Annotated in this window: 103 protein-coding genes and 1 pseudogene (2 of these 104 cut by a window edge); 60 read left to right on the forward strand and 44 right to left on the reverse strand. The window is 67.5% G+C overall.

Features of this window, described 5'->3' with window-relative positions; translation table 11 throughout:
- The 6 genes and pseudogenes from IPK85_11025 to IPK85_11050 all read left to right on the forward strand — a co-directional run.
- Window positions 1-1,016, forward strand: the 3' portion of a protein-coding gene (locus tag IPK85_11025; protein ID MBK8247915.1) for an efflux RND transporter periplasmic adaptor subunit. It extends 136 nt beyond the left edge of the window; 1,016 of the gene's 1,152 nt are visible here — the last part of the coding sequence; its start codon lies off the left edge, out of view; the stop codon is at window positions 1,014-1,016.
- Between the two features lie 15 nt (window positions 1,017-1,031).
- Window positions 1,032-2,717 (forward strand): annotated as a pseudogene (locus IPK85_11030) (efflux RND transporter permease subunit).
- Window positions 2,718-4,378: 1,661 nt separating this feature from the next.
- The gene (locus tag IPK85_11035) at window positions 4,379-4,864 is read left to right on the forward strand and encodes a DUF3299 domain-containing protein (GenBank protein ID MBK8247916.1); all 486 of its coding nucleotides are present in this window, start codon (window positions 4,379-4,381) and stop codon (window positions 4,862-4,864) included.
- Between the two features lie 127 nt (window positions 4,865-4,991).
- The gene (locus IPK85_11040; GenBank protein ID MBK8247917.1) at window positions 4,992-6,017 is read left to right on the forward strand and encodes a putative zinc-binding metallopeptidase; all 1,026 of its coding nucleotides are present in this window, start codon (window positions 4,992-4,994) and stop codon (window positions 6,015-6,017) included.
- A gap of 1 nt (window position 6,018) precedes the next feature.
- Complete coding sequence (locus IPK85_11045) at window positions 6,019-7,047, forward strand: D-alanine--D-alanine ligase (GenBank protein ID MBK8247918.1); 1,029 nt, start codon at window positions 6,019-6,021, stop codon at window positions 7,045-7,047.
- Between the two features lie 5 nt (window positions 7,048-7,052).
- Window positions 7,053-7,631 (forward strand): VTT domain-containing protein, encoded by a 579-nt coding sequence (locus IPK85_11050; GenBank protein ID MBK8247919.1) that lies wholly within the window; start codon window positions 7,053-7,055, stop codon window positions 7,629-7,631.
- Here the strand turns inward: IPK85_11050 and IPK85_11055 are convergent.
- Both IPK85_11055 and IPK85_11060 read right to left on the reverse strand, forming a co-directional pair.
- Complete coding sequence (locus IPK85_11055; protein ID MBK8247920.1) at window positions 7,601-8,536, reverse strand: EamA family transporter; 936 nt, start codon at window positions 8,534-8,536, stop codon at window positions 7,601-7,603. The two genes, IPK85_11050 and IPK85_11055, sit on opposite strands and share 31 nt — an antisense overlap.
- Entirely contained in the window at window positions 8,527-9,576 is a 1,050-nt protein-coding gene (locus IPK85_11060; protein ID MBK8247921.1) for an ABC transporter permease, read from the reverse strand. The genes IPK85_11055 and IPK85_11060 overlap by 10 nt, the downstream gene beginning before the upstream one ends.
- A 236-nt stretch (window positions 9,577-9,812) precedes the next feature.
- Here IPK85_11060 and IPK85_11065 point away from each other — a divergent pair, with 236 nt between their 5' ends.
- The 5 genes from IPK85_11065 to IPK85_11085 all read left to right on the forward strand — a co-directional run bounded on the left by IPK85_11065 (window position 9,813) and on the right by IPK85_11085 (window position 15,109).
- Complete coding sequence (locus IPK85_11065; GenBank protein ID MBK8247922.1) at window positions 9,813-11,411, forward strand: DUF1800 domain-containing protein; 1,599 nt, start codon at window positions 9,813-9,815, stop codon at window positions 11,409-11,411.
- A gap of 15 nt (window positions 11,412-11,426) precedes the next feature.
- A complete protein-coding gene (locus IPK85_11070; protein ID MBK8247923.1) occupies window positions 11,427-12,704 on the forward strand; it encodes a DUF1501 domain-containing protein in 1,278 nt (425 codons plus the stop codon).
- Complete coding sequence (locus IPK85_11075) at window positions 12,701-13,219, forward strand: hypothetical protein (protein MBK8247924.1); 519 nt, start codon at window positions 12,701-12,703, stop codon at window positions 13,217-13,219. Before IPK85_11070 ends, IPK85_11075 begins: the two co-directional genes overlap by 4 nt.
- A gap of 134 nt (window positions 13,220-13,353) precedes the next feature.
- Window positions 13,354-14,445, forward strand: coding sequence for a putative Ig domain-containing protein (locus IPK85_11080; GenBank protein MBK8247925.1), 1,092 nt, complete (start codon window positions 13,354-13,356; stop codon window positions 14,443-14,445).
- A gap of 106 nt (window positions 14,446-14,551) precedes the next feature.
- Window positions 14,552-15,109, forward strand: a complete 558-nt coding sequence (locus IPK85_11085; GenBank protein ID MBK8247926.1) for a DUF4287 domain-containing protein — start codon at window positions 14,552-14,554, stop codon at window positions 15,107-15,109.
- 104 nt (window positions 15,110-15,213) lie between these two features.
- Here IPK85_11085 and IPK85_11090 read toward each other — a convergent pair whose 3' ends face one another.
- Window positions 15,214-16,161: an ABC transporter ATP-binding protein gene (locus tag IPK85_11090; GenBank protein ID MBK8247927.1), complete on the reverse strand. Its 948-nt coding sequence runs from the start codon at window positions 16,159-16,161 to the stop codon at window positions 15,214-15,216.
- Window positions 16,162-16,230: 69 nt separating this feature from the next.
- Here IPK85_11090 and IPK85_11095 point away from each other — a divergent pair, with 69 nt between their 5' ends.
- Window positions 16,231-16,443: a hypothetical protein gene (locus IPK85_11095; GenBank protein ID MBK8247928.1), complete on the forward strand. Its 213-nt coding sequence runs from the start codon at window positions 16,231-16,233 to the stop codon at window positions 16,441-16,443.
- Window positions 16,444-16,522: 79 nt separating this feature from the next.
- On the opposite strand, the gene IPK85_11100 is transcribed toward IPK85_11095, so the two are convergent.
- Entirely contained in the window at window positions 16,523-17,884 is a 1,362-nt protein-coding gene (locus tag IPK85_11100) for an ABC transporter (GenBank protein ID MBK8247929.1), read from the reverse strand.
- Between the two features lie 602 nt (window positions 17,885-18,486).
- On the opposite strand from IPK85_11100, the gene IPK85_11105 reads away from it, so the two are divergent.
- From IPK85_11105 to IPK85_11125, 5 genes are all read left to right on the forward strand, one after another.
- Window positions 18,487-19,374 carry an ABC transporter ATP-binding protein gene (locus tag IPK85_11105; protein ID MBK8247930.1) on the forward strand — a complete coding sequence of 296 codons (888 nt, stop codon included), beginning with the start codon at window positions 18,487-18,489 and terminating at the stop codon, window positions 19,372-19,374.
- Entirely contained in the window at window positions 19,371-22,964 is a 3,594-nt protein-coding gene (locus tag IPK85_11110) for an ABC transporter permease (protein ID MBK8247931.1), read from the forward strand. The genes IPK85_11105 and IPK85_11110 overlap by 4 nt, the downstream gene beginning before the upstream one ends.
- Before the next feature lie 8 nt (window positions 22,965-22,972).
- Window positions 22,973-24,064 (forward strand): hypothetical protein, encoded by a 1,092-nt coding sequence (locus IPK85_11115; GenBank protein MBK8247932.1) that lies wholly within the window; start codon window positions 22,973-22,975, stop codon window positions 24,062-24,064.
- Between the two features lie 146 nt (window positions 24,065-24,210).
- On the forward strand, window positions 24,211-26,667 hold the full coding sequence (locus IPK85_11120; GenBank protein ID MBK8247933.1) for a hypothetical protein: 2,457 nt from the start codon (window positions 24,211-24,213) through the stop codon (window positions 26,665-26,667).
- A gap of 163 nt (window positions 26,668-26,830) precedes the next feature.
- On the forward strand, window positions 26,831-27,214 hold the full coding sequence (locus tag IPK85_11125) for an MscL family protein (protein MBK8247934.1): 384 nt from the start codon (window positions 26,831-26,833) through the stop codon (window positions 27,212-27,214).
- Window positions 27,215-27,337: 123 nt separating this feature from the next.
- On the opposite strand, the gene IPK85_11130 is transcribed toward IPK85_11125, so the two are convergent.
- A complete protein-coding gene (locus IPK85_11130) occupies window positions 27,338-28,252 on the reverse strand; it encodes a PhzF family phenazine biosynthesis protein (GenBank protein ID MBK8247935.1) in 915 nt (304 codons plus the stop codon).
- Window positions 28,253-28,399: 147 nt separating this feature from the next.
- Window positions 28,400-30,070 (reverse strand): L-glutamate gamma-semialdehyde dehydrogenase, encoded by a 1,671-nt coding sequence (gene pruA, locus IPK85_11135; protein ID MBK8247936.1) that lies wholly within the window; start codon window positions 30,068-30,070, stop codon window positions 28,400-28,402.
- A 197-nt stretch (window positions 30,071-30,267) separates the two neighbouring features.
- On the opposite strand from pruA, the gene IPK85_11140 reads away from it, so the two are divergent.
- The 12 genes from IPK85_11140 (at window position 30,268) to IPK85_11195 (ending at window position 43,170) form a co-directional block, all read left to right on the forward strand.
- Window positions 30,268-32,892: an Ig-like domain-containing protein gene (locus IPK85_11140; protein MBK8247937.1), complete on the forward strand. Its 2,625-nt coding sequence runs from the start codon at window positions 30,268-30,270 to the stop codon at window positions 32,890-32,892.
- Between the two features lie 133 nt (window positions 32,893-33,025).
- Window positions 33,026-33,691, forward strand: coding sequence for a TIM barrel protein (locus IPK85_11145; protein ID MBK8247938.1), 666 nt, complete (start codon window positions 33,026-33,028; stop codon window positions 33,689-33,691).
- Window positions 33,692-34,144: 453 nt separating this feature from the next.
- A complete protein-coding gene (locus IPK85_11150) occupies window positions 34,145-34,504 on the forward strand; it encodes an SWIB/MDM2 domain-containing protein (GenBank protein ID MBK8247939.1) in 360 nt (119 codons plus the stop codon).
- A gap of 134 nt (window positions 34,505-34,638) precedes the next feature.
- Window positions 34,639-35,502: a signal peptidase I gene (gene lepB / locus IPK85_11155; protein ID MBK8247940.1), complete on the forward strand. Its 864-nt coding sequence runs from the start codon at window positions 34,639-34,641 to the stop codon at window positions 35,500-35,502.
- Between the two features lie 225 nt (window positions 35,503-35,727).
- On the forward strand, window positions 35,728-38,073 hold the full coding sequence (locus IPK85_11160; GenBank protein ID MBK8247941.1) for a penicillin acylase family protein: 2,346 nt from the start codon (window positions 35,728-35,730) through the stop codon (window positions 38,071-38,073).
- Between the two features lie 44 nt (window positions 38,074-38,117).
- Complete coding sequence (locus IPK85_11165; GenBank protein ID MBK8247942.1) at window positions 38,118-38,603, forward strand: RidA family protein; 486 nt, start codon at window positions 38,118-38,120, stop codon at window positions 38,601-38,603.
- Window positions 38,600-39,664, forward strand: coding sequence for an alpha/beta hydrolase (locus tag IPK85_11170; GenBank protein ID MBK8247943.1), 1,065 nt, complete (start codon window positions 38,600-38,602; stop codon window positions 39,662-39,664). Before IPK85_11165 ends, IPK85_11170 begins: the two co-directional genes overlap by 4 nt.
- Window positions 39,665-39,759: 95 nt before the next feature.
- On the forward strand, window positions 39,760-40,281 hold the full coding sequence (locus tag IPK85_11175) for a hypothetical protein (GenBank protein ID MBK8247944.1): 522 nt from the start codon (window positions 39,760-39,762) through the stop codon (window positions 40,279-40,281).
- Window positions 40,282-40,303: 22 nt separating this feature from the next.
- On the forward strand, window positions 40,304-41,698 hold the full coding sequence (locus tag IPK85_11180) for an aminopeptidase P family protein (GenBank protein ID MBK8247945.1): 1,395 nt from the start codon (window positions 40,304-40,306) through the stop codon (window positions 41,696-41,698).
- 56 nt (window positions 41,699-41,754) lie between these two features.
- Window positions 41,755-42,132 (forward strand): co-chaperone GroES, encoded by a 378-nt coding sequence (locus tag IPK85_11185; GenBank protein ID MBK8247946.1) that lies wholly within the window; start codon window positions 41,755-41,757, stop codon window positions 42,130-42,132.
- A 35-nt stretch (window positions 42,133-42,167) separates the two neighbouring features.
- Complete coding sequence (locus IPK85_11190) at window positions 42,168-42,602, forward strand: BrxA/BrxB family bacilliredoxin (GenBank protein ID MBK8247947.1); 435 nt, start codon at window positions 42,168-42,170, stop codon at window positions 42,600-42,602.
- A gap of 10 nt (window positions 42,603-42,612) precedes the next feature.
- Window positions 42,613-43,170: a hypothetical protein gene (locus IPK85_11195; GenBank protein MBK8247948.1), complete on the forward strand. Its 558-nt coding sequence runs from the start codon at window positions 42,613-42,615 to the stop codon at window positions 43,168-43,170.
- On the opposite strand, the gene IPK85_11200 is transcribed toward IPK85_11195, so the two are convergent.
- Both IPK85_11200 and IPK85_11205 read right to left on the reverse strand, forming a co-directional pair.
- A complete protein-coding gene (locus IPK85_11200; GenBank protein MBK8247949.1) occupies window positions 43,167-44,447 on the reverse strand; it encodes an ABC transporter permease in 1,281 nt (426 codons plus the stop codon). The genes IPK85_11195 and IPK85_11200 overlap by 4 nt on opposite strands.
- Entirely contained in the window at window positions 44,440-45,405 is a 966-nt protein-coding gene (locus IPK85_11205) for an ATP-binding cassette domain-containing protein (protein ID MBK8247950.1), read from the reverse strand. The genes IPK85_11200 and IPK85_11205 overlap by 8 nt, the downstream gene beginning before the upstream one ends.
- Window positions 45,406-45,441: 36 nt before the next feature.
- On the opposite strand from IPK85_11205, the gene IPK85_11210 reads away from it, so the two are divergent.
- From IPK85_11210 to IPK85_11250, 9 genes are all read left to right on the forward strand, one after another.
- Window positions 45,442-46,272: an ABC transporter permease gene (locus tag IPK85_11210; GenBank protein MBK8247951.1), complete on the forward strand. Its 831-nt coding sequence runs from the start codon at window positions 45,442-45,444 to the stop codon at window positions 46,270-46,272.
- Window positions 46,269-47,312, forward strand: a complete 1,044-nt coding sequence (locus IPK85_11215) for an ABC transporter ATP-binding protein (GenBank protein ID MBK8247952.1) — start codon at window positions 46,269-46,271, stop codon at window positions 47,310-47,312. The genes IPK85_11210 and IPK85_11215 overlap by 4 nt, the downstream gene beginning before the upstream one ends.
- Window positions 47,313-47,327: 15 nt before the next feature.
- Entirely contained in the window at window positions 47,328-49,805 is a 2,478-nt protein-coding gene (locus IPK85_11220) for a response regulator (GenBank protein ID MBK8247953.1), read from the forward strand.
- Window positions 49,806-49,952: 147 nt separating this feature from the next.
- A complete protein-coding gene (locus IPK85_11225) occupies window positions 49,953-50,291 on the forward strand; it encodes a hypothetical protein (protein ID MBK8247954.1) in 339 nt (112 codons plus the stop codon).
- A gap of 27 nt (window positions 50,292-50,318) precedes the next feature.
- On the forward strand, window positions 50,319-50,726 hold the full coding sequence (locus IPK85_11230) for a hypothetical protein (protein MBK8247955.1): 408 nt from the start codon (window positions 50,319-50,321) through the stop codon (window positions 50,724-50,726).
- A 16-nt stretch (window positions 50,727-50,742) separates the two neighbouring features.
- Window positions 50,743-51,504, forward strand: coding sequence for a hypothetical protein (locus IPK85_11235; GenBank protein ID MBK8247956.1), 762 nt, complete (start codon window positions 50,743-50,745; stop codon window positions 51,502-51,504).
- Window positions 51,447-52,244: a hypothetical protein gene (locus tag IPK85_11240; GenBank protein ID MBK8247957.1), complete on the forward strand. Its 798-nt coding sequence runs from the start codon at window positions 51,447-51,449 to the stop codon at window positions 52,242-52,244. The genes IPK85_11235 and IPK85_11240 overlap by 58 nt, the downstream gene beginning before the upstream one ends.
- The gene (locus IPK85_11245) at window positions 52,213-52,902 is read left to right on the forward strand and encodes a response regulator transcription factor (GenBank protein MBK8247958.1); all 690 of its coding nucleotides are present in this window, start codon (window positions 52,213-52,215) and stop codon (window positions 52,900-52,902) included. The genes IPK85_11240 and IPK85_11245 overlap by 32 nt, the downstream gene beginning before the upstream one ends.
- A 154-nt stretch (window positions 52,903-53,056) precedes the next feature.
- The gene (locus IPK85_11250; GenBank protein MBK8247959.1) at window positions 53,057-53,803 is read left to right on the forward strand and encodes a hypothetical protein; all 747 of its coding nucleotides are present in this window, start codon (window positions 53,057-53,059) and stop codon (window positions 53,801-53,803) included.
- Window positions 53,804-54,148: 345 nt separating this feature from the next.
- Here IPK85_11250 and IPK85_11255 read toward each other — a convergent pair whose 3' ends face one another.
- The 10 genes from IPK85_11255 to IPK85_11300 all read right to left on the reverse strand — a co-directional run bounded on the left by IPK85_11255 (window position 54,149) and on the right by IPK85_11300 (window position 63,316).
- The gene (locus IPK85_11255; GenBank protein ID MBK8247960.1) at window positions 54,149-54,463 is read right to left on the reverse strand and encodes a Rieske (2Fe-2S) protein; all 315 of its coding nucleotides are present in this window, start codon (window positions 54,461-54,463) and stop codon (window positions 54,149-54,151) included.
- A complete protein-coding gene (locus IPK85_11260) occupies window positions 54,444-54,890 on the reverse strand; it encodes an SUF system NifU family Fe-S cluster assembly protein (protein MBK8247961.1) in 447 nt (148 codons plus the stop codon). Before IPK85_11260 ends, IPK85_11255 begins: the two co-directional genes overlap by 20 nt.
- 2 nt (window positions 54,891-54,892) lie before the next feature.
- Window positions 54,893-56,101, reverse strand: coding sequence for a cysteine desulfurase (locus tag IPK85_11265; GenBank protein ID MBK8247962.1), 1,209 nt, complete (start codon window positions 56,099-56,101; stop codon window positions 54,893-54,895).
- Between the two features lie 174 nt (window positions 56,102-56,275).
- Complete coding sequence (sufD, locus tag IPK85_11270) at window positions 56,276-57,586, reverse strand: Fe-S cluster assembly protein SufD (GenBank protein MBK8247963.1); 1,311 nt, start codon at window positions 57,584-57,586, stop codon at window positions 56,276-56,278.
- A complete protein-coding gene (gene sufC, locus IPK85_11275) occupies window positions 57,583-58,350 on the reverse strand; it encodes a Fe-S cluster assembly ATPase SufC (GenBank protein ID MBK8247964.1) in 768 nt (255 codons plus the stop codon). The genes sufD and sufC overlap by 4 nt, the downstream gene beginning before the upstream one ends.
- A 143-nt stretch (window positions 58,351-58,493) precedes the next feature.
- Complete coding sequence (gene sufB / locus IPK85_11280; protein ID MBK8247965.1) at window positions 58,494-59,927, reverse strand: Fe-S cluster assembly protein SufB; 1,434 nt, start codon at window positions 59,925-59,927, stop codon at window positions 58,494-58,496.
- Window positions 59,924-60,619 carry a winged helix-turn-helix transcriptional regulator gene (locus tag IPK85_11285; GenBank protein MBK8247966.1) on the reverse strand — a complete coding sequence of 232 codons (696 nt, stop codon included), beginning with the start codon at window positions 60,617-60,619 and terminating at the stop codon, window positions 59,924-59,926. Before IPK85_11285 ends, sufB begins: the two co-directional genes overlap by 4 nt.
- Window positions 60,620-60,735: 116 nt before the next feature.
- The gene (locus IPK85_11290) at window positions 60,736-61,830 is read right to left on the reverse strand and encodes a zinc-binding dehydrogenase (protein ID MBK8247967.1); all 1,095 of its coding nucleotides are present in this window, start codon (window positions 61,828-61,830) and stop codon (window positions 60,736-60,738) included.
- A 26-nt stretch (window positions 61,831-61,856) separates the two neighbouring features.
- Window positions 61,857-62,822, reverse strand: coding sequence for a xanthine dehydrogenase family protein subunit M (locus IPK85_11295; protein MBK8247968.1), 966 nt, complete (start codon window positions 62,820-62,822; stop codon window positions 61,857-61,859).
- A 41-nt stretch (window positions 62,823-62,863) separates the two neighbouring features.
- Window positions 62,864-63,316, reverse strand: a complete 453-nt coding sequence (locus IPK85_11300; protein ID MBK8247969.1) for a hypothetical protein — start codon at window positions 63,314-63,316, stop codon at window positions 62,864-62,866.
- Window positions 63,317-63,397: 81 nt separating this feature from the next.
- On the opposite strand from IPK85_11300, the gene IPK85_11305 reads away from it, so the two are divergent.
- The 5 genes from IPK85_11305 (at window position 63,398) to IPK85_11325 (ending at window position 68,988) form a co-directional block, all read left to right on the forward strand.
- The gene (locus tag IPK85_11305) at window positions 63,398-64,018 is read left to right on the forward strand and encodes a M23 family metallopeptidase (GenBank protein MBK8247970.1); all 621 of its coding nucleotides are present in this window, start codon (window positions 63,398-63,400) and stop codon (window positions 64,016-64,018) included.
- Window positions 64,015-64,323 (forward strand): YhbY family RNA-binding protein, encoded by a 309-nt coding sequence (locus IPK85_11310; GenBank protein MBK8247971.1) that lies wholly within the window; start codon window positions 64,015-64,017, stop codon window positions 64,321-64,323. The genes IPK85_11305 and IPK85_11310 overlap by 4 nt, the downstream gene beginning before the upstream one ends.
- A 114-nt stretch (window positions 64,324-64,437) precedes the next feature.
- Entirely contained in the window at window positions 64,438-66,636 is a 2,199-nt protein-coding gene (locus IPK85_11315) for an Ig-like domain-containing protein (protein MBK8247972.1), read from the forward strand.
- 9 nt (window positions 66,637-66,645) lie between these two features.
- Window positions 66,646-67,314 (forward strand): hypothetical protein, encoded by a 669-nt coding sequence (locus IPK85_11320; GenBank protein ID MBK8247973.1) that lies wholly within the window; start codon window positions 66,646-66,648, stop codon window positions 67,312-67,314.
- Window positions 67,315-67,368: 54 nt separating this feature from the next.
- Window positions 67,369-68,988: a peptide chain release factor 3 gene (locus IPK85_11325; protein MBK8247974.1), complete on the forward strand. Its 1,620-nt coding sequence runs from the start codon at window positions 67,369-67,371 to the stop codon at window positions 68,986-68,988.
- A 6-nt stretch (window positions 68,989-68,994) separates the two neighbouring features.
- On the opposite strand, the gene IPK85_11330 is transcribed toward IPK85_11325, so the two are convergent.
- The 3 genes from IPK85_11330 to IPK85_11340 are packed head-to-tail and all read right to left on the reverse strand — an operon-like array spanning window position 68,995 to window position 74,027.
- The gene (locus IPK85_11330) at window positions 68,995-71,145 is read right to left on the reverse strand and encodes a PQQ-dependent dehydrogenase, methanol/ethanol family (protein MBK8247975.1); all 2,151 of its coding nucleotides are present in this window, start codon (window positions 71,143-71,145) and stop codon (window positions 68,995-68,997) included.
- A 57-nt stretch (window positions 71,146-71,202) separates the two neighbouring features.
- The gene (locus IPK85_11335) at window positions 71,203-73,560 is read right to left on the reverse strand and encodes a xanthine dehydrogenase family protein molybdopterin-binding subunit (GenBank protein MBK8247976.1); all 2,358 of its coding nucleotides are present in this window, start codon (window positions 73,558-73,560) and stop codon (window positions 71,203-71,205) included.
- Window positions 73,557-74,027 (reverse strand): (2Fe-2S)-binding protein, encoded by a 471-nt coding sequence (locus IPK85_11340; GenBank protein MBK8247977.1) that lies wholly within the window; start codon window positions 74,025-74,027, stop codon window positions 73,557-73,559. The genes IPK85_11335 and IPK85_11340 overlap by 4 nt, the downstream gene beginning before the upstream one ends.
- A gap of 164 nt (window positions 74,028-74,191) precedes the next feature.
- Here IPK85_11340 and IPK85_11345 point away from each other — a divergent pair, with 164 nt between their 5' ends.
- Both IPK85_11345 and IPK85_11350 read left to right on the forward strand, forming a co-directional pair.
- The gene (locus IPK85_11345) at window positions 74,192-74,455 is read left to right on the forward strand and encodes a ferredoxin family protein (protein MBK8247978.1); all 264 of its coding nucleotides are present in this window, start codon (window positions 74,192-74,194) and stop codon (window positions 74,453-74,455) included.
- Between the two features lie 5 nt (window positions 74,456-74,460).
- Window positions 74,461-75,183, forward strand: a complete 723-nt coding sequence (locus IPK85_11350; protein ID MBK8247979.1) for an HAD family hydrolase — start codon at window positions 74,461-74,463, stop codon at window positions 75,181-75,183.
- A 1-nt stretch (window position 75,184) separates the two neighbouring features.
- Here the strand turns inward: IPK85_11350 and IPK85_11355 are convergent, their stop codons facing one another.
- Together IPK85_11355 and IPK85_11360 are read right to left on the reverse strand one after the other, a co-directional pair.
- Window positions 75,185-75,979 carry an alpha/beta fold hydrolase gene (locus tag IPK85_11355; GenBank protein ID MBK8247980.1) on the reverse strand — a complete coding sequence of 265 codons (795 nt, stop codon included), beginning with the start codon at window positions 75,977-75,979 and terminating at the stop codon, window positions 75,185-75,187.
- A complete protein-coding gene (locus tag IPK85_11360) occupies window positions 75,976-76,923 on the reverse strand; it encodes a pyridoxal-phosphate dependent enzyme (protein MBK8247981.1) in 948 nt (315 codons plus the stop codon). The genes IPK85_11355 and IPK85_11360 overlap by 4 nt, the downstream gene beginning before the upstream one ends.
- A 64-nt stretch (window positions 76,924-76,987) precedes the next feature.
- Here IPK85_11360 and IPK85_11365 point away from each other — a divergent pair, with 64 nt between their 5' ends.
- Both IPK85_11365 and IPK85_11370 read left to right on the forward strand, forming a co-directional pair.
- The gene (locus IPK85_11365; GenBank protein MBK8247982.1) at window positions 76,988-78,163 is read left to right on the forward strand and encodes a ribonuclease D; all 1,176 of its coding nucleotides are present in this window, start codon (window positions 76,988-76,990) and stop codon (window positions 78,161-78,163) included.
- The gene (locus IPK85_11370) at window positions 78,156-79,769 is read left to right on the forward strand and encodes a family 10 glycosylhydrolase (GenBank protein ID MBK8247983.1); all 1,614 of its coding nucleotides are present in this window, start codon (window positions 78,156-78,158) and stop codon (window positions 79,767-79,769) included. Before IPK85_11365 ends, IPK85_11370 begins: the two co-directional genes overlap by 8 nt.
- A 1-nt stretch (window position 79,770) precedes the next feature.
- Here IPK85_11370 and IPK85_11375 read toward each other — a convergent pair whose 3' ends face one another.
- Both IPK85_11375 and IPK85_11380 read right to left on the reverse strand, forming a co-directional pair.
- On the reverse strand, window positions 79,771-80,115 hold the full coding sequence (locus tag IPK85_11375; GenBank protein ID MBK8247984.1) for a DUF59 domain-containing protein: 345 nt from the start codon (window positions 80,113-80,115) through the stop codon (window positions 79,771-79,773).
- A gap of 86 nt (window positions 80,116-80,201) precedes the next feature.
- Window positions 80,202-81,704 (reverse strand): serine hydrolase, encoded by a 1,503-nt coding sequence (locus IPK85_11380; GenBank protein ID MBK8247985.1) that lies wholly within the window; start codon window positions 81,702-81,704, stop codon window positions 80,202-80,204.
- A gap of 295 nt (window positions 81,705-81,999) precedes the next feature.
- Between IPK85_11380 and IPK85_11385 the strand changes: the two genes are divergently transcribed.
- The 3 genes from IPK85_11385 to IPK85_11395 are packed head-to-tail and all read left to right on the forward strand — an operon-like array spanning window position 82,000 to window position 84,438.
- Entirely contained in the window at window positions 82,000-82,572 is a 573-nt protein-coding gene (locus IPK85_11385; protein MBK8247986.1) for a sigma-70 family RNA polymerase sigma factor, read from the forward strand.
- The gene (locus IPK85_11390; GenBank protein MBK8247987.1) at window positions 82,547-83,269 is read left to right on the forward strand and encodes a hypothetical protein; all 723 of its coding nucleotides are present in this window, start codon (window positions 82,547-82,549) and stop codon (window positions 83,267-83,269) included. The genes IPK85_11385 and IPK85_11390 overlap by 26 nt, the downstream gene beginning before the upstream one ends.
- 11 nt (window positions 83,270-83,280) lie before the next feature.
- A complete protein-coding gene (locus IPK85_11395; GenBank protein ID MBK8247988.1) occupies window positions 83,281-84,438 on the forward strand; it encodes a PDZ domain-containing protein in 1,158 nt (385 codons plus the stop codon).
- Window positions 84,439-84,463: 25 nt separating this feature from the next.
- Here IPK85_11395 and IPK85_11400 read toward each other — a convergent pair whose 3' ends face one another.
- Genes IPK85_11400 through IPK85_11410 form a run of 3 tightly spaced genes read right to left on the reverse strand, consistent with a single transcriptional unit; the run spans window position 84,464 to window position 86,638 of the window.
- Entirely contained in the window at window positions 84,464-85,234 is a 771-nt protein-coding gene (locus IPK85_11400) for a matrixin family metalloprotease (GenBank protein MBK8247989.1), read from the reverse strand.
- A 16-nt stretch (window positions 85,235-85,250) separates the two neighbouring features.
- Window positions 85,251-86,159, reverse strand: coding sequence for an alpha/beta fold hydrolase (locus IPK85_11405; protein ID MBK8247990.1), 909 nt, complete (start codon window positions 86,157-86,159; stop codon window positions 85,251-85,253).
- A complete protein-coding gene (locus IPK85_11410; GenBank protein MBK8247991.1) occupies window positions 86,156-86,638 on the reverse strand; it encodes a DUF4188 domain-containing protein in 483 nt (160 codons plus the stop codon). The genes IPK85_11405 and IPK85_11410 overlap by 4 nt, the downstream gene beginning before the upstream one ends.
- A gap of 151 nt (window positions 86,639-86,789) precedes the next feature.
- Here IPK85_11410 and IPK85_11415 point away from each other — a divergent pair, with 151 nt between their 5' ends.
- Entirely contained in the window at window positions 86,790-87,830 is a 1,041-nt protein-coding gene (locus IPK85_11415; protein MBK8247992.1) for an LLM class flavin-dependent oxidoreductase, read from the forward strand.
- Here IPK85_11415 and IPK85_11420 read toward each other — a convergent pair.
- Together IPK85_11420 and IPK85_11425 are read right to left on the reverse strand one after the other, a co-directional pair.
- Window positions 87,827-89,602 carry an acyl-CoA dehydrogenase family protein gene (locus tag IPK85_11420; GenBank protein MBK8247993.1) on the reverse strand — a complete coding sequence of 592 codons (1,776 nt, stop codon included), beginning with the start codon at window positions 89,600-89,602 and terminating at the stop codon, window positions 87,827-87,829. The two genes, IPK85_11415 and IPK85_11420, sit on opposite strands and share 4 nt — an antisense overlap.
- A gap of 52 nt (window positions 89,603-89,654) precedes the next feature.
- The gene (locus IPK85_11425; GenBank protein ID MBK8247994.1) at window positions 89,655-90,254 is read right to left on the reverse strand and encodes a hypothetical protein; all 600 of its coding nucleotides are present in this window, start codon (window positions 90,252-90,254) and stop codon (window positions 89,655-89,657) included.
- Between the two features lie 145 nt (window positions 90,255-90,399).
- Here IPK85_11425 and IPK85_11430 point away from each other — a divergent pair, with 145 nt between their 5' ends.
- Window positions 90,400-91,446 (forward strand): N(4)-(beta-N-acetylglucosaminyl)-L-asparaginase, encoded by a 1,047-nt coding sequence (locus IPK85_11430; protein MBK8247995.1) that lies wholly within the window; start codon window positions 90,400-90,402, stop codon window positions 91,444-91,446.
- Here the strand turns inward: IPK85_11430 and IPK85_11435 are convergent.
- Window positions 91,443-92,702, reverse strand: coding sequence for a methyl-accepting chemotaxis protein (locus IPK85_11435; GenBank protein MBK8247996.1), 1,260 nt, complete (start codon window positions 92,700-92,702; stop codon window positions 91,443-91,445). The two genes, IPK85_11430 and IPK85_11435, sit on opposite strands and share 4 nt — an antisense overlap.
- A 171-nt stretch (window positions 92,703-92,873) precedes the next feature.
- Between IPK85_11435 and IPK85_11440 the strand changes: the two genes are divergently transcribed.
- Entirely contained in the window at window positions 92,874-95,318 is a 2,445-nt protein-coding gene (locus tag IPK85_11440) for a leucine--tRNA ligase (GenBank protein MBK8247997.1), read from the forward strand.
- Window positions 95,319-95,355: 37 nt separating this feature from the next.
- On the opposite strand, the gene IPK85_11445 is transcribed toward IPK85_11440, so the two are convergent.
- The gene (locus IPK85_11445; GenBank protein ID MBK8247998.1) at window positions 95,356-96,198 is read right to left on the reverse strand and encodes a hypothetical protein; all 843 of its coding nucleotides are present in this window, start codon (window positions 96,196-96,198) and stop codon (window positions 95,356-95,358) included.
- 175 nt (window positions 96,199-96,373) lie between these two features.
- On the opposite strand from IPK85_11445, the gene IPK85_11450 reads away from it, so the two are divergent.
- Genes IPK85_11450 through IPK85_11465 form a run of 4 tightly spaced genes read left to right on the forward strand, consistent with a single transcriptional unit; the run spans window position 96,374 to window position 100,306 of the window.
- Window positions 96,374-97,372 carry an ornithine cyclodeaminase family protein gene (locus IPK85_11450; protein ID MBK8247999.1) on the forward strand — a complete coding sequence of 333 codons (999 nt, stop codon included), beginning with the start codon at window positions 96,374-96,376 and terminating at the stop codon, window positions 97,370-97,372.
- Complete coding sequence (locus tag IPK85_11455; GenBank protein ID MBK8248000.1) at window positions 97,369-98,346, forward strand: pyridoxal-phosphate dependent enzyme; 978 nt, start codon at window positions 97,369-97,371, stop codon at window positions 98,344-98,346. Before IPK85_11450 ends, IPK85_11455 begins: the two co-directional genes overlap by 4 nt.
- Before the next feature lie 17 nt (window positions 98,347-98,363).
- A complete protein-coding gene (locus IPK85_11460) occupies window positions 98,364-99,878 on the forward strand; it encodes a beta-lactamase family protein (protein MBK8248001.1) in 1,515 nt (504 codons plus the stop codon).
- A complete protein-coding gene (locus IPK85_11465) occupies window positions 99,875-100,306 on the forward strand; it encodes a hypothetical protein (GenBank protein MBK8248002.1) in 432 nt (143 codons plus the stop codon). Before IPK85_11460 ends, IPK85_11465 begins: the two co-directional genes overlap by 4 nt.
- An 11-nt stretch (window positions 100,307-100,317) precedes the next feature.
- Here the strand turns inward: IPK85_11465 and IPK85_11470 are convergent, their stop codons facing one another.
- Entirely contained in the window at window positions 100,318-101,442 is a 1,125-nt protein-coding gene (locus tag IPK85_11470; GenBank protein ID MBK8248003.1) for a VIT1/CCC1 transporter family protein, read from the reverse strand.
- Between the two features lie 91 nt (window positions 101,443-101,533).
- Here IPK85_11470 and IPK85_11475 point away from each other — a divergent pair, with 91 nt between their 5' ends.
- The 3 genes from IPK85_11475 (at window position 101,534) to IPK85_11485 (ending at window position 105,310) form a co-directional block, all read left to right on the forward strand.
- On the forward strand, window positions 101,534-102,667 hold the full coding sequence (locus tag IPK85_11475; protein MBK8248004.1) for a PDZ domain-containing protein: 1,134 nt from the start codon (window positions 101,534-101,536) through the stop codon (window positions 102,665-102,667).
- Between the two features lie 136 nt (window positions 102,668-102,803).
- Window positions 102,804-105,011 (forward strand): TonB-dependent receptor, encoded by a 2,208-nt coding sequence (locus IPK85_11480; protein ID MBK8248005.1) that lies wholly within the window; start codon window positions 102,804-102,806, stop codon window positions 105,009-105,011.
- Window positions 105,008-105,310, forward strand: coding sequence for a hypothetical protein (locus IPK85_11485; protein MBK8248006.1), 303 nt, complete (start codon window positions 105,008-105,010; stop codon window positions 105,308-105,310). The genes IPK85_11480 and IPK85_11485 overlap by 4 nt, the downstream gene beginning before the upstream one ends.
- Before the next feature lie 11 nt (window positions 105,311-105,321).
- On the opposite strand, the gene IPK85_11490 is transcribed toward IPK85_11485, so the two are convergent.
- The 11 genes from IPK85_11490 to IPK85_11540 form a co-directional block, all read right to left on the reverse strand.
- Window positions 105,322-107,316 carry a potassium transporter Kup gene (locus IPK85_11490; GenBank protein ID MBK8248007.1) on the reverse strand — a complete coding sequence of 665 codons (1,995 nt, stop codon included), beginning with the start codon at window positions 107,314-107,316 and terminating at the stop codon, window positions 105,322-105,324.
- Window positions 107,317-107,468: 152 nt separating this feature from the next.
- A complete protein-coding gene (locus IPK85_11495; GenBank protein ID MBK8248008.1) occupies window positions 107,469-108,083 on the reverse strand; it encodes a PadR family transcriptional regulator in 615 nt (204 codons plus the stop codon).
- Between the two features lie 127 nt (window positions 108,084-108,210).
- Complete coding sequence (locus IPK85_11500; GenBank protein MBK8248009.1) at window positions 108,211-109,434, reverse strand: ABC transporter permease; 1,224 nt, start codon at window positions 109,432-109,434, stop codon at window positions 108,211-108,213.
- Between the two features lie 9 nt (window positions 109,435-109,443).
- The gene (locus tag IPK85_11505) at window positions 109,444-111,237 is read right to left on the reverse strand and encodes an efflux RND transporter periplasmic adaptor subunit (GenBank protein MBK8248010.1); all 1,794 of its coding nucleotides are present in this window, start codon (window positions 111,235-111,237) and stop codon (window positions 109,444-109,446) included.
- A gap of 13 nt (window positions 111,238-111,250) precedes the next feature.
- Complete coding sequence (locus IPK85_11510) at window positions 111,251-112,540, reverse strand: TolC family protein (protein ID MBK8248011.1); 1,290 nt, start codon at window positions 112,538-112,540, stop codon at window positions 111,251-111,253.
- Complete coding sequence (locus IPK85_11515; protein MBK8248012.1) at window positions 112,537-112,914, reverse strand: hypothetical protein; 378 nt, start codon at window positions 112,912-112,914, stop codon at window positions 112,537-112,539. Before IPK85_11515 ends, IPK85_11510 begins: the two co-directional genes overlap by 4 nt.
- A gap of 9 nt (window positions 112,915-112,923) precedes the next feature.
- Window positions 112,924-113,301, reverse strand: a complete 378-nt coding sequence (locus IPK85_11520; GenBank protein ID MBK8248013.1) for a hypothetical protein — start codon at window positions 113,299-113,301, stop codon at window positions 112,924-112,926.
- Window positions 113,298-113,882, reverse strand: a complete 585-nt coding sequence (locus IPK85_11525; GenBank protein ID MBK8248014.1) for a sigma-70 family RNA polymerase sigma factor — start codon at window positions 113,880-113,882, stop codon at window positions 113,298-113,300. The genes IPK85_11520 and IPK85_11525 overlap by 4 nt, the downstream gene beginning before the upstream one ends.
- A gap of 89 nt (window positions 113,883-113,971) precedes the next feature.
- Entirely contained in the window at window positions 113,972-114,565 is a 594-nt protein-coding gene (locus tag IPK85_11530) for an HDIG domain-containing protein (GenBank protein MBK8248015.1), read from the reverse strand.
- A 326-nt stretch (window positions 114,566-114,891) separates the two neighbouring features.
- Window positions 114,892-115,035, reverse strand: coding sequence for a hypothetical protein (locus IPK85_11535; protein MBK8248016.1), 144 nt, complete (start codon window positions 115,033-115,035; stop codon window positions 114,892-114,894).
- Between the two features lie 29 nt (window positions 115,036-115,064).
- A protein-coding gene (locus IPK85_11540) for a peptidylprolyl isomerase (GenBank protein MBK8248017.1) crosses the window boundary here: on the reverse strand, window positions 115,065-115,343 show its 3' portion. The gene runs 180 nt beyond the window's last position; only the last 279 of its 459 coding nucleotides appear in the window; the start codon falls outside the window, past its right edge — the gene reads right to left on this strand; its stop codon occupies window positions 115,065-115,067.

Consider the following 115,343-nt stretch of genomic DNA (forward strand, 5'->3'; position numbering starts at 1 on the left):
CCGTGGTGAGCCGTGAGATGGTCTCGAGTGGGCCGTCCATCAGCGGGTCACTGGCGGCCGAGCGAGAGGCCACCGTGCGCGCCGAGGTCCCGGGTCCCGTGGTGCAGACGATGGCGGACCAGGGGAGTCGGGTGGCGCGTGGCGCCCTCCTGGCTCGGATCGATGACCGCACGATGCGCGATGCGTTTCTCTCGGCGCGTGGCGGGGTGAATACGGCGCAGAGCAGCCTCAACATGGCGCAGCGGGAGCTGGACCGCTTCACCAAGCTGAAGGATGCAGGTGCGATCAGTGACCGGGAGTTCGAGAGCGTGCGCTGGAACCATGAGGCGGCGCAGTCGCAGCTGGCGGATGCGCAGGCCCGCCTGACGCTGGCGCAGAAGCAGCTCGACGACGCCCAGGTGCGGGCCCCGTTTGGTGGCATCGTGAGTGCGCGCACGGCCAATGCCGGCGACGTCGTGTCGCCAGGGACGGCGATGTTCACGATCATCGATCCGTCCAGCATGCGGCTCGAAGGGTCGGTGGCCGCCTCCCAGCTGGCGTCGGTGCGCGTGGGCGTCCCGGTTCGCTTTCACATCAGCGGCTACCCCGACCGGAGCTTTGAGGGGCGGGTGACCCGGATCAACCCGGAGGCCGACGCCACCACCGGCCAGGTCAAGGTCATGGTCTCGATCCCGAACGCACGTGGTGGTTTGGTTGGTGGCTTGTTTGCCGAGGGGCGCCTGGCCACGGACAAGCGCGAGGGGCTTACCGCGCCAGCCACGGCGGTGGACATGCGCGGGCTCCGGCCGGCGGTCATGCGCCTCAAGGGCGGGCGCGTCGAGCGGGTGGAGGTGAAGGTGGGACTCAAGGACGAGGACAGCGAACGTGTCGAGATCGTCGAGGGCATCGCCCTTGGCGATACGCTGCTGGTGGGTGCGGCGCAGGGGATCTCTGCCGGGACCCCTTTAAAGGTGTCTGCCCCTTCTGATGCGAAGGCCACCCCCGAGGCGCCCGCCGCGGCCGCCCCGAAGAACTGACCAGGACACCTCCTCATGTTCATTTCCGATTTTGCCATCAAGCGCCCGGTCATCACCATCGTCGCGATGCTGGCCCTCGTCGTCGGGGGCATCTTTGCCCTGTTCAAGCTGCAGACCGACGAGTTCCCCGACGTGCAGCCTCCGTTTGTCACGGTGGGTCTGATTTATCCGGGCGCCTCGCCGGACGGCGTGGAACGCGAGGTGCTCGATCCCGTCGAGGAGGCCTTGTCCTCCATCACGGGGGTCAAGCGTGTGAACGGGTCGGCGCAAGACGGCTTTGGCCAGGTCTTCGTCGAGTTCCAGTTCGAGAAGCCGCTGCAAGAGGCGACGCAAGACATTCGCGATGCGATCTCGAGCATTCGGCAGGACCTGCCGCCAGAACTCGAGGAGCCGATCATCCGCAAGGTCAGCGACACCGATCGTCCGATCGTGTCCCTCGCGGTCTCATCCGTGAACCTGTCGTCCGCCGAGCTGACCCGGCTCGTGGATCCGGGGATCACGCGCGAGTTGCGCTCGATCCCGGGGGTTGCCGAGGTCACGGTGCCCGGCAAGGTCGAGCGCGAGCTGACCGTACAGATCCGTCCCGACGCAATGCAGGCTGCCGGTGTGGGGGTCTCACAGATCGTGCAAGCGCTACAGCTGCAGAACCTCGCCGCCCCGGTCGGACGCGTGAATGGTGCGCAGGACGAGCGGTCCATTCGCTTGAAGGGGCGACTGGAGCGTCCCGAGGAGTTCGCGAACATTGTGGTGGCTGAGCGCAATGGACAGTTGATCCGCCTGGGACAAGTGGCGGACATCGTGGATGCCACCGAGGAACCGCGCACGATGGCGCTGTTCCAGTCGCGCGACACGCAGGGCGCACGCGAAGCCGTGGGCGTCGACATCAAGAAGGCCAAGGGGTACAGCACCACCGAGGTGGCCGATCAGATCCTGGAACGGGTGCAGAAGATCACCGTGCCGGCCGGGACCAAGATCGACGTGGTAAAGAACAGCGGCGTGAACGTGACGGCCGCGGTGCGCAATGTGGAGGAGTCGCTGATCGAGGGCGCGCTGCTCACGGTGCTCGTGGTCTTCCTCTTTCTGAATAGCTGGCGCTCGACGGTCATCACCGGGCTGGCCCTGCCGGTGTCTGTGCTCGCCGGGTTTATCGCGGTCTACGCCCTCGGCTACAACCTGGAGACGATGTCCCTGCTCGGGTTGTCGCTCGCGATCGGTATCCTGATTGACGACGCCATCGTGGTGCGCGAAAACATCGTGCGACACGTGGAGATGGGGAAAGACCACTTTACGGCGGCGCGCGAGGGGACCGCGGAGATCGGGCTTGCGGTCGCGGCGACCACCTTCTCGATCCTCGCCGTCTTCATCCCGATTGGCATGGTCTACGGGGTGACCCGGCAGTGGATGGGTCCGTTCGCCCTGACGATGGCTTGTTCGGTCGCGGTCTCCCTGTTCGTGTCCTTCTCGCTGGACCCGATGCTGTCCGCCTACTGGCCGGACCCGCATCGCGAAGAGCACGAGAAGGCCTGGATCACGAAGAAGCTGGATACGTTCAATGCCTGGTTCAACCGGATGGCGCTCCGGTACAAGGGCGTGATCGCCTGGGCGCTGGATCACCGGGCGGCGGTGGTGGTGATCGCGATGGGGACTTTCTTTGGATCGTTTGTCCTCCTGCCGACCGGGCTGGCCGGATTCCTGGCCGTGATGGCGGGGATTCTCGTGGCCGTGATCGGGCTCACCGTGGTCAAGCAGCGATTCCTTCGCCTGCTGGCCGTCCCGCTGGGGCTGGTCGTCGCGCTTGGCCTGTCACGCGTGGCTCCGCAGTTCATGAATGTCGGGTTCGGCTTTTTCCCGACAGATGACAACGGCGAAGTGAACATCAACGTCGAGACGCCGCCCGGCTCAAACCTTGACTACACGCGCCTCAAGACGGAGGAGGTGGGGCGGATCCTGATGACCCATCCCGAGGTGCGCTACATCTATTCGACCTTGGGTGGTGGGGATGCCGGAGCGGTGGATATAGCCAAGCTGTACGTGAAGATGACGAGCAAGGACGAACGCGACATGGACATCGAGGAGTTCGCGGCGGTCCTGCGGGGCGAGCTGGCCGCCGTCGGGGGAGCCACCGTGGCCGTGTTCACGACGGACTTCGGTGGGGGGCGCAAGCAGGTCCTGATCGAGGTGCGGGGCAATGAGACCGAGGCCCTGAACGCCTTCGCACAGCGCGCACTCGCGGCCGTGCGCGCCGTCCCTGGGGCGGTGGACGTGGCGCTCTCCTCCAAGGGGCAGCGACCGGAGCTGAACGTTGAGATGAACCGGGGCCTCGCCGGGTCGTTAGGGCTCACCGTGGGCCAGGTGGCACAATCGCTGCGGCCTGCCTTTGCCGGCATCGACGCCGGCGACTGGCAGGATCCCAGTGGGGAGATGCGCGACGTGGTGGTTCGCCTCTCGCCGGAGGCCCGTCGTCGTGTCGCGGACCTGCGGCAGTTGCCGCTGGTGGTGCAGGGACCGAATGGGGTTCCCGCCACCCTGCCACTCAGCCAGGTGGCCACGATTACCGAGGGGATGGGACCCGCGGTCATCAATCACTTGAATCGGGACCGGGTCGTGAACGTGGAGTTCAATACCTCGGGGCGGTCGATGGGTGAGGTGACCAATGACGCCATGGCTGCGCTCACTGCACTGAATGCCGGTGAGGGCATTCGCGTCTCGACTGGCGGCGAGGCCGAGCAGCAGGCCGAGGTGTTCAACCAGATCTTCATCGCCCTCGGGATCGCCGTGGGCCTGATGTACATGATCCTCGTCATCCAGTTCGGGTCCTTCCTGGATCCACTGGCCATCATGTTGTCGCTGCCGCTGTCGCTGGTGGGCGTCTTCCTGAGCCTCTCGCTGACCGGCAACACCGTCAACATCATGAGCCTCATCGGCGTGATCCTGCTCATGGGGATCGTCGCCAAGAATGCCATCCTGCTCATCGATTTCGCCAAGTGGGCGCGCGAGAAGGATGGGATGCCCCTTCGGGAGGCGCTGATCGAGGCGGGGGCCATCCGGCTGCGTCCGATCCTGATGACGACCTTTGCCCTCATCGCGGGGATGATTCCCACGGCGATGGGGAGCGGGGAAGGGTCGGCCTTCCGTGCACCGCTGGGGATTGCCGTGATCGGTGGCGTTCTGACCTCGACCTTGCTCACCCTGATCGCAATCCCGACATTTTACGAGATTCTGGACGAGATGCGGTCCTGGTTCGCGAACAAGTTCGGGGTGAAGGTGTCCCAGAAGACCGGGGAACATCGAGCCATCGGGCTGGCGCCGGGGGACTGAACCTTGCTGTCCCGGGCCCACAAGACGACTCCTGCTCACGACCTATGAGACACACAGCGCTGTTCGCGGCATTGACCCTCACGTTGGCCCAGGCTGCCCGCGCCCAGGACGACGTGCCACGGGGCTTTCAATTCGTCGGGTTCAACATCCTCAGTGGATATGACTGGGAGATGCCGGACCCGCTGGACCCGACGGCCAAGCCTCCGAAGAACGAGATCCCCGCGACGGTGAAGGCCCTCGATGGGAAGATGGTCTACCTCAAGGGGTTTATGCTGCCGCTGGACCTGGACGCCCAGGGGGTCACGAAGTTCATGCTGAACGCGAGCATCGACATGTGCTACTTCGGGGCACCGGTCCGGCTCAATGATTGGATCATGATCTCGATGAAGCCGGGGAAGAAGGCGAAGTTCACACACCTGCCGACTGGTGTCTGGGGGCGACTGGAGGTTGGGGAAGAGGTGCGGAATGGCCGCATCGTGTCGATCTACCGGCTGACGGCCGAGGACGCGAAGACCGAAGGCGGGGCGTGACCGTCCGGACGTAAGTGGTGCCGAGGGGCGGGACGCGAAGGCGTTCCGCCCCTTCGTCGGTGGCCCACTGGCAATCCGCTGTTCACCCCGCAGCTTTCACCGACTCTCCTGCCGCCGTCCGAGACGCATGCCCCTTCGCTATCCGTGGTCGCGCTACTCCGACGAGAAGCTCATGCGGATGCGTCTCAAGGACCTGGGGCTTACGATCGAGGGGACGCACCTGCAGCCGCTGATCGACAAGCTCCACGAGGAGCTGGTGGCCCGAAACATCCAGCTTCGCCCGCACATCTGGCTGTCCTCCGAGTGGTTTTCGCCGGCTGGTGTCCCGGGGTTTGCCCTCCCGTTCTACCTCGCCCACAAGCGGTTGCGACGCCTGGAGCGCAGCCAGTTCCTGGACGTGGAAGGCGCGTCAAACGCCGACTGCCTGCGCATCATGCGCCACGAGACCGGACATGCCCTCCAGCACGCGTACCAGCTGCATCGGCGCCGGAGGTGGCAGGAGGTCTTTGGGAAGTCCTCCAAGAAGTACCCGGAGTACTACCGGCCGAACCCGGCCTCCAAGCGGTACGTGCAGCACCTCCGGCTCTGGTACGCGCAGAGTCATCCGGACGAGGATTTTGCCGAGACGTTTGCGGAGTGGCTGCGGCCGCGGTCTGATTGGCGCAAGCGATACGCCGGCTGGCCCGCGCTCAAGAAGCTGGAGTACGTGGATGCCCTGATGTCGGAACTGGCGGACCAGAAACCGGCGGTCACCGCTCGGCGGGTGGTCGAGCCGTTGCATCGGTTGCCGCAGACGCTGGGCGATCACTATCGCGAGCGTCGTCGCAAGTACACCGTGATCTACCCCAACATCTACGATGCGGACCTGCGGCGCCTGTTTTCGGACCAGCCGCACCATCGGCGGCGCGAAGCGGCGTCCTCCTTCCTCCGACGGCATCGGGGGGAAGTGCGCCGACTGGTGGCCCGATGGACGGGTGAGTACCAGTACACGCTGGACACCGTGCTGGGGAACATCATCGGGCGCTTGAGTCACCTGCAACTGCGCGTGGTCGGCAGTGAGCGCCAGGTCGTCACCGATTTTGCCGTGCTGCTTACCGTAAAGACCATGCACTTCCTGTACGAGCAGGGACGACGCGACTGGATCGCGCTCTGAGATGGCCCCGCGACGCCTGAAGGTCCTGCTGCTCACTGACCCGCGGAACCTCCCGCCGGACGACATCGCCACGCTGCCGCCCGACGAGGCCGCACGCTATCGCACGGAGTGGGACGTGATCCGCACGCTGCGAACGATCGGTCACGACGTGCGCCCGCTCGGCGTGTACGACGAACTGCGGCCGATCCGGCAGGCGATTGACGACTTCGCGCCAGACATTGTCTTCAACCTCCTGGAAGACTTCGCGTCCAACACACTCCACGGATACAACGTCGCCGCATTCCTCGAGTTGCTCCGCGTGCCGTACACGGGGTGCAATCCCCGCGGCCTGTTTGTCTCCGGGGAGAAGTCGCTGGCCAAGAAGGTGCTGATCTACCATCGCATTCGCGTACCGGCGTTCCATGTCTTTCCGGTGGGGCGCAAGGTGCGCCGGCCGCGGGCATTGGCATTTCCCCTCATCGTGAAGAGCCTCACGGAGCATTCGTCGCTCGGGATCTCCCAGGCGTCGCTCGTCCACACGGATGAGGATCTCGCCGAGCGGGTCGCCTTTGTGCATCGCCGGATTGGCACCGATGCCCTCGTGGAGCAATTCATCACCGGACGCGAGCTGTACGTCGGCGTGCTGGGGAACGATCGGCTGATCGCCTTTCCCCCGCGCGAGCTGGTCTTCGAGAAGGCGTCACCGGACATGCCGGTGATCGCGACCGCCCGTGCGAAGCACAACCTGGAATACCAGCAGCGCTATGGGATCGAGCAGCGAGGCGCCGATGCCCTCCCCGCCGAGGTGGCCGCGACGATCGGGCACTTGAGCAAGCGCATCTACCGGACGCTTGGGCTGACCGGCTACGCGCGGTTGGACTACCGGCTGAGCCCGGAGGGACACCTCTGGTTCCTGGAGGCCAACCCGAACCCGGACCTCACGGAAGGGGAGGAGTATGCGTCGGCGGCGCGCGCCTGGGGGCTCGAGTACCCCGAGTTGCTGGGCCGCATCCTCGGGCTGGGCCTGCGCGCGACCGACGGGGGCGATTGAGCTGGATGCTTGAGGCACTGTGGGCCTATGTCACCCTGGGCGTGTCCGTTGCCGTGACGCAGGAGCTGGGGGCGTTGGTCGGCGGGTTTGCCGCCGAGCAGGGACACCTGCGGCTGGTGCCAGTGGTGCTGGTGAGCGCGGTCTCCGTTTTTGTAGAGTCGCTTCTGCTGTACGGCGTTGGCCGATGGCGGGCCGCCTGGGTCCGGTTACGGCTCCGGCGATCGCCACCGGTCGTGCGCAAGCTCCTCACGGCGATGCGCTGGAACCCGTGGCGGAGCACCGTCATTTCACGTTTTGCCTTTGGCGCCCGCATTGCGCTACCTATGGCCTGCGGTGCCGCGCGCGTCCCGCCGTGGATCTTCGCCACCGGGATGGCGGTCGCGTCGTTCGCGTGGGCGGTGGTGTTTGTCGGGCTGGGCTGGGTCTTCGGGCAGGGGGCGGTGTTGGTGGTGGGTGAGGTCCGCCGGTTTGAGGGGCCGATCGCGGCGGTCCTGGTCGCGGCGGTTGTGATTGCCTTTGTTGTGCTCAAACGCCGGCAGCGCCGGGCCATTGCTCAGGACGCCGGCTCGGGACCACCGCCCTGAACGGAAGAGGTCGAGGCCGGCCCCAGCACGATGAGCGCCACGCCGGCGACGATGACGGCGGCCGCAGCCATGATGCGAGCGGTCAGCGGTTCCCCGCCCACCGCAGCACCAATCGCCACCGCGACCACCGGGTTCACAAAGGCGTACGTCGACGCGCGGGCGGGCGTCGCATGGTGCAACAGGTAGACGTACGCGGTGAATCCGCCTAACGAGGCGAACACGACCAGGAACCAGAAGCCGAGCCAGGACCGCATCGTGAAGGCGGCGACGTCGACGGCGGCGAATCCGCCCAGGAGGCCAGTCAGGACCAACAGCGACGTACCACCACCGACCATCTGCATCCCGCTGACCAGCTGCGAGGACGTGGGCCGCGGACCGCGTCGGCCGCGGAGGGAACCCCACGCCCAGAGAAACGTCCCGAATACCACCGCGCCCGCGGCCACCGGGTCGATGGCATCACTCCCCAGCAGTTGTCGCGGCCCCACGAGGAGCGCGATGCCGAACAGGCCGAGGGCGATCCCCGGGATCACTCCCCGCGCTGGTCGGTGGGATCGGTCGTGCCACCATTCCATGAGCAGCATCCACGCTGGAGTCGTTGCGACGAGCAAGGCGGCGACCCCGGAGGGGATTCGCTTGATCGCAAACGCGACGGCGGCATTCGATCCCATCAGCGCCATGCCGACCACCGTCGCTGCTTGCCACTCGGCGCGCGTGGGGCGCGCGGGCGTTCGCGCGAAGGTGTACGCCACCAGGACGAGCCCCGCCAGGAGGTAGCGCCCGCCCGCCATGGGAAGGGGAGGCATGGTCTCGACCGCAACCTTCATCCCCATGTACGACGAACCCCAGACGAAGTACACCGTGGCGTAGGCCAGGAGGAGTCGTCCCCGCGGCTCCGCTACTGCCATCGAAAGAGCCGGAGCGCGAGGCCAAAGCTCACCACCAGCCAGGCACCGAGGATCGCGAGTTCACCGCTGACTCCCGCGAGCCCGGCACCCTGCAACATGTTGAGGCGGAGCGCATCGACCACCGCGGTCAGGGGGAGCGCCTGCACCACGGGCTGGACAAGGTCAGGGAATCGCGTCGCCGCGAAGAACACGCCGGAGCCCACCCACATGGGCACCATGACCAGGTTCATCAACCCACTGGCCCCCTCCACGGTCCGCGCCCGCGCGGCAATGAGCAGCCCCAGTCCTCCAAACGACAGTGTGCCCGTCAGCACCACCAGGGCAAACGCCGTGAGCGGCCCACGCAGGGGAACCCCAAAGGCGAAGTGCCCAAACGCAACGATCGCCACCACCTCGATGATCATGAGGCCCAGGCGCATCAGGAGGAACGAGGCCAGAAAGTGCGTGCGCCGCATGGGGGTCGCCACGAACCGCTTGAGCAGCTTCTTGCGCCGCGCATCGACGATGGCGAACCCGATTCCCCAGATGCCGCTCCCCATGAGGTTCATCGCCAGCAGGCCGGGGAGGACGAAGTCGACATACCGCGAGCCGGGTTCGGCGACGTTGACGTCCTGCGTGGCCACCGGTCGCGACGCCCCCCGCGCGCGTTGGATGGCCCGGTCTGCCAGGAACTGCGCTTGACGTGACTCGGGCCGTGCCTGGTCATAGCGATACTCGACGCTCGTTGGCCCGGTGGGCACGATGACTAGTGCCGCCGTGCCAAGCTGCAAGGCTCGGTCGGCTTCCGCCGCGGGAAGCACGGTGCTTGCCAACAGGGACTCGGCGGATACGGCGCGCTGCACCTCCGCTGATCCGGGCGCTCCATCGACCACGGCAACGCGGGTGACTTCAGGGGGACGGCTGCGGAAGGCGATTCCCAGCCCGGCCGTGAGCAGGATCGGGAAGAGAAACGACCAGAAGACGGCTTCCGGTTCCCGGAGGAACTCCAGGAACCGCACGCGCGTCAGCTCGAGGAGGGGGGAGGGGGGCCGTTCTGACATAAGGTCGGGTAGGTCCTATGGCGCCGGGGCCCGCGTCACTCCTGCAAGGGTGAGCTGCGCCACGGCACCTGAGGGAGAAAAGGTACATGGTTGCGCGGGACGCGCCGACGCGTGTTGAGGGCGTGAGGGGGGACGAGGCCGACACCGGTAGGGGCCGTGGCGCGTGCGCCGTGTCGGGGGGGAGGCCGGTGGAGGCGCCACGGCTGAAGGTCAGGATCGGACCACGATCGGGCGGCATGCAATCGGTGAAGGACCACGGACGGAGCCACCTGAAGATGACGGAAGACGACCACGAATCCTCCGAGGGCCCTGACGCTCGTGCGAGTCGTCGCGCGTTCCTTGGCATGGGCGCGGCGGCCATCGCCACGACGGCTGCGGCCACCCGTGACCTGGAGGCCCAGCAGCCCCCGCGCCGTCGCGCCGACATCGGGAGTCTCACGGATCGGCTCGGCCAGCAGGCCCACTGGCGATCGACCGAGCTGCGGCTCCTGCGGCGGATCACGATGGGGATCACCCCAGCCGAGGTCGCGCGCATCGGCCAGCTGGGGTTCACGAACTTCCTCGAGGAGCAGCTCAACGCGGGGGCGATTGACGACACGGCGACCGAGGCCGTCCTCCAGGCGCGCTACCCGGCGTTCTACTACACGCAGGCCCAGCTCCTCGCACGGGACTCCGTCTTCTGGGACCAGTGTTCGCGTCCGATCATGCGCGCGGTGATCGAGCGTGCCGTGACCTCACCGCGGCAGCTGGAGCAGCGCATGGTCGAGTTCTGGGCGGACCACTTCAATATCCCACTCTCGACCCCGCGCGTCGTGGACTATCGCGACGTGCTCCAGCGGTATGCCCTGTCCACCTTCGGTGAGCTGGTCCGGGCGAGCATGCGAAGCACGGCGATGCTCATCTACCTCGACCAGGTGTGGAACACGAAATACGGGATCAACGAGAACTATGCCCGGGAGTTGATGGAGCTGCACACGGTCGGTTGGGACGGCGGTTACACGCAGGCAGACGTGAATGCGCTCGCTCGCGTGCTGACCGGGTGGACGATGGACAGCAACCGCAACTTCCAGTACCGGGCGGACTACCATGACTTTGGCGCAAAGGTGGTCATGGGGCAGAATTTCCCGGCGCGGCCGCCGGCGGTGGGTACGGCCGGGATGGACGAGGCCATGAACTTCGCCGAGTACCTGATCCGGCACCCGGCGACAGCGCGCTTCGTGTCCACCAAGCTGTTGAAGTGGTTCATCCGTCCCGACCCGACCCCGGCGCAAGTGACCGCCGCCACGCAGGCGTTCACGGCGTCGAACGGCGATATCAAGACGGTGCTGCGCGCGATCCTGACCCCGGCGAACATCGCGACCGCTCCGGCGAAGTTGAAGCGTCCCTTTCACTACTATGTCTCCGTGGTGCGCGGGACTGGGGCGGTGCTCGACGCCTGGCCGGATCCCACCCAGTGGGACGGCGTGACCGGGCACCTGTGGGACAATGCCCATGCGCCGTTCAGCTGGCAGACCCCGGATGGATTTCCGGACAAGGCGGACTACTGGGCCGGCCTGATGGTGAATCGCTGGAACGCGGTGTCATCGGTCCTTGGCAACTGGTCGGGAAACACGCCGGGGCGTTATCCCCGGTTTGTCTCATCTCTCTACCTCGGCACCCCAACCCCCGCGGGGGTGGTTGCCGAGATCGACCGCCGGATGTTCGCCGGCGAGATGTCGCCAGCGCTGCGGAGTGAGCTGCTGGCCTCGTTTGGGGCGTCCACGACGGCGAATGCCACGCAGGCCACGCTGGCGGTCCACCTGGCCGCCTGCTCCCCCGAAGCGCAGTACTACTGACCCCGACGAGGTTCCATGACCGATTCCCATGACACCTGCGGGTGTGGCGAGTATCGAGCGCTGTCGCGGCGTGGCTTCATGGCGACCGCGGGGGCGAACCTGGCGGCGTTGTCGCTGCCGGCCTGGCTGCCCGATGTCGCCTATCGCGAGTCCGAGGACACCACGCGCGACGTGATCGTCTCGATCTTCATGCGGGGCGGCGCCGATGGATTGACCCTCGTCGCCCCGTTTGGCGACCCGCTCTACTACACCGGACGCCCCACGATCGCCGTGCCGCGCCCGGACTCGTCGTCCCCGGTTCGTGGGGTCGCGCTGGACAACTTCTTCATGTTCCCCCAGGGGATGCTCGGGATGTACCCGGCGTACCAGGCGGGTGACCTGGCCGTGATCCATGCCACGGGACAGCGCTTCACGACGTCACGCTCGCACTTCGAAGCCGAGCGATACATGGAGGCGGGCAAGCCCAACGACTACAGCCTGGTGACCGGCTGGCTGGCGCGGCACCTCGCGACCTCAACACCGGCGCGCGCGAACGCCCCCTTGCGGGCGCTGGCGTTAGGCTGGGGTGGTACGCGCCTCACCCTCACGGGGGCGCCGAAAACCCTGCCGATCCCGGTGCCGGGGAGCTACAACCTGGTCACCCCGGTGGGCGCGCAGTTGGACCGACTCTACGCCGGGGCGTGGGCCCCGGCCCGGAGCGCGGCGCGCGACGGGATCGCCACCGTGAACCTGCTCAAGTCCATCGACTTCCGCGGGTATCGTCCGGCCAACGGCGCCACCTACTCCAACACCGATTTCAACCAGGGGCTCCGCTCGCTGGCCGCGTTGATCAAGGCCGACGTCGGCGTGGAGGCGGCGCACCTGGACATTGGCGGCTGGGACACCCATGCGAACCAGGGGCCGACGTCCGGCCAGATGCACCAGCTGATGACCGACTTCGCCAACGGGGTCGGGGCCTTCTGGGCCGACGTCGCGAAGGCACCGACCAACTATCGCGTGACCCTGGTTGCGATCTCGGAGTTCGGGCGCAACGCGCGGGAGAACGGGTCGATGGGCACGGATCACGGGCGCGGCAGCGTGGCGTTTGTCCTGGGTACGGCCATCGCCGGCGGGCGCGTCCTCGCGCAGTGGCCCGGGTTGAGCCAGGACGTGCTCGAGGATGGCCAGGACCTCAAGGTCACCATGGACTACCGCGACATCCTCGCCGAGGTGGTGACGCAGCGGCTGGGGAATCCCAACCTCTCCTACATCTTCCCCGGGTATACCCCGGTGATTCGAGGGATCACCAAATGAACGGTTCTGCCCCACGCGCCCTTTCGTTGGCGTGTGCCGCCCTGTTGGTCACCGCCTGCGAGGGGCCGATGGGTCCCGCCGGACCGGCGGGCCCCGCCGGGCCCACCGGTGCGCAGGGTCCCACCGGAGCCACCGGGACGACCGGCGCCACCGGGCCTACGGGACCGCAGGGTCCATCGGGGCCTCAGGGACCGACAGGCCCGACCGGACCCCAGGGACCCGCAGGGATCCCCGGGCCTGTGGGGACGATCGCACGCATTGACCTGACTGGGACTTTCGATGCGACCGGCACAGTTAATCTGCCGCTGCCGGTGAGTGCTGTGGCGAACAACAAGTTGCCGTTCATTGCGTGTTACGTGAGCGTGGATCGCCAGACCTGGATCTCGGTCTCCCAAGTGCCCCTGGGTCCGGATGATACCTACTGCGGAATTACCGGTGCGCAAACCACCACACCGGCGATCACGCTCATCAACGGCGTGCCGGGCCAGTTCTATTACATCGTGGCGATGTGGTGATGTGGGTGCGTGCCCGTGCGGACGATGACGCGCCCCGCGTGAGACGGAACGCCCGGCGAGGGACGCCGTCCGCTCGGCGCGGGGGAAACGTCGGGCGAGCGGGATACCCACGGGGACTCGGAGCCCTCCTCGGTGTGCTGCTCGCCGCGTGTGGTGGCGACAAGGCCCCGGGACCGCTCCCGCCCCCGCTCGCGATTGACACGACCACGGCGATCCCCGCCGTAGTGGGGGAGGCCTTTGCGCATACGTTCACCGCCACTGGTGGCAACGGCACCTATGTCTGGTCGATCGGTGACGGGGCACTGCCACAGGGCGTCGGCCTGTCGCCCGCCGGTGTACTCTCCGGGACACCAAACGCGGTGGAGCAGCGGGCCCTTACGGTGCGTGTGACAAGCGGTGCGACCAGTGCCACACGCGGGGTCACGTTGGCCGTGGACTATCCGCCCGTGGTGTTCACGACGGCCACGCTGCCGGTGGCGACGTGGGGCCGGGCGTACTTCGCCTTGTTGCAGGCCTCGGGAGGCACGCCCGGGAGTGTGACCTCGTGGTCGCTGGGGGGCGGCACACTTCCCACCGGGGTGACCCTTGCCTCGAGCGGGAGCCTCGGCGGGATCCCGACCACGCTCGGCCCACACCCTGTCCGGCTCCGGGCCACCCGCGGCACACGCAGCGCGGAGTTGGACCTGCAGGTCCGCGTGGACGCGCCGCCCCTGGTCATGGAAACCACGACGTTGCCGGATGCGCGCGCCGGGTACCTGTACCTCGTGAACCTGCAGGCCACCGGCGGCGTGGGCGCGTACGCCTGGCGCCTGACGGGTGGGCGCCTGCCCACCGGGCTGACCTTCGCCGCGGACGGGACGATCAGCGGGACCCCGGTGGGCGAGGACTCCGTGGGAGTGTCGGTCGAGGTGACAAGCGGTACGCAGCTGCTCACGCGGGCCCTGGGGCTGTTGGTCGAGCCGGAGACCTACCCGGCCACGGCGCTCGTTACGATGCCGGGTGACGTCTTCTCGCCGTTCCTCATCCGGGTGCGACCCGGCGGCACGGTGACCTGGCGCTTCGGTGCCGCGCAGCACAACGTGATTTTCGCGCCAGCACCCGGTGCACCGGCGAACATCGACATTGTGTCGAGCGTCGACGTCAGTCGCACCTTCCCGCGGCCCGGGGAATACCGCTACGACTGCACGATCCACCCGGGGATGGCGGGACGGGTCGAGGTGCGATAGCCGGCGAAAGGCGGCCTCGTGGTGGCGGCTGGGGTTCCGCGTGCAAAGGATTGGGGGCACTCTGTTGTATGAGGATCGTTGACCCCTCTCTCACCGTTCCCACACCATGCCTGACGCCGAAAGCCCCTATGCAACGCAACTCGCCAACATCGAGGTGCGTACGGGAAAGACCCTTGCCGAACTCGCACAGATCGTCGCGGCGAGCGGGTTGGAGAAACACGGCGAGATCCGTGACATGCTCAAGTCCACCCTCGGGATGGGCCATGGCGACGCCAACACCCTGGTCCACCACCTCAAGCAGTCAGCGGCTCCGCCGCCGTCATCCGCGGACCCGGCCGACGAGATCTACGCCGGTCCAAAGGCGGACCTCCGGCCGATCCACGACGCCCTGATGCGGGCCATCCGCGCGTTCGGTGACTTTGAGGTCGCGCCCAAGAAGGGCTACGTCAGCCTCAGGCGCAAGAAGCAGTTTGCCATGTTCGGCCCCACCACGAAAACGCGCGTGGACCTGGGGATCAACGCCAAGGGGCTCGTCGGCGATGATCGGTTGCTCGTCATGCCGCCAGGTGGCATGTGTCAGTACCAGGTGCGCCTCACCACGGCCGACGACGTGACCTCCGACGTGATCGCCTGGGTACGGCAGGCGTACGAGGCGGCCGGCTGATCGCATGCGTTCGCTCGCGTGAGGGGCGCTGTGCCGTGGGCCGCCAGTCCCCGACCACGCCCCGTGCCTCATCGCGCGACGCACGGGGCGCCGCGCGGCATGATTCAGCCCGAGTTGCCCTCGCGCAGCGCGCGCCCGGTCAGCGAGACGAAGACGTCTTCCAGGGTGGGCGAGTGGGTCCGGAGCTCCACGATGCGCACCCCCTGCTGGCTGGCCAGCTGCAACAGCGCCGGCAGCGTGTCGTGCGCCGCGGTGACCTGCAGCGTCCAGGTCGCGGCATCACGTCGCGCGCAAAGGACCCCGGGGAGGTGCGCGAGCGCGTCTGGGGGAAGTGTCGCGCCATCCCCGACCGTCACCTCCACAACTTGCTCCGCGCCTAACGAGCGAATCAGGTCCCGCGGAGTGCCGAGCGCGATCACCCGGCCTCGGTCGACGATCGCCATGCGGTCACACAACCGCTCTGCTTCGTCCATGTAGTGCGTGGTAAGCATGATCGTGCGTCCCATCTGGCGCAAGCGATCGACGAGGGTCCACAACTGCCGCCGCGCCTGTGGATCCAACCCGGTGGTGGGTTCGTCCAGGAACAACAAGTCGGGGTTGCCGACCAGGGCACAGGCAATCGACAGGCGTTGCCGTTGGCCGCCCGACAATCCGCCAACCCGCGCATTCCGCTTCTCCTCCAGCTGGACGAGTCCGATGACCTCGTCGGCGCTCCACCCCGCGGAGAAGAACGACCGGAAGAGCCGGACGACTTCCCGGACGGTGAGCTTGTCCGAATACTGGGTCTCCTGCAGCTGCACGCCGAGCCGTTGGCGCAGGACCATTTCATCCGTGGCCCAGGAAAGCCCCAACACGCGAACGTCGCCCTCGTCCGGCCGCTGGAGCCCTTCACAGATCTCGAGCGTCGTGGTTTTCCCTGCCCCGTTCGGTCCGAGGAGTCCGAAACACTCACCGGCCGCCACTTCGAGGTCGAGGCCGTCGACGGCCGTGACCTCGCCGAAGCGCTTGCGAAGGCCGAGCACCTGCAGGGCAAGGGTGGGAGACGGGTGCACGACCGAATTCTAAGGGGTGTGCGCGGCTCCTCGCTGCCGCCTCGCCCGGGTGGCAGCTACATTCGGAGCATGCAACGGAAGAAGGCGTTGGAGCTCAGGGAACAGTGGGGCGCGAAGCCATGCGACCACCCGGACTTCGCGCGCGAGTACGACCACGGCGAGCGCACGGGCAACTATTGCTGCACGCAGTGCGGGGCATCGATCTCGTTTCGCGAGCGTGGTGAGATTCTCGCCGCTCGGGCCACGGGCGCACCGTCCCGCTCCGGCCCCACTGGGGCGTAGCGCCGCAGCCTGGTGAACGTGCGTGGGGCGGGCACACCCGTGTCCCGGTGTACCCGCCCCGCGGCCCAGCCAGTGCGACCTACTTTCCGCTCGCCTTGGAGACGTTGAGCCCCAACGCGGTCCACGGGGTGAGTGGCGCCGCCATCCGCCGCCCGGTCGTCGAGATCGGCGTGATGTCAATTGTGGCGACCGCCGACAAGACCTTGGTGTTGGTCAGGTCGAGGTAGAGCGGGAAGTCATTCGGGCCCGGGATCAGGACGGATGAACAGGCCATGGTGAGGTCCGTCAGTCCGCTCGTGATCTGGTGTGCACGAAGTGAGGTGGGGGCCACGGTGTTGTAGCCACAGTCGACCGCACCGCCGGTGTTGGTCATGACCGCCCCCATGTCGAGCAGGAACTGGTTCTCCAGGGCGATCCCCGATGGCGGATAGTATCCCTGCCACTCGCCGATGAAGACCACGCGGCCACCCTCGTCGGCGAACTGCTTGAGGGCATTCACCTCGTCGACGGTGAAGGCGACGTTCGGCGTCCAGAGCCAGATCTCCTTCCAATTGGCACCGCTGGCGGCGATCAGGTCATCAAGGTCGTCGCCATTGCTGGCGATGTCGACCATGGTAAACCCAGCGCCGCTGATGGTGCTGCGCGTGGTGCCCATGTTGGAGTCGTTGCATTCGTCATTGCCGAGGGGGCCGCACGTTGCGACGCGCCCCCGATCCCACACGATCTGCGTGTTGGCGCCGCGCGGTCCGCTCGTGGTGAAGTTCACCAGGTTCTGCACGAGCTTGACGTTGTTGGGGTTCGACATGGCATTGGCATCAAAGACATTGATGTCGTTGAAGACGACGATGTCTTTGCCTGGCGGCGGGGGCGGCGGGGAGCCGCAGCGCTGCACCTGATGCTCGAAGTACTCGTGTGGAGCCGGCGGGTTGATGTCGGCACCGTCGCCCCAGGCGACGCCACGATGGGTCCCGCGCGCCAACAAGGCAATCGCGGCGATCGCCAGGTCCTGTCCCGGCACACCGCCGACCGCGGCCAGCGGAATGGTGTACTGGTACGTCACGACCGTGGGGTTGTGCGCGGTCTTGTACGGGAAGCCGACGACGCGGGGCGTACCACCCGGGGTGAGCGGGATGCCGGACGCGTCGGCGCCGGCCCAGACAAACGACTCGCGCAATCGCCACTCGCTGGCGAGGTCCGCGCTGAACGCCACCACGAGATCGGTCGCGTCGTTCCAGGCGGACACGGTCCCAATCGTGGACGACGGGTTCATCAACTCGAACTCCACGGTGGTGACCGTCCCGCACACCTGCGCGGTGGAGAGGTCAAACGCCCCGCGCCGCAACTCGGGCGTGTCGGGGGAAGTGATCGGCGTGTCGCTGCATGCGGCCAGCCAGACGGCGCCGAGCACCGCGGCGCTACGGGACATCCAGGATCGAGCCATACGTACATCCTCCAATAAGGTGAGTGATGCGCGGCGCGGTCAGCGAAGCTGCTGACGGAGGCTCGGTGCGATGACGACGCGATCCAGCCACTGCTTCGTCACGCACGAGCGCGTCCACCCGACGTACCCATCCACCACCCTCGCGCCCGCCACGCAGTGATCACGCATGGGCAAGGTCCATACCAAAGGCGTTGTGCAGGAGGGGACTGTGGGATCCCACAGGGTCCTGCAGGGGAACCGCGGACCAGCACGTTAGAATTAGGCACGTTATGGCGAGTGGCAGGAACCGCGTGAGAAAAAGCACCCGCACGGCGCGTTGCTGCTTGGCAGAACATCGTCGAGCCCCCCCCCCGGCCTTCGCCCGTGTTGCCTGGTGCGCGGACGCAGCAGTTGCGCCACGGCGAGCCGGGACGCCGGCGCCCAGGTCGCGAGGTCCTCGGGGAGCGGTTGATCCCTGACGGCACGGGCCGCACGTTACCCCCACCTTCCCGGCCGCTGCCCGGGCCACAGCGTGCCCGGCACCCGCTCCGCGGCCGCGCCGTACGCGCTGGGGAGGCGATCGCGCGCTCTGCCAACCCGCTCCCTCCCTTCCGCTCCCCCCCATGCTCTCCATCCGCAACCTGGTGAAGGTGTATCCCGGCCCCGTCGCTGCCCTGCAAGGGGTGTCGCTCGAGATCCCACGTGGGATGTTCGGCCTCCTCGGCCCTAACGGTGCCGGCAAGACGACCTTCATGCGGATTCTCGCTGGCGTGCTCGAGCCCACATCGGGCGCCGTCTCACTCGACGGCGCCGATGTCCTCGCCGATCCGGACGCGCTGCGAGCCACCCTGGGGTACCTCCCGCAGGACTTCGGCTTCTTCCCGCACCTCAGTGGCCAGCGGATGCTCGAGTACCTGCTGCGCCTCAAGGGACTCGAGGCGCCCGGCGGAATCGCCAAACTCGCAGCCGAGCTGCTCGATCGGGTCAACCTCGCCCATGCCGCCCAGCGGAAGGTGAAGGACTACTCCGGCGGCATGCGCCAGCGACTTGGTATCGCCCAGGCCATCGCCGGCAATCCACAACTCATCATCGTCGATGAACCGACGGCGGGTCTCGACCCTGAGGAGCGTTTGCGATTCTACCGGATCCTGTCGGAGTTGGCGCAAGACCGTACCGTGCTCCTGTCCACCCATATCGTGGAGGATGTGGCGGTGCTCTGCCCCAGGTTCGCGGTGATTCGCCAGGGCAAGGTGGTCGCGCTGACCACGCCGCGTGAGGCGCGGGCGTCGCTGGTGGGCACGGTCCATGAGGGCGACGTGGAGGGCCACGCGCTTGATGAACTTCGTCGCACGCACCGTGTCACGCAGGCGGTCCTCGTTGAGGGCCGGAACCGGGTGCGCGTCCATGCACCGGACGGACGGGTCCCGCCCGGATTCGAGCCGGTCACCGGGACACTGGAGGACGCGTATCTCCTCCTCATGCAGGGCGACGCCGTTGGAGCCGCCGCATGAGTGCGTCTCGCGTGTGGGTCGTCGCGGTGGACGAGCTCCGCTTGACGCTGCGTCGTCCGCTGACCTGGGTCCTGATTGCGCTCTTGCTGTTTCTCTCGTACGGCCTGTCCGCGGGCTGGGTCCAGATTGCGATCTCCTCGGGGGACGCGTCGGTCGGCGGGACGCGGGCCCACCTCACGTCAGAATTCGCCCTCACCCAGATCTTCGCCGCCTTCTCCTGGTCGGCGTACATCTTCTTTGCTGCGGCGGGCGCAGGGCTTGGCGTCATTCGCGATGGCGAGTCGCGCGTCTTGGAGATCTTGCAGTCCACGCCGCTTCGCCCGGCGGAATACGCCTGGGGAAAGTACCTCGGCGTCCTGGCGGCCTTTGTGGTGGTGCTGATCGGGAACACGCTGGTCCTGATGGTCTGCCTCGCGGTGTTGCCCAACGCGGAAATGCTGGATGCACGCGGGCCGTTCGTGGCGACAAATTACCTGAAGCCACTGCTGGTCTTTGGCCTCCCGAACGTCATCTTCATGACCGGGATGGCGTTTGCGGTGGGGACCGCGACACGGCGCGCGGTCCTCGTGTTTGCCTTTCCCGTCGCCCTGCTGCTGCTGTGCCTCTTCTTTCTGTGGGACTGGTCGCCGTCCTGGTTGAGTGAGGGGGCGAACCGGGCGCTGATGTTCATCGATCCGTCCGGGCTGCGTTGGTTGCGTGAGACCTGGCTGGAAGTGGATCGTGGGGCGGCCTTCTACAACACCCAGGCCGTCACGCTCGATGGCTTCATCCTCGGCCAGCGGGCGACCTGGGTGATCCTCGCGCTCCTCAGCGTCGCCGGAGCCGTGCATCGCTTCGCGCGCACGATGCGCGCGTCCCATCGGGTGACGAGCGCCGACGTCGCGACGGCCATGCAACCTCAGCTGGCCACCGCGCCCGTCGCCGTGCCGTCGTCACGGCCGCTGCCGGTGGCGACCGGGGCGCCACCCACGTGGTGGACCACCCTGCGAATGGTGGCGGCCGCCGAGGCGCGCGAGCTGGCGGCCCAGCCGGGACTCTACCTCTTTGTGCCGTTGGTGGTCCTGCAGGTGATCTCGAACGCGCTGCTCGCACTCGGGGCGTTTGATACGCCACTGCTCCGCACCCCCGGACAGCTCGCCGCGACGCAAATGGGGTTGCTCACCGCATATGTAACGCTGCTGCTGGTCTTCTATGCCGTCGAGAGCCTGGAACGGGAACGGTCCACACGGCTGAGCGCGATCCACGACAGCCTGCCGATTCCGACCAGCGCCCTGCTCGCTGGCAAGGCAGTGGCGCTGGGGGTCGTGGTCGGGGTGATCGTGCTTGCCTGCCTGCTCGCCTCGATGATCCTCGTGATGGCGCAGGGGAACGTGGGATTCTCCCTCACCCCGTTTGTTCTCATGTGGGTCGTGCTCCTCATCCCGACCTTCTTTGTGGTGATCGCGTTCATCTTTGCCGCGTACGGGATCGCGAAGGGACGGTATGGGGCGTATGCCATTTCCTTCGGCGCGATCGGGCTCGCGATGTGGGCCGCTCTTACCGATCGCGAAAACTGGGTAAGCGACTGGTCACTGACGTCGGCGATCCAGTGGTCGGACATGTCGATCCTGGAGTTCGATCGCGAAGCCCTGATCTGGAACCGTCTCTTCTGGCTGGCCGTCGGGGTGTTCCTCTGGCGCGTGGCGACGCGACTCTATCCGCGAGTGGAGCGCGACCCGGTGCGGTGGCTCCAGGCGAGAACGTGGCCCCAATGGTGGCGCAGTCTTCGTCCTTCGGTGCCGTTCGTCCTCGCCCCGGTGATCCTCGGCGCCATGGCCTGGCGCCAGGTAAACACTGGGCCGGATGGCGCACGCGCGGAGAAGTTGGGGAAAGACTACTGGAAGAAGAACCTCGCCACCTGGTGGAATGCGCCCGTGCCCTGGGTGAAGGACGTGGACCTGGATGTGCGGCTCGATCCGGCGGAGCGGGCCTGGCGTGTGCAGGGGTCCTACCTCGTGGTGAACCACCGAGACACCGTGTTGCAGCGTATCCCGCTGACGGTCGGGCGGTGGCGCAACATGCAGTTCACCGCGGACGGGGACTCAATCCGGCCGGACACGGCATCGCACCTGTACGTCTTCACGCTGCCGACGCCGCTGGGACCGGGCGACTCGGTGCGCCTCGGCTTTTCATATGAGGGTCGGCACGAGGGTGCCACGCGCGCCGGCGGTGGCGCGGGGGAGTTCATCGTGCCCTCGGGTGTGGTCATGCAGGGATGGTCACCGCAGTATTTCCCCGTCGTGGGATTCGTGGAAGGGATCGGGTCGGACGAGGACAACACGTTCGAACCGCGCGACTATCCGGAGGATCACTGGCAGGCGACCACGCCGGCGCTGTTCGGCTCCGAACGGCCGATGACGGTGCGCACGCGGATCGATGTACCGGCGGCCTTCCACGCAAACGGCGTGGGCGAGCAGCTCCGCGACGAGGTGAAGGACGGGCGTCGACTCGTCGAGTTTCGGACGGACGAGCCTGTCATGGCCTACAATATTGTTGCCGGCAAGTGGTTGGTGCGGCGTGGCGCGGGGACCGCCCTGTTCCATCACCCGACGCATACCTACAATGTGGACGAGATGGGGAATGCCATGGACCAGGCGCGACGCTGGTACGGCACCTGGTTCGGCGCGTATCCGTGGAAGGAGCTGAAGGTCTCGGAGTTCCCGAGCCTGGCGACCTATGCGCAGGGGTTCCCGACGAACATCACCTTCTCCGAGGGGATCGGGTTTCTCACGAAGAGCGAGCCAAAGACCAACCTGGCCTTCCTGGTGACGGCGCATGAGATCGCGCACCAGTGGTGGGGGAACATGCTGCAACCAGGCCGCGGGCCCGGCGCCAACATCCTGAGCGAGGGGATGTCGCACTTTGCGACGGCCCTGCTGATCGAGCAGGTCAAGGGATTTCGCAACGGGCTGGAGTTCCGCACGCGGATCGAGTCGCGGTACGGCGACAACCGGTTCGCTGACGCCGAGCGAAAGTTGTATCGCATCGACGGCAGCAAGCAGGGCGACAACACCGTGACATACGACAAGGGAGGGTGGGTCTTCTGGATGCTCGCCGACCTGGTGGGCCGTGAACCCACCCTGCGGGGGATGCAGGACTTCATCGCGAAGTATCGAGGGAGCGATGACCACGCGATGCTCCAGGATTTCACGGCACACATGCGACGCTATGCGGCGGACACGGCGTCGTACGACGACTTCGTTCGCCAATGGTTCGACTCGGTGGTCGTTGGTGAATACCGGGTTGATATGGCGACCACGAGCAAGCGGCCCGATGGGACGTGGGAGACGCGGGCGGTGGTCCGCAATGTGGGTCGCGCGTCGATGATGGTGGATGTGGCGGCCGTACGCGGTGAGCGATTCCCCGATGACACGAGCGCGCAGGACCGAGTACCGTACGTGCAGCAGGTGACCCGGGTCATGCTGCCAGCCGAGCTGGCCGTGCCGGTCACGATGATTTCGACATTCGAGCCGCAGCGGGTGGTTGTGGACCCTGATGTGCGGGTGCTGCAGCTGAGACGACGGTCGGCGGAGAAGACGATCGAGAGGTGAGCGGGCCCGTGACAACCCAAGACACGGACATCCTGGACCGGGGCGTCGCGCGCGGCGTCATCACCGCGGCGCAACGCGACGCCCTGCGCGAGCTGGGATCGGGTTCTCACGCGCCTGCCGAGGTCACCGTGGCGTTTTCCGGCGTGACGGTAGCCTATGGGCTTGGCGCCCTCCTGGTCCTGTTTGCCGCCGGCTGGTTTCTCGTGAGCCGATGGGCCTCGTTAGGTCACTGGGGGGTACTCGCGGCCGTCACCGCGTACGGGGTGATGCTGTGGGGCGGGGGGCACGTGCTGGAGCGCCGGGGATTCCCGCGGGCGGGGCAACTCGCCGTGGCGCTCGCGATTGGCCTCGTGCCGGTGGCCACCTGGGCGATACTGCACCTCGCCGGGGAATGGCCGGAGCGCGGCGATCCACTGGCGCTGTACCTCCCCTATGCGGCGAGCCGGGGACTCATCCTCGACCTCACAACCCTCCTCGTCGCCCTGCTCGCCTGGCGATCGCGCGCGTTCCCCTTGCTGATGGTCCCCATCGCCGTCGCCCTGTGGTGGACCTGGTTCCATCTCGGGCAGCTCGTGGCATTTGACCGTGAGCGAGCGTGGTTCGACCAATGGCTGATGCTCGCGGCCGGACTCGCCCTCCTCGCGGGCGCTGATGCCATGGATCGCTGGCAGCGGCGACGCGCCCCGGGCGACGACTACGCGGCACCGCTCTGGATCACGGCCGTCTTCGCGTTCTCGTTTGCCTTCCTTGTCATCTGGATGGACTCGCGGGCCGCCAAACACACCATGGCACCGGTCGCCCTCGGGCTGATCGCCCTCGCGCTCAGGACGCGCCGCAGGGCCGCACTCGTCGTCGGGATTGCTGGGGTCTTCGGCTACCTCGCCTGGCTCGCGAGTGACGTGTTCGAGGACACGGCGCTGTTCCCGGTGGCCCTCGCCGGCCTGGGTATCGGCCTCATCTTCACAACCGTCTGGCTGCAGCGTCGTTTTCCTGCCCTGGCAACCAGGGTTGGGGGGCTGGAGGGCCGTGACCTCCCTGGCCACAGTGGCTATCCTGGGCACCCGCCCTCGTCGCGGCGGGCCTGGCATGGTCGACGGTAGGGGCGCCGGGAAGCCTGTCGCGCGCGCGCCAGGCCCAGCCTCCGGTCCTTCGGCCGGACACCCTGCGGCCCGACCGCGACGGATCGGTGAGGAAACCCTGATCCGGGGGCTGTCGTACAAAGGGGCAGACCCCGGCCCCGGACCCGATGTTCGCCGCTGCGACGCTCCTCTTCTTGCAGTCCGTTTCCGTCACCGTAGGCCAGGACAAGGCGGCGCGCGACAGCCTGCGCCGCGAGGCACTCCGCGATTCCATCCGGCGCCAAGTCGTCCTGGAATCCGACCAGCCCAGGCGTCCGGTTCGCCGCGTCCCCGTCACCCCCGAACATCTCAGGACCGCCTTTCGCGACTCCGCCGCCCGGCAACTCCTGGTGCGCGCACGTGAGGCGCGCCTGACGACGGACAGCACCCTGCTCGCGTACGACGCCACCGCGTACCAACGGCTGTCGACGGGGCTTGGCTTCCGCGCCACTGGAAGGGACCGCCTGCTCTTTCGGACGGAGAATGCCTCGCGCGTGCGCTGGTCGCGCTCGAATGGCCTGCATGTGGACGTGAAGGGGCGCCGCACCGTCTTTCCCATGGCCGAGGAGGAGGCGGGAGAGGTCAATCTCGAGGAGATGGGGCCGATCCCGTATTACCCCGGACGCGAAGCCCTCTGGGTCGGTTCGGGGATCGCGCGGGCCGAGGTCGACGAGAGTGAGATGGTCCACCCGATCGCGACCGGCTCCGAAGCGTACTACATCTACTCTGCCGGGGACTCCCTGACGATCACCTTGTCGGACGGCAAGGCCATTCGCCTGCGCGAGCTGCGTATCGAACCCCGGCGCCCGGAGTGGAAGTTCTCCGTGGGCTCGTTCTGGTTCGACCAGGATGGGGGGCAGCTGGTGCGGGCGGTCTACCGGTTTGCCACGGCCATGAACATCTGGGCGGTCGCCGACGCGGAGATCGAACGCGAGAAGCAGGAGAGGCTCGCCCGCGGCGAGAAGTGGGACCCGGATGAGGAGGTACCCGGCTGGGTCAAGGGATTCATGTCACCCATGGAGGCGAACCTCGAGGCCGTGACCGTGGAATACGGCTTGTATGGCGGGCGCTATTGGCTGCCGCGCACGCAGTACGCCGAGGGGCATGCGAAGGCATCGTTCATGCGCATTCCCTTTAAGCTGGAGGAGAGCTTCAAGTACGCCAGCGTGAACGGGACGGATTCGCTGCCGCCGCAGGCCCGGCGCCTCTCGCTGAGTGAGCTGAGGGATTCCCTGTTTGGGGACACGACCCGGTTCCGCGACCTCCCGGACAGTCTGCGCAAGGAGCGCAGTCGCATCTTCGCGCAGGTGGACTCCACTCGCCGCGCCGAGCGCATCGCCCTGCGCAAGCAGGAGTGTGCGACGTCGGGGATGTTCACCAGGACCGAGTCGCGATTCAACGGACAACTGCGCGCGACCGTGCGCGTCCCCTGTTCGGACTCCGCGCTGGCCAACGCGCCCGAGCTTGCGCACTCGATCTACGAACCCGGGGAGGAGCTGTTCGGTTTGAGTGAACGCAATGAGTTGCTGAAGGCGCTCGACTTCTCGCTACAGCCAGTGTGGGCACCGATGCCGATCCGGACGGAGTGGGGGATGAACCTGATGCGATACAATCGCGTCGAGGGATTCTCCGCCGCGGCGAAGGCGTCGCAGAACCTCGGCAAGGGGATCTCCTGGGATGCGACAGGGCGCCTGGGGACGGCGGACCACAGTGTGTACGGCGAGCTCGGCGTTGCCCGGTCCAACGGACGCCATACCTATCGCGCCGGCGCCTACCGTCGACTCGTGGCCTCCAACGGTGACTGGGGCAGCCCACTCTCGTTCGGCGCCGCCTTCGGCGCTTTGGCGTATGGCCGCGACGAAGGGTACTACCATCGCGCGAGCGGCGTGGAAGTTGAGCGGTCCCTCGTTCGGGGCGGCGGACTCCAGGTGCGAGGATTCCTGGAGCGACAGCACAACGCTTCCTGGAACACCCGATTCAACCTGTCGCGGGCCATGGGGTCGAGCGCGGAGTTCCAGCCGAACATCACCGCAGAACGGACGACGATTGCCGGGATCTCGCTGCGCCAGCAGCTGAATCATGGCCTCGATCCGGCACACGTGCGACTGTTTGGTGATGTGCGGGCCGAGGGCGGGGCGGTCCTCGATCGCGCGCGCGGGGACAGTGCGCCTGGTGCCTACTTGCGTGTTGCCGGTGACCTCACCATGTCGCGGCAGCTCGTCGGGAAGCTGGCCGGTGCGTTGACGCTCGGTGCGGGCTATAGCGATGGGGCACCCCTCCAGCGGCAGTTCTTCCTTGGCGGGGCGCAGACCGTGCGTGGGCAGTTGCTGGGCTCGGCCGCCGGGGAAGCCTATTGGCTCGGTCGTGCGGAACTGGGGCGCGACGTAAAGGCCATTCGCCAGGTCGTATTCGGCGACGTGGGTTGGGCCGGGCCCTGGTCGACGCGGAGCACCCCGGGCCGACCGCTCAGTGGTGTCGGCGTCGGGACATCGTTCCTTGATGGCTTGATCCGCTTTGACCTCTCACGCGGTCTCTACCCCCGCAAGAAGATGCGGTTTGATATGTACGTCGAGGCCAGGTTCTAGCCGTTCCCACGCGAGAGACAACAGCCTCAGTGACGATCGCGGGCGCGCCAAGGCGCAGCCCAATCGACGTGGCAGCATTCGTGGCTCGAAGCACGGCATGGGGCTTCCGAAAGGCCGAGGTGTTGGTACATTAGCCGTCCCCAACACTCCCTCGGAGACCCCCATGCTTTCGGATTTCAAAGCCTTCTTGCTGAAGGCCAACGTTGTCGGCCTGTCGTTGGCCGTCATCGTCGGTGGCGCCGCCGGTTCGCTCGTAACGGCGATGACCAATGACTTCATCATGCCGGTTGTCGGCGCGGTGACACCGGACGGCGACTGGCGCAAATGGACCCTCGATGTCGGCTCGATGAAGTTCGGCATTGGTGACTTTGCCGGCGTGTTCCTGAACTTCGCGATCGTCTCCTTTGTGGCCTGGCAGATCGGCAAGATCTTCATCAAGCCGGAGCCGCCCGCACCGCCCGCGCCGCCGTCGAAATCGTGCGGCTTCTGCCTGAACAGCATCCCCGCAGCCGCGACGCGTTGCGGCTTCTGCACGAGCCAGCTGTAGGCGACAACGGGCCACGGTGGTGGGGTGAGGGCGAACGGTGGGGAGCGCGCACAGCGGCTCCCCACTTTGCTTTCTCCCCCGTGTAAATCACACGCGAGGCGCGTCTGCCGCTTGCCGGCCGGACTACGGCACTCGAATCGCCCCCTCGCAGACCAGCACGCTGGGACCGCCGACGCGCACGGCCGTGATGGAGCCGCCCGCCTTGTCGGTCTCGACATCAATCACCGACGGTCGGCCGAGTTCGTACCCCTGTTCCACGACCCATCGCAGGGTCCCGTCTCGCCGGGCGTCCCGGGCGCCAAGGTAGCCGCCTAACGCCGCGCAGGCCGATCCCGTCGCCGGGTCCTCGAGGACGGCGACGCCTGGGCCAAACATGCGGGCCCTCACGTCATGGTCGGCTTCCTCCGCATCCATGGCAAACACCATCACCATGTGGTTCGGCAGGTGGGCCAACGTGCGCTCCCACAGGTCGGTGCGGAACTTCACGCGGCTTACGGCCGCGCGGTCGCGCAACGGGATGAACGAGAAGGGGAGTCCACACGAGACGGCCTGCGGATGAAAGACCCCATCGCGCAGGTCGTCGACGTCCAGCGAGAGCATCGGCGCCAGCACCTCGCGCGCCGGCAAGGGAGGGAACACCTCGGGGAGCTTGGCCACCGAGAGCTGGCAAAAGGTGGGGACGCCGCCCGTGCTCCGGATCAGCACCGGCACTGGCCCGACCCCCTCCTCGAAGATGATCCGGGTTTCGTCGCCAGTGAGCGGGATCTCGCCGATGGCCGCCAGGACGTGGGCCGTGCCGACCGTCGGATGCCCAGCGAAAGGCATCTCCTCCCCCGGGGTGAAGATGCGCACGCGCCGCGTGTGCGCGGGGTTGTCCGGGGGCAGGACAAAGGTCGATTCCGCGTAGTTGAATTCGCGCGTGATCGCCTGCATTTGCTCGGTGGTCAACCCGCGCGCATCCGGGAGGACCGCAAGCTGGTTGCCGCCGAAGGTGCGTGCGGTGAAGACGTCGGCGGTCAGGTAACGGAAGGATGGCATGGGTCAGTGGTCACTGGTTGCCAGAGAATGCACAGCACGGGCAGCACGAGACAAGAGAAGCACGAGAGCCGCAGCCCCCGTGCCCCCCGTGCCCCTCGTGCTGCCCGGACTGCTCGTGCCGCTCGCGCTTCACGCTGTTGCGGCTTCCTACTCTGCTCCCATGAACGGATACCGATAGTCCACCGGTGGCACGAATGTCTCCTTGATCGTCCGCGGGGAGAGCCAGCGCAGCAGGTTCAGCCGCGAGCCCGCCTTGTCGTTCGTCCCGGACGCGCGCGCACCTCCAAACGGCTGCTGCCCCACCACCGCACCCGTCGGTTTGTCATTGATGTAGAAGTTGCCCGCCGCGTTCCGCAAGCCGACCAGGGCCTCGCGCACCGCACTCCGGTCGTTGGAGAACACCGCGCCCGTCAGGGCATACGGCGACGTGGAATCCACCACGCCCAGCATCTCGTGCCACTTCGCGTCGTCGTACGGATGCACCGTGAGCACCGGGCCAAAGATCTCCTCGCACATCAGGCGGTAGCCCGGGTTCGACGTCTCCACGAGCGTCGGCTCGATGAAGTACCCCTTCTCGCCGCGCGCACCACCACCGGCCAGGATCGTCGCGTTCTGCTTGGCGTCGGTCAGGTACTCCGAGATCTTGTCGAACGCCTTCTTGTCGATCACGGCGCTCATGAAGTTCCGGAAGTCGCGCACATCGCCCTGCTTGATGTCGGCGATCATTCCCAGCGTGGCCTCGCGTACCTGGTTCCAGATCGAGCGCGGAACGTAGGCTCGGCTCGCGGCGGAGCACTTCTGCCCCTGGTACTCAAAGCCGCCGCGGGCAATCGCCACCGCGACCGCCATCGGGTCAGCCGACGGGTGCGCCAGGATAAAATCCTTGCCGCCCGTCTCCCCAACGATCCGCGGATACCCACGGTAGCTGGACATGTTGCTCCCGATGGTCTTCCACATCGAGTTGAACACCCCGGTGCTGCCGGTGAAGTGTACCCCGGCGAGGTCCCGGTGGGTCAGCACGTAATCGCTGATCATCACCGCGTCGCCCGGGACGAAGTTGATGACCCCTGGCGGAAGTCCGGCTTCCTCGAGGATCTTCATGATGTAGTACCCGGCCAACACGGCCGTGCCGGCCGGCTTCCAGACGATCCCACAACCCATCATCGCCGGCGAACCCGCGAGGTTGCCGCCGATCGCCGTGAAGTTGAACGGTGAGATGGCGTAGACGAATCCCTCGAGGCCGCGATAGTCGAGCATGTTCCAGACCCCGGGGCCCGAGACCGGCTGGTCCGAGTAGATCTCTTGCGCATACCCGGCGTTGAAGCGCCAGAAGTCGATCAGCTCGCACGCCGCGTCGATCTCGGCCTGAAAGACCGTCTTGGACTGCCCCAGCATCGTCGCGGCGTTCAGCGTGTCGCGGTGCTTGGTGGCCAGGAGCTCGGCGGCCTTGAGGAACACGGCCACCCGGTCCTCCCATGGCCACTGGGACCACTCCCGCTGGGCGGCGACCGCCGTGTCGACCGCGAGCCGAACCTGCTCGGGGGTGGCCATGTGGTAATCCGCGAGGACATGCCCGTGGTCATGTGGCATGACCGCCGTTCCCCGCTGCGTGCCCTTGAACTCTTTGCCCCCGATGATGACCGGGATCTCGATACGTTCCTTCGCCATTGAGTCGAGGCGTGCCTTGAGGAACGCGCGTTCCGGTGAACCGGGAGCATAGGACCGGATCGGCTCGTTCACCGGAGCGGGAACGCGGCGCACGCCGTTGAAGCCGGAGGCACCTGGACGAGGGGACGGGGTAGCGGAGGGGCTGCTCATGGAGCGTCGGGGACGAGGGTCACGGACGAGTGGGGCGCGGAGGGTGCACCGTTGCGTCGCAGACCGAAGATAGTCCCGGGGCTCGGGGGCGCGGAACGGTTGGGCAACGGGTAGTGCGTAGGTGTTTCCGGGGGAGAGGTGTCAGGTAACTTGGAGCGGGCGCGAAAGTCGGCACCACCAACCAGCGAGGCGGCAAGATGCGATTGAACGGTCAGAGGGGAGTGTGGGCTTTGGTGCTCGCGGTGGTGGGATGTGGCGGAGGCGACTCGCCGCCCGCGCCGCCCAAGGTGGGGACGGTCACCGTGACCGCTGCCGCGGCTCAGGTCGAAGTGGGGGCCACCGTGCAGTTCACTGCGGCCGCCAGGGACACCAAGGGTGCGGCGATGGGCGCGTCCTTCACCTGGAACTCGGCCACACCGACCGTTGCCTCGGTCGACGGGGCTGGAGTCGTGACCGGGGTCGCCCCGGGCACGGCCACGATCACCGCAACGGCGGACGGCGTGTCGGGGACCGCGAGCATCAGCGTGATCCCGGTTCCGGTCGTTGCAGTGCTGATCGCCCAGCGCACCCCCTCTGTACGCCAGGGCGAGACCGTCCAGCTGAGCGCGATCGCTCAGGACGGGGTTGGCCGACCGCTCGCCGGGCGCACCATCACCTGGTCCTCGCTGAATCCTGAGGTAGCGACCGTTTCGGCGGCGGGTGGCCTCGTGAGTGCGGTGGCCTCCGGCAGCGCCTTCATTCGCGCCACGTCAGAGGGAAAGAGTGATTCGGTATCGCTGCGCGTGAAGAGCCTCAACGCGCCGACCATTTCCACGACGACCCCATCCCAATGGGTCCCGGGGACGGCCGCGACCATTACCGGCACGAACTTCTCGACGAATGCTTCGGAGAACGAAGTGCTGGTGAATGGCATTCCCGTGGCGATTACGGCGAGCACGACCACGACGGTGAGTTTCACCGTTCCAGAGGCGACGGCACTACCGTGCAGTCCGAGCGGAGCGGTTCCGGTTGGGGTGGTGGTGAACGGTGACACCGCGCTGGGTACGGCCAACCTTCGCGTTGCCACCCAGCGCTCGTTGGCCCTGGGGCAACACCTGCTGCTCACCTCCGCGGCGGATGTGATGTGCAACGAGTTCGCGGCGACCGGCGGCAAGTATCTCGTCACGGCCTTCAGCACAGCGACCTCCTCGGCCGCCCGCACGTCGTTCCAGTTGCTGGGCGCCTCAACGAGCGGCAGCGCCATCGAGGCCTCGATGCCCTCCTTGACCACCGCGCAAGCAGGCCCGACGCGTGCCGCCCTCCAGGCCCTGGACGGCGAGCGCTTTGCGCGCGGCCACCTGGCCGTACTGCAGGACCACGAGCGCTTCAGTGCGCGGCAGGGACGGGTCCGGGAGGTGTTGCAGGCGCGCCAGGCCCGGGCGCGCGCCGCGGGTGAGCTGAGCACGTTGGCGCGTCCCTCGCTCGCTCCGAATGGGGCGACGATGCGCACCCCGCCGGTGGCACCGCCGACGGTTGGCGACAAGCAGTGGATTCGGATGCGCCGGGATTTCGCGAACGCCAGCACCTTCGACAGTGTCCGCGTGCGGGTGGTGTACGTCGGACCCAAGTTGATCATCGTCGAGGACACGACGAATGAGCTGGCCGGCACGATGGACAATGACTTCCAGTCGGTGGGCACCGAGTTCGACCGCGACATGTGGGGATTCCTCGCCAGCTTCGGGGACCCGCTCGCCGTGGATTCGCTCACGGACAACAATGAGCGCGTGGTGGCCGTCTTCTCCAAGCGCGTCAACGAGTACACGCTCACCAATGGCGGGTCGTTGCTGGGGTTCGTGACCCTGTGTGATTTCTTCCCGCGCACGGATCCGGATCCCCAGAACGCGTGTCCGACGAGCAATGTCGGGGAGTATTTCTACGCCATCGTGCCCAATCCCAATGGGGTGCGCGGGAAACACAGCCTCGACCTGTGGAAGCGATACGCGCGCGGGACGATGATGCACGAGCTGAAGCACGTCGTGATGTTCGCGCAGCGCATCTTCCTCGATGCGAACTTTACCGAAGAGACGTGGCTGGAAGAGGCCACGGCGCAGATGGCGACGGAGCTGTGGGCCCGGAAGATCTACGGGAACTTCACGCCGCGGTCGGACATCGGGTGGTCCCAGGGCCCGCGGTGCGACTACGCGACAGCATCCCCGAGTTGTGGGGATCCGGTGGAGGCCATCCTGCATCCCTTCCAGTTCCTGTACACGCACTACAACGCGAATGAGTCCAAGACCTTCCTGAACAGCTCGGACCTGGTGATCTACGGCAGCTCCTGGTCGTTTGCCCGCTGGGTCACCGACCAGTTTGACGGGGGGAACGAGGGCAACTTCCTGCGGTCGCTCGTCCAGCAGCAGAATGATCGTGGCGTGACGAACATCCTCAACCGCACGGGGCGGCCATGGGCCGAGCTGATCGGCCAGTTCTCCATGGCGTCGACGGCGGACAACTACCCCGGGGGCACGATCACCGACCCCAAGCTCCGACTTCCTTCGTGGAACACGCGGGACGTCTTCGCCGGGATGAATGCCAACCTGATCTTCCGGAATGCGGACGGGTCGACCACGCCCGCTTTCCCGCGGGCCTGGCCCCTCAACGTGCGGGCCGCGTCGTTCGGGACCTTCAGTGATGTCCTGCGGACGGTGACGAACCTCCCCGGCAGTGGGTGGGTCGCCTGGGAGCTGAGCGGCACGCAGACGGCGCCGCAGGTCCTCGCGTTGCGATCGCTCAACGGCGGTCTCGCCCCCACCGGGGTGGGGATGGTGGTGCTGCGGGTGCAGTAGGCCGGCGATCGCGAGGGGCTGCGACCGGGAGGGACAGGCGTCACGTCGGACAGAGGGAACGGAAAAGCGTATCCTTCCGCCGTGAGCCTTTCCCTCCCGTGGTCTTTCCTCTGCCCCTACCTGGACATCATCCGTGCTGATCGGCGTTCACCCTAACGATTCAGGCGGCATCGACATGGCGGTGCGTCGCGCCGCCGCCGCCGGCGCAAACGCGCTGCAGATATTTAGTGCCAAGCCCCAGTTCTACAACGAGAAGATCTCCGTTCGGCCGGAACGTGTCCTTCGGTTTCGCCAGGCCATGGCCGAATGTGGCCTCGATCTCGCCGGCTGCCTCGTGCATGCGGCGTACGTCCTGAATACCGCGTCTCCGGAACCGGACAAGGCGGAACGCGCGGCGCTGGGGCTGGCGAAGGAGCTCGAGCGTACCGAGGCATTGGGCGCGTTTGGCTGCTGCTTTCACCCCGGCTCGGCCGGGGATGGGGATCCGGCGGCGGCAATCGATCGCGTGGGCGACGCCGTGGCTCGCGCGGTTGCCGCGGTGCCGGGGCAGGCGCGCGTCTTGATCGAGAACACGGCGGGCGCGGGTCGCACCATGGGGCGTACCCCGGAGGAAATCGCCGGGATGCTGCGGCGCGTGCCGGCAGCGCTACGCCCCAGAGCCGGATACGGGCTCGACACGTGTCACCTCTTCGCCAGTGGGTTGGACTTCACGTCGTCGCCTGCAGCCGCGCGTGCGCTGATCGACCGTTTTTGTGACGTGATTGGCGAAGCGCCCGCGTTCCTGCACTGCAACGACTAGGAAGGCGCCTTCGGGAGCAACCGTGATCGCCACGCGCTGGTTGGCGCCGGGAAGGTGGGGGTAGAGCCGTTCCGGTGGCTGCTCGCCGATGAAAGACTGCGCAGCATCCCCTGCATCCTGGAGACGCCACATGCGCGAGAGACAGTGGCGGATGACGACGCAACGGCCGACCCGAACGACACCGCGATGGTCGAGCGACTGCGCGAACTCGCGGGCTGAGACGGGAAACCCGCACTGGTTTGCACACACGTCGGGGTGAGCGATCGTGGTCGCGGGCAGCGATCTCGTGGCGCTCCCGAGGCGCGGAGAGGTGTTTTTGCTGGGGAAAATGGCGTTTTCCCTAGGGAAACGGCGGATTTCCTATTGCGCGCAAGAGGGTCCCTTATAGCTTTGCCTCGTTGCACGAGCTGTTTTTTCCGGGGAAACACGCCTCTATCAACTCAGGAGTAGACCATGGCAGCAAAGAAGAAGACCGCGAAGAAGGCCACCAAGAAGGCCGCGCCGAAGAAGGCCGCGCCGAAGAAGGCCGCACCGAAGAAGGCCGCGCCGAAGAAGGCGAAGCGCAAGCCGAATCCGGCATTCATGAAGCCGATGACCCCGAGCGCTGCGCTCGCCGCCGTCATCGGACCGAAGCCGCAGCCGCGCTCGGCCGTCGCCAAGGGGCTGTGGGATTACATCAAGAAGCACAAGCTCCAGGACCAGAAGAACCGCCGCAACATCAACGCCGATGCGGCGCTCCAGGCGGTCTTCGGTGGCAAGAAGACGGTCTCGATGTTCGAGATGACCAAGCTCGTCAGCAAGCACCTGTCCTGAGTCGTTCAGGACGACGTTGGTCGAGGCGCGCCCCACCGGGCGCGCCTCGCTGCGTTTCGCAACCCGGCAACGCGCGGCCCCGTACTTAGATTCACCCGCGCCAACCGCTCCCTCACCTTCGTTCCCTTCGACGCGTGGCCAAGAAGCCAGCTGCTCGCAAAGCCAACGTCGTCGCGGCCGCTCGCGGCGGCGCGACGCGCAAGCCAACCCTCGCCGAGAACATCAAGGGGATCGCCGGCACGGTCGCGATCTTCCTGTTCCTCCGCATCTTTCTCGTCGAGGCGTACCGCATCCCCTCGGGCAGCATGATCCCCTCCATGCTCATCGGGGACTGGCTCTTCGTGAACAAGCTCGCGTACGGACCGCACATTCCGTTTACGTCGGTCAACCTGCCGGGGTACGCGGAGCCCAAGCGCTACGACATCTCCGTGTTTGTTTCGCCGCCCCAGGTGGACCAGCCGTGGGACCCCACACCGACCCTGGTGAAGCGGGTGGTGGGGCTTCCCGGGGACACCTTGCAGATGCGCCGCGCGAAGCTGTTCGTGAACGGGATCGAGCAGCGGCAAGGCTACGGCGATGAGTCGGTCCCCGTCGGCGACCCCAATGCGGCAGAGAGTTGCCCTTCGTTCCGGCTCGTGGGCGCGAAGCCCTCCGATGCGCAAAATTACGAGATGACGGGGAGTTTTCCGTGCTTTGGCTGGCAGCTCGAGCACGCCCCGCAGGGGTCGCGGTTCGGCGCGGTGAGCCCCACGCCCACGCATGACAATTGGGGGCCGCTCGTCGTGCCGGCGGGCCACTACTTCATGATGGGCGACAACCGCTACAACTCGAAGGACTCGCGGTACTGGGGCCTCGTGCCGCGGGAGAACTTCCGCGGACGGCCGCTCTTCGTGTACTACTCGTGGGACGCGGAATGCGGCGATCGCGGCGATTGCCTGAGCCCACTCCCGGCCATCACTGACATCCGGTGGGGCCGCATCGGCCACTGGCTGAAGTAGGGACGGCGGACGGCAGACGGCAGAGGGCAGACGGTCGACAGCAGACGGCAGACGGCAAGAGGGTCTCCGCTCAGGGAAGAGCCTCCTCATTCGCGTGCCGAGCGGCTGACGAGAGGGCCCGGGGGAGCGCGGGCATGGCGCGACTCGTGACAGCGGGTGCGCGGTGAGGCAGAATAGGTCCGGCGCCGCCGTGTGGCTGCGCACCTGTCTCCTGCCAGAATTCCCGTGACGCCGGCATTCCTCCGCACCATGGCCGCAGCATCGACCGTTGTGGCCGCCGCGTTTCTCCTGCCACAGCCCGACGTCTCCACCCCGGCTCCAGCGCCAGCGCAGGTGATGCGCGCGCCGGCGGAGACGACGCACGTGCTTCGCGGCCTGCAAGCGCCAGTGGAGGTGCGGCGTGATCGCTGGGGCGTCCCGCATATCTACGCGAAGAACCAGCACGACCTCTTCTTTGCCCAGGGATATGTCGCCGCGCAGGATCGGCTGTTCCAGATGGAGATGTGGCGGCGGCAGGGGGAGGGGAGACTGGCTGAGGTGCTCGGCCCCTCGGCCGTGGATCGGGATCGCGCCGCGCGCCTGTTCACGTATCGCGGCGATATGGCGCGGGAGTGGGCCGCGTATGCCCCGGATACTCGGGCCATCGTGCGCGCGTTTGTCGCGGGGGTCAACGCACGGATTGCCGCCGTTGGGGATGACCTGCCGCCGGAGTTCGGCCTCCTGGGCTTCCGCCCGGAGCCGTGGACCGAGACCGTGCCCCTGTCCCGGGCCACGGGGCTCTCGGGAACGGGCAACGGGAACAGCGAGGTGCTGCGGGCGCAACTGGTGACCCTGCTGGGCGTGGAGCGCACGCAGGCCATTCTCCCGGCCGATCCGGTCCGTGCGCTCGACCCCGCCCCCGGGCTCGACCTCGCCGGGCTCACGACTGCCTCGTTAGGCGGATTCGGCTCGACCTTCGCGGATGTCGCGTACCAGCGCCTGGAGGGCTCGAACAACTGGGTGGTGGCGGGGCGCCGTACGACGACCGGAAAGCCGATCCTTGCGAACGACCCGCATCGGGTGATTACGAACCCCGCCGTGCGCTACCTGGCGCACCTCGTCGCCCCGGGCTGGAACGTCATCGGCGCGGGCGAGCCGGCCGCGCCGGGCGTCGCGATTGGACACAACGATCGCATTGCCTTCGGGCTCACGGTCGTCGGCATGGACCAGCAGGACGTGTACGTGGAGTCGTTAGGCGCCTGCCCGGCGGCCCCCGCGGGGAGCCTCGGGTGTTATCGGCATCGTGGCGCCTGGCGCCCGCTCCTGACGCGACGGGACACGATCCGCGTCAAGGGCGAAGCCCCGCGGGTTCTCACCCTCCAGTTCACGGTGCATGGGCCCGTGGTCTCCGTGGACAGCGCGCGAAAACGCGCGATCACCATCCGGTCGGTGCACAGCGAACCGGGCACGGCCTCGTACCTGGCCTCGCTGTCGCTGGACCGCGCCCGCAACTGGCCGCAGTTCCAGGCGGCCATGGCGCGCTGGTTGATGCCGAGCGAGAACATGATCTACGCCGACGTGGATGGGAACATCGGATGGGTCGCGGGCGGGTTGATGCCCCGCCGGCACTGGTCGGGAATGCTCCCGGTGCCTGGCGACGGGTCGCATGAATGGTCCGGCTTCGTCCCGGGCATGCAGCTCCCGCGGGCCTACAATCCGTCTGCCGGCTACATCGCGACGGCCAACCACAACATTCTCCCCTCCGGGTATCGCACCCCCATCAGCTACGAGTGGGCGACGCGCTATCGGATCGACCGCGTCCGGGAGCTGCTGGATGCGCCGCGCACCTTCAGCGTCGGCGACTTCGAGCAGTTCCAGCACGACGATCGCTCCAAGCTCGCCGAGGCGCTGGTCCCACAGGTCGTCAGTGCCGCGGGGCGGACGGGGCGCGGTGCGCATGAGGAGGTGACGCGCCTGGGTGGATGGGACCTGCGCATGTCGCGCGATCAGGCGGCGCCGACTGTCTTTGCCGCCTGGGCACCGGCGGTCTACCGACGGGCGATCACGTCCGAACTCGCCGGCGCGCCGGAGGCCGCCCGGCTGGTCGCCGGTCGGCCGGCGTACGAATGGCTCGAACGCTGGCTGGCCGACGACCGGGTGGCGCGCCCGGTGCGCGACTCGGCGCTCGTGGGAGCGCTGGACGATGCGGTGGCCGAGCTGACACGTCGATTCGGTTCGGATCGGGCGAAGTGGCGATGGGGGGAGATCCACGTTGCGGCGTTCACCCATCCGCTCAGTGCGCGGTATGACCTGCCCGCGGTCTCCCGTGGGGGTGACGCCAACACGGTCTATGCGACGGGCGGCGCGAACTTCCGGCAGGGCTCGGGCGCCTCGTTCCGCGAGATCATCGACCTGGCGGACTGGGACCGGTCCGTGGTGACCAACGTGCCGGGGCAGTCTGCCGACCCGCGGAGCCCCCACTACAAGGACCTGCTCGAACTCTGGGGCAACGATCGGTACTTTCCCCTCGTATACTCCCGAACGGCCGTCGAGCGGGAGACCGAGCAGGTGTTGTGGCTCCGGCCTCGTTAGGCCGCGTGGCGTCCCGTCCCGCGGTGTCCTCCACTCTTCGTGTCATGCGCGTCCTGTTCCTGAGCATCCTCCTGGCGTCCTGCGCCCGATCGGCCTCGTCCACGTCGGCCGCGGGAGCCCCGGCGCCGGCCGAGACGCGGACCACCGAGAACGGGATCACCTGGCACACCCCGTACGGGAAGCCAACCCGCCCGTTCAGCCCGGCGGTGCAGGTGGGGAACCTGCTCTTCCTCGCTGGGCAGATCGGGACGTCGGCGAATGCGCAGGGTGGGGTGGTGCCGGGCGGGATCAAGGCGGAGACGAAGCAAACCATGGAAAACATCAAGGAGGTCCTCGCCAAGTCGGGGTCCTCCCTGGACCGGGTGGTGAAGTGCACGGTGATGATGGCCGACATGCGGGAGTGGGATGCGATGAACGAGGTGTACACGACCTACTTCCCGCGGAACAAGCCGGCGCGTTCGGCGCTCGGCGCGAATGGGCTCGCTCTCTCGGCGCGGGTGGAGATCGAATGCATCGCGGCGGTCCCATGAGGCGATGGTCGCTGGGTGCCTGGATCGGGCTGACGGCGCTCGGCGACACGGGGGGCCCCCCCGAACTGAATATTCGCAGCGCCCGTCAGCTCGCCATCACGGCGCCTGTCCGGGGACACCCCGCCTCGTCACGCCGCGCCGCCGGACGCGTCGTCACCACCGAGTTCTGGTCCCAGTCGTTAGGCGCACGCAAGCGCCTCGTCGCTTGGCTCCCCCCGTCGTACGACCAGGCCCCCGGCCGCCGGTACCCCGTGGCCATCTACCTCCATGGCCTCTGGGGCGAAGAAACCGACTGGACCCGGCGCGCCAACATTGCCCACACCCTCGACTCCCTCACCGCCGCAGGCGGCAAGGAGCTGATCGTCGTCATGCCCGACGGCGACGACTCCTGGTACACCACCTGGAACTGGCTCGGCGACTACGGAGCCTGTCGGCGCGACTTCAAGCCACGCGACGGCCGCGGGGACACGGCAGACACCTACTGCGTCCCCTGGCCACACTACGACGACTACATCGCCCGCGACCTCGTCGCGTTCGTCGATCGCACCTGGCGCACCGATGCACGCCGTGAACGACGCGCCATCGCGGGGCTCTCCATGGGCGGCTACGGCGCCGTGACCATCGGGATGGCCTACCCCGAGGTCTTCGGCGCCATCGCCAGCCACTCCGGTGTGCTCTCACCCCTCTACGGCGGGTCGGCGCAGGTCAGCACGCCGCCGCGATACGCCACCTCCGTCGCAGAGCTCAAGGCGGGGTGGGGTGACCGCTTCTGGCCGCTCCTCGCGCCAGCCTTCGGTCAGGACACCACCGCCTGGTGGTCGCGCGATCCCGCGCGGCGTGTGCGCGCGACCTGGGGGCGCCGAAAGGCACTCACTCCGGCGCTTTATCTCGACATCGGCACCGACGACGGACTGCTGGGGCAGAATCGCGCCTTCCGACACGAACTCCAGACGCTGGGTGTCCCTCACACCTATCGTGAATGGCCCGGCGCTCACGACTGGCCGTACTGGACCATCCACGTCGTGGAGAGCCTCGCATGGATCGCCGACCGGACGGGGTAGCGCGCCCGATCTCTCGGAAGGTCGCAGCGGGCCGGGATCAGATTTTGTGACCGGCCGCGCTTCTGGCTCGACGACCTGACCCCTAACTTCTCGGCATGGCCGCGCTTTTCCCACAGGTCACCGGTGCCTTCCCCCTGGGAGAGCGCCCCGCCCATCGGTTCTGGCTGTCGCCCCTTCTCGTTGGGGCGACCACGGGCGTGATGGTGCGACTCTACCGCGCCTTGACCCTCACGGTGGGCCCAAACGAAAGCCTGCTCTATGTCGGCACGGCCTTCGTCGTCGGGCAGCTGCTCGTCCTCGGAATGGCGACCCTGCATCTCGGGAACGTCACCGTGCGCCGTTGGGTGTGGCTCGCTCCGGCTTTTGCCTTTTGCGAAGCGATCGCCGAGGCCCTCACCTCCCTGGCCCTGATCGCCGGGGGGTGGGAACGCGTCGGGTCGATGCCGGCCCGCTGGTCCGATTGGTCCGAGCTTGCCCTGAACACTCTTGTGTGGCGCGTGGCGGTCATCCTCGTGTTCGCCCTGCTCCTCGCTGGCGTCGTGCAGCTCGTGCGGCGCCTGAACGTCAAGCGCCTCGATCGCGAACACACGCTCGACGCCGTTGACGGAAAACCCTAGCGCAGCACTGCTCCTGCATCCCATGAACCGACTCGTCGTTGTAGCGGCCCTCGCGGCCGCGTCCTCGCTCACCGCCCAGGATCCCCGGCGCCCGTTCGGCACCCAGCGCGAACAGGCCGAAATGCAACAGCGCTGGCTCAAGCGCCGCATGGAGACGATCCTCCCTGGCCTCATGCGCAAGCATGGCGTGGATATGTGGGTGATTCCCACGCGGGAGTACAACGAGGACCCGACCTTCAGCTCGCTCGTGTCGCCGACGACGTTCTATGCGCGCCGCCGCACGATTTACGTCTTTTTCGACAAGTGCGCGAAAGCGGCCACGGTCGATCCGGGCGATGGCTCGTGCATCGAGCGTCTCGCCCTTGGCGGTACCTCGCAGGGCAACGTGTACAAGGAGTACCGGGCCAAGCAGGTGGTCGCGAACCCGGTCAACACGCGGCAGGCCGAATTGTGGGGCGATGCCCAGTGGCAGGTCCTCAAGGAGGTCGTTGAGGAGCGCAACCCGCGTGTGCTCGGCATCAACGTGTCGCGCACGCATGCCTTCTCCGATGGCCTCACCGCCGGTGAGATGGAAGGCATGTCCACCGCACTCGGCAAACGCTGGACCGATCGCTACAAGCGCACCGAATTGCTCCCGCTGGAATTCATCGCTGCCCGGCTTCCGGAAGAGGAGCAGTTCTACGAGAAGCTCACGCAGTTCGTGCACACGCAGGTCGGGAAGATGTTCTCGAACGAGGTGATCACCCCGGGGGTGACCCGCACTCAGGACCTCGTGTGGTGGTGGCGACAAATGGTCGCCGACCACGGACTCACCACCTGGTTCCAACCGTCCATCGCCATTCAGCGCAAGGGATCACTCCCCGAATTGCTGGGTGACAACGCGATCATCGAACCTGGCGACGTACTCTGGTGTGACGTGGGCGTCACGGCGCTCCGCCTCAACACCGACACCCAACACAGCGGGTATGTCCTCGCGGCCGGCGAGACCGAGGTGCCCGCAGGGATCCGCAAGGCGCTGGCGAACTCCAACCGGCTTCAGGATATCCTGTTCGAGGAGACCCGCCCGGCCCGCTCCGGCAATGAGATCCTGCGTGGCTCCCTCGCAAAGCTGAAGGCCGAGGGGGTCATGGGGACGATGTACTCGCACCCCATCGGGATGCACGGCCATGGAGCCGGGCCGGTCATCGGACTGTGGGACTACCAGGACGGGGTCCCGGGTCGCGGTGACGCCCCCGTGATCCCCGGCATGTGGTTCTCGTCGGAGTTGCAGACGACGAGTCCAGTCCCCGAGTGGGGCGGCCAGCCGCTCCGCGTCGCACAAGAAGAGGACTTCATTGTCGGACAGGACGGCAAGCCACGTTGGGCCTTCAAGCGTCAGTCGGAGTTCCACCTCGTGCGCCCGAAGCCTGCGAGCTGAGCCTTATATTCCTCTCGACGCGCCGCCGCCGGCGGCGCCACACCGGGACGCATTCTGTGCAGCGCGGAAACAAGAAATTGATCGTCGTGGGTGATCGCGTCCTCATTCGGGTCGAGGAAGGGGAAGAGCGCACCAACGTTGGCCTGTACCTTCCCCCGACCGCCATTGATTCCCAGGCGGTCCAGGGTGGCACCATCGTCGCGACCGGACCTGGTAGCCCCATGCCGGACTTCAACGAGCACTCCGATGAGCCGTGGCGGGTGGGACATCGAGAGCCGTCGCCACGCTTTGTGAAGATGCAGGCAGAGGCGGGTGATTACGCCCTCTTCTTCAGGAAGGCCGCTGTCGAGATCACGTTCGAGAATGAGCGCTACCTGGTGGTGCCACAACACGCCTTGCTCGCCCTGGTGCGTGAAGGCTTCCGCGAAGACTGAATACCGCTTCCTCCCCTCGCACCATTCGTGACCTCATGATGTACGATGAACGCCTCGTCGCGCCGATGCGCGAGGACCTGACCCGGATTGGCTTCACCGAATTGCGCACCGCGCAGGCCGTGGACGAAGCCCTTCCAGCGCAAACTGGTACCACCCTCGTGGTGGTCAACTCGGTCTGCGGCTGCTCGGCACGCATGGCGCGCCCAGCCGTGCGCATGGCGCTCGAGGCCGATGTCCCGCGCCCAGACCACCTGGCGACCGTCTTTGCCGGGCAGGATACCGACGCCGCAGCGCGCGCGCGTTCGTACTTCACCGGCTATCCCCCGTCGAGTCCATCGATTGCGCTCCTCAAGGACGGGAAGCTCGTGTACATGATGGAGCGCTGGCAGATCGAGAGTCGATCGGCGGACGCCATTGCCGCCGATCTCGCGACGGCATTCCAGACGTTCTGCGCCACGTCACCCGCCTGATCGACGGTCCGTGCGTGGCGCCACGGTTACGCTACTCGCGGATCGCAGGACTGAAGGGGCGTTGGAGGTGGCCAGGACGCTGTCCGCGCGCCTCAGGGCGGCCGAGACGGGCAGTACGGTTGTCCTGATCGCCGACCCGGCCTTTCGGCCGCGGGCTCGTGGTGGAGCCACACGCGACCCGGGCGAGATCGTCGGGCCTGCCACCGTCCCCGCGCTCCTGGGGCGGCTCCCCAGGCAGGGATACGTACTCCTGGCCTTCCTGGGGCCCGTCCGGCAGCAGGTGGTCGCCGCCCTCGATCGATCAGCCCTGGTGGTCCTGTTCACGGACGTGGCGGTGGCCTCACTGCGTGCGGCGCAGCGCACCCTGCGCCTGCTGGTCGAGGTGGGCTACCCTGTGGACAAGGTCGCCGTCGTCGTGGTGACGGCGAATCCGCAGGCCCCGATCGATCACAGCGCCCTCCGCAGCGCCCTGCGTCGTGACGTCGAACAGGTCCTGCCGCGGCTCATCGTGAGCGACGAGGACGCCGCGGCCTACGACGCCCTCGTCGCCCGCATTCGGGGTGCCTAACGCGCCACGCGCACCCAGTGCAGTACTTCGCGCAGGCTCGGCTTCTTGCCGTACATCAACACTCCGGTCCGGTAGATGCGCGCCGCGAGCCACATCGCGCCGAGGCAGGTGAGCAGCAGGAGTGCCAGGGACGCGACCAGCTCGAGTGGACTCACCGTGGTCAGGCTCATGCGCACCGGCATGAGGATCGGGGCGGAAAACGGGATCAGGGAGACCGTGCGGGCCAGCGACCCATTCGGCGCAAACAACACCGGCGGCAGCAACAACAGGCTCGGGATGATGAGCATGACGAGCGGTGTCGCGACCTGCTGGGCATCCTGCGTGCTCGACACCATGGAGCCGGCGGCGGCGAACAGGGTCGCGAACAAGGTGTAGCCGAGTATAAAGAAGCAGAGAAAGAGCAGCGCCGTCCCGAACGAGACCGACGGGAGCTGGAACGAGGGCATCCCGGCGTTCAATCCGAGCGCGGCCTCGATGGGCTTGCGGAAGTTCATGAGGGTGAGCGCCGAACCCACCCAGACGAGTTGCTGGGTCATGCCGACCGCGCCAACCCCAAGCACCTTTCCGGCCAGGAGTTTGTCCGGCGGGATGGCCGCCACCACGACTTCAGCCACGCGTTGGGACTTCTCCTCGATGACCCCCATCATGATGGCCTGGCCGTAGAGCATGATGCTCATGTACAGCAGCAGGGCGATGCCGTACGCGAGGGCCATCGCCCCCTCGCCGGCACCACCGCGTCCCCGTTCCCCCAGGCGCTGGGCGTCCATCTTGAGGTCCAGCCGGGAGAGCAACCGGATGCGCTGCGCGTCCAGCCCCTCAGCCTCGAACCGGCGACCCAGGACGGCCTGTTTCACCGCTTCTTCCAGGCGTCGCATGTCCGGGACCGTGGAGGCGTTGCGCCCGGCATACCGGGAACGCTCCCCGGTGGCCGTGAGCGCGTCGAGCACCAGGTACCCCTCGCGGGCCTTGCCCATGACCGCGCGCGTCGCGGTGGATTCCGCTTCGGCAAGTTTGTCACTCGTCACCAGCTCGACCGCCGGTGGCGCGCCAAACGCGGCGAGGTGGTCGGCGACCCGCTGGCCGAGGCCGACCTCGCTGGCGTCCAGGATCACGATGTTCCCGGCGTCCGTCGATGGCTGCGTCTTCGTGGCGAGCCAGGCCGGCAGGAACATCAGCACCGCCATGAGCAGCGGACCAAACACGGTGGCGAAGATGAACCACTTCGACCGGACGCGCTCGAGGTACTCGCGCTTGATGACCGCAAAGACCTTATCCATGTCCACTCATCCCGTCTTCGATGCCGGAAGCACCGACTTTTTGGAGGAAGATCTGGTGCAGCGAAGGCTGGACCTTTTCGAACCGTTCGACCACGGCGCCGGCTTCCACCAGCCGCCGCAGCAACACCTGCATGTCGCCCCCGGCCGCCATCTCGACCTCAAAAAAGCGACCGGAATCGTCCACCCGTTGCACCAGTGATCGGTCTGCCAGCACGGCCTCGACCTCGGGCGACGCCGACCCGGCCAGCCCGAGCGCCAGGTGATTGCCGCCATGGCCGGAACGCACCGTGGCCACGGCGCCGTCCAGGACCTTCTCGCCACGGGAGATGATGCACACCGAGTCGCACATCCGCTCGGCGTTGTCCATCAGGTGCGTCGAAAAGATCACCGTGCGGCCGCGACGCCGCAGGTCCAGCACCGTGTCCTTGAGTGCCTGGGCATTGATCGGGTCGAGCCCACTGAACGGCTCGTCCAGCACGACCAGCTCCGGGTCGTGGAGCAGCGTGCCGATGAACTGCACCTTCTGCTGCATCCCCCGCGAGAGCTCGTCGACCTTGGCGAGCCCCCAGTCCTTCTCCGCGGTACGCAGCGAGAGGCGATCGAGCCATTCATCGATGCGCCGGTCGGCGTCCCGCCCCTTGATTCCCTTGAGTTCACCAAGGAATCGCAGCAGCCGGCGCACCTGCATCTTCTTGTAGAGCCCGCGCTCCTCGGGGAGGTACCCGACGCGATCCAGGATGCCACGCGCGTGGTTTGGGGAGCCCATGATCGCGATCGACCCCTCATCCGGGGCGATGATGTTCAAGAGCATCCGGATCGTCGTGGTCTTGCCGGCACCGTTGGGGCCCAGGAGGCCGTACACGGTGCCCACCGGGACCTGGAGGGAGAGATCGCGAACCGCCACATGCCCCGCGTAGCGCTTGTGCACGCCGCGGATGTCCACTGCCAGTGAGGTCATATCGAGAGGGGGCGACGTGGGAATATACTTGGAGTCGTGTTTCCACCTGCGTCTGTCCCAACGGCTCCCGCAGGCGCGGGGATTCGGTGGCCTCCGATCGGCTCCGTCCTCACGGCCGCGGCCGCGTCACTCCTGCTCCTCTTCCTGCTGCTCCCCGTCGGGGAGCTGGTGGTGCAGGGGGGCGCGGGTGGGGTGCGTCGACTCACGACCGACGCCGGGTTGCAGCAGGCGCTGGCCCTCACCGCCTGGACGGCCACCCTCGCGACGGCGGCCGGCGTGGCACTCGGAACCCCGCTCGCCTGGATCCTGGCGCGGCGCCGCTTTCCCGGGCGGACCGTCGTCTCGGCCGCGCTCGACCTGCCGCTCGTCATCCCGCACCCCGTGGCCGGCATCGCCTTGTTGCTGGTTTTTGGGCGTGAATCGGCGATTGGGGGAGTGTTGGCGCAGGCAGGGTTCGGGATCGTCAGCACGCCCCTGGGGATTGTGCTCGGGATGTTGTTCGTGAGTGCGCCCCTCTACGTGAGCGGGGCGCGAGAGGCGATGGCTCGGGTCGACCGGCGGTACGAATCCGTCGCGCAGACCCTGGGGGACACCCCCTGGCGGGCCTTCCGACGCGTGACCCTGCCGCTCGCCAGCCGGGGGTTGCTGGCCTCCGCCGTGGTGATGTGGGCGCGCGCGGTGAGCGAGTTTGGCGCCATCGTTATCCTGGTGCACCACCCGCGCACGGTGAGTGTGTTGAGCTATGACCGCTTTACCACCTACGGCCTCACCGAGGTGATTCCGGTCGCGGCGGCGCTCGTCCTGCTGGCCCTGCTCCCCCTCGTGGCGCTGCGGGCGTTGCGACGCGGCGAGGAGCGGCGCGCATGATCCGCGTGGCCAACCTGCGAGCAGCCGCCGGGGAGTTTCGCCTGCAGGACGTGTCCTTCACGGTCCCCACGGGGGCATGGGGGGTCGTGATCGGTCCGGCCGGTTCGGGGAAGACGACGTTGCTGGAGTCGATCGCGGGTGTGGTAACCCCGCTGGACGGCGCGGTAACCCTTGGCACACGGAACGTCACGCGGGCGCCGGTGAACGGACGACAGGTGGGCCTGGTGTACCAGCATGCCTACCTCTTTCCGCACCTGTCCGTGCGCGACAACGTGGCCTATGGGGCGCCGTCGCCGACGGTGGTGACGGACGTGATCGCGGCGCTGGCGATCGAATCGTTAGGCGCCCGCGACGTGGCCGCGTTGTCCGGCGGCGAACGGCAACTCGTCGCGCTTGCGCGGGCGCTCGCGCAACAGCCGGAGGTCCTGCTGCTGGACGAGCCGTTCAGTGCGTTGGACCCCAAGCGGCGAAGTGTGACCCGCCGGGTCGTGCGCGACTGGCACCGCACACGCGGCACCACCGTGCTGCAAGTCACCCACGACTTTGCGGAGGCGGGGCTCCTGGGTGATGTCACCGTCCTGCTCGATGCGGGACGCGTCCTCCAGGCAGGTCCGTCGTCCGAAGTCTTCCGCCGCCCGGCGACCCCGTATGTGGCCGAGTTCCTCGGCGCGGAAAACGTCCTGTCCGGGGCGGTGGTCGGTGACACCGTCATCGAAGGGGCGCCGCGCGCGGTGGAGTTCCACTGCGGTCCCCTCGCCTTTGTGGCCATCAGCGACGCGCCCGTGGGCTCCTGCCATGCGGTCATTCGCGGGGAGGAGGTGATCCTCTCGCGGGCCGTCCAGGCGTCGTCGGCGCGGAACCACTTTGCGGGCACCGTGACCGAAGTGGCACTGCATGGCGCGTACGCCCGGGTGACGGTAACCGTGCAGGGAGTTCCACTCGTCGCCCTCCTGACGCTACCTTCGCTGCGTGACCTTGCCCTCGAGCCGGGAGGCACGGTGCACGCCAGCTTCAAGGCCTTCGCGGTCCACCTCTGCTGACCCCTGCGGCACCACGTGACGTCCGCCCCCGCCAAGCCACGCCTCCTGATCGTTGACGATTCCGCGGACGACGTGGAACTCGTGCGACGCGCGCTCACGCGTGGGGGCGTGTCCGCCAGCATCACACGGGTCGATGACGCCGTCTCGTTCCGGCGCGCGCTGGCCGAGCAGTCGTGGGACCTGGTCATCGCCGACTACTCGCAGCCCAGCTTTGGGGCGCTCGCCGTCCTGGAACAACTGCGCCAGGCCCAGCGTGACCTCCCGTGCCTGGTGATGTCCGGCGTGGCCGGCGAGGATCGGGCCGTGCAGACGATGCGTGCCGGGGCCAAGGACTTCGTGTCCAAGGATCGGCTGCAGCGACTGGCGCCGGCCGTGCAGCGGGAGCTGGCCGAGGCGGCGCTGCGCCGCGATCGGGCCCGGCGCGAGGCCGAAGAATCGCTCCGCGAGGAACGGCTGCGTGGCGCCGGGGTCCATGTCCTCGAGGTGCTGCGGTCCGACGCCTTCACCAACGGCCGCGCGGTGGAGGTCTATCGCGACCTGACCGCCCTGGTGGCCCATGCACTGGACGTCGATCGGGTATCGATCTGGCTGTTCAATGAGACCCGGTCCGGCTTCCACTGTGTGGAGTTGTTCGATCGGCGATCGGCGATCCACAGCGACGGGCTCGCCTACGCCATCGAGGAGCATCCGGCATACTTCGAGGCATTGGAACGCAGCCGGTTCGTCGAGGCGCACGACGCGGCCTCCGAACACCGGGGAGCGGGCGAGGACACGGCCACCATCAGCGCCCAGCTCGACGCCGCCATTCGCGTCCATGGGGCGATGGTCGGGGCGCTCTGCCTGGACCACGTCGGCGGGCGACGACGGTGGCGTGGCGATGAGCAGATGTTCGTCGGGTCGATCGCCGACCTGGTGGCCTTGGTCATGGAAACCCAGGAACGCCGCCGCGCGGAACTCGCGCTCCGCGAGAGCGAGGTGCGGTATCGCGACCTGTGGCAGAACGCGCTGGACGGGATGCTGACCCTCGATCCCGCCGGGCGGATCACCTCGATCAATGCCGCTGGGTGCAGCTTGGTGGGCGCGACGCCGTCCGAGATCCTCGGCCGCGACTTCACCGAGTTCCTGGTGCCACGCGATGCGGACCTGGCGAGAGGGATCTTCACCAACCTGGTCACGACGGGGGAAGGGGTCCCTGGTCCGGTTGCGGTGTCGGTCCAACGGGCCAGCGGGCGGGCAGTGCAGGCCGAGGCGAGCGCGCAACGGATCGAGCGTGATGGGGACCTCGTGGAAGTCCTGGCCATCGTGCGCGACGTCTCGCAACGACGCCAGCTGGAAGCGCAGCTGCAGCAGTCGCAGAAGATGGAGGCCATCGGGCGGCTCGCCGGCGGCGTGGCGCACGACTTCAACAACCTGCTGACGGCGATCATCGGGTATTCCCAGATCGCCGCGATCCGCCCCGGGGTGCCGGCGCCGGCGCTGCTCGACCTCAAGGAGATCACCTCGGCCGCCCATCGTGCGGCCGCGCTCACGCGACAGCTGCTGGCGTTTAGTCGACGCCAGGTCCTCGAGCCCCGCGTACTCAATCTCAACGCCGTGGTCACCGGCATCGAGGTCCTGCTGCGACGGCTCATCGGCGAGGACATCACCTTCACGATCGACCTGGCCACCAACGTTGCGGCCGTCCTCGCCGACCCCAGCCAGCTCGAGCAGGTGGTGCTCAACCTCGCGGTGAACGCCCGCGACGCGATGCCCGACGGGGGCTCGCTGGTCGTGCGCACGCGGATGGCCGACGCCCCGGACAAGCCCCTCTCCACCCCGGGCAGTGATGCGGGTCCATTCGTCGTCCTCGAGGTGGCCGACACGGGAACGGGGATGGACGAGGAGACGCGGCTGCACGTCTTTGAGCCGTTCTATACCACAAAGGAACTGGGGACGGGGCTCGGCCTCTCCACGGTGTATGGCATCGTCCAGCAAAGCGGGGGGAGCATCGCCGTGGAGAGCGAGCCCGGTCGCGGCACGACGTTCAGCGTGTATCTCCCCGTCGCGAGCGGGGACGTCGCCGCCCACGACTTGCCGTCGGTGCCGAGCGGGCCTGGGGGGACCGAGACGATCCTGGTCGTGGAGGACGACGATCGGGTCCGGGCGCTGGCGAGCCGGGTGTTGACCCTCGGGGGGTACACGGTGCTCGAGGCGAGCGACCCGGAGGCCGCGCTGGCCCTGTCGGTCGAGCAGCGCGAGATCCACCTGCTCCTGGCCGACCTCGTGATGCCCGTGATGCGAGGGAGCGAGCTGTTCCAGCGCCTGCGCCAGCGGCGGGGGCAGCTGCGTGTGTTGTACATCTCAGGATACCGGAGTTCGGCGGACCGGCCGGATGTGGAGGACGCTGCGTTCCTGCCCAAGCCGTTCACGCCGGACATGCTGGCGGCCGCGGTTCGAGCAGTCCTGGACGCACCCAGCACGCGCTCAGTAGACGTGGTACCCGCTCGGCGTTAGGGCATTGGAGCATTGCCATCGCTGGACACTGGGGTTACCCCTAGTGTCCAGCGGCGGGTTCGGCGAGTATCCTCGCGCTACCACTTGGCTGCTGCGGCGCGTCGAGGCAGTCACCACTCCACAACGCGACAACGACGGGAGTCACGGATGACCGGACCACAACCGAAGGATCATGTCATCGACCTGAAGGCAGCGGCAGAGATGACCGCGCGACACCGCGGCGTGGCCACGGTGCAAGGGGCGCGAGCCGCCGGGGAGGGCGACCTGGGCGGGTTGTTCACGAAGGAGGCGGTGATCAAGCTGCTGGAGCGGCCGGACGCGCGGTTCCTGCGGTTCTACTATGGCAGGAATGCCAAAGGGGGACGCGAATTGGTGTTGGTCGCGTCAGATGCGGATGGGAATGACCTCACAGCACAGAGCGAGGCGCTCGACACGCACTATCCCTGTCCCCCGTGGTGCCCAACCGGCAGTACCCTTCGCGGCTAACCGTCGTTCACCCTCATTCTTCGAATCATGACCATCCGAAAAAAGAAGAAGACGCCCTCGCGGCGACAACTGCCCCCGGTCACCGACCAACGCGTGTCTCTGGAGACAGCGGCGGACTATACCCACCGATACCAGAAGTCGGCTCCGGCATCCGAGAAGGCCGGGTTCTTCTTTGCCGAGGGCCTGCGCAAGCTCCTCGAACAACCCGGTGTCGCGGGGATGCGCATCTACCACGGCCTCGACGAGTCCGGACGCTACCGCATGGTCCTTGTCGGTGTGGATGCGGAGGGGAATGACATCGCCAGGGTCTCCTCACGCCCGCGACCCAAGAGCCAATTGCGCGCCCTGATGGCGTCTGGCAGCGGGGAGGCGGTGCTTCTGGACACGCACTATCCATGTCCACCTTTCTGTCCCCGCGACTCTCCTCTCGCGTAATGGGGCCGCGCCTGCGGTGACGACGCTCCGGATCTGGGGTATTACCGGGCTGTTGTGGGCGGGGATCGCTTGGTGGCTGTCGCTTCGCTTACCGGGAATCGCGTGGTGGCAGCTGCTTGCTCTGAGCGGCGCCGGTCCACTTCAGCTCCCGCCCTTCCTCGCGGCGCGAGCCCTTGGGTCCAATGCGCCCCCCGCTCGAGTTTGGATCGGGTGGTGGGCGCTCGTCTTCTTCGCCGCCGACATCGGCCAGCTGGTCATCGCAGACCTGATCGGTTCCAACCTGTTGTTCATTCTGCTTGTCAGCCCGATTGAAGACGCTTGCATCCTCTGGGCATACTCGTTCTGGCAGCGGCGCCCTGTACTCCGCCTCTCGTTTCGCGTGGCCGTCCCCCTGCTCGCGGTTGTATCAACCGGGATCGCGGTCTATGCCGGAGAGGCAGGGGACTTCCAGGCGGTCTCCGGCCCCTTCCGACTCCTGATCATCACGGCGGCCATCGCGTTCACCCTTGTCACGCGCGCGGTCAGCGAAACCGGACAGATCTGGCAGCGCGATTGGATGTGGATTTCCCTCGGCGCCATCCTCTACTATGCCGCGTTCGTCGTGGTGCCGCCGATCTCCAAGGCGCTCATGACCCAGAGCGTTGAACTTGCCCAGCTTGTATATGTTGTGAAGGCGGTCGTCGACATGGCGGCCTTCCTCATGATCTGGAAGGGAATGCGATGCCCGGTGGAAACCTCTTCGCCGTCTACGTTGCCGCGGTCCTCGCGGTCCTCGTAATCGTCGCTGCCCTTGGGGCCGCCCTGGTCATCTACCAGCGCCGGTTCCTCGCCCTCCATCGCGACTACACCCGCAAGCTCATCGCGGCCCACGAAGAGGAGCGCGCCTACGTCGCGCGCGAGGTGCACGACGACGCCCTCCAGCGCGTTGCCCTCATCCAGCACGACATCGGCGACTGGATCGACGCCAGGCAGCACATGTCCACGCAGGACCGCGTCACCACCCAGGCGTTCCGCGACGAACTGGCCGACCTCGGGGTCATGCTCCGGCGGGTCGCCCACCGCCTCCACCCGGCCATCATCGACCAGGGCGGGCTCCTCCCGGCGCTGCAACAACTGGCCGACGACACCAATCGCATCACCTCCCTCGACGTCACCACGCGCCTCCCGCAGGCGGCCGACAAGGTGCTGGACCGGGAACGCTCGCTGATCGTCTTCCGGATCGCGCAGGAGGCGATCCGCAACGTGATCAAGCACGCCCGCGCCACGAAGGCCGAGATCGCCGTCGAGCTATCATCCGGCACCCTGGTCATGACCCTGGTCGACAACGGGGCCGGCTTCGACTCCGGGGACGCCTCCAAGGCGGCCGGGCTCGGCATGATCAGCATGTCCGAGCGAGCTCGGCTGGCCGAGGGCACCTTCACGGTCTGGTCGAAACCCGGCGAAGGCACCACCATTCGTGTGACCGTCCCCGTCAGCCCCCAGCCCGATGCGCCGAGCGACCGTACTGATTTGCGATGACCACCCGATGGTCAGTCAGGGCCTGAAAGGCCTGCTGCGCTCGAATTTCGTGTCGGTGGGGATTGTCAACGATGGACGCGAGCTGATCACGACTCTGCAGCGCGCGCGGCCCGATGTGCTCCTGCTCGATCTCTCGATGCCGCACATCAATGGGTTGGAACTCCTGCCGCAGGTCCGGGAGGTTCTGCCGACGGTCAAGGTGATCATCGTGACCATGCACGTGGATCGTGCGCTCGCCGACCTGGCGATCAGTGCAGGCGCCCACGGGTTCATCCCCAAGGAAGCGTCGGCGGACGAATTGAACGCAGCGATCGAACATGTCCTGAGTGAAACGAAGCCGTTCATTTCCCCGCACATTCCGCGGCGGTCATTTCGTGACAAAGCCGCGGTGCAACATCCCGAGCTCGACCGCCTCACGCCGCGCCATCGGCAGATCCTCCGGATGATCGGCGATGGCAAGTCGTCGCAAGAGATGGCGGAGCTGCTCGGGGTGAGCCCGCGGACGATCGAGTTCCATCGTGCCAGCATCCGCAAAGCGCTGGGGATCACCACGGAATGGGGCCTCCTCCGCTTCTCCATCATGATGCGCGTGGCCGAGTCGGACGAGCCGGAAGGGGAAGACATTCCGCCCGATCACACGGAACCCATCGAAGATTGAGCGCATCATGACACCTTTTCGCTGCGTTTCACGCGTATAAGGTGTCGGGTGGGAGCACGTGACAGACGCGTGACGGTGGGATGAGAAAAAAGGGAACCCGACCTCGTACTTCTCCGAGTATACAGGCCACCCGGGCGTCCCTATCATGCGTTCCATGCGCACGTCATCTCTCCTCTTCCTGGAACCCCCGTACCTCATGGTGCGGCGGCTCACGGGATCGGTTCCCGCTCTGGGAACTGTCGCCTTGTTCGACACCACCTCGATGCGTCCGTCGACGAACGAGTTGAAGGTACAGATGGAGCAGGCGCCGTGGTGCCCGGTCTGCCTGCTGGCGACGCCGGACTCAGGAGTACGCAGTGTGCGCCGCTTGGCCCGCACCTGTGTGGTGTTCGGGCTCGACGAAGGTGACGGTGCCTCGGGAATCCTCAAGGCAGTCGCCCAGCGGCCGCGCCCGACGGCGAGCGACCTCGCGGAATGGGTGACGCGTCGCACGCGACTGCCCACGTTGGCTCGCGTGATGGCCGACCTCTTCTCGCGACCCGCCTTCAAGCGCAACGAAGCCGCACTGCTGCCGTATGCGGTGCGTGAACAGGTTCGCCGGCTGGGTGATTGGTCGGCGCAGGAATGGCAGGTGGCCGGCTGGTTGGCCGAGCTGGCGGCGGATCGGTCACTGCTTAACAGAACCATGGCGGCGAGCGACGATTCATCGATGATGATGCGTCGGCAGATGGTGGAGCTGCTGGGAATGGGCGAAGCCGAGTTCCACGATCGGTACGGATGGGAGTGGGTGCTGGAGTGTGCACTGCGACGGTCGGGGTTCTTCGAGCGGTCGAGTGCGCGGAACGTGCGGGTGCTGCGCGGGGTGTGGGAGGGAGAAGTGGCGCCGAGGGCTACGGCGTAGGGTGGTGTGGGGGGAGGGGAGGGTGGGGCGGTGGCAGTCCGATGTGGGGTGGGGATGGGCGGTGGTGTTCACGGCGTGCCGGACGCGAGTGCGCGAAGTCCGTGTGGGGCGGTGCGTGTGGGGAAACTCCGTCCGCGCACGCCGTGACCTTTCCCGCGACGAGATACGACAATGCTCACGCGGGAGCGAAGCGAGTCGCGGAGGTGCATCAGGGCGACGTGCCTGGTGCACCTCCCGATTGTTCCTTGGACAAAGGGGAGGGTGGGACGATGCGGGCAGGACACGAAACGATACCGGTCGGGTCACGCACGACCATCCTGCGGGAACGGGTGCGCCTGCTGGTGATTACCCAGGCGCCAGTCGCGGACCGATCCGCAGCGAGCCTTCGGCGATGGTGGATGCGAACCGCGCCAGGTCGTCGGTCGCGGGTCCGCACACACAGCGCCCCGACATCGCGCTGAACTGCGCGCCGTGAAAGGGGCAGGTGATCGCCCCATCGGCGCCTAACGATCCGGCGGAGAGAGGGAGCCCCTGGTGCGGGCACTCGTCGGCGAAGACCGAGATCCCGCCGGACGACACGACAATCACGACCTCGCTCCCGTCCGGCAGCGTCACGGGGAGCAGCCCGTGTGCCGGCAGCTTATGGAGTGGGATCTCCATCGCTGTTCCCGCCCTGCAGGGCGTCCCGGAAGGCGTGCCATGCCAGCGACGCACACTTCACGCGCGCCGGAAACCGCGACACCCCGCCAAACACCTTGAGCTTGCCGAGCGCGGCCTCGTTGATCGGCGCGGCTCCCGTGACCATGTCGTGAAAATGCTGGAAGAGCGTCAGCGCCTCATCGCGCGTCTTGCCGGTGAGCGCCTGGGTCATCATCGACGCGGAGGCGCGCGAGATGGCGCACCCGTGGCCGGTGAAGGTGACGCGCTCGACGCGGCCGCCTGAGGCCTGTACCCATACGCTGACCTCGTCGCCGCACATCGGGTTCTTGCCATGCGCGTGGCCCGTGGCCCCAGTCAACTCACCATGGTTCCGGGGCGAGCGATTGTGCTCGAGGATGATCTCCTGGTACAGGGCGCCCAGATCCATGGTCAGGCGAACAGGTGGCGGACCCGCTCGACGCCGCGCACCAATGCGTCGACGTCCTCGGGCGTGTTGTACAGGTAGAACGATGCGCGCGCGGTGGACGGGACGCCAAACCGCCGCATCAGCGGCTGGGCGCAGTGGTGCCCCGCCCGGATCGCGACCCCCTCGCTGTCGAGCACGGTCCCGATGTCATGCGGGTGCGCGCAATCCATCGTGAAGCTCACCACCCCGGCTTTCGGCGTCGCCGTGCCGATGATGCGCACCCCGGGGATCGCGGTCAGGCGCTCGGTCGCCAGGTCGACCAACGCGTGTTCGTGGGCGGCAATGGCATCGAGCCCCACCGCCGTGAGGTAGTCGAGCGCGGCGCGGAAGGCGACTACGGCGGCGATATCCGGCGTGCCCGCCTCGAACTTGGACGGAAGCGGTGCCCAGGTGCTCCGTTCGAAGGTCACGGTGTCGATCATGTCGCCCCCGCCCTGGTATGGCGGGAGCCGATCGAGCCACTGCTCGGTGCCGTACAGCAGGCCGACACCCGTTGGCCCGAGCATCTTGTGGCCCGAGCAGGCAAAGAAGTCACAGCCAATGGCCTGCACGTCCACGGCGATGTGGGGGGCCGCCTGTGCCCCATCCAGCAACACCGGGATTCCCATCGCATGGGCACGCCGCACCAGCTCGGCCACGGGGGTGATCGTGCCTAACGCGTTCGAGACCCAGGTGACGGCGACGAGCTTGACGCGGTCGTCCAGGAGGCGACCGAAGGCGTCAAGGTCGAGGGAGCCATCGTCGAGCACGGGGATGACGGCGAGCTCAGCGCCGCTCCGCTCACAGGCCAGCTGCCAGGGGACGATGTTGGAGTGATGCTCCAGGGTCGAGACCAGCACGCGATCGCCCGGTTTCAGGACCGCGCTGCCGAATCCGTGGGCGACGAGGTTGATCGCCTCGGTAGTGCCCCGGGTGAAGATGACCTCGCGTGTGGATCGCGCATTGATGAACTGTCGGGCTGCCTCGCGCGTCTCGTCGTACAGCACCGTCGCCCGCTCGCTGAGGTAGTGCACCCCGCGATGGATGTTGCCGTTCTCGGATTCGTAGTAGCGGGTGATCGCCTCGATGACCTGTCGCGGCTTCTGGGATGTGGCCGCGTTGTCGAGGTACACCAGCGGCTTCCCGCGCGCCAACGTCCCCAGGATGGGGAAATCGGCGCGAAGGGAGCCAATAGCTGGGAGGATGTTGCTGCGGGGCACCGCTGTTGGTTGCGTGTTGCTGCTCACTGGAACTGGTCGCTGGTCACTCGTGCTGCGCGTGCTGCTCGTACTGCTGCTGTTGCTGTTGCTGCTGCCGTCTGCCGTCTGCCGTCCGCCGTCCGCCGTCCGCCGTCCGCCGTCCGCCCCCTACCCCACAAACCGCTCCAACGCCAACCGTTCCAGTTCCACCCGCAAGGGCTCCAGTTCGATCGTCTCCAGCACATCCGCCGCGAACGCGTAGGTCAGCAACTGACGGGCTGCCGCCGCCCCGATCCCACGTGACTTCAGGTAGAACGCCATGCGGTCATCCAGCTGGCCCACCGTGGCACCGTGGGTGCACTTCACGTCGTCGGCGAAGATCTCGAGCTGGGGCTTCGTGTCGATGCGCGCGTCCGGCGAGAGCAGCAGCGTATTGTTCGTCTGCTTGCCGTCGGTCTTCTGGGCGATGGCGTGCACGTACACCTTGCCGTTGAACACCCCGTGGGAGGCGTCGTCCAGCACGCCCTTGTAGTGCTCACGGGAATAGCAGTTCGGCTGCGCGTGCTCGATCCGGGTCTGGTGGTCGCTCACCTGCGAGCCGCCCAGCATGTACAACCCGTTGAGCGTCGCGCCACACCCTTCGCCGGCCAGGGTGGTGTAGATGTTCGAGCGTGCAAGCGCCGCGCCCGTGGAGAAGGCAAACGACACGTAGTGCGCGTCGCGGCCGAGGGTGGCCTCGATGTGCCCCACGTGGAACGCCGCACGACCCTCGCGCTGCAACTTGTGGTGGGTCAGCGTCGCACCGTCGCCGACCGACGCCTCTGTCACGCTGTTCGTGAGGTAGCGCGCGTTGTCCGTCGTCACATATTGCTCCACGACGGTCACGCGTGCATGCCTGCCAAGCACCAGCAGGTTGCGTGGGTGCGCCATGCCACCCGCCGCATTGGCGTCCGCCAGGAACAACAGGTGGATGGGTTGCGCCACCGTGACGTCCGCGGGCACGGACAGGTACGCGCCGTCCTGCATCCACGCCGTGTTGAGCGCGGTGAACGCCAGTGCCTGTTCGTCGAACCGCGCATGCCGGCCGAGATGTTGCTCCACCAGCGTCGGCTCCTCGCGCCACGCGCTGGCCAGGCTCATCAGGCGCACGCCGTCCGGAAGACCGGCCGCGCGGCTCAGGTGAGGCGCATGCCGTCCGTTCACGAAGACGAGGGTGGCCCACTCGCTTGGCACGAGGGCCGCGGCAGCGACGTCGGCCACCGTGAGCGTGCCGACCGCCGATCGCATGGGCGCGAAATCGGCCTCGGTGATCGGGGCGGGATTCGTGAAATGCCAGTCTTCGTTCTTGGTGGTGGGGAATCCGTGGGCCTCGACACTGGCCACGGCCCGTGACCGCAGGTCGCGCAGCCACGTGGCCGTGTCGGCCGGCTGCTCCCAGTGGCGCAACAACGCCGTCGCGCGGGCTTCGGTCGCACTCATGCCGTGACCGTCCCGCTCGCAGGTTCCCCAACCAGCCAGTCGTAGCCCTTGGCCTCCAGCTCCAGGGCCAGCTCCTTGCCGCCGGACTTCACGATGCGCCCACCCGCCAGCACGTGCACGAAATCCGGCACGATGTAGTTGAGCAGCCGCTGGTAGTGCGTCACGACAATCGCGGCCCGGTCGGGCCGTCGCAGCTTGTTCACGCCGTCGGCCACGATGCGCAGCGCGTCGATGTCGAGGCCCGAGTCGGTCTCGTCGAGGATCGCGAGCTTGGGCTCGAGGACGGCCATCTGCAGGATCTCGTTGCGCTTCTTCTCGCCGCCGCTGAACCCCGTGTTCACCGATCGCTGCAGCATCGCCTCGTCCATCTCGACGATCTTGAGCTTCTCCGCCATCACGTCGAGGAAGTCCATGGGATCCACCTCAGGCTCACCGCGGCTCTTGCGGATCTCGTTGTACGCCGTGCGGAGGAAGTAGGCATTGCTCACGCCAGGGATCTCGATCGGATACTGGAAGGCGAGGAAGACGCCGGCGTGGGCCCGCTCCTCGGGCTCCATCTCCAGCAGGTCCTTGTCGTCGTAGGTGATCGAGCCGCCGGTGACCTCGTACCCGGGGTGGCCGGCGATGACCTGGGCGAGGGTGCTCTTGCCGGAGCCGTTCGGCCCCATGATGGCGTGCACTTCCCCCGCGCGAACGGTGAGCGAAATGCCGTTGAGGATCTGCTTGTCGCCAACAGTGGCGGTCAGGTTCGTAATAGTGAGCATTGTTCTGTAGGTCGGTTCAACAGCCATGACGAGGAAGCCGCCCTGAGAGCGGCACCCCGTGCCCCGCGTGCCGCTCGTGCTCCTCGTACCGCTCGTGCTTCGTTGTTGTTGTTGCTGCTGTTGCAATTGTCCTTCGTACCACGCTATCCCACACTCCCCTCCAGGGAGATGCCCAGCAGCTGTTGCGCTTCCAGCGCAAACTCCATGGGGAGTTCCTTGAACACCTCGCGGCAGAAGCCGCTCACGATCATCGAGACCGCGTGCTCGGCACTCAGCCCGCGTTGCTTGAGGTAGAAGATCTGGTCTTCCCCGATCTTCGACGTGCTCGCCTCGTGCTCGATGATCGCCGTGTTGTTCTGGGCCTCGATGTAGGGAAAGGTGTGCGCACCGCACGCGTTGCCGATCAGCATCGAGTCGCACTGCGTGTAATTGCGCGCGCCCTCGGCCTTCGGCAGCACCTTCACCTGCCCGCGGTAGGAGTTCTGGCCCTTGCCCGCGGAGATCCCCTTGGAGACGATGTTCGACTTGGTGTTCCGGCCGATGTGGATCATCTTCGTACCGGTGTCGGCCTGCTGCCGGTTGTTGACCACGGCAACCGAGTAGAACTCGCCGGTCGAGTTGTCACCCTGGAGGATCACGCTGGGGTACTTCCATGTGATGGCCGATCCGGTCTCGACCTGGGTCCAGGAGATCTTGGCGTCCGTCATCGCCTTGCCACGCTTGGTGACGAAGTTGTAGATCCCGCCACGGCCTTCCTCGTCGCCGGCATACCAGTTCTGGACCGTCGAGTACTTCACCGTGGCGCGGTCGAGGGCGACGATCTCCACCACGGCGGCGTGGAGCTGGTTCGTCGAGCGCTTCGGCGCCGTGCACCCCTCGAGGTAGCTCACGTATGCCCCTTCGTCCGCGACGATCAACGTTCGCTCGAACTGCCCGGTGTCGGCGGCGTTGATGCGGAAGTAGGTCGACAGTTCCATCGGGCAGCGCACGCCCTTCGGGATGTAGACGAAGGAGCCATCGGAGAAAACGGCGGAGTTGAGCGCGGCGAAGAAGTTGTCGCTGTACGGAACCACCGATCCGAGGTATCGCTCGATCAGCTCGGGGTGTTCGCGCACGGCCTCGCCGAAGGAGCAGAAGATCACGCCGTGCTTCTTCAGTTCTTCCTTGTACGTGGTGCCCACCGAGACCGAGTCGAAGACGGCGTCCACCGCCACCCCCGCCAGCAGCTTCTGCTCGTGCAACGGGATCCCGAGCTTGTCGTAGGTCTCCTTGATCTTGGGATCGAGCTCGTCCAGCGAACCGAGCGGCTTCGCGGTACGGGGCGAGGAGTAATACGACGTCGCCTGGTAGTCGATCGGCGTGTACGAGACGTTGGGCCAGCGGGGCTCGGTCATCTGCTGCCACCGCCGAAACGCCTTCAACCGCCACTCCAGCAGGAAGGCCGGCTCGTTCTTCTTGGCGGAGATCAGCCGTACCACATCCTCACTGAGCCCCGGTGGGATCGTGTCGGACTCGATGTCCGTGGTGAAGCCGTATTGGTATTCCCTGGCGACCAGGGCGTCGATGGCAGAACTCATGGCTGTGTCGGTAACCGGTCTTGACCGGATGAGGAAACGCCGAGCGAGACCATTTCAGGTCGCTCGGTGATGCAGTATTCGCAGCAGTTGGCACCCTTCGCGATGTGCGCGTGCCTGACGACGTCCGCCCCCAGGATCTCGCTGATGAAACGCTCCTCGGCTGCGCAGACTTCGGGGAACCGGTCGACGAGGGACCTGATGGTGCAATGATGCTCTCGCAGCGTGCTATGCCCGTTCTGCTCGGCCACCGCCATGTATCCCATGGAAGACAACAGCTGAGCCAGCCGCTCGGTTCGCTCGGGTAACGGCAGGAGCGCCAGCTCGGGCCCTGCCTTCTCTGCGACCGCCGCCCATCGCGCGCGGAAGATCTCGACGACCGCATCCGATCCGAACTTCTCCCGGACCGTCTCAAGTGCTTGGGAGAGAACAACATCGTACTGGGATGGGAACAGACGTTCCCCAGCGTCAGTGAGCCGGTAAGCGAAAACAGGCTGGCCCACCCCGCGCACCTGGCGTGAGTACCCGACGAGCCCTTCCGCCTCAAGGTCCTTCAGGTGCCGGCGAAAGGCGTTGGCCGTGAGACCGAACTGTCCCGCAAGTTCTTTTGTGGTAAGAGGTTGCGACCTCTTCAGGGCGACGAGGATGTCACCCCGTGTCCCCTTGAACCCCGCCGGCGCCGACTCGTGCGTCATGGCGACAAAGATGATCGGGATTCCGAATAAGTCAACGGAAGTGTGCGTCAATCAGACGCTGCCCGCCTCCCGGTCTGTCCTTCTGAAGTGAGCCGCGATCGTCGGCGGAATGCGGGCTACGGTCCGCCGGGGACGATCAGCGCCTTGGTCACCTCGCGGCGTTCCACCGCCTGCAAGGCCTCGTTGACCTCGTGCAGGCCATAGGCACGTGATACCATCTCCCGCCAGGGGAACCGCGCGCCGTGCTTCGCCGCCACCTTGAGTGCGCGATGGAAGTGCGAGAAGTCCGATCCCCAGCACCCACGCAACTCCACGTGCTTGCGGTTGATTTGCCAATGCGGGTGGATGCGGACGTCGCCATTGTCGGTGTAGTGTCCGCAGACCACGATGCGCCCGCCGTCTCGCACCAGGTCAAACGCTTGGGACACGGCATCCGGGGCGCCACTCGCCTCGATCACCACGTCCACGCCGAACCCGTTCGTGAGGTCCTTCACGGCCTGGGCGCGGTCGCGCGGGTCCAGGTCGAGCCCGAGGGTGTGCGTCGCACCCATGCGTTCCGCGAACTGGAGACGCGAGGCGGGGTCTCCGATCGCAATCACGTGGTCGGCGCCCGAGAGGGACGCCAGCGCAATGATCGACTGGCCCACGGGCCCTGCGCCAAGGACGGCCACGCTGTTCCCCAGCCGGATCTCCCCGCGGTCCACGGCGTGCATCGCGGTCACGAGACCGCACCCGCCCCCAATAAACGTCTCGGCGTCCAGTTCGCCTGGGAGGCGCAGCATGTGCACCCCGGGTTTCATCCACAGCGCCTCGGCCCAGCCGCCCAGCAATCCTTCGTTGGCGCTGTAGGTGATGCCGTAGACCTTGCGGTGCGGACAACGGGTGGATTGCCGAGTGACCAGGCAGTGATAACACCGGCCGCAGGTCTCATGCACGTCGAGAAAGGTGACCCGGTCGCCGACGGCGAACGGACGTCCCTCCACATCGTGGATCGGGCTGCCGAGTTCGGCGACCTCGCCCACGGAGACATGCCCGGGAATGATCGGGAAGGGAACGCCGCTGAGCCGGCCATGGTGCAGGTGCACGTCGGTGCCGCACACCTCGGAATACAGCACGCGCAGGAGGGCGGCGTCCCGGTCGAGGTGCGGGCGTGGGAGGGTGCGGATCTCGAGCGCCTGGTGGGGCGCAGGCATGACAGCGGCGCGAAACATGGCGGCGATATGGGAGGTGAAACCGGTCAGTCCCGGGACAACCTCGCCATCGCGCGACAGAGCACCGCAGATGCAAGGTCGAGTTTGTATGCGTTGTGTGCCAGCGGGGTCGCGTCGTACAGGGCGCGCTGCGCGAGGGTCTCGATGTCGTCGTCGGATAACCCACCGGACGCGACATCCTCCTCGATGGACGTCGTGACCCGCCACGGGGTGTTGGCGACGCCCCCAAGCACCAGGCGCACTTCGCCGTCACGCCGCTTGGTCGCGGCGACCGAGACCAAGGCGAAGTCCCAGGCGGCCCGTTGCATCTGCTTGTGGAAGAGCTGGGTCCCGCCCGCGGCGCCAGGGGGGAGGGTGACGGCTTCGACCACTTCGCCGGGACCGAGGCAGGTCGCACTGTCCATGCGCTGGGACGATGGGACGAGGAAATCCGCCGCAGGCACCCGTCGCTGGCCCGCAGGGCCGCGCACGTGTACCATCGCGTCGAGGGCCACCAGGGCGACCGCGCAGTCAGAGGGGTGCGCGACCACGCACGCTCCGCTGCGAAAGATCGCGTGGTACTGGTTCTCCCCGATCTCTGCGGAGCAGTGGGAGCCCCCGCGTCGCAAGCAGGGGTGGTCCCCGCGAAAGTACCAGCACCGTACATGCTGGCAGAGGTTGCCGCCTAACGTGCCCACATCGCGCAAGGGCTGGGACCCTACGGACGCAGCGGCCTGGGCGAGCGCCGGGAACCGCGCGCACACCAGCTCGTGGCGCGCCAGCGCGTCCAGGGTCACCGCTGCCCCGAGGCGCAGGCTACCATCATCGCCCGCTTCGATCGTTCCGGTGCTGGGGAGATGCCGGAGGTCCACCAGGACGTCCGGATCGGTGATGCCGGCCCGCATCAGGGGCACGAGGTCTGTCCCACCGGCGGAGGGAACGGCGCCATCATGGGCGAGCGCCACGGTGGCGCCTTCCCAGGTGTCCGGGGTGTGATATGACTGCACGGGCATGGCGCAAAGCTACCGCCCGGTGCCACCGTGCGAACAGGTCGTCAGCGATTGGTCAGCGCGGTCGCCCGGAACCCATACTCCTCGTCGGCGATGCGATCCGACCAGTCGATCCATAGCTGCGTCGGAAATCCCCGCTGCGCGTCGTAGGTGACCTCGAGGCGATGCGCCCCACTGCGGATCGCTTCGTCGACCAGATCGAAGAGCTCTTCCACCGAACGGTACGATGCGACGAACTCGGAGGGGATGTCTGCCCCGGTGTCCACCAGCCGGACGCGCGTTACCCGGCCACCGGCGACATCAATCTCGACCTCGCGCCCGCCGAGGATGCAGAAGCACTGGGCGCTGCCGCGCATGGTGTAAGCCGTGGCGCCGTGCAGGTTCCATCTGGCCCGGGCCGCCACCAGGTCACGCGTGGACCCGGGGTCGTCCGGGGCCACAAAGGCGAGGCACCCGAGCAGGGAGAATGAGGCGAGGGACGCGAGGAGTGCTTTCATGGGTGCCTGACGAGTCACTGCCAGTACCGCGTGGGGGGGGCGGGGTTCCATCAGTTGTACCGGCCGGACTTAATTTGTGGGGTGAAACGCCGCGTCATCGCGACCGTGCTCGTGCTGGCTGGGGGATGTCGGGGGCTGCAGCCCCTGCCGCCACCGCAGGCCCCCGTCCCCGGGCGAGAGCTTCCAGCCGACGTGCGTCCCCCCGAGGGAGAGACAGCCGGCCGCGCCGTGATCCCTGACGACCACACGGCCCTCCTGGCGCGTGCCCTGCTGGTTCCCGTCCGCGGGGTGCGACCGGACCAGCTCCGCGACAGCTTTCGCGCCGCGCGCGGCGATCGTGTTCATGCGGCGATGGACATCATGGCGCCTCGGGGGACGCCGGTGCTTGCGGCGGACGCCGGGCTGCTGTGGAAGGTGCGCTCGAATGCGCTGGGTGGCCTGACCGTGTACGTCCTCGATGACGAGCAGCGATTCATCTACTACTATGCGCACCTGGATCGTTACGCAGACGACACAAAGGAAGGTCGGCGCGTCGAGAAGGGTACGGTGCTCGGCTACGTGGGCACCACGGGCAATGCGCCGCCCAATGCGCCTCACCTGCATTTCCAGTTGATGAAATACCGTGGGGACGGTCGGTGGTGGGATGGCGAACCCATCAATCCGTTTCCCTACCTCACCGCGCTACACCGGGGGACGCCATGAAAGGGAAGGAACGCGCGGAGTTGCGCGCCGAGGCTCACCACCTCGATCCCCTGGTGCATGTGGGGGTGTCGGGGGCGACGGACGCCGTGATGCAGACGATCGACGAGGCGCTACGGACGCATGAGCTGGTGAAGGTGGCGATCGGGCGCCATGCCGGGCTGGAGCCGCGTCCGGTCGCGACCGCCATGGCCACGGCGTTAGGTGCCGAGGTGATCCAGGTGATCGGGCGCAAGGTGACCTTGTATCGCCACGCACCGGAGTTGTGGGCCAAGCCACGGCTCGTCCCACCCTGGCGCCGCGCCTAGGGGGCCGAGGCGGGCGCACGGTCGAGCCCGGTTGCATTTAGCAGCGCGACGGCTATTCTGCTCGTCAGGCAGTGGAAGGTTCCTGGACCCAAGACGGGGGAAACAACCGTGAGGATGACACGAAGCCTGGGGGCGTTGGCCCTCGCTGTGCTGGCCGCCTGTGGGGAGACCACGGCAAGTGCCGCGTTGGGCGCGGCCCGGGTGACGGCCTTGTCGGCCAGTGGCCTGACAGGTGTCGCTGGGACCGCACTGGCGGACCGGATCGAGTTTCGCGTGCTGGACGCCGGCAACCAGCCGTTGGCCGGCGTCAGCGTGACGTTCGGGGCGTCCGGAAGCGGCGCGGTGGATCCGGCGAGTGCGACCACCGATGCGTCGGGCGTCGCCCGCACGCGCTGGACCTTGTCGCGGACGATCGGCGCCAACACCCTCACCGCGAGTGCCGGGGCGAATGTCTCGACCTCCGTCACGGCGACCGGGTCGGCCGGGCGTGCGGCGACCGTCACGGCGGTTGGGGGTATCACCCAAACAGCGAGTGTCGGGAGCCCCGTCCCTATCGTGCCGGCCGTGCGCGTGGTGGACGCGTTTGGCAACCTGGTGGAAGGGGTGGCGGTCACCTTCACGGTCCTGACGGGTGGCGGGACCACAACAGGGGCCGTCGCGCGGACGTCGAGCCAGGGAGTTGCCGCCGTCGGAAGTTGGGTGCTTGGGCAAACCGCCGGCAACCACACGTTGACGGCGCGCGTCGAGGAAGGCGGGGTGGCCAACAACCCGATCGTGTTCACGGCGATTGCCACGCCGGGCGCGGCGGCGGCCGTCGCGGCGGCCTCGGCTGTCGCGCAGGTGGCGCCGGCTGGCACCGCGGTCGCTGCCCCACCGTCCATCAAGGTGACCGATGCCGGTGGCAACCCGGTGCCTAACGTTGCGGTGAACTTCACGGTGACCGCCGGCGGGGGCACGGTCAGCCCTCAGGCCCTCCTGACCAACACCCAGGGGGTGGCGACGGCGAGCAGCTGGCTGCTCGGCACCACGGCCGGGCCCAACCAGGTGACCGCCACGGCGGGCACGCTCCCGCCGGTGATCTTCCAGGCGACGGGCGCGGCCGGTGCGGCCGCGACGATGACCCTCGTGACCGGGAACAACCAGAGCGCGCAGGCTGGGCGGCCGCTGGCCATTGCGCCCTCGGTGGTGATTCAAGACGCCAATGGCAATCCGCTGCCGGGAATTATCGTGACGTTCAGCGTCACCTCCGGCGGTGGGACCGCCGTGGGCGCGCGCCAGACGACAGATGCCACCGGCACGGCGGAGGTAGGTGCCTGGTTCCTCGGCACCGCGCCGGGGACCAACACGATGACCGCGTCGAGCACGGGCCTGCCGGCGGTCACCTTCACGGCGACGGGTCTGGCTGGCGCCGCCGTCTCGATGGTGGCGAACGCTCCGCTCGTGCAGAGTGCGACCGCAGGCTCGGCGGTGGCCACCCCGCCGAGCGTGATCGTCCGTGACCTCGCGGGCAATCCGGTGCCTGGCATCCAGGTCACCTTCGGGGTCACTGCCGGCGGTGGTGCGGTGGTCGGTTCGCCGGCCACAACGAACGCCAGCGGGGTCGCGACCCTGACCTCCTGGACCCTGGGCACCGCGGTTGGCACCAACCTGGTCGTGGCCAACGCGGCGGGGCTCCCGAGCGTGACCTTCACGGCGACTGGCACTGCAGGGCCGGCCGCGAACGTGGTGATCGTCAGCGGGAACAACCAGGCGGGAATCGCGGGGTCGCCCGTGGCGACGCCGCCAAAGGTCCGGGTCACCGATGCCGCTGGAAACGCGGTGAGTGGTGCCACGGTCACCTTCGCCGTCACCGGGGGAAGTGGGACGGTGAGTGGGGCGACGCAAACGACCGATGCGGCCGGTGAGGCTGCTGTCGGAAGTTGGACCCTGGGGAGTGGGTCGCCCAACACGTTGAGTGCGACCGTGACCGGGAGTGGCATCACCGGGAATCCCCTGACGTTCACCGCCGATGCCGCGACTGCGATTGTCATCACCGGACCGCCCACATCGCCACAGACGCTGGGCACGAACTTCAGCTTCACGGTGGAGCTGCGTAACTCGGCCGGGGGCACCGTGTCGTTGGCCGGGGTGCCCCTCACCGTCGCGATCGCGACGGGCGGTGGGACGCTCAATGGCGTGACGACCGTCAACACGCTCTCGACGGGCGCGGTCACCTTCACGGTGAACGTGACCGGTGTCGCTGGCGCCCGCACGTTCAACATCACTGGCAGTGGTCTCACGACGGCGACCACCGGTTCGATCACCATCAACTAGCGCACACCAATGACACGACGATTCTCGATCCTGGCGCGTGCCGTGGCGATGACCATCGCGGTGATGGGTGTGCCACAGGTCGCCTGGGGCCAGGCCGCTCCGTCGGCAGCGGCGAGTACGCAACCCGATCCGTGGCGCTTCACCGCCTCGGTGGGGCCGTGGGCGGCGCGAAACGCTATCATCATTGGCGCCAGTGGGGCGAGTACGACGCTGGGTGGCGGGGCGGCCTTCACGGCGGACGTGTCGTTTGACGTCACGCGCCGCATCGCCATCTACGGAGGGGGCCTCGCCGCCTTCTCGCAGGTGTCCCACGGGGCGTCGCTGCGGTCGGACATCACCGGCGCCAGCGACCGGGTGACCGTCATGGGTGCAACCGGAGGGCTGCTGCTGGCCGTTCCTGGCGGCATTCTCGGGCGACTTGAGCCCACGATTCGGCTGGGCGGCGGCATGAAGGGGTATCGCTTTGACCTCGGGGCGGACGCGAACCAGTGGCGGCCCATGGGTGATTTCGGCTTCGGTCTGCGCGGCGGACCGGGTGGCCCGCTGGATATCCATGTCGAGGCGCGATACCTGGCGAGCACGGTGGACCAGGCCAAACTGCCCACGCGGGGGATCGTGCCGCAGATCCAACGGCAGGGCGACCTGTTGCTGACCGTCGGCCTCAGCCTGCGACCGTAGGCGACGCCGGCGGCCGTCCGCCGGCTGGGGACCGATGGGTGGCAGGACGTCGTTATGTTCCGCGCGATGTCCACTGCCACCCAACGCACCCTCGACGCCGAAGTCGCCCGCCGCCGGACCTTCGCGATCATCAGTCACCCGGACGCCGGGAAGACGACCCTGACCGAGAAGCTGCTCCTCTATGGCGGGGCAATTCACCTGGCCGGATCGGTGAAGTCGCGGCGGGCCGCCCGGCATGCGACCTCGGACTGGATGAAACTCGAGCAGGAACGCGGCATCTCGGTCACCTCGAGCGTCATGCAGTTCGAGTACGAGGGGTACGCGATCAACCTCCTCGACACGCCGGGGCACGAAGACTTCTCCGAAGACACGTACCGCACCCTGGTCGCCGCCGACAGCGCCGTCATGCTGCTGGACAACCGCAAGGGGGTTGAGGAACGGACGCGTCAGCTCTTCGAAGTCTGCAAGAAGCGCCGGACCCCGATCTTCACCTTCGTCAACAAGTGTGACCGGGTGGGCGAAGAGTCGCTCAAGATCGTGAGTGACGTGGAGGCTGACCTCGGGATCATGTGTCACCCCGTGACCTGGCCGGTCTTTGATGGCAATGCGTTCATTGGCGTCTACGACCGGCGGCTCGATCGGCTGCATCTCTTTGATCGCGGCGATCATCACGGGGCGAAGCGCGCCGCCGAGGAGGTGCTCGCCCTCCACGCGCCGGAGACGCGAGACAAGCTGGGCGAGGCCGTGTATGCCCAGCTACGGCACGACGTGGAGTTGCTCGATGCGGCCGGACACCCGTTCGACCGGGAGGCGATCCTGCGGGGTGAACTCTCGCCGGTGTTCTTCGGGAGCGCGCTGACGAACTTCGGGGTCGAGCCGTTCCTCCGGGAGTTCCTGGATCTGGCCCCCCCGCCCCTCGCCCGGGAGAGTTCGGCCGGCACCATCGCGCCCACCGAGCCGCGCTTCACGGGGTTTGTCTTCAAGATCCAGGCGAACATGGATCCTCGACACCGCGACCGCATTGCCTTCGCCCGGATCTGCTCGGGGCAGTTCACGGCCGGGATGGAAGTGACGCACGTGCGTACCGGCAAGCGATTTCGCCTGGCGACGCCGCAGCAGTTCATGGCGCGCGAACGCATCGCGGTGGAGGAGGCCTGGCCTGGCGACGTGATCGGCGTGGTCGATCGGGGGATGCTGCGCATCGGGGACACGCTGTCGGAGGAGGGGGTGCTGGAGTTCGGCGGGGTGCCGCGATTTCCCCCCGAGCACTTTGCCCGCGTCGTGTTGCTGGACCCGATGAAGCGCAAACAGTTGGATGCCGGCCTGCGGCAGCTCACCGAAGAGGGGGCGGCGCAGGTGTTCTTCACCTCGCCCACCGAGGTGTCCGGACCGACGCCGATCATCGGGGCTGTCGGGATGCTGCAGTTCGACGTGATGCTGCATCGTCTCGAGCACGAGTACGGTGTGCGCTGTCGGCTGGAGAAGATCGGCGGGCGGTACCCGCGGTGGGTGGTCGGCCCGGCCGCGGAGATCGAACGTGTGGGCCGCGAACGCGGGCGCAGCATCCTCTACGATGCGAACGGCGCCCCGCTCATCCTGTTCGAGGACACCTGGGGTCTCAAGTGGGTCCTGGACCGGGAGACGGCGCTGACCTTCCACGAGGCCGCGCCGTAACGCCTCCTACTTTCGCGCGCGCTGCTCCTCCGCCCTGAGCTTGGCCTGTTCGCGCAGGATGAACGCGTGGAGGTGGCGTGCCTCCTCCGCCGTCAGCACGTCGTCAAACGGTGCCATGCCGGCGTCCCGGAGCGCTCCCCTCAGGACGATGTCGTCGAAGCGCGCGTGGGTCGCCGCGGTCATGCGGTGCAGGTCGGGATAGGCGGAGCGGGGCGCGGTTCCCCGTCCAAAGTGGCACATGAAGCAGTACCGAAAGTAGAGCGCCTCGCCGCGCGCGGGATCCGCACTGGCCAGCTCCGGAAGCGCTGGCGGAGCCGGCGTCGTGTCAGTGGTCGCGGCCGGCGGGAGGCGTGGCGCCGAGCCGCCGAGTTTGAAGGAGAGCAGTCGGCCGTAGTTCTGGTACCGGTACGGCGCGCTGCTGGGCGGGAGGGCAGGGGAGAGGGCGCCGCCGTACCCGGCGAGCACGGTGACATGCTGCTCGCCGTTGACCTCATGGCTTGCCGGTGCGGCGAGGATAGCGGTCCCCACGTTCCACTCGCCCCGCGTGATGCCGGAGTCCGCGCTCAGCGCGAGCAGCCGTCCGTCCGCGGTCCCCGTGAAGACGAGGTTGCCGGCGGTCGCGAGCATGCTGCCTTCCATCTCGGTGTTGCCCAGCGGGCGTCGCCACCGCGCACGACGCGCGACGGGATCCCACCCGACCAGGTAGGTCTGGGGCGTGGGCGCCGGGTGGCGCGCCACTTCGGCGCGTAGCCGCGCCATCTGCGCGCTGGTAGCGCCGGGAATAGCCGGTGGGACGACACCCAGTGCAGCGGATGCCCCCATGTTGACCTGGCCTGCTCGCCATGCGTAGGCCGTGTCGCTCCACATCACCATCCCTTCCTCGAGCGCGACGAAATACGCGAGTCCGGTGCTCGGGCTGAACGCCATGGGTTGCCAGTTGCGGCCTCCGGCCTGGCTCGGGAAGATCAGGGCCGGTCCATCGCGATAGTCCGCCGCTGGGTTGAGGGCTGGTCGGCCCGTGACCGAGTCGATCCCGGTCGTCCAGTTGACGTGAACGAACGGGGTCCCCGAGATGAAGCGACCCGTGGCGCGGTCCAGCACGTAGAAGATCCCGTTCTTCGGGGCCTGCATGATCACCTTGCCGATGGGGAGGTCGGCGAGGATGAAGTTGGAGGTGGCGGTGTAGTCCCAGATCTCAGAGGGCACCTGTTGGTAGTGCCACGCCAGCTGTCCCGTGGACGGGTTGATGGCGAGGATGGAGACGAGGTAGAGGTTGTCGCCGCCGCTGGGGCTGCGGAACCAGATGGGGTAGGGCGAGGAGTTGCCCGTGCCGACGTAGAGCAGGTTGAGGGTGGGGTCGTAGGCCATCTCGCCCCACACGGTGCCACCGAGGCCGGAGGCCCAGTCGGACTTCGGATCCCACGTGGCTGCGGCGGTGGTCATCTCGGGGTGCTCGACCGGCTTCGCCGGGTCCCCGGGGACGGTGTAGAAGCGCCACGCGAGGGCGCCAGTTTTCCAGTTGTAGGCCGAGATGTATCCGCGGACCCCGTATTCGCCACCGGAGTTGCCGATCACCACGACGTCGCCGGCGATGATTGGTGCACCGGTGATGGTGTAGCTGCGCGTACGGTCGGTGAACGTGTCGGTGCGCCAGGCCTCACGGCCGGTGGCGGCGTCGAGGGCGACGAGAAAGCCGTCGAGGGTGGCCACGTAGACCAGCCCCTGCCAGACGGCGAGGCCCCGGTTCACGACGCCGCAGCAGGCGCGTCGCCCGTAGGCGCCATCCACGGCGGGGTCGTAGCGCCACCGCTCGGCGCCGGTCGCGGCGTCCACGGCGGCGACGGTGCCCCAGGGACCGCTGATGTAGACGACGCCGTCCACGATCACGGGGGTGGATTCCTGCCCGTGCTCCACCCGCCCGCGATGTGAGCGGAATTCGTACTCCCAGGCGATGCCTAACGAGTCGACGTTGCGCTCGTGAATCGTGGCGAGCGGAGAGAAGCGGTCCGCCCGCCAGCTTCGGCCGGACGCGAGCCACTGGCCCGGCTCGTCGTCACGCAGCAGGCGCTCCCGGTCGACCGCTCCGGGCGTCTGGGGACGGCTGCACGCTGCGGCCAGCGCGAGCAGGGTGCTGAATGGAACCAGGGTGAAGCGCATGAAAACTCGGACGTCGGAGTGCGGGTTATTCTCCAGCAATCCCCGCGAACGGCAAGGTCAGGCGCGCAGGCTCGCGATCACCCGCCACGGAGTCAGGGGCAGGTGGTTGACTGCGACGCCGAGGGCGTCCGCGACCGCGTTCGCGATCGCGGGGGCGGTGGGGATGACCGGTGGCTCGGCCAGTCCGCGCGCGCCAATGGGATTGGCGGCCTGGTCGACCGAGTTGATGCAGAAGGCATCGATCAGCGGCGCATCCGCGATCGTCGGCAGCTTGTAGTCATGGATGGTTGGGTTGACCGGCCGGCCCGTGTGGGCGTCCACGAGCCGCTCCTCACCCAGGGCGAACCCCATCCCCTGGAGGATCCCGCCCTCCAGCTGGCTCCCGGCCAGCAGCGGGTTGATGACGCGACCGACGTCGTGGGCAGCGACGATACGCAGCACGCGAACGTGCCCGGTGTCTGGTTCGACGTCGACTTCGGCGAACTGCACGCCAAAGCTCATGATCCCCATGTCCTGGGTGTTCGGGCCGCGGCTGCCTTGGCCCATGATCATGACGTTGCCCAACTTGCGCGTGACCTCGGCGAAGGTGAGGCGCCGCGCCCCGTCGCGAGTGGTGATGGCGGAGTCGCGCGCGACCAGGTCGCCCGGGTGACACTCGAGGAGCTCAGCGGCGGCGTCGAGGAGCTTGAGGCGGGCCTCATCGGCGGCGGATTGGACGGCCGGCCCGACGGAGGCGGTGGTCATGGAGCCCCAGCTGTTACCCGCGTACGGGGTGCGCTCGGTGTCACCGAGGATGACGCGCACATCCTCCAGGCGGGCGCCTAACGATTCCGCGGCCACCTGGGCGAGCACGGTGCGGGCGCCGGTGCCGAGGTCCTGGGTGCCGGAGAGGACGTCCACCGAGGCGTCGGCGTTGAGGCGGACGGTCGCATAGGCGGGAGGGCCGCCGCCGGCCCCCCACACCTGGGAGGCCATGCCAAACCCCCGAAGGCGCTGGGGGCCCCCCCCCGATTTCAAGATGCCATCGGCGGCCGCCCCCTCCGCAACCATTCCATCCCCAACCCCAGCATTTCTCCGCATCTCGCGTTCCGCCCACCCAAAGCGCGCCGCCCCCTCCGCATAACACTGCAGCAGCCCGTTGGACGAATACGCGCGCTGCCGCGCTTCGTCTCGCGCCGCGAAGTTCCGCATCCGCAGCTCGAGCGGGTCCATCCCCAGTCGGCCGGCCAGCAGGTCCATCGTGCGCTCCAGCGCAAACGCGCCCTCCGCATGTCCGGGTGCGCGAAACGCCTGCATCGCCTGCTCGTTCACGTACACAAAGGCTTCCGTCGTCCGCACGTTGGGGCACGCGTACATCTCGTGGAAGATCGCAGCCACCGACGCCGCCCACCCCTCCACGCCTAACGGCACCTCGCACCACGCCTCGATCGCCTGCAAGCGGCCATCACCGTCGGCGGCCATCCGCACGCGCGTCGCCGAGGCCGGACGATGCCCCGTGTCCACCTGCTCGCCAAATCGGTCGAGCACGCAGCGGACCGGCCGCGCATGACGACGCGCCAGCAGGGCCGCGAGGACCGTGTGCGGGCCGGCGTTGTTCTTGGCGCCGAACCCCCCACCCATGTATTCCTTGATGACGCGCACGCGCGACGTGGACACGCCTAACGCGCGCGCGACCTCCGCGCGCACGCGGAACACCCCCTGGGTGGACTCCCAAATGGTGACCCGGTCGCCCTCCCACTGGGCCACGGCGCCGTGCGGCTCCAGTGCCGTGTGCAGCTGGCTCGCCGTCGCGTACGACTCCTCCACCACCATCAGGGCGTCACGAAAGGCTGCGTCCACGTCGCCGCGCGTAGTCACCGTCGGGGCGCCGCCAAGCACGTTGCCGGTCGGTCGGATGGTCGGGGCCCCGGCGGCGCGCGCCGCGCCCGGGGTCAGGACGGCCTCGGTCGCCTCGTACGCGAGCGCCACCGCCCGTGCCCCCAAGCGTGCGCCACGCGCGGTCTCCGCACACACCACCGCCACCGGCTGCCCGGCGTAACGAACCTGCGATGATAGCAGCGGCGCACCCGCCACCTTGATGGGGCGCGGCAGCTGCTCGGCCGTGAAGACCTCGAGCACACCCTCGATGGCCAGGGCGGCCGCGGGGTCGATCTGTGTGATGCGCCCTGCCGCGATCGGCGCACGGACAAAGGCCGCGTGCAGCATCCCCGGCAGGAGCAGATCCGCCGTGAAGGTCGCTGACCCCGTCACCTTTTGCCGAGCATCCATGCGCGGAACCGATCGGCCGACCACGTGCAACTCGGCATCGGCACCCCAGGGTGCGGCCTCGTGCCCCGGGACCTCCACCACACGATTCTCAAATCGGCCCTCGACCTCCACCGAGGTCGTGATGAACCGGCGCTCGCCGTCGCTCATGACGCCGGCGCCGCGCGGAGAGCAACCGCGGCCTGGCGAATGGCCGCGACGATCTTCGGGTACGTACCACACCGACACAGGTTGCCCGCCATCGCCTCGCGGATCTGCTCGTCCGTCGGGTCAGGATGGCGCTGCAGCAGCGCGATCACCGACATCACCTGGCCGGGCGTGCAGTATCCGCATTGCACCGCATCGCAGTCGACAAACGCCGCCTGGACCGGGTGGAGGGCGTCACCTGAGGCAATCCCCTCGATGGTGGTGACGGCAGCCCCGTCGAGCCCGCAGCTCAGGGCGAGGCAGCTGTACGCCGGCCTGTCGTTGATGTGGACCGTGCAGGCGCCGCACTCACCCTGTTCGCATCCCGCCTTGGTCCCGCGGAGGTGGAGGCGGTCGCGCAGCGTCTCCAGCAAGGTCTCGCCGGGCTCGGGCTGCAGGGTCCGCGCTCGGCCGTTCACGACAAGTCGCATGGGGCGGAACTAAGGGCGCGATAGGGGGAAAGTCCAGTCGCCGCAGTCACTTGCGGGCCCTCCGAGCGTTGCCGCCCCGGCGGGACATTCGTCCGAAAGGGTGGTGGCTTCACCTGCCTCGTCTGACGCCATAGTTTTGCACTGACCGTTCTCCAGCCCGCCTCATGCCCTACGTCATTACCGAAGCCTGCAAGTCGACCAAGGACAAGTCCTGCGTCGACGTCTGCCCCGTGGATTGCATCTACGAGGGGCCGGACATGCTCTATATCCACCCCGACGAGTGCATCGACTGTGGGGCGTGCGAACCTGAGTGTCCCGTCACGGCGATCTTCCCCGAGGAAGACGTGCCGGCCGCGCAGCGCGAGTACATCCAGATCAATCGGGACATCTTCAAGGGGGCGAATCCCCCGGGGCGGCCGACGCGCTGAGCCCCGTGCTGCGCGCGATCACCCTCGATTACTGGGACACGATCTACGCGGGCGCCTCCGAGCCCGAGCGCGTGGTGCGCCGGCGGGAGGCGCTCTGGCATTTGGTGGTTGCGCACGGTAGTACGCTGACCCGCCCGGCGTTTGACGACCTCTACACCGCGTCTGCAGCCGAGGCCCATCGCTGGTGGCGGGACGAACACCGCGGCTACCACACCGTCGATCGCATTCGCTGGTTGTGCGCGGCCATCCCCACGCCGACGCCGGTCTCCCACGACGCCATGGAAGCGGCGGCCGCGGTGATCGACCAGACGCTCGTCGACGTGCCGGCGCCCCTGTTGCCGGGGGCGCGCGACGCCATCGCGAGGCTCTCGACGGTGTATCGCCTCGCCGTGGTGTCGGACACCGGGTTCGCCAGTGGACGCGCACAGGACGCCCTGCTGGCCCAGGATGGGCTGCGCTCGGCGTTTACCGCGACCATTTACTCGATGGATGTGGGCTTCGCCAAGCCGCGCCCGGAGATTTTCCGGGCCGCCCTCGACACGTTAGGCGTGCCGCGGGAACACACCCTGCACGTGGGGGACAACGAGCGCACCGACGTCGGTGGTGCGCTGGCCTTCGGGATGCGGGCCGTCCGGCTCGATGCGGTGCGTGACGCCGGCGACAGTCGCGCGGAGTTTGTCGCGCGTTCCCTCGGTGCCCTCGCCGATTACCTCCTGAACGCCGCCTGAGTCAGGTCAGGTGCAGCGAGGCGAGGAACTCGCCGAGCACGTGGTTCACCGCGGCGGGTCGCTCGATGTTGGCGAGGTGCCCGGCTCCCGAGATGACCTCCAGGTGACTGCCGCGAATGCCGGCGTGCATCGCCTCGGATTCGGCAACGGGAGTCAGGACGTCTTCGTCCCCGACGACAATGAGGGTCGGCACATTGATGGTGCCTAACGTGTCCGTTGAGTCCGGGCGATGCAGCATCGCCTGCAGCGCCCCGGTGGAGCCCGCGACCGGGGCGGCCTCCAGCATGGCGTACACGGAGTCGCCAAGGCTCGGGTTGCGCTCACGGGTCGTCTTGCCCAGCATCCCGGGCATCATCTGGTCGGCGATCCCGCCACTGCCGCGCTCCGCGGCAATGTCGAGGAGTTGCCGCCGACGTTGCGCGCCCGCGGCGACATCTGCTCCGGCGCGTGTCCCCATCAACACGAGGCCGCGCACTCGGTGAGCGTGTCGTCGCCAGAGGGCGAACGCGACGTATCCTCCCATCGACAAGCCACAGACGACGGCGCGCTCTACCTGCAGGTGGTCCAGCAGCTCGGCGACGTCGTCCGCATACTGGTCCATGGTGTACGGGGGCAACGCGGCCGACTCCCCAAAACCGCGCAGGTCGGGAGCAATGCATCGCGCGCGGTCGGAGAGGGCGGCGACCTGGGCGTTCCAGATCGATCGACGGAGCGGAAACCCGTGCAGAAAAACGACCGGGTCGCCCTGTCCCTCATCATCCAGGCCGGTTTCGCGTCCTCCGATCCATGCGATCATGTCATCCAGCGGGCGTCGAAGGTGTGCCAGAAGAGCACCGGGGGGCCGGCCTGAAGGCCAGCCCGTACGGCCGCATAACATGCCTTCGCCGCGTACGTGTCGTCGAGTAGCACACCGTGGGACGCGCGCACCTGGGCCGCGGCTGCCACGGCCGCCGGATTGGGCCGACCGTATGCGCCGGCATACGCCATGTGATCGACCACCAGCGACGCGGAGCGCGCCACGGCGGCCGGAAGGGACGCCGCACGTGCGGCCTGGAGAACCAGGCGTCGCAGCCACCAGCCCTCATGTCCCGCCGACGGACCGCAGCGCACAGCGACCACCGCCGTTGGCATCTCCGCCAGCGCGAAACCCAAGGCCAGGCCAGCGGCCGTCCCCCCGGTTCCATGGGCGACGTAGACCCGCTTGGGCGCCGGGAGCTGCCCGGCCGTGACCTGGTCGGCCAGCTCGATGGCTGCCTCCACGTGCCCCTGCATTCCGAGGGGCGACGTGCCCCCGAACGGGATCCAGTGACTGCGATGACGCACGCGGCGCCAGCCGGCGCCCAGCATTGCGAGCGCCGGGGACGGCGAAATCGGCGCCGCTACGCACCGCGCTGTGATGGCCGCACTGACGCGGTGGGCGACGGGATTCATCTCGTGATGCCATCGGTTGGCATGCGTCGCCATGCCCAGCGACGCACCGTGAGTGGCCGTCGCGAGGACGTGGGTCGACCCCTCGCCGCCCACCGTCACCAGGTCCGACCCGGGACGTACCGTGCCGAGGAGAAACTGCAACGCACGCGCCTTGTTTCCGCCGCACTGGTCGGCGTTGAGGTCGTCGCGCTTCACCCACAGCGTTGCGCCGTCCATCACCCATGCCTCCACCGGCGATGGGCGCACGCCGATGGGAGCTCGGGGGCGCCCCGCGAGGGCGCGTTCGAACTGCGATCTCGGGGTCGTCATGCGCGTGTGATCGGGAGGTGGACACGGCTAAGTTACGGTGCCGTCCGCCATCCAGCCCCGCCTCGTGACCCCATCAAAGCTCCCGGCCTCGTCCAGCGCCACCTACCTCGATGTGCCGGAGGCCGCCGAGCGATTTCTCACGGGGCTTGTCGGCGCGCGCACGCTCGCCGTCGACACCGAAGGCGCCAGTTACCACCGGTTCGTCGACCGCATTTACCTGCTCCAGCTGTCGACGGCGGACGAACACGCGATCATCGATCCCCTGCGCGTGACCGGCCTTGCCACGCTGGGCCGCTTGCTCGAGGACCCGGCCGTGGAGGTCGTCTTTCACGATGCCGACTACGACCTGCGACTCCTGCATCAGGACTACGGATGGCGCGTCACGAACATCTTTGACACGCGGGTGGCGGCGCAGCTGCTGGGGATCAAGGCGTTTGGCCTGGCCGCGCTGCTCGATGAGTACTTCGGCGTGAAGCTGGACAAGAAGCACCAACGCGCCGACTGGTCCATGCGGCCGCTGTCAGCGGACATGTTGGACTACGCCGCCCAGGACACCCGCCACCTGCTCGGACTCAGCCAGCGACTCCGCCAGGCGCTCGAATCCAAGCGACGATGGCACTGGGCCCAGGAAGAATTCCAGCGCCTGGAAGGAACCCGCTGGGAGCCGGAGGACGCGTCGACGGCCTGGATGCGCGTGAAAGGAGCCCGCGACCTCACGCGGCGCGAACTGGCGCGCCTGCGCGAGCTGGTCCCGTGGCGCGATGAGGTGGCTCGCGGGCTCGATCGGAGCACCTTCCGCGTGATCTCCAACGAGGTACTGCTTGAGGTGGCGCGCCGCGACCCGACGCGACCCGCCGAGCTGGCGGCGATCAAGGGGATGAACCCGCGCCTCGCCGACGCCCGCGGTCGCGAGGTGATCGACGCGCTGGCGCGCGCCAACGCGGTTCCCGAGGGCGAGTTGCCGAGATTCCCCCGGGCACCGCGCTGGGACAAGGATCCGGAGTTCGATGACAAGGTCGGACGCCTCAGGCAGGTGCGCGATGCCGCTGCCCATCGGCTCGAACTGGATCCCGGCGTGTTGTGTTCGCGGGAGCGCATGGAGGCCGTGGTGCGCCGTGCGCCCGTGCACGTGCGCGACCTGGAGGAGTTGCCCGAGTTGCGCCGTTGGCAGTTGGAGGTCCTCGGCGAGGAGTTCGTGCGCGTGTTGCGCGGCGGGTCGTCGCCGTACCGGGATGCGTAGGGCCGGCTGGTTCCTCACCGCTCTCCTTGCCACATCCAGCGGTGCCCAGGAGTGGAGGCGGGGCGACCTCTATGCACCCCCAACCGGCGATAGCGTCGCCCCGCCGCTGGCGCGCGAATTTCGCGGCGCCTGGCTGGCGACGGTGGACAACATCGACTGGCCGTCAAAGCCGGGACTGCCGGTCGCGCAACAACAGGCGGAACTCCGCGCCCTCTTCGATGCCGCGCAACGCGTCCGGCTCAACGCCATCGTCTTCCAGGTGCGTCCCTCGGCCGATGCGTTGTATCGCTCGCGCCTCGAGCCCTGGTCGTATTTCCTGACCGGGGCGATGGGGCGCGCGCCCCAGCCGTTGTGGGACCCGCTGGCCTTCGCCATCGCCGAAGCCCATGCGCGCGGCATGGAGTTGCATGCCTGGTTCAATCCCTACCGATCGCGCCACCCCGCCGATCGTGGGCCCGCGGCAGCAAGTCACGTCAGCCGCGCAGCCCCAGCATGGAACCATCGGTATGGACCCTATGGGTGGATGGACCCGGGGGAACCCGGCGTACGCAAGCGCACTCGGGATGTGGTCCTCGATGTCGTCCGACGATACGACGTCGACGGCGTCCATATGGATGACTACTTCTACCCCTATCCCGAACGGAACCGTCGCGGGGCGGAAATTCCCTTTCCCGACGCCAGGTCCTGGAACCGCTATCGGCGTGGCGGGGGCACCCTCGGCCGCAACGATTGGCGTCGCAAGAATGTCGACGACCTCATCCGCGAGCTGTACGACTCGGTCAAGGCAGTCAAGCCGTGGGTCAGGGTCGGCATCTCACCGTTTGGGATCTGGCGTCCCGGGCATCCGGCGTCGGTCAGCGGGTTTGATGCCTATGACAAGCTGTACGCAGATTCGCGCCGCTGGCTCAATGAGGGGTGGGTCGACTACTTCACCCCGCAGCTCTACTGGCAGGTGTCCGCGCCGCGGCAGCCCTACGGCGACCTTCTCGCCTGGTGGCGCGCGGAAAACACGAGGCAACGGCACGTCTGGCCGGGAAACTACACAGGACGTGCATCCGCGCGCGGACGCACGACCTGGCCGGTGGCGGAGGTGTTTTCCCAGCTCCAGGAAACACGCCGCCAACTCGGTGAGGCCAGCGGGAACGTCCATTTTCCGATGAACGCCTTCGTGTACTCGACCGATCGCCTCAATGACCGTCTCGCGGCCGGTCCGTACGCCGAACCCGCGCTCGTGCCGCCGGCACCATGGTTGAGTCGCGGGGCGGTTTCCGTCCCGGCGGCGGCCGTTCGCGTCCTTCCGGAGGGGATCGAGTTGCGCGTGCAGCGCATCGTGCCCCCGACCGTGCGTCCCGCGCCGGCCCCCCCGGTGAGCCGGGATGCCACGCGGGCGCGCACCCCGGCACCGCCAATCCTCGCGGCGAATGATCCGCGATGGTGGGTGGTGCGCGCGTCCTATCCCGACGGGTGGCGCGTTCAGGTCGTCGACGCGGATCGAGAGGTCGTGCGCCTCGCGGTCGATCCGGCAGGCGCCTACCCAACGGCGATAACCGTAAGTGCCGTCGATCGTTCCGGGCAGGAAAGCACGGCCCGGATCGTGCCTCGTTAGGTCAGAAGCCGAGGTACGCGCGGACCCGAGGCTCGATCCGATCAGGGGTCCACGGCGGGGACCAGACCAGGTTGATCGTCGCCGTTCCGACACCGGTCACGGTCTTCACCTCGCGCTCCGCCTCACCCATGATCTCGGGCCCCGACGGGCATCCCGGGGAAGTGAGACTCATGTCCACCCGCACGTCCGACCCGTCGACCGCCACCTCGTAGATCAAACCCAGGTCGACGATGTTGAGGTTCAGTTCGGGGTCCTTGACGCGCCGAAGCGCGATACGCACCGCGTCGGCACTCAAGGTGCCGTCGGCAGGGTGCGTGGGTGGTTCAACTGGCGGAGGAGATTCCATACCCGAGGAAAATCACCGGGAATGGGGTGAAACACAATTGGGGGCCGAAAGGGAGCCCGGCCTGAGGGAACACTCCGAGGGCGCGGCTAGGAGCGCGTGGCGCCGGGCGTGCGCGCGGAGGTCGCCTTCTTGGCCACCGGCTTTCTCGCGGTCGGCGTTCGAGTCTTTCCGGTGGACACCGTTGGCGCCTTTGTCCTCGACGCACTCGGCGCCTTCGCCTTCCCAGCGGCCGGCGGCTTGGCGGTGGACGATGTGCTGCCGCTGCGGCTCGACACTTTCGCCTTGGTCGGAGTGGCCTTGGCGCGCGTCGTGGTCGCTTTGGTCGGCCGTGGGGGAGTCGCCTTGCGGCTGCGGCTCGAGCGGCGGCGTCGAGCCGCCGGATTCCAGCCATCTGCCCGATCGGCACGGAACGACGCCGGCATCAGCGGAACCTCGTCCAGGCCATCAACCACCGCGAGCGCTGCGGCGTCGGCCAGGTCGGCCCGGACGTCCGAGATCACCTTTGCCGGTCGACGCGCACGGGCCGCGTGGACCCGGTTCGTCAGGAGGATGACGAACATGTCGCGATCCGGATCAATCCACATGGAGGTGCCAGTAAATCCGGTGTGACCGTAGGCGCGCTCCGAGAGGTACGTCCCGGAGCCACCATCTCCGTCGGCCGTGTCCCATCCCAACGCGCGCGAGCCAGCCGCCCGTGCGGTAAATCGCGCCACGGCGGAATCACTCACAATGCGCACGCCCTGGTACACGCCGCCGTTGAGCATCATCTCGGCGAAGACTGCCAGGTCCGCCGCTGTAGAGAAGAGCCCGGCGTGACCGGCGATTCCGCCGAGCGCAAAGGCGTTTTCGTCGTGTACCTCTCCACGCAGCGGGTACCCGCGCGGCGGCGAGACTTCGGTGGGCGCCACACGATCTCGCAGCGCTGGCGCCGGGTTGAATCGGGTGTCCTGCATCCCGAGCGGCGCGAAGACGCGCGCGTCCAGGAACTGGTCGAGTCCCTGGCCAGCCGCCGCTTCCACGACCCAGCCGAGGACGTCGGCGCCGAGGTCGGAATAGATGAAGCACTTACCGGGCTCGCACACGAGTTCCGATCCCAGCACGATTTGTCGTGCTTCGGCCCGGTTAAGAGCCTGACGCCAAAGCTGTTTTCCCGCCGGCAGGCCGGCGTGGTGAGTCAACAGGTGCCTGATGGTGACGCGATCTTTGTTGGCTCCCGTGAACTCAGGGAGGTATCGCGACACGGGGGCGTCGAGGTCGAGTCGCCCCTCGTCGTACAGGATCATCGCCGCGGTGGTCGTCCCGACGACCTTGGTCAGCGAGGCAAGGTCGTAGATGGTCGCCTCCGGGTCCACGAGAGGGCTCCCGGCGGTCCAGCCCAGTTTGCCATACCCGCGTTGCAGGGCAGCGGCACCACGCCGTCCGACGACAACGGCCGCCCCGGGGTACCCGCCCTCTGAAATGCCACGTCGCACGACCCGATCGATGTTGGCGAGTCGCTCGGCCGACATGCCAACGTCCCGCGGCGCCCTGACCGGGAGTCGGTCGGGTGCTGCGGCAGCGATGAGGATGAGCGAGAGGGAAGTGATCACAGGGCAAACAGGGCGATGATTCTGACCCAGTAGACGAGCAAAGCTCCTGCCACGCAAGTGGCCGGTCGGGTGTCAGCTACCCCAAGATGGCGCATATTGTTGCAGCAGCGCAAGTTCGGTGGTGACGTCTCATGTAGTTTGGCCGGGAGTGGTGGGATTCGTCTCGGTGCGGTGGAGGGCGATCTGCCCCCTACGGAGGACGAATCCGCGAGGCGAGCTGGACCGTTGATGCATTGGGACGGCCCCGAGGTAAACCTTCCATCGGCTCGGCCGTGACTGATCTTTACAGAACCCCATGGCCACCGACCAGCAACTCATCCAACGCGCCGTCGACGGCGATGAACAGGCCATGCGTCGTCTGTGGTCGCAGCATGCGCCCCATATCGACGCGGTGGTGCGACGCCTGGTTGGGGACCCGGAGACGGCGGCGGACATCGCCCAGGAAGTGTGGATCCAGATCTTCCGGGCGTTGCCGTCCTATCGCGGGGAGTCGCAGTTTGGCACGTGGGCCCACCGCATCGCGGTGAACCGCACGTTGAATGCGCTGCGGCGGACGCGGCGGCTGGAGAAATTGGAAACGGGGATTGAGGAGGACACGGCGGCGGTCGAGCAGACGGTGGAGGGGACCCTGGTGATGGAGAGCATCCAGGAGGCCACTGCGAGGTTGTCACCGGGGGCGCGGACCGTGTTCGTCATGCACGACGTTGAGGGGTACACACACGAGGAGATTGCCAGGGAGCTGGGGATCACGGCCGGCGGATCGAAGTCGCAGTTGTTCAAGGCACGCGCGCGCTTGCGTCGCATGCTCGGCCACCTGGTAGAAGGACTTTCGTCGAGGGACCATGAGCAAGCTGCACCCGGATATTGAGCGTTTGGCTGAGCTGGCGGACGAGGCGCCCACGCCGTTCGAGCGTGAGCATCTGGCCGAATGTCCGTCCTGTGCGTCCGACCTTGCCGCGTATCGTCGCCTGGTGGCGGCGGCGCGCGATGAACGTCGGCGGATCGCCCCCGCCCTTACGGACTGGGACCGCATGCGCGCGCAGCTCGATGCCGAAGGGCTGATCACGAGTCCGGCGGTGCGCTCCCGTCGCGTGCGTCGCGTGCGCTGGATGCAACGTGCGGCTGCCGCGGCGGTGCTGGTCGCCTCAGGCACGGTCGCGGGTCGGTGGTCCGCCGGGATGCCGCTGGCGCAGGCCGTCGCGGGGGGAGCGGCCCCGGTCATCGCGCATGCCACCGCGGTACTCCCGGCGGGCGCCACCGAACGGAGCTTCGATTCGCCGGAGTCGGCGCTCGCGCAGTTGCAACAGGCGCAGCGCCAGTACGACGAGGCAGCGTCGTGGCTTTCCGCTCACGACACGACGTCCGCATTTGGGGCGTCGGAGCAGTACCGCACGCGGCTTGCGGCCCTCGACATGGCGTCGGAGACTTTTGAGCAGGCGCTCACCGACGCCCCCGAAGATCCGATCTTGAACCAGTACTTCATGGCCACGATGAACGCGCGAGAGGTGGCGATCCGGCGGCTCGGTTCCACGCTGCCGGTTGGCGTGCGCGTGGGACGGTTCTAGTGATGGGAAACATGTCCCCCAGGCGGGTGCTCCCCGCGGTGGCGGCGCTGGCGGTGGCTGGGTTCGGCGTCCCCGCGCCGGTGTGGGCACAGGCGGACTCCCTGCGCGTGACCGTCATTCGCGCCTCGACGCCCTTTGAACAGCAGGTCGAGCGGCTCGCGCGTCTCCTCGTGGGCCAGCAGCAGCGCGTGATGGTCCTCACGGGCACCCGGCAGCAGCTGCAGCAGTCCTTGCGATCCACCACGGTGCCGGAGGTGCAACGGGGGCAGGTGCTGGCGCGCTTGCGGCTGGTGGAGAACGAACTGTCGTCCCTGGATGTCTCGCGCGGGTCGCTGCGCCGACAGCTGGAAGAACTCTGTGCGCGAACGCAGATGGCCGAAGGGTGGCTTGGCATCGCCTTCAACGGCGACTACACCATGGACGCCACGCCGGACGGGGTATTGATGGCCGTGCGTCGGCCGCCGGAGGTGGAGACCGTGGAGCCGGGTTCTCCGGCCGAAAAGGCCGGGCTGCGCCGCGGCGACCTGCTCTTGTCGTTAGGCGGGCGAGAGTTGTCCGACGCCGTCATCGCCCTGCACGAGCTGTTGCGCCCCGGGACACGCGTGCCCGTGCGGTTCAAGCGCGGGACCGACACCCGCACCGTGACGGTGCTGATTGAACCTCGCCCGGCCGACTTTCGGCCCAGTTGTGGTTGGGAAGACGACCTGATCGCGCGCGCGCTGGCGCCCAGCAGCAACACGGTGACCTTTGTGGTCACGACGCCGGATGGCCGACGGACCGCTGCGGGCCAGAATCCGTTCACGATTTCTTCGGGCAGCGAGGAGCCTGCCCCGGTGGCCACCATGCGGCCGTCGCAGGGCCCCTCGGGGTTCACCTTCATCGCGGGGTCCTCCGCTCGGTTGCTGGCCGGGACCCAGCTCGTTCCAGTGAACGAAGGCATCGCCACGCTGACTGGCGTGGAACGCGGGGTGTTTGTCGCCGAAGTCGCGCGTCGTTCGCTGGGGGCCCAGGCAGGGTTGGTCGCGGGTGACGTGATCGTCTCGGTGGACGGCCGTCCCATCGCATCACCGGCCACGCTCGTGCAGCTGATGGAACGCTCCGCCTCGCGCGAGTTGAAGCTGCAGGTCGTGCGTCAGAAGAAGGGTGAGACGCTGACCTTGAAGTGGTAGGCGCCGCGTCCCGCGTGGCGCGCGCCTAACGACGTCCGCCGAGCTTGCCGGGGATCAGGGAGTAGAGCAGCTGCGCCGTCGCGCGGTCTGCGCCACTCAGTTCCTTCACACGCACGCGCGGCGCCATGATGCTCGTGGTGTCCCGCGTATGGTCGAGGCCGAGCATGTGGCCCACCTCGTGGAGGGCGATCGCCTTGGTCGCGGCGCGGTCGAGGGGCTCGCCACCCTGGTGGTGGACCGCCAGCATCACGTTCGCCTGCAGGATGTACCAGTTCTCGTCGTGCGTCCACAGCGTCTTGCCGCTGATCGGTTCCCGAAAGCGATCCACCCAGGTGACGTGCACGTTGGCCGACGCGGAGTCGAGCACGAAAGTGAAGTTGATCGGGATGCCAGACTCGCCCCATTCGAGGAAAGCGTCGCGCACCAGAGGCAGGAGGGTGGGTGACCAATGTTCGAAACGCGCGACCGGCTGGATCCAGATGCGCAGCGGGTCATTCCGGCGTTCGGCCCAGCGCGCCAGTGACGAGTCGTGGGCCAGCAGGACTTCACCGATGTAGGTGCTCGTCGAGGCCAATTCGATCCGGCGCCGCGCATCCTCGGCTTCCGGAGAGTATCGATAGGAGCGCGCCGCCACCCCGGCTCCTTCCTCGACGACGCCCTCGCCTGAGTCCGACACCACCGGCTCGCCGTTCTGTGTGCGCGCGGCGTGGAGCTGCCGGGTCTCGAGGACCTGAGATCCAACGAAAGCCGCCAGCGCGGCCAGCGTGCAGGTCACCAGGAGATCGAGTCGCTTCATGGGCGGATATACGTGGCTACGAGAGGAACTGCTCCACGGACTCGAAGAAGGGCTTCGGTGCCTCCCAGAAGGGCATGTGGCCCGAGCCGGGAATCAACGCGAGGCAGGACTTCGGGAGCAAGCTGACCAGTTCCCGGGCAACGGCCGGGGGGAGGAGGTCACTCTCTCCGTGGATGACGAGGGCTTCGGAATGCACGGCACGGACCAGCGACCGCCAATCGTACCCTTCCCGCCTCAGGCGTGACACCACGGCGGCTCCGGTTCGGCTCTCAGATCGTGGCGGGGCAAAGAGTTGCGCGAGATCTGCGTCACCAAACCAGGCGGGGTAAATCGCACGAGAGTAGGCCGAATGAATGGCCGGGTCCGCCACATGCAACGTCGTGGGGTCGAGTCGGTGCAACACCACGCGGTCTGCAGGCGACAGCCGTTCGAGCGCCCGGTCATGAAGTCCGTCGAGCCAGGATGAGGTTGGTCCAACCGAATTCACCAGGATGAGGCGCCGCACCCCGGTGCGGTCCTGCTCGGCGGCGAGCATGGCAATCCCGCCCCCCCACGAGTGTCCCAGGACGTCCCATTGGTGAAAGCCAATGGCCTGCCGCAACGCGGCAACGTCCCCGGCGTCGTGCTCGATCTTCGCGGCATGCACGCCGGGCGGGGGCTGCGACCCGCCGCGCCCCCGCTGATCAAAGAAGAAAAGTTGGCGCTGTTGGGCGAGGGGCGAGAGCGCCGGCCAGAGGAGCTTGTGATCGTAGAGGAGCCCGCCGTTCACACACAGCAGCGGAACACGATCCGGCCTGGGCTCCGTGTGATACACGGCGAAGGTCAGCCCGCGGGTCACGACACGCTGGGCCGTGAGTCGCGGGGTGCGGGGGAGGGAACGCCGAAAGGCGGTGAACCGCTGGCGCGCCGATTCCTCCGCGCTCACACCGAGTCTCCGGCGGCCGTCGCGACCCGCTGGCGCGCACTGTCCCGCGCCTCGGTCACGGACACATGACGTCCGGCCGTGGCCAGGCCGATCCGGGGCATGGCGCCGTACACGGCTTCGTACTGCCCTGCTTTCACCATGTAGGTCTCGTGCCAGATGCCCACGTCGCCGCTCGCGGTGCGTACCGTCCGGTTGAACGCCACCCAGGCGGGCCAGTGCTGGTGGTCATGCGAGCGAGCGTATCGCTCAAGGTCATCGAAGGACCGCCAGTACTGCACAATCACCCCGGGGCCGAAGATGGCCCCCAGGAAGCCGGACGACGGGTCGCCGCGCAGTTCCTTGAGCATGCGCGGCATCGCCATCATCACCGGGATCCACTTGTGGGGCTTCCACCATCGGTTGACCCGCATGCCAATCAGGAAGACGACAAAGTCGCCGTCGATGTCGGCGGTCATCCGCTGCGGAAAGATCTGAGACATGCGAGGGGGAGAGAACACGCGGAATATCGGGCGAACGGCGCGTCATGGCGAGGCGTCGCCGGGGCACCCGTCCCCCCATGTGCGATGCCGCCGGGGACTGAAGGCGGCGGGTCAGCCCCGCTAACTTCCGCGCGTCCTCACCCGATCACCCGTGGAACTTGGGATCTACACGTTCGCCGAGAACTCGCGCGACCCGGCGACCGGCACCTCGATCAATGCGGAGCAACGCCTGCGAAACCTGATGGAGGAGATCGAGCTCGCCGACCAAGCGGGGCTCGACGTCTTCGGGATTGGTGAACATCACCGGCCGGACTTCGTGGTCTCGACGCCGGCCATCGTACTGGCGGCGGCCGCGGTGCGTACGAAACGGATCCGACTGACCAGTGCTGTCACGGTCCTGAGCTCGGACGATCCGGTCCGAGTGTTCCAGGAGTTCGCGACGGTGGACCTGCTCTCCGGAGGCCGTGCGGAGATCATGGCCGGCCGGGGTTCGTTCATCGAGTCGTACCCGCTGTTTGGTTACGACCTCAACGACTACGATGCCCTGTTCGCCGAGAAGCTTGGACTGTTGCTGGAGCTGCGCAAGGCGACGCAGGTGACGTGGCGGGGCAGGCACCGGGCCCCGATTACCAATCGCGGTGTGTACCCGCGGCCCGTGCAGGATCCGCTCCCGGTGTGGATTGCCGTTGGCGGAACGCCGGAATCGGTGGTGCGCGCGGGAACGCTTGGGCTGCCGCTGGCCGTGGCGATCATCGGCGGGGCGCCTGAACGCTTTGCGGACCTCGTGGCGCTGTATCGGCAGGCGGGGCGCGAGGCGGGCCACGACGCATCGACCCTCAAGGTGAGCATCAATTCCCACGGCTACGTCGCGCCGTCTTCCCGCGAGGCCGCAGACGACGCCTGGCCGCCCTACCTGGATGCCATGGGGCGGATTGGTCGCGAGCGGGGCTGGCCGCCGCCGACTCGGCAGCGGTTCGAGGCCGAGCGCTCACCCCGGGGGGCCCTGCTGGTCGGCGATCCGCAGGAAGTGATCGACAAGATCCTGTTCGAGCACGAGCTGTTTCGCATGGACCGCTTCCTGATGCAGTTCAGCGTGGGGTCGATGCCTCACGCCAAGATGTTGCGGACCATCGAGCTCTACGCCACGGTGGTGGCGCCGGCCGTGCGGAAGGCGCTGGGTCGCAGCGCCTAACGATCGGTCGGTGCGCGGGGGGCGAGGTCCCCGCTGGCGACAGCGCGTGCGGCAATGGCGTCGAGGCGGGCGTCCTGGTTCACCTTGAGGCCCCGCAGGTTGCGCCGCGTGCGCCGGTAGGCCATGTGGATGAAGACCCGGGCACAGTCCAGTTCGGCCTCGACGGCGGCTTCGTCGCCCCCCGCCTGCTCGATGTCGCGCGTGGCACGGGCGAGCGTCGCCGAACAGAGAAACAGGTCGATCGCCGCATTGGCCAGGCGTTCCTGCACGTACTGTCGCTCAATGATCTTCTTGCCGTGTTTGCGGAGGGCGCGTTCGACGGCGCGCGCCAGGTCATGCACCTGGTCCGCGACCAACTCCGCTTCTTCTTCGAGGGCGGCATGGACCCGCGAGAAGTCGGGGCGGTCGATGGTTCCCTTCACGCGCCCGGCGAGGTATTGCCCGATCGCCCCAAGCGAGTTGATCGGGTCCTGGAGGGCCTTGCCGAGGGCTTTGAGGTGCTCGCCCGGCTGTTGCAGTCCCATCAGCGCCACGAGGACGCGCAGGATCTCGTTGGTCCCCTCGAAGATGAGCATGATCCGCGAGTCGCGCACCGCCTGCTCATACGGGGCCTCCTTGGAGTACCCCACGCCGCCCGCGATCTGGAGTCCTTCATTGGCCGCGCGATAGGCGAGTTCGGAGCCGAACACCTTGCACGCCGCAGTCTCGAGCGAAAAGTCCACCCCGCCGCGGTCCACCATGCCGGCGGTGATCATGACGCCGGCGTCGAGGGCGTAACACTCCGCTGCGGCGAGCGCGATCTTGCGACGCAGGATCTCGAACGAGGCGATGGGCCGCCCGAACTGCTCGCGCTGGGCGGCATAGGCGATCGCCCGGTTCATGATCTCGCGCGTGCCGCGGGCCGATCCCGACGCCAGCCCCAGGCGCCCCGAGTTGAGGATCTCCAGCGCAATCCGGAACCCCTGTCCCACGTCGCCCAGACGGTTCTCCACCGGGACGCGCACATTGTCAAACGATACGGAGCGGGTATCGGACGCCTTGATCCCCATCTTCTCCTCGAGCTTGCCCAGCGACACGCCGGGACTCGCCGCCTCGACGATGAAGGCGGTCACTCGCTCCTTCGCCTTGCCCTCGATCGTCACCGGCACCTTGGCAAACACCGTAAAGACGCCCGCGTACCCGGCATTGGAGATCCAGATCTTGGTGCCGTTGAGCACGTAGGCCGCGCCGTCTGGCGTCGGCACGGCGGTGGCTTTCATCGCCTGGGCGTCGGAGCCCGAGCCCGGTTCGGTCAGGCAGAAGGCGGCCACCATCTCCCCGGAGGCGCACCGCGGCAGGTAGCGCTGCTTTTGCTCCTCGCTGCCGAAGAGGGTGATCCCCTTGCACCCGATCGACTGGTGGGCGCCAAAGTAGACCGCCAGCGCGGGGTCCACCGCCCCGATCTCGCCGAACACGCGGTTGAACACCTTCGCCGACGCGCCGAAGCCGCCGTACGCTTCCGGGATGTTGAGTCCCATCAGGCCCAACGCGTGAAAGCCTGCGCGCATCTCCTCGGGAAAGCGACCGGCCGCGTCGTTCGCATGGGGATCGACGTGGTCCTTCGCGAACGCGCGAAAGGCATCCAGGACGGCGGTGAGGCTCTCCGATTCCTCGCCAGACAACGCCGGAAACGGAAAGAGGAGCTCTTCGCGCAACTCGCCGAGGAACAGTCCCTTGATGAAGGAGGGGTTCTCTTCCGGGTTGGCCAGGTGGGGGCGCGTGTCGGCAGTCATGTGGCGGGTGGGGCAGGGATAACGTGAAGCTACGCTGGTGCGGGACGGATGTTCAGAACACCGGCCCCACCGGATCGATACACGCCGCGACAGCCGTGATCCGGGCGGCGGCACTTCCCACGCTCATCTGCTGCGACTCGTGGGTCCAGCACTTGTCGTAGATCGAGCAATAACACACGGTAAAGCCCGTGCGTGGGGCCAGGGTAGCGACTTGCTGCGCGATGGGTCCGGACACCCGGAGTATCTCCCGATCCTCGCTCGGTGTCAGTACCGTGCCGGTCAGGCTCGCGTGGGTCGCCGTGTTCTCGCCGGGGCCCGCTGGGGGCGGGGCGGAGTCCAGCAGCGCGAGCGCGTTGGTGATCGGGTGTCCGCTAAGCGTTACCTGGGCCCAACGGACCTGCAGCGGACCAACGCCGGCGTTCTTCACGCCTACCGCAACTTCAAATCCCCCCTGTTGGCGCAAGCTCGACCAGACCACCAGGCGCGGCCACACCGCCGCATCCTTCTGGGCCATCATCACGCGCGTCTGCACGAGGGAAACGAGCAGGGCGCTCAGGGAGATCACGATGGCGCTCACGGCCACGACGAGGTCGCGATCGAGCCACCGTTGCCTCGGTTGGACCTGAAAAGGGGGCCGCTCGTCTGGAGGCATGGCTGCCGGGAAGGGGACGGGAAGATTCGTTCCAACGCGGGGGCAGGCGCAACCGCGCGGATGGCCCAGGGTGCCGTCGCGCGGGCGCAACCATTTCGGTCGCGCCGCGCGGCGCCTAAGTTCGCCGGACTCACCCCCCACGCCCATGACCCTCTCTCGCCGCGAATTCGTCGCCACCTCCTCGTCGCTCGCCGCCGGCCTGGCGTTCACCCCGGGCGCGTCGGCCGTGGCCGCGCCTCGCGCCGGGTTCGGCGCGGCACCACCCGTGGTGATCGCCTCGGCCAACGGCATTCGAGGGGTGAAGGTCGCCTACGACCAGATCGTGCGCGGCGAGGATACGCTCGACGCCATCATCGCGGGGGTGAACCTCCAGGAGCTTGATCCGGAGGACCAGTCCGTGGGACTCGGCGGCCTGCCTAACGCCGATGGCGTCGTGCAACTGGACGCGTCGTGTATGCACGGGCCGACGCGCCGCGCCGGGAGCGTGGGGTGCCTGGAGGACATTGCCACCCCGTCGCTCGTGGCCAAGGCGATCATGGACTACACCGACCACATCATGCTGGTGGGGTCGGACGCCCGAAAGTTCGCGGTGTCCATGGGGTTCAAGACGCAGAACCTCCTCACAGAGAAGAGCCGCCAGGACTGGCTGCGCTGGAAGAGCAAGCTCAACGGCAACGATGCCTGGTTGGATCACGATGACCCGGTGCGCATCAAGTTCACCACCGGGACGATCAACATGAACGCCGTGAATGCCGCCGGCGACCTGTCGAGCGTGACCACGACCAGCGGGATGTCGTGGAAGGTGCCGGGCCGCGTCGGCGACTCGCCGATCATCGGGGCGGGCCAGTATTGCGACAACACCGTGGGGGCCGCCGGGTCCACCGGGCGCGGCGAGGCGAACATCAAGGTGTGCGGGGCGTTCCTCGCGGTGGAGCAGATGCGGCTGGGCAAGTCGCCGGAGCAAGCCCTGTTGCACGTCGTGGAACGGGTCATCGCGATGACCGAGAAGCGCCTGCTGAGCGAGCGGGGACGCCCGCTCTTCGACCTCGACTTCTACGCCGTGCGCAAGGACGGGACGTTCGCCGGCGTGAGCTGTTACGAGGGGAGCTCGTTCGCCGTGTGTGACGCGGGCGGGGCGCGGGTCGTGCCGTCGGCCTACGTTTACCGGCGGAGCGAACGGCCGACGCGTTAGGCGATGGGGACCGGGACGGCTGGAGTGGTGGTGGGCTGCCCCGGTGTCCCCCCGGGAGTCGCGACGTCCGTGCGCAGTCCATCGAGGACGGCACTCGCACGTGCCGCGCTCCGGTTCAGCGAATGTGCCGCCGCGATCAGGTCGTGCAGGCGCGTCAGGGTCGCCCCCTGCGCCAGGCGAGCGTCCCCGGCCACCTTGGCCAGGCCGTCCAGTTCGTGCGCGACGCGTCCAACGTCGGCTCGCAGGGCCTGGGGCTCCAGGGGCTCGAGGGGCGCAGGCGTTGAGTCCAGCCCCTGCGCTTCACTCACGCGTTGGCGCGATCGTGAGAGCACGAGCACGCCCTGTTCGACGAGTGCGACCGAGGCCGCCGCAGATTCGCGGGCGACGGCCGTATCACGCAGTAGGTCCTTGAGCAACGCCTCCGTGCGATCCGCGGCGTCTGACGAGCCCTTGGCGAGTCGGCGGACCTCGCTCGCGACCACGGCGAACCCGCTCCCCTGCTCGCCGGCGCGTGCGGCCTCCATTGCGGCATTCAAGCTGAGCAACTTGCTCTGCCGCGACATCTTTCGAACGAGGGCGACAAACTCACGGACTTCGTCCACGGACTGATCGAGGCGGGACAGGTGCTCGCGGGCCGCGCGGAAGCGCTCATCCAGGGTCGCCAGGGCGCTGGTGGCCGCATCGAGGTCACGCCCCACCTCATTGAGGCCAAGCGCCCGTGTTTCCGCGGCGGCGAGCAAGCTCCGTCGTTCCTGGTCCAGCCCCTGCGCGTGCGCCTCGAGAGTCGCCAGCGAGACGTCCAGGTGTTGCGCGAGTTCCGCGACGCTTCGCGCGCGATCCGCCACGCTTGTCGCCAGTTCTCCCGACCGCTGCGACGCGAGGTGGGTGTTACCGAGGTGTGTGGCGAATTCGCCCGCACGCGAAGCCGTGTCGCGGGTGTGCTCGCGGGCACCGTCGACCGTCGCGCGAAGGGTTGCCAATGCCCGGCGCAGCGCCAGCCGGGTCGTCCGCAAGCGGTGGCCGGCCTCCTTTGGTTCGCGCGTCAGGTCCCCGCGGCTCGCGGCGTCGAGCGACGTGGTCAACTCGACGACCTCTTCGCCAGCGGTATTGGGCGCGAGGACCAGGATGAGGGCGGCGGCGACGAGGCAGCCAATGCCGACGCCAACCGCTCCCACGGCCATGAGCGCGACCGGGCCAAGACGCGCCATCCCCTGTGCGGTGATCCACGCACCGACGGAGACGGCGATGGTTCCCACGACGACCAGGACGTGGGTCGCCCTGGACGTCCTCGCGTCAGGCGCTGAAGTGGGGTGTGAAGGCATCTCCCCTGCCAGACGACCGGGCGCGGAGGGAAGGCACGGTCGTGATAGATTGCGAAACCGGCGCCCCGGGGTGGGGGGCCGGCGACCCCATCCCGACGTTTCGAAATGACCGAACGGAGCCCCTCTGTGGACCCGGCAGCACCTGAGGGTTACGACCCAACTGCGGTGGAAGCGCGTTGGCAGGCGCGCTGGCGCGAACGGGGGACCAACCAGACCGATCTGGTGGGCGGCGAGCGGCCGTTCTACGCGCTCATGATGTTCCCGTACCCTTCGGCCGAGGGGCTGCATGTCGGAAACCTCTTCGCCTTTACCGGCACCGACATCTACGGCCGATTCCAGCGGTTGCAGGGGCACACGGTCTTCGAGCCACTCGGCTACGATGCGTTCGGCATCCACTCCGAGAACTACGCGCTGAAGGTCGGGGGGCACCCCATGCGCCTCATCCCCCGGAACATCGCGAACTTCCGGCGGCAGTTGGAGCGCGCCGGCCTGATGGTCGATTGGTCGCAGTCGGTCGACACCACCGACCCGTCGTACTACAAGTGGACGCAGTGGGTCTTCCTCCAGCTGTACAAGCACGGCCTGGCCTACAAGAAGAAGGCCGCCGTGAACTGGTGCCCGAGCTGCAAGACCGTGCTGGCCAACGAGCAGGTGGTGGCCGGGGCGTGCGAGCGCTGTGGCACGGTCGTTGAGCAGCGGCTGCTGGAACAGTGGTTCTTCCGCATCACCGACTACGCAGCGCGCCTGCTCGATAACCTGGACACGATCGACTGGTCGGAGACCACCAAGACGGCACAACGGAACTGGATCGGGCGGAGCGAAGGCGCGGAAGTGACCTTTGCCGTGCCGGGACACGAAGCGGGCATCACGGTCTTCACCACGCGACCGGACACGATCTTCGGTGCGACGTACATGGTGCTGGCTCCCGAGCATCCGCTGGTGTCCGCCCTGACCATGCCGGGTCAGCGCGACGCGGTGGAGGCCTACCGCGCGCGTGCCGCCAAGCAGGACCTGGTGTCGCGGAAGGTGAACAAGGAGAAGACCGGCGTGTTCACCGGGAGCCACGCCACGAACCCGGCGACCGGGCAGCCCATCCCGATCTGGATTGCCGACTACGTCCTGATGGAGTACGGCACGGGAGCGATCATGGCAGTGCCCGGGCACGACGAGCGCGACTTTGCCTTCGCCACGCAGTTCGGGCTGCCCATCGTGCGCGTGGTCGCCGCGGAGGGTGTGGACGCCGATGCGCCGCTGGCCGAGCCATACGTCGAGTCGGATCGTGGGCGCCTGGTGAACAGCGGGGCGTTCGACGGCCGGCCGGTGGCCGAGGGCAAGCGAGAGGTCACGGCGTGGCTCGCCGAACGCAAGGCGGGCCGGGCGGTGACCAACTATCGCCTGCATGACTGGTGCATCTCGCGGCAGCGGTACTGGGGGCCGCCGATCCCGATCATCTACTGCGACGCCTGCGGGCCGCAGCCGGTCCCCGAGGCGGACCTGCCGGTGGTGCTGCCCGACATCGAGGACTACCGGCCGGACGATTCCGGGATCTCGCCCCTCGCCCGCCACGCCGAGTGGTATCACGTCGCGTGCCCGCGTTGCGGGAAGCAGGGACGCCGCGAGACCGATGTCTCGGACACCTTCCTGGACAGCGGCTGGTACTTCCTGCGCTATCCCAGCGCCACCCGCAGCGACGTGCCCTTCGACCGCGCGCTCACGCGCAAGTGGCTCCCTGTCTCCACGTACATCGGCGGCAACGAACACGCCGTGCTGCACCTGTTGTACTCGCGGTTCATCACCATGGTGTTGCACGACATGGGGCACATCGACTTCGAGGAGCCCTTCACCCGCTTCCGGGCGCATGGCCTCATCATCAAGGAAGGGGCCAAGATGTCGAAGACGAAGGGGAACGTCGTGAACCCGGACCAGTTCATCGAGGACTGGGGTGCCGACGCCTTTCGTACCTACCTCATGTTCCTCGGGCCGTATGAGGAGGGCGGGGACTTTCGCGACGCCGGGATCAGCGGCGTCAAGCGGTTCCTGGATCGGCTCTGGCTGGCCGTCGCCGTGGGCACGGACGCGGCACCGGACGACACCGTGATGCGCAAGCTGCATCAGACGATCGACAAGTGCACCACCGACATCCCGAAGTTGTCGTACAACACGGCGATTGCCTCCATGATGGAGTACATGAACGTGCTGCGTAGGGGCGAGCGACGCCCAGCCCGTGCGGAGGTTGCGCCGCTGGTCCAGTTGGTGGCGCCGTTCGCGCCGCACCTGGCCGAGGAGCTCTGGGAACGGCTCGGAAACACCCGCAGCGTGTTTGATAGCGGATGGCCGGTGTTCGATGCCGCTCTCGCGCGAGAAGAGACGGTCCAGCTGGCGGTGCAGGTCAATGGCAAGCTGCGGGGCACGCTGACGGTCGACCCGGCCATCACGCAGGAGGAGGCGCTCGCGCTCGCGCTGGCCGATGGGAGCATTGCGAAGTTCGTGACCGGGGAGATCCGAAAGGTGATCTTCGTGCCGCGTCGGCTGCTGAACCTCGTGGTGTAGCGGTCGTGGGGGCGGCCGTGCCGCCCCCACCCACGTGCTACTGGATGGTGAACTCCTTCGCCATCCCGTGCTCCAGGTGGAGCTTCCCGTCTTTCGCGTCGGGAACGAAGCACAGGAGGATGTAGTTCCCCGGGGTGAGCTGCACCCGCACGTACGCCGTCCCGCCGGGCGACATCGGGGCCAGCCCGCCCAGCGGCTTGCCGGGGAATGGCCCGCGGTACGTCGCGGCCCATTGGCCGACGTCCGCCATGGTCTTGCCGGAGTCCAGGCGGGCAATAAAGAACTCGTGGGACTGCTGTGACGAGTTAGTCACCTTGATCACGTGCTCGCCCGGCGTCAGCGCCGGCGTCACATCGAACCCGTAGTCGACCAGGGTCATGGCGACGTCACCGGCCGGCGGCGGTGCGGACGGCGTGGACGAGGGGACGACGGTCAGCTCCCGCACCATGCCCTTCGCGATATGCGGCACCCGGTCTGGAATGTCGACCACGCAGAAGAGGGCGTACGTGCCGGCGGCGACGTCGTGCAGCACGATGGTGGTGTCGCCCGGCGCGGGTGGGTTCGGCCCGCCGATCTCGGTGAGCCAGGAGGGAAACGGCTTGGTCGGGTCGAGCGACTTGGCCGCCTCCAGGAAGTCGGCGTACGTCTTGCCCTCGCCGATCCGCACCACCATGGCGTGGTGGATCCCGGAGGTCGCGACGAGGTGAAACGCGGTGACGCCGCTGGGGATGGTGTCGGGGGCGGCCAGCGCGAAGTCGCTAGCCGTGATCGCCACCACGTTAGGCGTTGCCGCGACGGCCGAGTCGGCCGTAGGTGTCTCGGCGCGGGCGCATGCCAGCAAGGCGACCGAGCCGACGAGGAGGAGGGAAGCGAGGCGCATGGTGTCGGGAGCTGAAGGGGATTTCGACCGGGCGAGCGCACCACGCGGTCACGCATGGATACGTCGCTCCGCGCCCGTGAGATTGGATGCGATCGCGCCGCAGCGCTAGCGACGACCTGATGAGACGACGCACATTCCGGGGAGTTCATTCGCACCCTCTAATGCAACGGATCGCGTGACTGCCGCCCGAACCCTTATCGTCTCGCACGACGACGTCGTGCGCCTCCTCCCGATGGCCGCGTGCATCGACCTCATGGGCGAGACCCTGGGGGCTCTCACGAGGGGTGACGGACTCCTTCCACTGCGCACCGTGCTCCGATTGCCGGGGCAGCGCAACATGTTCGCCTCCATGCCGGCCGTGCTGGGACCATCGATCGGCGCCAAGGTGATCACGGTGTTTCCGGACAATGAGGGCACGCCGTACGAATCGCACATCGGCGTGGTGCTGTACTTCGAGAACACAAACGGCCGTCTGCTTGCCATCATCGATGCCTCCTCGGTCACGGCGATCCGCACGGCGGCGGTGTCGGGGCTCGCCACCCGCCTGCTGGCCCGCCCCGAGGCCAGGACGCTCGGTATCCTGGGGAGCGGCGTCCAGGCGATGACACACCTCGAGGCGATGTGTTCCGTCCGCGACTTCACCACGATCCGGGTGTGGAGTCGGCACCACCCCAACGCACTGGCGTTCGCCGAGCGTGCCGCGGCAGGGCTCGGTCGCACGGTCGAGGTTGTGCCACGGGCCGTGGATGCCGTCCGCGGGGCAGATGTCGTGTGCACGACCACCGGCGCGCGCGAGCCCGTGGTGCTCGGTGAGTGGCTCTCGCCCGGGACGCACATCAACGCCGTCGGTGCCAGCGTGGCCACGGCGCGTGAATTGGACTCCGAGGCGGTGCGCCGCGCGCGCCTGTATGTCGACCGGCGGGAGAGCGTGATGGCCGAGGCGGGCGACTTCCTCATCCCCCGCGAGGAAGGTGTCGTGGACAACACACACATTGTCGGCGAACTCGGCGAGCTGGTCCTGGGCCGCGTGCCGGGCCGGCGCACGGCCGACGAGGTGACCATCTTCAAATCGTTAGGCCTGGCGGTGGAGGACGTGGCCAGCGCGCGGTTCATCTACGAACGGGCGGAGGCCCTTGGCACGGGGACCTGGGTGGCACTGGGGGGGCTGCGATGAGGGAGCCGCTCCCGGTCCCCGTTCCGCTGGCGGACATCGAGGCCGCCCGGCGTCGCGTGGCCGGTACGGCGGTGCGCACCCCCTTGCTACGCCTCCACATCGATGCGCCGTGCACCCTGTGGCTGAAGCTGGAGAACCTGCAGCCGATCGGGTCGTTCAAGATCCGTGGCGCGGCGAACGCGATGGCCCTCGCGGATCCGGACGCGTTGGCGCGTGGTGTGTGGACCGCGAGCGCGGGCAACATGGCGCAAGGGGTCGCCTGGTGTGCCCGCGAGCGTGGGATCCCCTGCACGGTGGTCGTCCCCGATCATGCGCCCGCGGCGAAGGTGCAGGCGGTGGAGCGGCTCGGCGCGCGGGTGGTGCGCACACCCCACGAGGATTGGTGGCGCATTCTCGTGGAGCACGGTGCCCCCGGATACGATGGGGTGTTCATCCATCCGGTGAGCGAACGCGCGGTCATTGCGGGGAACGGGACCGTTGGCCTGGAGATCGTCGATGACCTTCCGGCCGTTGATGCCGTGGTCGTCCCGTATGGCGGGGGCGGGCTGGCCTGCGGCATCGCGTCGGCGCTGGCTGCGGTGGCGCCGCACGTGCCCGTGTTTGCGGCGGAAGTGGATACGGCGGCGCCGCTCGCGGCCGCCCTGCGCGCGGGGGAGCCGGTGCCCTTTGACTACCAGCCGAGCTTTGTCGACGGCATTGGCGGGCGCTCCGTCCTCGCGGAGATGTGGCCGTTGGCCAGGCGGTTGCTCACCAACTCGATCGTGGTCACCCTCGATGACGTGCGGGACGCCGTGCGCGTCCTGCTCGCGCGTGGACGCGTGCTCGCGGAGGGTGCGGGAGCGGCCGCGGTCGCCGCTGGTCGCAGTGGCGCGGCCGGCAGTGGAAATGTTGTCTGTGTCATCTCTGGTGGAAACATCAACCTGGACACGGTGGCGGGGTTCCTCGCCCCGCCCGCCGCGGCCATCCGCCCATGATCCCTCATCATCTCCCGATGCGATTCACCCTGTGCGCGCTGCTGCTGCCCGTTGCCGCCACGGCCCAGACGCCGCCGGAGTTCGCCGCGGCGCGGCGTGTGATTGATTCGTTGATGACTGCGCATCGGCTTCCCTCGGTGTCGGTGGCGGTGGCTAAGGACGGTCGCGTGACCTGGGAGCAGGCCTTCGGGCTCGCGGACCGTGAGAAGTCCGTCGCGGCGACGCCCAACACGGCCTACTCACTGGCGTCGATCTCCAAGCCGTTCACCGCCACGGGCCTCATGAAGCTCGTGGAGCGAGGACGGGTGCGGCTCGATCGTCCGGTGAACGAGTACCTCGGCGCCGCGAGGCTCCGCGCCTTCGAGGGCAAGGCCGCGCAGGCGACGGTCCAGCACGTGCTGACGCACACCGCCGGCTTGCCCTTGCACTACCAGTTCTTCTATCGCGATGCCGGGTACGGCGTCCCGACCACGGACGAGACCATCCGGCGGTTCGGTATCCTCACCTATCGTCCGGGTGGCGGCTACCAATATTCGAACCTCGGGTTCGGCCTCCTCGACTACGTGATCCGGCGCCAGGGGGGCACGACCTACGGGGACTACATGCGGCGTGAGGTGTTCGATCCCCTCGGCATGACGCACACCAGCGTGGGGCCACGCCCCGGGCTCGAGGCCGAGACCGCCGTGCGCTACAGTAGCGAAGACCAGCCGATTCCGTACTACACGTTTGACCACCCGGGGGCGAGCGAGGTCTACGCGAGCGCCCACGACCTCGTGCGTTTCGGCCTGTTCCACCTAGGCCAGGCCGTCGAGGGGCAACAGGCGATCCTCACCCCGGAGACGCGCGCCGCGATGCAGCGTGATGTGGCCGTGGAGGGACCGGGATCCACCCGGGGCCTCGGCTGGGCGATTCGCTCCGATGAGTTTGGCTACCGCCGCGTCTCCCACACGGGCGGGATGCCGGGGGTGACCACGATGCTGGCGCTGTATCCGCAGGCCAATGCCGTGGTGGTTGTCCTGCTCAACAAGTCGGTGCCGCAGGCCATGGCGCGCATCGCGCAGGAGCTGGCCGCGGCGGTGTTGCCGGGCTATGAGGGCAAGCTGCGCGAGATGCTGGCCCGGCCGACCGCCGTGCCCGTCGCGGCGGACTGGACCTCGCTCATGGGGCAGTGGCGCGGGTATGTGCGCTCCTACGCCGACTCGGTGGCGGTGCGCGTGACGATCGATGCGTCGGGGCCGCGCGATGTTCGCATCGGCGGAGTCAGCGTGGAGCGTCCCGCCACCAGCAGCTGGAGCAACGGCGTCTTTGCCATGAGCACGCCGTCCCCGCTGGCGGCGCCCGACATCAAGCGACAGCCCCACGTCCTGTCGTTTGCCCTGCGGCCCCGCGGCGACACGCTCAGTGGGTATGCGGCTGCGATCTCCGGGCTGCCCGAAGCCACGCGGCAGTACTTCGCCCTGTCGTCCTATGCCCGATTGGTGAAGGAGCGCGTGGCCCGCACGTCCACCCTGCCACGCCCCGGGCAGCCATGACCGAACCGACGACCGGCCGCGACCCGCGCGTACGCAACCTCGTCTCGGTCGGCGCCGGCGTGTTCATCGGCGTGATCCTGATCGTGATCCTGCAAGCGGCGAATGCCATGGCCTTTCCGCCGCCTCCCGGCACCGACCCCAACGATCCGGAGTCGATGCGCCGCGCGATGGCCGCGATGACCACGCCGGCCTACATGGGGCTCGTCGCGGGGTACCTCATTGCCACCACCGTGGCCTGCACCCTCGCGGCCCGCCTCGCCGGCACCGATCCCTCGCGCCGTGCGCGCCTCGTCGGCCTCGCGTTCATTGTCGCCGGGGTCATGAACTTCCGGGCGATTCCGCACCCGGGCTGGGTCGTCGTCGCGACGCTGGCTGCGTTTGTCTCCGCGATGGTCCTCGGCCCGCGACTCGCTGGCCGGGTGTCGTAGCGCCCGCAGCGTCAGCCCAGGTATCCGCTGATCCACTCGCCGGCGTAGTAGCCGGCGATCGCGACGCCAAGCCCGACGACAAACATGTCGATGCCGGACCGGATCACGCCGCGGCCGGTGAAGAGTGACCGCGCGGCCCCCACCAGGAAATGGGCCGCCATCGCCAGCACGAAGGACGCCACGATCGCCGGCCTCCCGGAGGTCACGAAGAACGGGAACACCGGGATGAGCGCGCCGATTGCGGTGGCGAGCCCCGTGATCCAGGCCTCACGCCATGGGTTGGTCGCTTCTCCGGAGATCCCCAGCTCGAGCTGGACCTTCTCCTTCAACATGCGCTCAGGGTCTCGCATCGCATCACGGGCCAGGGCCTGGGCTCCGTCCGGTGACATCCCCTTGGCCTCGTACAGCAGGGCCAGCTCCTCTTGCTCGAGCTCCGGCATGAGGGCGATCTCGTCGCGCTCCATGGCGATCTCGTTGTCGTACACTTCCTGCTCGCTCTTCGCGGCCAGGTAGCCGCTGGAACCCATGGAGAGGGCATCGGCCACCAATCCCGCGACACCCGCGACCACGACGGCTTCGTGCTGCTGAGTGGCCGTCGCGCCAAGGACGCCGGCCACCAATCCGAAATTCGCCGTGAGGCCATCGTTGAAGCCGTAGACCACGTTGCGGAGGAACCCACCGGACTCCGCACGGTGCCATGGCTCGCTGCTACCGCCGGCGATGCGCGAGAGTTCGCTGGCGTGTTCAGCGCTCTCGCGGGCGAGGAGCAGCGACTCGTCGCTCCCCGCCATCCCCTTGGGGGTGCCACGGTGCATCGACAAGTAATGACGCACCTCCCGGCCTTCCTCCCGAAGCAGGGCCGGGAGGATCGTGCGCGCGCCAAAGCGCCTGCCTAACGCGACGGTGAGACGCGCGCGCAGGGTTGGGCGATGAGGTCCAGGGGACGCACCATGCTGCTCCAGCAGGTCTCGCCAGATCGACAGGTGTCGATCCTCCACGTCCGCAAGCTTGCGAAAGACCTCACGGCGCGCTGGCTCACCTTCGACGGCGGCGAGCGCGCGGTACAGGAAGGCGGCGTCGCCTTCGTCCTGCCAGTGTTCGCGAAAGGCGCTGAGGTCCGGGGTGGGCGCAGGCATCAACAACCTCGAGAGAGCGGGCCCCGGGAAGGTCGGGAAACCCTCGTCGCGGCCGCGGTGACTGATCGCATGTAACGTAACCCGAATGCCCATGACGACCCTTCGATTTCTCGCGCCCCTCGCGCTCGTGGCCGCTGCCGCGGACCTCACCGGCCAGCAGGTCCGTACCTTCTCCTCCACGGCCCGTGACGATGATCGACCCCGGATCGGGGTGACCACCGGCCCCGGCGGCTCTCGCGATACCCTTGGCCTGCTGGTGACCGATGTAACCCGCGGCGGCCCTGCGGCCACCGCGGGCATCGAGGAAGGGGACCGACTGGTGTCGGTGAATGGCGTCAACTTGCGGCTGTCGGCACAGGACGTCGAGGACCTGGAGCTGGCCGGGATCGGGACCCGGCGCCTCGTGCGTGAGCTTGGCAAGGTGAAGGCCGGCGATCGGGTCACCCTCAAGGTGTACCGCGAAGGGCAGGTCCGTGACGTGGCGGTCACGACGGTCACTGCCGACGCGTTGCAGCCGGAACGGGTGACGGTCGCGTCGACCCGGCGCCGGTCTGATGAGCGAGCAACGTTAGGCATCGGGCTCGGCATGTCCGGATCACGGCGCGACACACTCGGCATTCTCGTGGCGTCCGTGACCGACGATGGACCGGCAGACAAGGCGCGCATCGAGGAAGGGGACCGCATCGCCGCCATCAATGGCGTTGACCTGCGGGTCCCCGGGGCGGATGCGGGCGACTGGAGCATGAGCAACAGCCGCATGCGGCGACTCACGCGTGAGATGGAGAAGGCAAAAGCTGGCGACGAGGTCGAGTTGCGCCTCATGCGCTCCGGCCAGGCGCGGACCGTGCGCGTGAAGACGATCGCCCAGAAGGACCTGCCGCGGTCGGGGTCGATCGCCATCGGGGACGACGGGTTCTCGTTCTTCGGCGATGGCGCGCGCGGCTTCTCGTTCTCCATGCCGCGTGGGGGCGTGCAGGCGCTGCCGCGCTTCGATGGTCAGGGGATGATGTTCTTTGATCGTGGCGAAGATGGGCGGGTCGACCTTCGGATGTCGCCAGAGCGTCGGGCCGAGCTCGAGGGTCGCGTCGAGGAGCTGATGCGTCGGTTTGACGGAGGTCGGGTCATCGTCCGTCCTCGTGTGAGAATTCAGAGCGACGAGAGTGGCGCCGGCGCTGCCCCGAAGGTCGAGGTCCGCGTCAGGCGCTCAGGTGCGACCGCGATGTAGCAACGGGACGGGACGTCCTCCAGGGAGCCGAAAGGGCCGGGCCTTCACGCCTCGGCTCTTTCATCGTTCCATGTCAGGGTTGCCCTTTCGTTCCCACGGATTTAGGATAGACTCACTTTCTCTTTCGTTGATCCGTATGTCCATGCGGTGGCGTCTTGGCGCTGGCCTCCTTCTTTTCGCCCGTGTCGCGGCCTCCCAGGTCGCGGCGGCGGTCACCGTGCGAATCACCGATCAGAGCGCGACGCCGGTTCGCGGGGCTCGCCTCGAAGTTGTGGGGGCCGATGTTGGAGTGAGCGCGGGGGCTGATGGCCGTGCGAGACTCCGTTTGGCGGCGGGACTGCATAGGGTCCTCGTAACCGCCCTCGGGTTTGCGCCGCGACAACTGCATCTCGAGATCGTCGGGGACGGCACCGACCGGATCGAGGTGGTACTGGAGCGTACCGCGCTCTCTTTGGCTGGCGTGACCGTCACTGCCGCGCCCACCGCGCAGTCACTCGGCGATGTTGCCGCACCGGTGAGCAGCATGGACGCGCGCGCCCTGAATCGATCGCTGGCGAACTCGCTGTCTGCGACCTTGTCGCGACAGGCCGGGGTGACGGTGCGCTCGCAGGGACCGGCGGCCTCCATGCCCATCATCCGCGGCCTCACCGGTGATCGTATTGTGGTGCTGCAGGACGGACAGCGGGCTGCGGACCTCGCGTCGACCGCGTCGGACCACGGCATCACGGTGGACCCACTCGCCGCCCGGGGCATCGAGGTCGTGCGCGGCCCGGCCGCCCTGTTGTACGGCTCGAATGCGTTAGGCGGAGTGGTGAACGTCATCTCGGACGACATCCCCAGGGTCATACCGGCCGGGCGCACGACGAGCCTTGCCCTCACCACGGAGTCGGCGATGCGGGGCGGCGGGGGGTGGGGGGAGGTGGTCCAGCCGCTCGGCCAGCACGCGGCGGTCACCATGAAGGGTGGCGCCCGATCCCATGCGGACCAGTTAACTCCTGCAGGGCCACGGCTGGGCAATACCAGTTCGAGGAATCGTTCGGCGGTCATTGGTGCTGGGGCCTCGCGCGACGGGTGGGCGGCGGGCATGGCGTGGCGAAGGTACGGCTTCGAGTATGGGCTCCCATATCGGGACCGTCCGGAGGAGGGGATCCGCTTGCGCGGGGCCCGCGAGGAGCTGCTTGCTCGCGCCACCGTGCCACGTGTCGGGCCATTCTCCCAACTCCGTGTGGAGGGCGGTCACCAGCGCTATGCCCACGACGAAGTGGCCACAACGGGCGATGTCGCCACGACCCTCGGGCTGGTGACGACCCAGCTGCAGATGATTGGGGCCGTTCGGCCAGCAGGCGTTGTGGCCGGTGGTGCACTGGGGTTGACCTGGTCGACTCGGGAGAACGGGGTGACGGGTGAGCAGGCGCTCACGCCGCCGAGCCGGGTGGAGCAGACGGGCGCGGTGCTGTTCCAGGAAGTGCGGGTTGCGAATCGTCTGCGCGTTCCGGTCTCCGTGCGTGTTGAGCGGACGAGCATCCGTTCGGTGTCCAGTGTTCAATTTGGCGATGCCGTGTCGCGTCGTTTCGATGCGGTGTCCGCGTCGGGCGGTGTGGTGTGGTCCCTGTTCAGAGCCGGTTCACTGGCGCTCAGTGGCGCCCATGCGGTTCGGGCACCGTCCGTCGAGGAGCTATTCTCCCGGGCTGGCCACGCGGGCACGGGAGCCTACGAAATCGGCAACGCGGCGTTGGCACCTGAGGTTACCGACGGTGTCGACCTCGTGTGGCGTGTGGAACGACCCGGGATGCGGGCGCAGGTCGCCGGGTATCACTCCTCGGTGCGTGGGTGGATCGGCATGTACCCTACGGGTCGGGACACATCGGTTGTCGTGGGTGATGTCGCGAAGGTTCTGCCGCTCTTCGTGGTCAGCCAGCGGCCCGCCCGTCTCACGGGGCTGGAATTCGACGTTGAGCGGGTGATCCGGGCGCACGTCGTGGCCGGCCTGGTCGGCGATGTCATGCGGGCGCGCGACGCGACAGGAGGAGCCTTGCCGTTCATGCCTGCCGCGCGCCTTGGCGGGCACGTGCGCTACGACAACCAGCGCGTGCAGCTCGGGGGTGCGGTGCGGCGTCAGGCGCGGCAGGGAGAGGTCCCGGACGGAGAGTACCGGGCACCGGGGTACACCCAGGTCGACGGGTTTCTCGGCCTGACCTGGTTTGCCGGCCCGGCGATGCATGGCGTCATGCTGCGCGTGGACAACGCCGGCAACCGCTTGACGCGGGATGCCACGAGCCGGGCGAAAGACTATGCCCCAAATGCCGGTCGCAACCTCTCCCTCACCTACCGCGTGTCGTGGTGAGCATGGAACTGGAACTGGCCGTCCTGCTGACGCTGTGTATTGTGGGTCCAGCGACCTTTGCCGTCTTCGAGGTGGAGACTCCGGCGTGGCGCAAGATGCTCAAGTGGGGCCTGGTGTGCGCGCTCACCCTGCTCCTGGCGCAACGCGTCGGCCACTGGGCCCTCCTGCTGCCAGGTGTGCTCGCTGCAGCCGGGCTAACCGTCCATATGATCTGGTGTCGCCGGAACGGGATCCACCCGCTCCGGGCCACCCCGCGGCGTCGGTACTACGCGCTGCGGGGGTGGCCCTGGGTGGAGTGAGGGGAGCGCTGCTAGAACTCGATCTGCGCGCCCAGCTCAACGACCCGGTTGGGCGGAATGCTGAAGTACTGCGTCGCCGATCGGGCGTTGCGCGACATGATGGCAAAGAGGCGCTTGCGCCACCGGACCATTCCCTCGTTGCTGGTCGCGATCAGCTGCTCACGCCCGAGGTAGTAGGTGGTGTCCATCTTCTTGGTCTTGATGCCCGCTTCCGAGAGGCGGGCGCGAATGTCCTCGACGTTGGGCTGCTCCATGAAGCCGTAGAGCGCACGCACCCGATGGACCCCCTCGGAGAGGGACTCGAGGCGAATTCGGTCGGAGCTCGGCACCTCGGGCACCTCACGTGCGATGATCGAGAGCAGGATGACCTGCTGGTGCAACACCTTGTTGTGCTTGAGGTGGTGGAGCAGGACGACAGGTGTTCCCTCGGACTCCGAGGTCATGAAGATCGCCGTGCCGGGGACCCGCACGACCTTGCTGGTCTTGAGGCTCTGCACGAAGTCCTCAATGGGCAGCGAGTTGCGGGTCATGAACTGCCGCAATAGCTCCCGGCCGCGCTTCCAGGTGGTCATGAGGGCGAATACTGCGGTGGCAATCGCGAGGGGCACCCACCCACCGGTGGGAACCTTGAGCAGGTTGGCGGAAAAGAACGTCAGGTCAACGATCATGAACCCCGACAGGAACGCGAGGCACTTGCCGCGGCTCCACCCGAAGCGCTCGCGCGCGACGGAGACGAACAGCAGGTTGGTGATCACCATCGTGCCTGTCACCGCGACGCCGTACATCTGGCCGAGCTCCTCGACACTTCCGGCCATCACCACGAGCGCCAGGGTCCCGATCGCGAGCGCGATGTTGATCTCCGGGATGTAGATCTGTCCTGCCTCCTCCTTTGAGGTGTGGACGATGGTGACGCGCGGCGAATATCCCAGCTGCACGGCCTGTTGGGTCAGCGAGAACGCACCTGAGATCAGCGCCTGGGAGGCCACGATGGCCGCCAACGTCGCGATGACGATTTGTGGCACCAGCCACCACGATGGCACCAGCAGGTAAAACGGGTTCTCGGCGGCGCTCGGGTTCGCCAGGATCAACGCGCCTTGTCCGAAGTAATTGAGCAGCAGCGCCGGGAGGACCAGCGCGACCCAGGCGAGACGGATTGGCTTGCGGCCGAAGTGTCCCATGTCGGCGTACAGCGCTTCGCCGCCGGTGACCACGAGCACGACCGCCCCGAGGACCACGAAGGACTTGACCGGGTCATCCGTGAAAAAGCGCACCGCGTACATGGGATTGATCGCGGCAAAGATCTCCGGGTGCATCAGGATGCCGCGTATCCCGAGGACCGCAATGCTGGAGAACCAGGCCAGCATGATCCAGCCGAAGAGACCGCCGATGCGCGCCGTGCCGTGGTACTGGAAGTAGAACAGGGTGGCGATGATGACGAACGTCACCGGAACCACGAGGTGCTCAAAGGCGGGATTGAGGACCTTGAGCCCCTCCATCGCCCCTACCACCGAGATGGCCGGTGTGATGATGCCGTCGCCATAGAGGAAGGCTCCGCCAAAGAGGCCGAGCATGATCAGGGCGGTTCGTCCACCGCGTCCCGACTTCCGCTCGCTGCGCAGGATCAGGGCCAGCAACGCGTACACGCCGCCTTCGCCCTTGTTGTCTGCGCGGAGGATGAAGCCCACGTACTTCACGGAAACAATCAGCACGAGGGACCAGACAATCAGCGACAACAGGCCGTACACCCGCCCCGAATCGGCGACCAGGCCGTACACCGGCTTGAACGCGTCCTGGACGGCGTACAGGGGGCTGGTCCCGATGTCGCCATACACCACGCCGAGGGCGGTGAAGGCCAAGAGGGCGAGTCGCTTCCCGTGCGGGTCCGCCTCGGCTTGAGGGCGTAGGGGCGCGACCGGCACTTCGGCCGTCATCGCCGCGGTCGTCAGGGCCGCGGAGAGTGGATTGTCGCCCCCGGAGTTGTCTGCGGGGGCGTTGGGGTGGTTCATATGTGAACGCCTCACCGTCCCGGGGGGATCGATCGGCGCATTCGGGCTGAGGTTGTTCCGTGGGGGGAACCCCACGAAAAACGGGCCGCGGCAATGGCGCCGCAGCCCGTCTCGAATTTATGGTGCTGTTCCGCCCCGTCCAGCGACGAGCGTCACGCGCCGCGTTCCGGGCCCTCCGTCGCCGCCGCAGGTCGCTTCAGGATTTCCTCGATCTCGCGGGATGCGCGCTCAAGAACTTCCAGGATCTGGCGCGAGGTTTCGGGATGCCGGAGATGCTCGCGCGAAGCGCCAAAGGTCGCCTTGGCAACATGCCCAAAGGCCCGCCCAACCTCGCGCATCCCCTCGCTGAAAACCGTGGCCCCAATGTCACTGATTCGCTCAAAGATGTCGTCGACCGTCTCCTGATTACGGTCGAGATACTCTCTTCCTTCTGTCGTGATAGTGTACACCTTCTTTCCACCTTCTTCGGAGGACGTAGCATGCCCCATATCCTCGAGGAGGGTCAACGTGGGATACACGGCACCAGCGGAGGGTGAATACGCGCCGCCGGACTTTTCCTCGATCGCCTTCATGATTTCGTACCCGTGGCGCGGCTTCTCGGCGAGGAGCTGAAGGATCACAACCTTGAGGTCTCCCTGGGCGAACATCCGCCCGCCCCATCCGCCACGCGCGCGCCGCCCACCGCCGAAGAAAAACTCACCGAAAGGCCAATCACGCCCACCGCGACGATTGCGATTCGGGCCGCACCAGTGCTCGGAGTGCCACATGCCGGTACCCTCGGTAAAGATATATCGAAAAGATATTGCGTAAGCCGGGCCCGGCAAGGGGGGCTTTAAAACGGAGAGGGCGCCCGGCAATCGCCGAGCGCCCCTGGTACCCTTGGAGTGACGTGATCTACTCGTACCGAAGGGCCAGGATAGGATCCAGTCGCGCGGCCCGCCGAGCTGGCCAGACCCCGAAGAGCACTCCAACGACGGCCGAAAAGCCGAATGCCAAGCCGACTGAGGTGGGCGAAATCGAGGTGTTCCACTGGAACGCGTTACTGAGCCAGGTTGCGATGCCAGTCCCAAGCAGGATACCCAGCAGTCCGCCGAGGAGACACAGTACGACCGCCTCGATGAGGAACTGGATGAGGATGTTCCAGCGCGTCGCGCCGAGGGCCTTCCGCACTCCAATCTCGCGGGTTCGCTCGGTGACAGAGACCAGCATGATGTTCATGATGCCGATGCCACCCACGAGGAGCGACACGGCCGCGATACCAGACAGCAGGTACGTGAACACCTCGGTCGTTTCCGCGAAGGTGCTCAGGAAGTCCGACTGGTTGCGGATGCTGAAGTCGTCGGGACGACCTGGGCGGATCCGGTGCTCGCGACGCAGGACGCGCTGAATCTCCGCTATCGTCTCGTCGATCTTGTCCTCGGATGGCGCGAGGACGGAGATGGATCTGAGGCGCTCCGTGCCGAGGGCACGATACCGCGCCGTCTGCAAGGGAATGAAGAGCTGGTCGTCCGGGTTCTGAAAGCCGCCGGACTGTCCCTTTGCCTCGAGCACTCCGACGACCGTGAACTGGATCCCGCGGATGCGAATGGGTTCGTCGAGGATCGCGTACGGTCCGTTGAGTCCAAGGTTCTTGACGACTTCGGGACCGATCACGGCGACGCGGGCCTTGGCCGCATCTTCTGCCGAGGTGAAGAACCGACCAGCGGCGAGCTTGAACTTGCGAACCTCGGGGTAGTTGCTGGTCGTGCCGACTACCGAAGTTCCGGTGTTCTTGTTCAGGTACGTCACCTGAAGGTCCCGCGCCATTTCGGGTTGGATGGCAGCGAGGTTGTTGCCCTTTTCCTCCAGGGCGACCGCATCCTTCATGACCATGCGGGCCCGGTCGTTGAACGAGAAGAACCCACCCCCCATGCGCTGTTGGCCGGGGGATACCGTCAGCAGGGTCGTCCCGAGCGCGGCGATCCGGTCCTTTACCGCCAGTTGCGCACCGGTGCCCAGGGCGATCATCGCAATGACCGCTGCGACGCCAATGACGATGCCGAGCATCGTGAGCATCGAGCGCAGCTTGTTGGCCCGCAATGCACCGAGGGCGACGACGAAGATTTCGCCGAGTACCATGGCGGGGACCTATTGGCGCGGGGGGCCGCCGCCGGGGGCGCCACCAGCGCCTCCGGTTGCCCCACCGGTGGTCGCCGACCCTTGCTGGCGCTGCATGCCGGGCATCCCGCCGCCTGTCATTTGCCGGAACCTGGCGTTGGAGGAGTCACGCGCCGCTTGGATCGCCGCCGTCGCCAGTAGGGCCACCTGGTCGCCCTCATTGAGGCCGGAGACAACCTCCGTGTAGTCGAAGTTGGCCGCACCGAGCCGGACAACCTTTGGCGTGTAGGTGCCGTTGGCGACCACAAAGACCACGCCGGTGCGAGTCCGCACGCGCGTGGGGAACTCGCCGCCCTGTGTGGGGCGTGCCCCCCCGGTTCGGCCAGTGGCGGACTGACCTGCGGCGGGTGACGCACCAGCTGGTCCCTGTCCACCGTTAGACGGCTGGGCCTGGGCACCCGGCGCGCCGCCGGGTCGGCCGCCCCCCTGACAGCCGCGGGCGATCATCGCGTCGACGCCCAACTCGCCGTACAGCTTGGTGGATTCCTCGCGCATCGCCGCGAAGTCGACCTGGCCGTCCATCATCTTCTGGCGCAGGTCGGCAAGCTGCTTGGCCACGGCCGGCTTCTTGGCCAGGGCGTCGCGGTACTTCGCGCAATCGGCTTCGCTCGCCTGCGGCGCCTGGCGTCCAGCACCACCTTGACCACCGGGCCGACCTCCTTGCTGCGGGAGTTCCACGTCACCGGGCATCATCCGCATGCCGCGCGGGGGGCCGCCCATGTTGGGGAGGCCCTGTTCCTGCTGACCGCGACGTCCGCCACCGCCCATGCCACCGAACTGCTGCATCTGCGCCTGGATCGAGGCGCTGACGCTGTCCGGGATGAGTCCCATCGATCCCGCGAGCATGGGTGCCTCGCGCGTCGTGCGGATCGCGTCATTCGGGATGGCGAGCACGTTCTCCCGGCGCTCCACGAGCACCGAGGCCTCGCCATTCATGCCGGGCTTCAGCAGGCCTTCGCTGTTGTTGAGGTTGATGAGCACGGGGAACATCGTCACGCTTTGCTGGATAACGGCCTGCGGCTCGATTTTCTCGACGGTGCCCTGGAACGGTCGGTCAGGGAAGGCATCGACGGTCACGGTGGTCTGCTGACCGGCGGTGACCTGGCCGATGTCCGTTTCGTTGAACAGCGCGCGCATGCGCACCTTGGTGAGGTCGGCCATCTTGAGGAGCGTGGTGCCGCCACCGACGCCGCTGGTCGCCGACGTGATCACCTGGCCTAACGAGACCGTCTTCTCGATGATGGTCCCACTGTTGGGGGCACGGACCGTGGCGTCGTCCAGTCGCTGCTGGGCGAGGTCGAGCGAGGTGCGCGCCCGGATCACGGCGGCTTGCGCGTTCGCGTAATCCAGCTGCGCGGTCTCATGTTCCTGCGCGGTGATGATGCGCTGGCCGAACAGGTCGTCGTTGCGCTTCTTTTGCGCTTCGGAGACTTGCAGGCGCGCCTCGGCGGCGTTGAGGTCCGCGCGCGCCTGGTCGAACTGGTTCTGGACGTCCCGGGTTTCCAGCTGCACGAGCAGGTCGCCGGCGGCAATCTTGCTCCCGGTCTCGACGGTCATCTGGGTGATTTGCCCGGACGACTTGGACTTGACCTCGACGACGTTGATCGGCTCGATGGCTCCGGAGGCGGTGGCGTCGAGCACGATGGTCCGCCGGGTCACGGCGGCCGTCGGGATGGTGATCTCCTGCACTTCTTCCTTCTTGCAGGCGGCGACGAGGACGCCGAGCAGGAGCAGGCGCGATGTAGTCACGGATGGAGCGGTCATGGAGGGGACCCGGTCAGGGGATGGTGCGGCCGAGCAGGGCCTCGATCTGGGCCTTGGCCAACCGGGCGTCGTAGCGCGCCTGGATCAAGGAAAAACGCGCTTGGTTGAGGGTGCTCTGGGAGGTCAGGACGTCGAGCAAGGTCGAGGAGCCCAAGGCGTATCGCTGGTTCTGGACGCGAAGGTCTTCGTCTCCGGCTTCCACCGAGGCCAGCTGGATCCCGATGCGCGCTTCGGCGAGCCGCAGCGAGCCCAGCAACTGGGTCAGCTGCTGTTCCGCTGCGAGGCGGGCATCGCGCAGTTGAGCCTGTGCGTTGGTCTCGGCGATCGATGCGCGGGCCTGGTTTTCCTCACGCGTGAGCCCGTTGAAGATCTGGTAGTTGAAGTTGAGGCGCAGGGTGCGGAGGCTGCTGAACGGGCCGCCGGTTGGTGCAAAGGCTTCGTCGGTGCGCTGGCCGCTGAGGCCGTAGCCCAAGCTGAAGGTCGGCCAGTAGCTGGTCTTTGCCGAGCGGCGCGCCTGGGCGGTCGCCGCCAGCTGGCGGCGCGCGGCGACGATGCTCGGGGATTCTTCCAGCATGCGGCGGATCTCGACCGAGTCCAGCCGCACCTGCGGGACCGCGGCGCCTTCCTCGTTCACCGCCGTGACATTGTCGTTGGTGCCGGTGATGCGGCTGAGGTTGGCCGCAGCCACGCGGATGTTGTTTTCCGCATTGAGGATCGAGAGTTGCGCGTTGCCGACTGCAATCACCGACCGGAGCGAATCTGACTTGGTCGCAGCGCCTGCGGCCACCCGTGCGCTGGCGACCTTGAGCTGCTGATCGGCCTGGGCGAATTGCGCCTGGGCAGCGGCGCGCGATTCCCGTGCGGCGAGGATGTTGAAGTATTGCTGGCTGACGTCCAGCGCAACCCGATAGTTGGAGAGGCGCTCGTTGGCCTCGGCGGCGTCCTGCTCCGCCTGCGCATTGCGCAGGTTGAACAACCGGCGCCCGGCATCGAAGAGTTCGAGGTTGGAGTTCAGGCCGCGAGAGAAGCTCCACGGGGTGGAGATCGCGACGAGGCGCCCATTGGGCCCGAGGTTCTCACCGTTGGAACTCGAGGCGCCCGCGGACATGCTGAACGTGGGGAGAAACGTGCCGTACGCCGTGCGCACGGCGGCATCACTCGCGCGGATCTGACCGCGCGCCGAGACGGTCGATGGCGAATTCAGCTGCGCGAGCCGGATGGCTTCCTCGAGCGAGATGGCGCGGGCGCCGTCCTGCGCGGCCAACGTACCGGGCAGCAGGCCCAGGATCAGGAGTCGCTTCATGCCCGCCCGTCTTCCTTCTTGGTGGAGTCACTCAGGTCGCGGAGCATGGCCTCGAATTCTGCGCGCTGGCGCTCATCCAGGACATCCCGCATGTGATCGCGCGCCTGAAGCTTGATGCTGTCGAGCTGTGGCCTGAGCGGTGCCATCGCCTTGCGATACTGCTGCGAACGCCCGTCGAGGATCGAGTCCATCTGCGCGCGCTGGACCCCAGACAGCTGGAGGCGGCTGGACATGACCTCGACGAGGGGATTCTCGCCGCGGACCACGCACACCTTGCCTCGCTCCATGTATCGATTGGCGCTAAAGCCTAACGCCCCGCCCGTGATAAAGGTTCCAAGGAGAAAGGCAAGCGCCACGTTTTTCTGTGCTTTCACGGTGGCTCCCTAATGCGTGAGGAGGTAGCGGAGCGTCTGGTTGCGATCACGGTCGACCGGAGCCACCACTTCCGAGAGCAGCGGAATCTCCGCCGGGGTGTCGAGCAGTTCGCGCACGGCGAGGCGTTCCTGCGCGGCGCGGGTCTGCCACGAGGCTACCCCGATGACGATGATCGCGGCCGCGGCCGCCGCCAAACCATACCGTGCCCAGCCGGACAGCCACGCGGACCAGTCGCGGCCACTTTCGCCGCGCACGCGGGCCATGACGCGGGCTTCCAGTTCCTCCCAGTATGACGGATTGGAGGGCGCACTGTAGTGCGACACGAGGGTCCGTCGCACGTACATGTCGTCGGCCTCGGGGAGGCGGGGGTCCTGGGAGAAGCTCATAAGTGACTCCGGATGCCGCTAAGCGCCTGGCGCAGCCGGGCGCGTGCGTGATGCAGGTCGGAACGGGCGGTGCCTTCAGGGATGCCGAGCATCTGGCCGATCTCGGCGTGCTTGAACCCTTCTACGTCGTGGAGGACGATCACCGATCGTTGGCGATCACCTAACGATGCCAACGCTGCGTCCAGCCGTCGCCGCAATTCGTCCGACTCGGCCGGGTCACGAAACGGCGAGGCCATGGTGTCGGCGAGTGCGTCGGCGTCCCGCACCTTCTTGCGGCGCGTGATGTCGAGGGCGGCATTGGCGACGATGCGGTGGAGCCAGGCTCCAAAGGCCTGATCGGGGATGAACCGCTGGAGGGCCCGATAGGCGTGCAGGAACCCCTCCTGCACAGCATCCTCAGCGTCCTCGTGCGTGAGCACGATGGCCCGCGCCACAGCGTAGGCGCGCCGCTGATGGATGCGAACCAGTGAGGCGAACGCGTCCGGGTCCCCTTGCTGGGCCGCCACGACGTGTCCCTGCTCCACGGAACGATCGGCGACCTCACCCACGAGGCGGAGCCTCGGGGTCGGGGTCGGCAGCATTCCCGCAGTGGCAGTGGCAGTCGTCACAGGTGGTCAGCAGATCGTCACTCCCTTGAACGCGGTTGTCGCGCGCAATGTTGACCCCGGGGTCATGCGGGCGGCCTCGGCGTGCCATCCAGGCCGAGCACTGGCGCGACGGACCGCATGGAGTCGATGACGAAGCGGATATGGGGCTCGAGTTCGACGCCGAGGTCGGCCGCTCCGTTAATGACATCCTCGCGGTTGACCCCCCGGGCAAAGGCCTTGTCCTTCATCTTCTTCTGGACAGAACGCGGGTCGACCTCGTGGACACTGCGGCTTGGGCGAACCAGGGCGGTCGCCGTGATGAGCCCGGACAGTTCGTCCACCGCAAAGAGCGTTTTCGCCATGCGGGTGACCCGGGGGACACCCGAGTAGGTGGCGTGTCCCAGGATGGCCTCGAGGATTGGTTCCGGATACCCGAGCCCGCGGAGTATCCTCACCCCTTCGGCCGGGTGCTCCGCATCTGGTGAGTGTTCGGCATTCGGCCAGCGCTCGTAGTCGAAGTCGTGCAGGAGTCCGGCGAGCCCCCATGCCTCCTCGTCCTCACCGAAGTGGCGGGCGTAGGCCCGCATGGCGGCTTCCACGGAGCACATGTGCTTTCTCAGCGAATCAGAAGCGGTGTACTCGCACATCAGCGCGTGAGCGGCTTCCCGCGTGGGCAGGGTCATGGCAGGTGATTGGGTGATCGACCGTGGGAAGGTGCCGCTGCAACGCGGTCTGAACCAGAGGCGCCCGCAGCCCGGCAAGTGCAATCGCACTGTCTGGCGGGGTGCGGACCAGGGCAGCTGCCGCGATTGACGACGTGTTTCTGGCGTTCCGGGAAGCTGAGCGCCCGCGGTCGGGCTCGGCGGCGGCTCTACGGGGGATGCGGGAGCCGCGCGAACCCGGGGCCTGCGCTGGGAGCGCGGCCGGCGGGCATCACTGGAGTTTTCGTGGGGTCCCCGAGGGAGCGCCAGTCGGACGAACGGGCGCCCCCTGACGGCGCAGCCTAGTGCTTGGCGGCGCCAGCTGGTGCAGGGCTGTGCGAAGCGAACTTCGCATTCGTCCACTGCACGATTCCGTAAGACATGACGAACAGGAGGACCGCGGTGATGATCAGTCCCTTGAAGGCGGCCGGCTTGTCGTTGTGCATGGAAAGGAGAGGCAGGGAGTCAGGAGGGATTACTCGACCTTCGCGGAGACCAACTCGTCATTCTGGCGAATCAGCGGGAGGACGTCGAGCCCTTCGGTGATGTTGCCGAAGACGGTGTGGACCCCGTCCAGATGCCGGGTGTTCGACTCCGAGAGTACCATGAAAAATTGCGAGCCACCCGTGTCCTTGCCGGCGTGAGCCATGGACAGCGCTCCGACCCGATGTTTTCGCGGATTGCCCTTTGTCTCGCATTTGATGGTGTAGCCCGGGCCGCCGGTGCCCACCGGGCCCTTGGCCGCCTCACCACC

This window comes from Gemmatimonadota bacterium (assembly GCA_016712265.1).
Classification (GTDB): domain Bacteria; phylum Gemmatimonadota; class Gemmatimonadetes; order Gemmatimonadales; family Gemmatimonadaceae; genus RBC101.

Coding starts and splice junctions, on each gene's coding strand:
- IPK85_11035 (MBK8247916.1), top strand. CDS start 4,379: ATGAGACACACAGCGCTGTTCGCGGCATTGACCCTCACGTTGGCCCAG.
- IPK85_11040 (MBK8247917.1), top strand. CDS start 4,992: ATGCCCCTTCGCTATCCGTGGTCGCGCTACTCCGACGAGAAGCTCATG.
- IPK85_11045 (MBK8247918.1), top strand. CDS start 6,019: ATGGCCCCGCGACGCCTGAAGGTCCTGCTGCTCACTGACCCGCGGAAC.
- IPK85_11050 (MBK8247919.1), top strand. CDS start 7,053: ATGCTTGAGGCACTGTGGGCCTATGTCACCCTGGGCGTGTCCGTTGCC.
- IPK85_11055 (MBK8247920.1), bottom strand. CDS start 8,536: ATGGCAGTAGCGGAGCCGCGGGGACGACTCCTCCTGGCCTACGCCACG.
- IPK85_11060 (MBK8247921.1), bottom strand. CDS start 9,576: ATGTCAGAACGGCCCCCCTCCCCCCTCCTCGAGCTGACGCGCGTGCGG.
- IPK85_11065 (MBK8247922.1), top strand. CDS start 9,813: ATGCAATCGGTGAAGGACCACGGACGGAGCCACCTGAAGATGACGGAA.
- IPK85_11070 (MBK8247923.1), top strand. CDS start 11,427: ATGACCGATTCCCATGACACCTGCGGGTGTGGCGAGTATCGAGCGCTG.
- IPK85_11075 (MBK8247924.1), top strand. CDS start 12,701: ATGAACGGTTCTGCCCCACGCGCCCTTTCGTTGGCGTGTGCCGCCCTG.
- IPK85_11085 (MBK8247926.1), top strand. CDS start 14,552: ATGCCTGACGCCGAAAGCCCCTATGCAACGCAACTCGCCAACATCGAG.
- IPK85_11095 (MBK8247928.1), top strand. CDS start 16,231: ATGCAACGGAAGAAGGCGTTGGAGCTCAGGGAACAGTGGGGCGCGAAG.
- IPK85_11100 (MBK8247929.1), bottom strand. CDS start 17,884: ATGGCTCGATCCTGGATGTCCCGTAGCGCCGCGGTGCTCGGCGCCGTC.
- IPK85_11105 (MBK8247930.1), top strand. CDS start 18,487: ATGCTCTCCATCCGCAACCTGGTGAAGGTGTATCCCGGCCCCGTCGCT.
- IPK85_11110 (MBK8247931.1), top strand. CDS start 19,371: ATGAGTGCGTCTCGCGTGTGGGTCGTCGCGGTGGACGAGCTCCGCTTG.
- IPK85_11120 (MBK8247933.1), top strand. CDS start 24,211: ATGTTCGCCGCTGCGACGCTCCTCTTCTTGCAGTCCGTTTCCGTCACC.
- IPK85_11125 (MBK8247934.1), top strand. CDS start 26,831: ATGCTTTCGGATTTCAAAGCCTTCTTGCTGAAGGCCAACGTTGTCGGC.
- IPK85_11130 (MBK8247935.1), bottom strand. CDS start 28,252: ATGCCATCCTTCCGTTACCTGACCGCCGACGTCTTCACCGCACGCACC.
- pruA (MBK8247936.1), bottom strand. CDS start 30,070: ATGAGCAGCCCCTCCGCTACCCCGTCCCCTCGTCCAGGTGCCTCCGGC.
- IPK85_11140 (MBK8247937.1), top strand. CDS start 30,268: ATGCGATTGAACGGTCAGAGGGGAGTGTGGGCTTTGGTGCTCGCGGTG.
- IPK85_11150 (MBK8247939.1), top strand. CDS start 34,145: ATGGCAGCAAAGAAGAAGACCGCGAAGAAGGCCACCAAGAAGGCCGCG.
- IPK85_11165 (MBK8247942.1), top strand. CDS start 38,118: ATGCGCGTCCTGTTCCTGAGCATCCTCCTGGCGTCCTGCGCCCGATCG.
- IPK85_11170 (MBK8247943.1), top strand. CDS start 38,600: ATGAGGCGATGGTCGCTGGGTGCCTGGATCGGGCTGACGGCGCTCGGC.
- IPK85_11175 (MBK8247944.1), top strand. CDS start 39,760: ATGGCCGCGCTTTTCCCACAGGTCACCGGTGCCTTCCCCCTGGGAGAG.
- IPK85_11180 (MBK8247945.1), top strand. CDS start 40,304: ATGAACCGACTCGTCGTTGTAGCGGCCCTCGCGGCCGCGTCCTCGCTC.
- IPK85_11190 (MBK8247947.1), top strand. CDS start 42,168: ATGATGTACGATGAACGCCTCGTCGCGCCGATGCGCGAGGACCTGACC.
- IPK85_11200 (MBK8247949.1), bottom strand. CDS start 44,447: ATGGATAAGGTCTTTGCGGTCATCAAGCGCGAGTACCTCGAGCGCGTC.
- IPK85_11205 (MBK8247950.1), bottom strand. CDS start 45,405: ATGACCTCACTGGCAGTGGACATCCGCGGCGTGCACAAGCGCTACGCG.
- IPK85_11215 (MBK8247952.1), top strand. CDS start 46,269: ATGATCCGCGTGGCCAACCTGCGAGCAGCCGCCGGGGAGTTTCGCCTG.
- IPK85_11225 (MBK8247954.1), top strand. CDS start 49,953: ATGACCGGACCACAACCGAAGGATCATGTCATCGACCTGAAGGCAGCG.
- IPK85_11230 (MBK8247955.1), top strand. CDS start 50,319: ATGACCATCCGAAAAAAGAAGAAGACGCCCTCGCGGCGACAACTGCCC.
- IPK85_11240 (MBK8247957.1), top strand. CDS start 51,447: ATGCCCGGTGGAAACCTCTTCGCCGTCTACGTTGCCGCGGTCCTCGCG.
- IPK85_11245 (MBK8247958.1), top strand. CDS start 52,213: ATGCGCCGAGCGACCGTACTGATTTGCGATGACCACCCGATGGTCAGT.
- IPK85_11250 (MBK8247959.1), top strand. CDS start 53,057: ATGCGCACGTCATCTCTCCTCTTCCTGGAACCCCCGTACCTCATGGTG.
- IPK85_11255 (MBK8247960.1), bottom strand. CDS start 54,463: ATGGAGATCCCACTCCATAAGCTGCCGGCACACGGGCTGCTCCCCGTG.
- IPK85_11260 (MBK8247961.1), bottom strand. CDS start 54,890: ATGGATCTGGGCGCCCTGTACCAGGAGATCATCCTCGAGCACAATCGC.
- sufD (MBK8247963.1), bottom strand. CDS start 57,586: ATGAGTGCGACCGAAGCCCGCGCGACGGCGTTGTTGCGCCACTGGGAG.
- sufC (MBK8247964.1), bottom strand. CDS start 58,350: ATGCTCACTATTACGAACCTGACCGCCACTGTTGGCGACAAGCAGATC.
- sufB (MBK8247965.1), bottom strand. CDS start 59,927: ATGAGTTCTGCCATCGACGCCCTGGTCGCCAGGGAATACCAATACGGC.
- IPK85_11285 (MBK8247966.1), bottom strand. CDS start 60,619: ATGACGCACGAGTCGGCGCCGGCGGGGTTCAAGGGGACACGGGGTGAC.
- IPK85_11290 (MBK8247967.1), bottom strand. CDS start 61,830: ATGTTTCGCGCCGCTGTCATGCCTGCGCCCCACCAGGCGCTCGAGATC.
- IPK85_11295 (MBK8247968.1), bottom strand. CDS start 62,822: ATGCCCGTGCAGTCATATCACACCCCGGACACCTGGGAAGGCGCCACC.
- IPK85_11300 (MBK8247969.1), bottom strand. CDS start 63,316: ATGAAAGCACTCCTCGCGTCCCTCGCCTCATTCTCCCTGCTCGGGTGC.
- IPK85_11310 (MBK8247971.1), top strand. CDS start 64,015: ATGAAAGGGAAGGAACGCGCGGAGTTGCGCGCCGAGGCTCACCACCTC.
- IPK85_11315 (MBK8247972.1), top strand. CDS start 64,438: ATGACACGAAGCCTGGGGGCGTTGGCCCTCGCTGTGCTGGCCGCCTGT.
- IPK85_11320 (MBK8247973.1), top strand. CDS start 66,646: ATGACACGACGATTCTCGATCCTGGCGCGTGCCGTGGCGATGACCATC.
- IPK85_11325 (MBK8247974.1), top strand. CDS start 67,369: ATGTTCCGCGCGATGTCCACTGCCACCCAACGCACCCTCGACGCCGAA.
- IPK85_11330 (MBK8247975.1), bottom strand. CDS start 71,145: ATGCGCTTCACCCTGGTTCCATTCAGCACCCTGCTCGCGCTGGCCGCA.
- IPK85_11335 (MBK8247976.1), bottom strand. CDS start 73,560: ATGAGCGACGGCGAGCGCCGGTTCATCACGACCTCGGTGGAGGTCGAG.
- IPK85_11340 (MBK8247977.1), bottom strand. CDS start 74,027: ATGCGACTTGTCGTGAACGGCCGAGCGCGGACCCTGCAGCCCGAGCCC.
- IPK85_11345 (MBK8247978.1), top strand. CDS start 74,192: ATGCCCTACGTCATTACCGAAGCCTGCAAGTCGACCAAGGACAAGTCC.
- IPK85_11355 (MBK8247980.1), bottom strand. CDS start 75,979: ATGATCGCATGGATCGGAGGACGCGAAACCGGCCTGGATGATGAGGGA.
- IPK85_11360 (MBK8247981.1), bottom strand. CDS start 76,923: ATGACGACCCCGAGATCGCAGTTCGAACGCGCCCTCGCGGGGCGCCCC.
- IPK85_11370 (MBK8247983.1), top strand. CDS start 78,156: ATGCGTAGGGCCGGCTGGTTCCTCACCGCTCTCCTTGCCACATCCAGC.
- IPK85_11375 (MBK8247984.1), bottom strand. CDS start 80,115: ATGGAATCTCCTCCGCCAGTTGAACCACCCACGCACCCTGCCGACGGC.
- IPK85_11385 (MBK8247986.1), top strand. CDS start 82,000: ATGGCCACCGACCAGCAACTCATCCAACGCGCCGTCGACGGCGATGAA.
- IPK85_11390 (MBK8247987.1), top strand. CDS start 82,547: ATGAGCAAGCTGCACCCGGATATTGAGCGTTTGGCTGAGCTGGCGGAC.
- IPK85_11395 (MBK8247988.1), top strand. CDS start 83,281: ATGTCCCCCAGGCGGGTGCTCCCCGCGGTGGCGGCGCTGGCGGTGGCT.
- IPK85_11400 (MBK8247989.1), bottom strand. CDS start 85,234: ATGAAGCGACTCGATCTCCTGGTGACCTGCACGCTGGCCGCGCTGGCG.
- IPK85_11410 (MBK8247991.1), bottom strand. CDS start 86,638: ATGTCTCAGATCTTTCCGCAGCGGATGACCGCCGACATCGACGGCGAC.
- IPK85_11420 (MBK8247993.1), bottom strand. CDS start 89,602: ATGACTGCCGACACGCGCCCCCACCTGGCCAACCCGGAAGAGAACCCC.
- IPK85_11425 (MBK8247994.1), bottom strand. CDS start 90,254: ATGCCTCCAGACGAGCGGCCCCCTTTTCAGGTCCAACCGAGGCAACGG.
- IPK85_11430 (MBK8247995.1), top strand. CDS start 90,400: ATGACCCTCTCTCGCCGCGAATTCGTCGCCACCTCCTCGTCGCTCGCC.
- IPK85_11440 (MBK8247997.1), top strand. CDS start 92,874: ATGACCGAACGGAGCCCCTCTGTGGACCCGGCAGCACCTGAGGGTTAC.
- IPK85_11445 (MBK8247998.1), bottom strand. CDS start 96,198: ATGCGCCTCGCTTCCCTCCTCCTCGTCGGCTCGGTCGCCTTGCTGGCA.
- IPK85_11455 (MBK8248000.1), top strand. CDS start 97,369: ATGAGGGAGCCGCTCCCGGTCCCCGTTCCGCTGGCGGACATCGAGGCC.
- IPK85_11460 (MBK8248001.1), top strand. CDS start 98,364: ATGCGATTCACCCTGTGCGCGCTGCTGCTGCCCGTTGCCGCCACGGCC.
- IPK85_11465 (MBK8248002.1), top strand. CDS start 99,875: ATGACCGAACCGACGACCGGCCGCGACCCGCGCGTACGCAACCTCGTC.
- IPK85_11470 (MBK8248003.1), bottom strand. CDS start 101,442: ATGCCTGCGCCCACCCCGGACCTCAGCGCCTTTCGCGAACACTGGCAG.
- IPK85_11475 (MBK8248004.1), top strand. CDS start 101,534: ATGACGACCCTTCGATTTCTCGCGCCCCTCGCGCTCGTGGCCGCTGCC.
- IPK85_11480 (MBK8248005.1), top strand. CDS start 102,804: ATGTCCATGCGGTGGCGTCTTGGCGCTGGCCTCCTTCTTTTCGCCCGT.
- IPK85_11490 (MBK8248007.1), bottom strand. CDS start 107,316: ATGAACCACCCCAACGCCCCCGCAGACAACTCCGGGGGCGACAATCCA.
- IPK85_11495 (MBK8248008.1), bottom strand. CDS start 108,083: ATGTGGCACTCCGAGCACTGGTGCGGCCCGAATCGCAATCGTCGCGGT.
- IPK85_11500 (MBK8248009.1), bottom strand. CDS start 109,434: ATGGTACTCGGCGAAATCTTCGTCGTCGCCCTCGGTGCATTGCGGGCC.
- IPK85_11505 (MBK8248010.1), bottom strand. CDS start 111,237: ATGACCGCTCCATCCGTGACTACATCGCGCCTGCTCCTGCTCGGCGTC.
- IPK85_11510 (MBK8248011.1), bottom strand. CDS start 112,540: ATGAAGCGACTCCTGATCCTGGGCCTGCTGCCCGGTACGTTGGCCGCG.
- IPK85_11520 (MBK8248013.1), bottom strand. CDS start 113,301: ATGAGCTTCTCCCAGGACCCCCGCCTCCCCGAGGCCGACGACATGTAC.
- IPK85_11525 (MBK8248014.1), bottom strand. CDS start 113,882: ATGCTGCCGACCCCGACCCCGAGGCTCCGCCTCGTGGGTGAGGTCGCC.
- IPK85_11535 (MBK8248016.1), bottom strand. CDS start 115,035: ATGCACAACGACAAGCCGGCCGCCTTCAAGGGACTGATCATCACCGCG.